This window comes from Frankia sp. Mgl5, assembly GCF_023242985.1.
Taxonomy (GTDB): Bacteria; Actinomycetota; Actinomycetes; order Frankiales; family Frankiaceae; genus Parafrankia; species Parafrankia soli.
The window spans coordinates 1-113233 of sequence record NZ_JALKFY010000618.1; the positions used below are offsets into that span (position 1 = coordinate 1).

Consider the following 113233-nt stretch of genomic DNA (forward strand, 5'->3'; position numbering starts at 1 on the left):
TAATCCGCCCGGCTCCCGCTCCCCCCCCTCACCCGGGGGCCCCTGAGTCGTTTTCGGGCGGGGTGGGACAGCCCTGACGGGGCCCCGCTCAGACAGGGCCGCTCAAGCCCCGGGCCGTCGCCGCGAGCTGGCTGGCCTCGGCCCAGCGGCTCAGCGCAGCCGCGGCGGCACCGGAGTCGACGGCCTCGGTGGCGCGCCCGAGCTGGGCCGCGATCTGCTCGGCCACCGGGGCATCGGTGGGGCCGTCCACCGCGACCAGGGTCGCGGCCGCGGCGAGCAGCACCGCGTCGCGGACTGGCCCGGTCTCCCCGCGCAGCACGGCCCGGGCCACGGAAGCGTTGTAGGCGGCGTCCGCGCCCCGCAGCGCGGTCGTGTCCGGCCGGGCGAGGCCGAGGTCGCGGGGGTCGAAGCGCTCCGAACGAACCCGGGAGCGGCGCACCGCCGCGGCCTCCGACGCGCTCCCGGCCACGGAGCCGGCCGTGGAACCCGGCGCGCGGCTGGACGCGGGGTCGGGCGCCGGGACGACCCACACGGTCGACGTGGTGGCCGTGGTGAGTTCGTCCAGTCCGTCGTCGCCGCGGAAGACGAGGCCCCGGGTTCCCCGCTCGGCGAGCACGTCGGCGACGACCGGGGCCAGCCGCGCGTCGGCCACGCCGATCGTCTGGGCGCCCGGCCGCGCCGGGTTCGCCAGCGGGCCGAGGATGTTGAACGCGGTCTGCACCCCCAGCTCCTTGCGGGTGGCGCCGACGTGCCGCATCGCCGGGTGGAAGACCGGGGCGAAGCAGAAGGCGATCCCCGCGGCGGCCAGGCACGCCTCCACCCCGGCCGGCGGCAGGTCGATGACAATGCCGAGCTCGGCCAGCACGTCGGCCGACCCGCTCGCCGACGACGCCGCGCGGTTACCGTGCTTGACCACGGTGACCCCGGCGCCGGCCGCCACGATCGCGGCCATGGTCGACAGGTTCACGGTGTTCGAGCGGTCGCCGCCGGTTCCGCAGGTGTCGACCGCGGCGGCGCGCAGCTCCTCGCCGAGGGTGAGCGGCTCGGCGAAGCCGAGCATCGTGCGGACCAGCCCGCCGATCTCCTGGGCGGTCTCACCCTTGGCCCGCAGCGCCACCACGAAGCCGGCGATCTGGGACGGTGTCGCCAGCCCGCCCATGATCTGCTCCATGGCCCACGCCGTCCGGCCGGCGGTCAGCGCCTGCCCGGCGATCAGGTCGGTGATCAGATCCGGCCAGCTCTCGGCGGTGGCCCGGCCCCCCCCGGCAACGGCGGCGGCCGGGGAGGGGGACTCGGCCGGGGAAGAGGCGGCCGTCGGGAGGGGGGAGGCCGCGGCCGTCGTCGCCCGCGGCTCCGAGGCGGTGCTCGTCATGTCGTGTCCGTCTGCAGTCGTTGTTCGCGTGGGTCCGGTGGCCGGGCACGACCGCGTCGTCGCGCCGGCCGGGTGGTTCTGTGTGGCCGGGTGGTTCTGTGTGGCCGGGCGTCAGTGCGGGCGGGCGTTGACCACCGGGCGCCGGACGGCGACCCCGCCGGCCCGCGCGCGCAGCAGCCCGACGACCGCGTCGGTGAGCTCGCCCGGGTCGATCGGGTGGCCGACCACCGCGTCCGCCTGCGACCAGGTGGCCAGCCAGCGGTCGTCGCGCCGGGCGACGAGCAGCAGCATGGGCGGGCAGTCGGCGACCTCGTTCTTGAGCTGCCGGGCCAGCCCCATCCCGCCGGAGGGGGTGGCCTCGGCGTCGAGGATGCAGAGGTCCGCCTCGCTGTGGTCGATGGCGTCGATCAGCGTCTCCGCGTCGGAGACCTCGACGAGCTCGAGCTCGTCGAGGTCGGGTGCGGGACGGCGCCCGAGCGCGGCCAGGACGCGCTCTCGGACGTCGGCCTTGCTCGCGTACACGAGGACGGTGCTCATGGCGTCCACGGGCCTCTCGATGGGCGACCGCCGTGGTCGGCGATCGGGAACGACTGCCGGTACCGGCACTGCGCGGGCACCGGTCCCCGCCGGGCGGCCCCGGGCGTCGCCGCGGAGGCCCGGCGCGTGGCGGCGGGTGTCGCACCGTCCCGGTATCCGTCCCGAAGGCTATCTGCTCGCCGCCCGCCAGGCGCGACGCCATCCGGCTTCACGGGACGCGACGGGCGGTGGATACGGTCATGCCGTTCGGGGGCGGACGCCCGTGGGGTTTGCCATCGGGTGGTGATGCACGCGATACTGAGACTCGTTCTCAATGTTTGTCCGAGCGCCAGTCCCGACGTTCGCCCGTTGCCACGGACACCCCGACACACGGCACCGGGACGCGGGACGAACGCCCTGGGCGGCGCCGACCGATGACGGACGTGATCGATGCCGGAGCGGACCGAACTACGTCTCACCCCCCAGCGCACCCGTGTGCTGGAGGTGCTGAAGGCCGCCGAGGACCATCCGACGGCGGCCGAGGTCTACGAGCGTGTGCGGCTCGCGGCCCCCGGGATCGGCAGCGCGACCGTCTACCGTGCCCTCGCGTTGCTCGTCGAGACCGGGCACGCCCTCGAGCTCAACCTCGGGGACGGCGCGGCCGCCAGGTACGACGCCAACACCAGCCGGCACGACCACGCCGTGTGCGAGCGGTGCGGCCGGGCCGCGGACATCGACCACCCCGTCCCGGACGGCATGGTGGCCGAGATCGCGCGCCGGTCCGGTTTCACGATCACCGGGTACGACCTGCAGTTCAGGGGCCTGTGCCCGGAGTGTCAGACCGCCGGCGAGGGCGATCGCCCGGGCCGACGGTAGGACCCGACACCCATCACGTAGGAGGAGTACCGCATGCCGAAGCTTGACGGCACCAAGACCCACGAGAACCTCAAGGAGGCGTTCGCCGGCGAGAGCCAGGCCAACCGTCGTTACCTGTACTTCGCCCGCCGTGCGGACATCGAGGGCCTGACCGACGCGGCCTCCCTGTTCCGCGACACCGCCGAGGGCGAGACCGGCCACGCGTTCGGGCACATGGACTTCCTCGCCGAGGTCGGCGACCCGGCGACGGGCGAGCCGGTCGGCAACACGTCGAAGAACCTCGCCAGCGCCGTGGCCGGCGAGACCTACGAGTTCACCGCGATGTACCCGGGCTTCGCGAAGACCGCCCGCGAGGAGGGCTTCGAGGAGATCGCCGACTGGTTCTCGACGCTGGCCCGCGCCGAGAAGACCCATGCCGGTCGCTTCAAGAAGGCCCTCGACGCGGTGATCGCCGAGGAGACCGCCGACGCCTGAGCGGCGCGCGGAGCGGGCCCGGGGGCACTCCGGGCCCGCCACCCGGGGCTCCCGGGCATCCGGCACCTCGGCAACACCCGAGAGACCGTCACACCCAGTACATCCGGTACTCCGGGGATACACCCAGTACGTTCGGACGGCCGTCGAGGTCGATGCGTCCTCGCGACGGGGAGGGAGCCAGCACGATGGCGTCCAGCACGACGGCGTTCACCGCCGCCGACATCACCACCGACCACACGGCCTACTCCGCCCAGCGGGTCCAGGCCCGCTCGAGGATGCTCCCGATCCGCGCCGAGCGGCGCGTCCGGGTCGGCGACATCCTGCTCTTCGAGTTCGAGAACGCCGAGACGCTGCGCTACCAGGTGCAGGAGATGGTCTACACCGAACGGCTCACCGCCCCCGGGGAGGTCGCCCACGAGGTCGAGGCCTACTCGCGGCTGCTGCCGTCCAGCCACGCCCTGACCGCCACGATGTTCATCGAGCTCAACCAGGTCGAGGCCGTGCGCGACGAGCTGGCCCGTCTCTCCGGCGTCCAGCGCCGGGTGGCGCTGGAGATCGGCGGGGTCACCGTGCCCGCCGTCGAGATCCCGGGCGTGGACGAGGACCCCGACCAGCCCAGCGAGACGGTGTCGGTCCACATGCTCCGGTTCCCGCTCACCGACGGCACCAGGGACGCGTTCCGCGACCCGGAGGTCACCGTGGAGCTGGTGGTCGATCATCCCGCCTACAGCGACGCCACCCCCATCGTGGGCGCCGTCCGCCGGAGCCTGATCGCGGATCTCGCGCTGCCGAGCTGACGGCCGCGGCCGCCCATCTCGGGCCGGAGCCGGGTACACGCGGGCGGAGCCGGGTATGCGAGGCCACAGAAGGCACGACTCCCGGATCGACAGGAGCCCGCTGTGACCGACGACGCCAACGACGGGACGACCCGGGCGGGCAACGCCCTGCACCGGCTCGCGCTTGACCACGACGACTCGGCCGCCCTGGGTGCCCTGGCCACCTCCGACGTCCTCGTTCCGGACGTCAGCGACCCGGCCAGGGACAACGGCGATGCCCGCGTGGTGCGGCTGCCCGTCGCCGAGCAGCCCGACGGCCAGCAGTTCGTCCCCACCTTCACCTCGGAGCGGCGCCTCGTCGACGCGCTGCCGAGCGTCGGGCGCTACCGCCGGGTGCCACTGGCCGCGCTGCTGCGGACGTGGCCCGCCGGTGATCTCATGCTTGCCGTCGACCCCGGAACGGAGGAGGGGATCACCCTCCCCGCGGAGGGTGTCCGGGCGCTCGCCGCCCTCGCGGACTGAGCCGTCCGGGCCACCCTCGGCGCGCCGCCCCGCCCTGGGTGAGGGACACAACAACGGGCGGGTTCCCGGGTTACCACCGGACGTGGCCGGCGTCTCGTCAGGTACCAGAACCTGCGTATTAGCAGGAGCTTCGACGCTGAGGAGCAAAATTTCCGGCCGCGCCGGGCCGCGATCCGGGCGTCGTCGACGCCTTGTAGTCCTACCGATTGTCGAACCTACGGTGGCGCGTGCGGCGTCACATGCCAGAATGACCGTCGTGGCCTCAGCCCCTGTCCTCGAGAAGGCTCCTCCAGCGCACCCGGCGGCCAACCGTCCCTCGATGGTCTCGGTCGGCACAGTGGTGTGGCTGTCGTCGGAGCTGATGTTCTTCGCGGCCCTGTTCGCGATGTACTACACGATCCGCTCGGTCAACAGCGGCAACTGGCCGCCGGTCACCGGCGACCCGGCCGGGTCCGAGATCGGGCCCGTGCACCTGCACGTCGCCTATGCGCTGTTCTTCACGGTGATCCTGGTCCTATCCAGTGTGACCTGCCAGCTCGGGGTCTTCGCCGCCGAGCGCGGCGACGTCATCGGCCTGCGCCGCTGGTACCTGATCTCGCTGCTGATGGGGATCGTCTTCGTCGGCGGCCAGGCCTGGGAGTACTTCAAGGAGAACGAGTTCACCCTGGCGTCGCACGGCTACGGGTCGGTGTACTACCTGACCACCGGCTTCCACGGGTTGCATGTGATCGGTGGGCTGGTCGCCTTCGTTCTGGTGCTGGCCAGGTCGACCTACGGGCGGTTCACGCCTGAGAAGGCGACGTCAGCGATCGTCGTGTCGTACTACTGGCACTTCGTCGACGTCGTCTGGATCGCCCTGTTCGCCACCATCTACCTCCTCCAGTGAGCGACATGACCACATCCAAGGCATCCGGAGCCGCGGCGTCCCCGACCTCGTCCGCGGGCGAGGCCGGCAGACCCCGGCTCATCTCGGTGAGGAACGCCGGGCGATCCCGGTCGACCTCCGCGCGCCGCCGACGGCGGTCGTCGTCCATCGTTCTTCTCCTCGGCCTGCTGGCGACGGGGGTGATGTGGACGGTGCTCGCTCCAGGCGGCAACGCGACGGAGACGCCGGACGCCAACGAGGCCGTGCGCCAGGGCCGCGCCCTGTTCCTGCAGGGTTGCGCGACCTGCCACGGGCTGAACGCCCAGGGCTCGACCGAGGGCCCGAGCCTGATCGGCGTCGGCGCGGCCGCGGTGGACTTCCAGATGTCCACCGGCCGCATGCCGCTCGCCGCGCCGGCGGCCCAGGCCGACCGCAAGCCCCCGTCGTACTCGGAGACCCAGATCGACCAGATCGCGTCCTACGTCCAGACCCTGGGCGGCGGTACGCAGGTGCCCGAGCTGACGGACGCGGATCTCAACGACGCCGACCTCGCCGAGGGCGGTGAGCTCTTCCTCGCGAACTGCGCCCAGTGCCACCAGGCCGCCGGCGCCGGCGCCCCGCTCACCTACGGCAAGTTCGCGCCGTCGCTGAGCCAGGCCACGCCCGAACAGGTCGTCGAGGCGATGCGGACCGGCCCGGAGTCGATGCCGGTGTTCGGTCCCGGTCAGATCAACGATGACGAGGCCGTCGCGGTCGCCGCGTACGTCCGTCACCTCCAGGACACCCCGTCACCCGGCGGTTCCTCGATCGGTAAGTACGGGCCGGTCCCGGAGGGCCTGGTCGCGTGGGTGATAGGCATCGGCGCGCTGCTCGGCGTCTGCCTCTGGATCGGAGCGAGGCAGAAGCTGTGAGCGCCAACCAGGGCCCGACCGGGCCGGAGTCCGCAGACGGCGGCGAGCTGCCGCCGGACTCGCCGGAGCGGCGCATGCACTACGCCGGCTATCAGGGAGAGCCGGCCGACAAATCAGACCAGGACTCGATGAGCAGCATTTTCAAGAGGACCAAGCACCCGGTCGACACGTCCGGGCGCCCCAAGGACGCCGCCGACCCCCGGGCCGGCGGCCCCGACGTCCCCGACGCGGGGCACGACGGGCCCGAGGTGCTCGGCACCCCCCCGCACCAGACCGACTCCTCCCGTATCCCGGAGACGACGGTCATGCGCTCGGGCGGGACGTCGACCCTGACCGCACAGGGCGCGGGCGGCGGCGCCGGTGGGGGAGTCACCCCCCGGGCCCCGCACTCCGCGGAGTACGACCGGCGGGCCTCCCGGCGCGCCGAGCGGCTCATCGCCTTCTGGTTCACCATCTCGGTCGTCGGCACGGTGGGCTTCATCGTCACCAACTTCGTCGGCGACAAGCACAAGCAGTACTACACCCCGGCGATGGGCAGCGCCCTCGGCCTGGCCGTCGGCGGCCTCGGCATCGGCATGATCCTCTGGGCCAAGCGCCTGATGCCGCACGAGCAGGCGGTGCAGGAGCGTCACGAGTTCACCTCCTCGCCGGAGGAGATCGCCGTCACCGAGGAGGAGGTCGCCCTCGGCTTCGCCGACACCGGCCTGGCCAAGTACCCGCTGCTGCGGCGCAGCCTCCTCGGCGCCGGAACGGTCCTCGGTGGCCTGCTCGTGGTCCCGCTGCTCAACCTGACCAACAGCAAGCCCGGCAAGAAGCTCGACCACACCCACTGGGTCAAGGGTGCTCGGCTGGTCAACCTGCAGGGCCGGTACGTCAAGCTCGGTGACGTCGCGATCGGCGGCATCGAGACGGTGCTGCCGGCGGTGCCGGTGAAGGAGTCGGACGGCAGCATCTCGTACGAGCCCAAGCTGGACGTCCACAGCAAGGCCGACAGCACCACGATCCTCATCCGGCTCGAGCCCGGCATCAACAAGCCGCGCGAGGGCCGCGAGAACTGGGCCGTGGACGGCCACGTCGCCTACTCGAAGATCTGCACGCACGCCGGCTGCCCGGTCAGCCTGTACGAGCAGCAGACGCACCACCTGCTTTGCCCCTGCCACCAGTCGGTGTTCGACGTTCCTGACGGGTGCCGGGCGATCTTCGGGCCGGCCAGCCGCTCGCTGCCGCAGCTCGCCATCGCGGTGGATGACGAGGGCTACTTCATCGCCCGTGACGGGGACTACACCGAGCCCGTCGGCGCCGCGTTCTGGGAGCGCTCATGACCGCCGAACCCGCCTCCGTGACCACTCCGAAGTTCCAGAAGCGGCCGACGCCGGCGCGCAAGGCCAACCGGGCCATCGACGAACGGTTCGGGACGCAGGCGGCCATCCGCCGCAACCTGAACAAGGTCTTCCCGGACCACTGGTCGTTCATGATCGGTGAGATCGCGCTCTACAGCTTCGTCATCCTGCTGCTGACCGGGATCTACCTGACCCTGTTCTTCGACCCGTCGAACGTCGAGGTCATCTACAACGGCTCGTACGTGCCGCTCAAGGGCGTCGAGATGAGCCGGGCCTACGCGTCGACGCTGGACATCAGCTTCGACACGCGGGCCGGCCTGGTGTTCCGCCAGATCCACCACTGGGCGGCGCTGATCTTCGTCGCGTCGATCGTGGTGCACCTGCTGCGGGTGTTCTTCACCGGTGCCTACCGCAAGCCCCGCGAGGTCAACTGGCTGATCGGCATCGGCCTGCTGATGCTGGGCCTGGTCGAGGGCTTCGCCGGCTACTCGCTGCCGGACGACCTGCTCTCCGGCACCGGTCTGCGGATCGCGGCGTCGATCGCCCAGTCCATCCCGATCATCGGGACGTGGGCGTCGTTCCTGGTGTTCAACGGCGAGTTCCCAGGTGAGAACTTCATCCCGCGGCTCTACGTCGTGCACATCCTGCTCGTGCCGGGCGTGCTGCTCGCGCTGATCGGCGCCCACCTGGGCATCCTGTGGCACCAGAAGCACACCGACTTCCCCGGCCCGGGCAAGACCGAGCACAACGTGGTCGGCCACCGGGTGTTCCCGGTGTTCGCGGTGAAGTCCGGCGGCTTCTTCATGCTGACCTTCGCGGTGCTCGCGCTGCTGGGCGGCCTCGCCCAGATCAACCCGATCTGGACGTTCGGCCCCTACGACCCGGCCAAGGTCAGCTCGGCGTCCCAGCCCGACTGGTACATCGGCTTCCTGGACGGCTCCACCCGGCTCATGCCGCCGTGGGAGTTCCGCGGGTGGGGTCACACGATCCCGCCGCTGCTGTGGCCGACGGCGGTCCTGCCGGGCGTCCTGTTCACGCTGCTGGCGGTCTACCCGTTCCTGGAGGCGAAGTTCACCGGGGACAAGGCGTCGCACAACCTGCTGCAGCGCCCGCGGGAGGCACCGACCCGCACGGCGCTCGGCGCGATGAGCATCAGCTTCTACCTGGTGCTGTGGATCTCCGGTGGCAACGACATCATCGCCCACACGTTCAGCATCTCGCTGAACGCGATGACCTGGGCGGGCCGGATCGGGCTGATCGTCGTGCCGCCGATCGCCTACGTGGTCACCAAGAAGCTCTGCATCCACCTCAACGAGCGGGACGCGGAGATCGCCGCGCACGGCATCGAGACGGGCATCATCCGCCAGCTGCCCAACGGCGAGTTCGTCGAGGACCACCGGCCCAAGCCGCCGGCGGTGCCCGACTACCCGGTCGTGCCGAACGACCGGTTCGCGCTCACGGCCGGTGACGGCCACGGCAACGGGCAGCACGGCACGGGCCTCGCGCGTCGGGCCGGCAAGGCCGTCGGCGGGTTCTTCACCGAGGAGTCGGAGAAGCCGGCGGACGGCGAGGGCGCAGGCTCGGCGGTGGGCGGCGGTCAGACCAAGCACTGAGGTAAGCCACCGGGCTCAACCCGAAGGCACACTCGAGAACAGGCACGCTGAAGCACCGAGGGGCCGTTCCCGTCATCGACGGGGGCGGCCCCTAGCGCTGCGACCCTAGCGTTTCCGCGGCTCGCGGCCGCTCCGGGGGTTGCCGGGCGCGCGCCCGCGTCGGGTGTCGGTGGGGGAGTCGAACCCGCGGTCGAACCCGCCGTCCAAACCGCCGTCGAAGCGGACGTCGAACCGCCGCGCCGCGCGGATCGCGCCGTGCGCCGGCCAGCTCCACTCGCCGTCCAGCCGGACCAGGCGCACGCCGGGCCCGGCCAGCCACCGCCCGATCCGCTCCGTCTCCTCGACCGAGGCGCACGGGGTGGGGCCGGGCAGCGGTCGGACGGTCTCCGCGCTGGCGACCACGGCGTCGACCCAGGGCCTCGGGTCGATGCCGCGCGGCACCGACGCCGCGGACACCAGCCGGCCACGGCGGACGACGGCGAGATCCCACCCGGCGTCGGCGGTCGGCGCGGCGGCGACCAACTCGTCGATGCAGGTCAGCGCCGTCAGCCGCTGCATGCGCGCGACGGCCCGCACGTAGGCCGCGAGCCGGTCGCGGACCCCGGCGGCCTCCTCATAGCGCTGGTCGGCGGACAGTCGCGCGATGCGCCGCTCCAGCACGTCCACGACGGGCCGCGGATCGGCGGTCATCGCGCCGCGCGCCGTGGCGACGTGTCGGCCGTACTCGGCGACCCCCTCCCGGCCGTCGCACGGCGCGCCGCAGCGCCCCAGCTCGGCCAGCGCGCACGCGGCCGTCGGACGGCGTGGCGAGAGCCGGGTCGAGCACTGGCGCAGCGGGATCGCCTCCAGCAGCGCCGTGGCCGCCGACTCGGCCGCCGCCGCGCTGCCGAACGGCCCCAGCGACGTCACACCGTCGCCGACAGAGCGGACCCGGGAGAGCCGGGGGAACGGCTCGTCGGTGAGCCGCAGGTAGACGGCCCGCTCGGGGAACCGGGAGCGGCGGTTGTACGGCGGTTTGTACTCGGCGATCAGCCGCAGCTCACGCACCTCCGCCTCGAGCGCGTGCGCGCACTCGATCGCGTCGACCCGCTCGGCGATCGCGACCATCTCCGCCATCCGGGTGCGGGGCTCGCTGGCCGTGAAGTAGGTACGCACCCGGGAGCGGACCGACCGGGACGTGCCGACGTACAGCGGGCGCCCCGTGCCGTCGCGGAACACGTAGACCCCCGGGCCGGTGGGCAGGTCGTCGGCGAGGTGCCGCTTGCGCCGCTGGGCGGGGGAGACCCGCGCGCTGTACTCGTGCAGATCCTCGATCGTGGTGACACCCAGGTTGCCCAGCCGCTCGAACAGCCCGTGCAGGACGTCGACCGTCGCGCGGGCGTCGGCCAGCGCCCGGTGGTTCGGCTGGGTCGCGCTACCGAAGAGGGCCGCCAGGGAGGACAGACGGCAGTCGCGGGTCTCGTCGCGGCTGATGACGCGGCGCGCGATCCGCACCGTGTCGAGATGCTCCCAGGCCGGGGCCGGGTAGCCGCACGTCGTGGCGGCGGCGCGCAGGAAGCCGAGGTCGAACGGGGCGTTGTGAGCCACGAGCACCGCGCCCCGGGCGAACTCCAGGAACGTCGGCACGACCTCGCCGATGCCCGGGGCGGTGGCGACCATGGCATCGGTGATGCCGGTGAGCACGGAGATGAAAGCCGGGATGGGGGCCGACGGCCGGACCAGGCTCGACATCTCACCGAGGATCTGGCCGCCCCGAACCCGCACGGCGCCGATCTCGGTGATCTCGCTCGTCGCCGGCGAACCGCCGGTGGTCTCCAGGTCGACGACGACGAACGTCAGGTCCGACAGTGGCCGGCCGAGCTCTGCCAGGCTGGCCTGGCGCGGCACGCCGCCGGTCGGCGCAGGGACTGGGCACACGGCGACACCCTAGGCCGCGGGTACGACAGGACTCGTCCCCGGCCGGCCCGGCGCGGCTCAGGAGAACGGCCGGGCGAAGGCGGTCGGCCCGGCGTTCATCACGCGGAACTCGTTGCCCTCGGGGTCGCGCAGCACGAAACCGGTCTCCCCGTCGGCCTCGTACCGGGCGAGCTGGCGCGCGCCCAGCGACGACAGCCAGCCGATCACCCGCTCCGCGTCGACGGCGTACAGCTCCAGGTGCAGGCGGTTGTCGGCCTTGTCCGCGGTGTCCTGCTCCGGTTCCGGGCGGCGGCCGGCCCGGCGCGCCGCCCATCGTGGTGGTCGTTGCTCGCCTCGGGCGGCCCGCGGCTCGGGCCGCCGCCGGAGCAGGAGCTTGGGCCCGGCACCGGCGGGATGACGCAGGACGGCCGAGTCGCCGCCCTGCTCGGAGACCTCGTAACCGAGGGCGTTGGACCAGAAGCGGACCATCGTGTCCACATCGGTGCAGTCGACGCTGATACGGGCGACCCTGATGCCGTTCGTCTCAAACCACGCCACCCGGAGCATCATTCCGTATGGCCGGGTTTGTTGGCGCACCAGAGTGCTCCCGGCGTGTCCTCCTGGACCTCTTTGCGGGCTACGTTTCCCGTTAGTCGCTATTGCCCGCTATCATATGGTTTCAAGTGTGATAGTGGACGGTGTGGTCCGTCTGGCCGGCCGCGCTCACCAGAGGCTTCCCGGACCGACCGTGACCCCGGCGTCCGCGGGCGGGTGCCGCGCGGTCGATCTCGGTAGGGTCCGGCCATGGCCAGTGTCTTCACCCGGATCATCAACGGCGAGCTCCCGGGCCGCATCGTCTACTCGGACGAGTCGGCGGTCGCGTTCCTCTCCATCGCGCCCGTCCGCCCCGGGCACACGCTCATCGTGCCCCGCCTGGAGATCGATCACTGGATCGATCTGCCGGACGAGACGGTGCGCGCGGTGTGGAGTGCCGCGGCTGTCGTCGGGCGGGCCATCGACACGGTGTTCAAGCCACGGCGGGTCGCGGCGATGCTCGCCGGGATGGAGGTGCCGCACGCCCACATCCACCTGTTCCCGATCGACACGGAGTCGCAGATGAGCTTCGCGCTCGCCGACCACAACCCCGATCCGGCGATGATGGACGACGTCGCCGAGCGCCTGCGGGCGGCCCTGGCGGAGCCGCGCCGGGTCTAGATCCGGCCACGCCGGGTCCGGAGCGAGCCGTGCCGGTTGTGGCGGAGCCGAGTCGGGCTCTGCCACGGGTGCCGCCGAGGCCCCGTCCGTGCCCGTTCCACCGGTGAACGGGCACGGACGGGGCCCCTGTCGTCAGAACTGGAACTTCGCCGGCTGCGTCGCGAACAGCGGCTCCCAGGACAGGATGTGGTGACCCGCCGGGGCGTCGATGACCACGTTGCCGCGCACCTTCTGACCGGCCTTCAGGTCGAGGGTGAACAGCTTCGGCTCGACCGTGGTGAAGGAGCCGTCGTACCGGCTGCCGTCCGAGGTCTGGATGTAGAAGTCGTCCGGTGACGCGGTCGTCTCGCCGCGGACGGTCTCGACGGTCACGTTCAGGATGTAGTTGGCGCCCTGCACCGGCGGATCGGAGTAGTCGGCGGCCGGGCCGGTGGTGCTGCAGATGCTGTTCAGCGTCACCTTGGCCTCGAAGTCGCTGACCGACGAGCTCGCGGTGCCGACCACCGTGCCCGTCCCGCCCAGGGTCAGGGTGCCCGCGGGCGGCGCGCCCTGCGGCACGACCGGCGTGCATCCGGCGGGGCCGGACGGCTGCTGCGGGGCCGTCGTGCCACCCGGGATGGTGGGTGCCGTCAGGGTGGGCACGGTGCCCGGGCCCAGGTTCGTGACCGCCGGCGGCGTGGCCGTCGGCTTCGAGTCGTCGCCGCCGGCCGCGAGGGCGATCACCACCCCGAGGACGATGACCGCGACGACGGCCACCGGAATAATGATCATTGCCGGGTTCCGGCGGGGCCGGGCCGGTGGCGGGCCGCCGGGCTGCTGCCAGTTGCCCTGCTGCTGGGGGAAGCCCTGCTGGTAGCCAGGCTGCTGATAGCCCTGCTGCGGGTACCCCTGCTGCTGGTAGTCGTTTGGCTGTGGCTGGTAGCCGGGCTGCTGGTAGCCCTGCTGCTGGTAGTCGGCGGGCTGCTGATACCCGGGCTGGTAGCCCTGCTGCTGGTAGTCAGCCGGCTGCTGGTAGCCCTGCTGGTACTGACCCGGGGTGCCACCCTGCTGGTAGCCGGCGGGCTGCTGCCATCCGGTGCCGGGCTGGCCCGGCTGCCCCCAGGGCGTGTCGGTGCCCTGCTGGGGCCACTGCTGCTGTCCCGCCCCGGGCCACGAACCGTCCGGGTTGGGCCCGCCGGCCGGTGGCGTGCCCCATCCGCCGCCTGCCCCGCCGCCCCCGGGCGTGGTGGACGGCCATCCGCCGCCTTCCTGGCCCGGCGCGCCGGTGCCCCACTGCGGCACGGGCGCCGGCGGCGGGGTGGTGGACGGCAGGCCGCCCTGGCCCGCGCCGGGAGCGCCGGCCGCCGCGGGCGCTCCGCCCGCCTGGCCGCCGGCATCCGGTGGCTGTTGCCACGAGTTGTTGGGGGCCCTCCAGGTCTCCTGGTTCTCCGGACCGGGGGAGGGCTGGCCAGGAGGGGTCTGGTCGGTCAACGGGTGTCCTCTCGACGGCCATTGCCGTGTTTCTCTCGAAGCGGGGTATGTGGGGACGGACAGGGCGAGGCTACATAAGCCGGATATCACATGAGACAATGGCCGGCTGGCTCGCGAAATGCGGTAGATGCGGCGGTGCCGTGATGCCACGGGCCCGCGCCGCCGTGTCCTGTGGCCTGCGGCAGCCCCTCGGCCCCGGCCCGCCGGGGGCGAAACACCGCTTCCCGTTGGGATTCGCGGCCGCCGATGCGGATCCCACGGCGGTACGTGCCCGTTCGCGGTGGGCTGGGCACGGATTCACCGATGGTGTCCGAAGAGGTCGTGCTGGCCGACCGATACCCTGGACCGTCGCTGTCGTCGTTCGCTCCGGAGTCCCCCGTGCCAGTGGTAATGCCCCGACCACTCGGCCGGCCACGGGGAGTCAGCGTCCGCACCCCCGCCGGCCAGGCCGGGCCCGTCGCATGAACGAGACGCTGCCCGCGGACGTGCGGGCCCAGGTCGTGGCCTACGCCGCCGAGACCCTGGCCGACATCGCCGAAGCGGTCGTCCCCCCGAGCCTGGTCGCCGTGCGCCGGTTCAAGCCGTCGCGCCGGGCCCGGCTGGGCGCCGTCCCGCTGGCGGCCGCGATCGAGCACGACGCGCAGTTCCGCGGCCGGGTGGCCGAATGGGTACGCCGCACCCACCCCGATCTGGTCGCCGCGATCACCGGGGAGGGCGGCCCACCACCCGCCGCCCCACCCGCCCAGGTCGCGGCGGTCGCCTACATCCTCCGGCTCCCCGACTGGGAGCAGTTCGTCGAGGAGGCGGCCCGATCGTCCGAGCAGGCGGTCTCCACCGCGCGGCTCGTCGACGCCGAGCGCGAGATCGACCGCCTGCACCAGCAGATCGAAGCCGTCCGCCGGCTCGCCCGCACCGAGCAGGACCAGCTGCGCGGCCAGCTCGACCAGGCACGGGCCGAGGCGGAGGAGGCCCGCCGCCGGCTACGGTCCTCCGCGGACCGCGTCCGCCGCGCCGAGCTCGCCGCCCGGGAGGTGAGCCTCGCCGCCGAGGCCGCCCGGGACGCCGCGCTGGCCTCGGCCCGGGAGAGCGAGGCCGAGGTACGGCGGCTGCGCGCGCGGGTCGGTGACCTCGAGGCCGCCGCCTCGCTGACCCGCCGCGACACCCGCGAGTCCCGCGGCCTGGACGAGGCGCGGCTTCGGGTGCTGCTCGACACGCTGATGGCTGCGGCGAACGGGGTCCGGCGGGAGCTGGCGCTGCCGACCACCGTCGCGCGGCCGGCCGACCTGGTCGACCGCTCCGACAACGGAGCTGCCTTCGACCCGTTCTCCGCGGTCGGTGGCCGCGGGCGCTCCGCCGACGACCCGGCCATCATCGACGACGTCCTCGCCATCCCCGGCCTGCATCTGATCATCGACGGTTACAACGTCACCAAACGCGGCTACGGCACCCTGACCCTCCAGGCCCAGCGGGCACGCCTGCTGGCCGGTCTGGGAGCCCTGGCCGGCCGCTCCCTCGACACCGAGGTCACCGTCGTCTTCGACGCGACGGCGGTGGTGGCCCGGCCGGTCGGGGTCGCGATGCCCCGCGGCGTGCGGGTCGTCTTCAGCCAGCCCGGCGAGCTGGCCGACGACGAAATCGGACGTCTCGTGCGCGCGGAACCCGTCGGCCGACCGGTGGCCGTCGTGACCTCCGACCGCGAGGTGGCGGAGAACTGCGCCTCACAGGGCGCCCGCACCGTCCCCTCGGACGCCCTCCTGGCCCGCCTCGACCGCTAACCCCGCAAGCCGGTCGTCCCGCGGGGTTCGGGTGTCCGGAACTGTCGGACCCCTCACCTAGCGTGGTTCGCGTCGAACTGGTGTCCGGTTCCGCGATGGTCGACAGGGCTCGGTGATCTACCGGGTGCGGGGAAGGCCAGGCGGATCCGGGCGGCGAACCGAGAGGTGAGCACGATGCTGATCGACTGTGATGCGTGCGCCGTGCGAGACGTCGCGTGCGCGGACTGCGTGGTGACCGTCCTGCTGGCCCCGCCGTCCACCGGCATGGAGTGGGACGAGGACGAGCGCCGCGCCCTCGCCGTGCTCGCCGATGCCGGGCTCATCCCGAGGTTGCGGCTTGCCCCCGGCGGGTCGCCGACCGGCCCGGAAACGCCCCTGCCCCTGCCGCGCCGCCGCGCCGGTTGACGCCTGGCTGATGCGCTGCCCGGGGGCGTGCCCGGGGAGCGGGCGGTGCGGCCGCGTCCGGGAGAGGGAGAGCGCTCTGTGTGCGGGCGGGGCGCTGCGGTGGTGTCCGCGTGGTTGGAGGCGTCCCACCTACGTCTTGATGGAGGCGATGCGGGAGCATGGCGGCGTGCGGGTGCTCGCTGTGACCAATGACTTCCCTCCGCGGCCCGGTGGCATCCAGGCGTATGTGCACAATTTCGCCTCGCGGTTGCCCGACGACGAGATCGTGGTGTATGCCCCTGCCTGGCGGGGGGCCGCCGAGTTCGACGCGGCGCAGCGGTTCCCGGTGGTGCGGCACCCGACGTCGCTGATGCTGCCCACGCCGGATGTCCTCCGTCGCGCGCGGGAGATCGCGCGGTCGGAGAAGTGCGACACGCTGTGGTTCGGTGCGGCGGCGCCGTTGGGCCTGCTCGGGGCGCGGCTGCGCCGGGATCTCGACGCCCGCCGGGTGCTGGCCAGCACACACGGGCACGAGGTGGGCTGGGCCGCGTTGCCCGGCGCGCGGCAACTGCTGCGGCGCATCGGGGCGACCACCGACGTGATCACCTACCTCACGGACTACACCAGGGGTCGCCTCGGTCCGGCCTTCGGTCCGCATCCGGACCTGGCCCGGCTGCCCAGCGGTGTCGACCCGTCCCTGTTCCGGCCGGGGGAGGGGCGGGACGAGACCCGTCGTCGCTACGGGCTGGGTAGCCGTCCGGTGGTCGTCTGCGTGAGCCGTCTGGTTCCGCGTAAGGGGCAGGACATGCTGATCCGGGCGCTGCCGGCGTTGCGCCGGCGGATCCCGGGCACCGCGCTGCTGCTCGTCGGCGGCGGGCCGTACCGGCAGGAGCTCACCCGGCTGGCCAGGGAGAACGACGTCGCCGAGCACGTGGTGTTCACCGGGTCGGTGCCGTGGGCGGAACTGCCGGCCCACTACGCGGCGGGGGACGTCTTCGCCATGCCGTGCCGCAACCGGCGCGCGGGGCTCGAGGTCGAGGGCCTGGGCATCGTCTTCCTCGAGGCCTCGGCGACCGGGCTGCCGGTGGTCGCCGGCCGCAGCGGGGGAGCCCCCGACGCGGTCCTCGACCAGCGGACGGGGGTGGTCGTGGACGGCCGCGATCCGCGCCCGCTGATCCGGGCCGTCGGCGACCTGCTGGCCGATCCGAACCGCGCCCGCTCGATGGGGACCGCCGGGCGGGCGTGGGTCGAGCTCCGCTGGCGCTGGGACGTCCTGGCCTCGGACCTGCGCGACCTGCTGCTCGCCTGAGCCGCCCGCGGCCGCCCGGCCCGGCCCGCGCCCGGCCCGGCCCGCGCCCGGCCCGGCCCGGCCATGCTCGGCTGGGGCGTGCGCGGGGGATCAGGAGGCGGTCCGGGCCCCCGCGTAGATGGACTCCACGGCTGCCGCGTGGCGTTCCATGATGAGGTTGCGCTTCACCTTGAGACTCGGGGTGAGCTCGCCGCCGGCGACGGTGAAGTCGTTCGGCAGGATCACGAACTTCTTGATCGACTCGGCGTGGGAGACGGTGGCGTTCGCCGCGTCCACGGCCTTCTGGACCTCGGCCAGCAGTTCCGGGTCGGTGGCGAGGTCGGCGGGGGTCACCGTCGACGGGTGGCCGTGGGTGTCGCGCCAGGAGGCGAAGGCGTCCGGGTCGAGGGTGATCAGGGCGGCGATGAACGGCCGCTGGTCGCCGATCAGCATCGCCTGGCTGATCAGCGGGTTCTCCTGGATGCGGTGTTCGAGGGGCGCCGGGGCGATGTTCTTGCCGCCCGCGGTGACGAGCAGCTCCTTCTTCCGCCCGGTGATGCGCAGATGTCCGGTCTCGTCGAGGGAGCCCAGGTCACCGGACCGCAGGAAGCCGTCGGCGTCGAGCGCCTCCTTGGCCGCCGTCTCGTCGTTGCGGTAGCCGCTCAGGACCAGGTCGCCGCGGATGAGGATCTCCCCGTCGTCGGCGATGCGGATCGTCACGCCGGGCAGCGGCAGGCCGACGGTGCCGATCTTCAGCGAATCGGGCCGGTTCACGGTCGCGGCCGCGGTGGACTCGGTGAGCCCGTACCCCTCGAAGATCGGAACGCCGATGCCCCGGTAGAAGTGGCAGAGGCGTGGGCCCAGCGGCGCGCCGCCGCTGATGGCGTGGTCGATCCGGCCGCCCATCGCGGCACGCAGCTTGCTGTAGACGAGGCGGTCGAACAAGGCGTGCCGGGCGCGCAGCAGGAAGCCGGGCCCGCCGTGGTCGAGGGCCTCGCTGTAGGCGATCGCGGTGGCCTCGGCGGCGTCGAAGATCCGGCCTTTCCCGTCGGCGTGGGCCTTGGCACGGGCGCCGGCGTGCACCTTCTCGTAGACCCTCGGCACCGCGAGCAGAAAGCTCGGGCGGACCTGGGCCAGGTCGGCCAGCAGTGTGGACGTGTCCGGCGCGTAGGCGATGCACCGCGCGCTGTTGATGATGGTGCACTGCATCGTCCGCGCCAGCACATGGGCCAGCGGCAGGATCATCAGCGTGGACGCGTCCTCGGTGAACAGGTCCGGCATGGTCGCCGCGGAGCTCATCGCGTTGAACAGCAGCGAGCGGTGGGCGAGCTCGCAGCCCTTCGGCCTGCCGGTGGTGCCGGAGGTGTAGATGATCGTGGCGATGCTGGCCGCGGTCACCCCGGCCCGCGCGGCGGCGAGCTCCTCCTCGCCGGTCCCCGCGGCGGCCCCGGCCTCGGCCAGGGTGTCGAGCGCGCCGTCGTCCAGGACGAGCACCTCGCGCAGGGCGGGAACCCGGTCGCGCACCGTGGCGACGAGTGCGGCGTTGGCCTCGGACTCGACGACGGTGAGAACGGCCTCCGAGTCCGACAGGATCCACTCGATCTGGCTGGCGCTGGACGTCTCGTAGATCGGCACGGTGACCGCGCCGGCGACCCAGACCGCGTAGTCGACGACCGTCCACTCGTACCGAGTGCGGCTCATGATCGCGACGCGGTCGCCGGGGTGCACCCCGCGGGCGGCGAGGCCGGCGGCCGTGCGGACCACCAGATCGCGGAACTCCCGCGCGGTCACGTCGGTGAACTGGCCACCCGACTTGTGGCGGACGATGACCTTCTCGGGTGTCCGTGACGCGTTGGCGAACACGGCATCGCTGAGAGTCATGTCATTCGCCACGGTGACTCGGGCGGGAGAGGTGTACTCGCGCACGGGAACTCCTTGGCTGGCGGCGGGCCGTTCGGGGTGACGTGCCGGTGCGGCGCTGATCTGCGGCGCTGCCTTCTGGTGCGGCGTGGCACTGAGGCGTGGCACTGATGGGAGGGCGGTCGGTGATCGAGAGGAGTTGGTCAAGTGACGTTAGCCTGTGAGCGCGGCCACGGCGAGCCGTCCGCGCCCGCTTATTTTCGCCCCCCGCCGCGCCGACCCGCCTGTGCGCTTTCGGGTACGGGTGCTGTGGAAGGCACGCGACTCGCCCTAAGCTCTCTCACGTGCGCGTGCATGTGGTGAGCGACGTTCACGGACGGTCGGACGCGCTCCCGGGCGCCGCCGCCGGTGCCGACGCCTTCGTCTGCCTCGGTGACCTGATTCTCTTCATCGACTACTTCGATCACGGCCGCGGGATCATGGGTGAGCTGTTCGGCGCCGAGGCGGTGGGCCGCATGATCGAACTGCGTACCGAGCAGCGGTTCGACGAGGCGCGGGAGTGGTCCAGGAAGCTCTGGGCGGGGGTCGACGGCGACCGGGCCGACGTCGTCGAGGCGGCCATCCGGCGGCAGTACGCGGCCATGTTCTCCGCGTTCCCGACGCCGACCTACCTCACCTACGGCAACGTGGACCTCCCACATCTCTACCCCGACTTCCTGCGCGACGGGATCACCCTCCTCGACGGCCAGACCACCGAGATCGGCGGGCTGACGTTCGGGTTCGTCGGCGGTGGGCTGCGCACGCCGATGAACACCCCGTACGAGATCGACGACGAGATCTACGCGGCGAAGGTGGCCGCGGTCGGCACGGTCGACGTCCTGTGCTGCCACATCCCGCCGCACGTCCCGGAGCTGGTCTACGACACGGAGGCCCGCCGGTTCGAGCGCGGCAGTGTCGCGGTGCTGGAGGCCATCCACGCGACACAGCCGCGGTACGTGCTGTTCGGCCATGTGCACCAGCCCCTGGTCGCCGAGCTCGAGATCGGCGCGACCCGATGTGTCAACGTCGGTCACTTCAACGCGCGGGGCGCGCCGTACGTCCTCGAGTGGTAGGACACCCGGCCCCGCGCCCGGGTTCCGGTAGCCTCAACGATCGATCGGGCAATCGTCCGGCGGCCCGTGACACGGGTCGCCGAACGGGTGCCGAACGGCCCGCGGAGACGGGCCGGCGGCACGGCCCGGACAGGACCGGCGGGTCCGACCAGGCCCCGCCGGGGCGATGAGATGTGGAGGTGCTGGCGGCTATGGCGGACCACGCGCAGTCGTCGATCGTCATCGATGCCAGGCCGGCCGTCATCATGGGGGCCATCGCGGACATCGCCGCCTACCCGACCTGGGTCGGCCAGATCGAACAGGCCGAGATCCTCGAGGTCGGCCCGGACGGCCGCCCGCGGCAGGCCCGGTTCCGGATCAACGCCGTCGTCGTGAAGGACGAGTTCGTCAACGAGTACACCTGGAAGGGCGACGAGCACGTCAGCTGGAGCCTCGTCTCCGGCGAGGCGATGTCGACCCAGGACGGTTCGTACACGCTGCGTGATCTCGGCGACGGCAGCACCGAGGTGACCTACGACCTCACCGTCGAGCTCAAGATCAAGATTCCCGGCCTGCTCCGTCGGAAGGTGCAGGGCGGCATCGTCGACGCGGCGCTCAAGGACCTCAAGAAGCACGTCGAGAAGCTCACCGAGAGCTGACCATCCGGTGCGGTGTGTGCTCCTGACGGGCAAGGGTGGTGGTGGGACCACGACGGTGGCGGCGGCGACGGCCACGCTCGCGGCCCAGCGCGGCCACCGGACGCTCCTGGTCTGCGCCGACCCGGCCGCCGGCCTGGCCGGCATCCTCGACCACCCGCTCGGCCCCGGTGAGGTCGAGCTCGAACCCGGGCTGTTCGGCCTCCAACTGGACCTGCGCCACGCGTTCGCCGAGCGCTGGCCGCAACTACGCGCGCTGATCTCGGCCGCGGCCCCCGCCGCCGGTGTCGACCTCCTGGAGGTCGAGGAGCTCGCCGGCCTGCCCGGCGCCCTCGAGGCGCTCACCCTGCTGGAGCTGCGCGACCGGCTCGAGTCGGACCGCTACGACGTCGTGGTCGTCGACGCAGGGCCGGCCAGCGCCGCGCTGCGGCTGCTGGCGAGCCCGGAGACGCTCGCGTGGGGCTGCCGCCGGCTCGGCTCCCCGGACGGCGTGCTCGCCCGCTGGATGCGCCCGTCGCTGGCGCTGCCGGGCCGTCTCACCGGGCGGGTGGCCGCGATCGCCGGGCCCGCCTACGAGGCGGTGTCGTGGCTGGCACGCCTGGCGCGTGACATGCGCGCCCTGCTCGCCGATCCCGTCGTGACCAGCGTGCGCCTGGTGCTGACCCCGGAGACGGCCGCGCTCGCCCAGGCCCGGCGGACCCTGAGCGCCCTGGCGCTGCACGGCATCGGCGTGGACGCGGTGGTCGCGAACCGGGTGATCGCTTCGGCCGGGGGCGACGCCTGGCGGGCCGGCTGGGCGGCGGCGCACCGTCAGCAGCTCATCGAGATCGGCGCGTTCGTCGCGCCGCTGCCCGTCCTCACCGCCGCCTACCGGGCCGGTGAGCCGCTCGGGCTGGAGGAGCTCGCCGCCTTCGGCGCCGCGGCCTACGGAGACCTCGACCCGGCCGCGGTTCTCAGCGTTCACCGGTCCGGCGAGGGGGCGGGCCCGCGGGTCGAGCGCACCGAGGGCGGCTACGCCATGTCGTTCGGCCTGCCCTTCGTCGACCGGTCGGAGGTCGACCTCGCCCGGGTCGGTGACGACCTCATCGTCAGCGTCGGCCCGCACCGGCGGCTCGTCCCGCTGCCCGCCGCGCTACGCCGGTGTGATGTGTCAGGCGCCCGGCTGGCCGAGGAGCGCCTCGTCGTGTCGTTCGTGCCGGACCCGGCCCAGTGGGTGCGCGCGTGAGCACGTCGGACGGGGTGCCCCGGGAGGTCGTCGGCTCGCTCGCCCAGGAGGCGGCGCTGCTGGCGGCGGCCGTCCGGGACTGGGCGGCGGCCAACGGCGGCCCGGACGCCGCGGACGGTCATTTCGACACCGCTGACGGGCAACCCGCCGCCACGGCACCCACCGGCACGGCACCCACCGGCGCAGCCGCCAACGCCACAGCACCCGGTGCCGCGGGACCGGACGCGCACGGCGGCCAGGACGGCTCCTGGCCATGCTGCGTCTGCCCGGTCTGCCGGGTTCTCGCCAGTGTCCGGGAGGAGCACGCGGAGGTCGCGGGCCACCTGGTCGACGCGGCAGTGTCACTGGGCGCGGCGGCGCGTGCCGCCTGGACGGTCTGGGTCGCCAGCGGGCACCGCGGCCAGGCCGCGGGTGAACCTGCCGACCCGGCCGGACCGCGACACGGTGCAACCGGCTGGGAGCGTAGCGAAGCGGCCGCCGGGGATCGGGTTCGTCCGGCCGAGGCGGGGCACGGTGGCGGCGCCGACCGCCTTCCCGGGCAGGCGGCGGCGCCGCACGACAGCGGCGGCCCGGCCGCCCGGGAACGGGGAGCCGGGACCGACCGCGATCCGTTCCCCGCGCCGGGCTTCCCACCGCCGGGCTTCCCACCACCAGGCCGGGGCCGCGAGACGGGCGCCGGCCTTACAACGTCCGAGGGGTCGCCCCGACCCCGCGTCCAGAAGATCGATGTGAGGTGAGCGCACAGTGACCACCGGGTCAGCGGCCGCCCCCGAGGGGGACGGCGACCTGGCGATCGGAGTCGACGTCGGCGGGACGAAAGTCGCCGCCGGTGTCGTCGACGCCCAGGGCAGGATGCTGGCCTCCGCCCGACGGCCCACCCCGAGCCATGCCCCGGCCGAGGTCGCCGACGCCATCGCCGAGCTCGTCGCCGGGCTCCGCCAGGAGTACGACGTCCGCGCCGTGGGCATCGGCGCGGCGGGATGGATCGACCGCGACCGGTCGACCGTCCTCTTCGCCCCGAACCTGGCCTGGCGCGACGAGCCGCTGCGCGACGTCGTGGCGGAGCGGGTCGGCCTGCCCGTGGTCGTCGAGAACGACGCCAACGCGATGGCCTGGGCCGAGTACCGCTTCGGCGCCGGGCGCGGCCAGGCCGACCTCGTCTGCGTCACCGTCGGCACCGGTATCGGCGGCGGCATCGTCCTGGACGGCCGGCTGCACCGCGGCGCGTTCGGCATCGGCGCCGAGATGGGCCACATGCAGGTGGTCCCGGGCGGCCATCTGTGCGGGTGTGGGAACCATGGCTGCTGGGAGCAGTACGCCAGCGGACGGGCCCTCGTCCGGGTGGCCCAGGAGATGGCCACAGCGTCCCCGGAGGCTGCCCGCCGGATGCTGGCCGGGCGCGCCGTCGAGGAGCTGAGCGGGCCGGACGTCACCGCCGCCGCCCAGGACGGCGACCCGGCCGCGGTGAAGTGCTTCGAGGAGATCGGCCACTGGCTCGGCCAGGGCCTGGCGAGCCTGACGGCGATCCTCGACCCCGGCCGGTTCGTCATCGGTGGCGGAGTGTCGGACGCGGGGGACCTGCTGGTCGGCCCCGCCCGTGCCCAGTACCGGGCGGGGCTGTCGGGCCGCGGGCACCGGCCGGAAGCCGACGTGGTGGTGGCCACCCTCGGCTCCTCCGCCGGCATCGTCGGCGCCGCCGACCTCGCCCGCCGGTAGCCGCCGGCCGGCCGGGCACCGCGGGGGCATCGGGGCTCGGTTGGGCCCCGGTCCGGGCTGAAAGCGATAAACATTCGTACCGCCCCGGCCGCTATGCACGGCAGCCGAGGAACCGTGGCCGTTGAGTGACAGCCACGACTCACTCAACGGCCACACTTCGCCCGGCGGCGGAGCCGGCCGTGCATAACAGCTGGTGGTGCGGTTCGGGGGGAGGGAGGGGGAGAGGGAGGGAGGGGGGATCCGGGTATTTCGGGGCGCTGTGAGGGCGGTGCTGAGTGGGGACGGGGGCGCAGGAGCGGGTAGGTAGGGGTGCTTCGTGGTATATGTCGCCGAGCAGCGGCCGTTTCATGTTCGCTTTGGCTGGGGTGGTGCGGATCTGGCCGTTCTGGCGCCGGCGAGCGACACCGTCGTGATCGTTGATGTCCTGCGGTTCACGACGGCGGTGAGCGTCGCCGTGACCCGGGGCGCGCAGGTGCTGCCCTTCCGCTGGCGCGACGCCACCGCCAGGCGGTTCGCCGCGGAGCGCGGGGCGGTGCTCGCCGGCCTGCGTGAGGATCCGGCAACGCCGTGGTCCCTGTCGCCCACCGACCTCGCCCACATTCCAGCCGGCACCCGTCTGGTCCTGCCCTCGCCGAACGGCGCCGCTCTGTCAGCCGCAGCAGCCGACATCGGGGCGACCCTGATCGCTGGATGCCTGCGCAACGCGGCGGCGGTGGGCAACCTGCTCGCGGACGAAGTCGCCGCAGGCCGGTACATCGCGGTGATCGCCGCGGGCGAACGGTGGCCCGACCCGTCAGGGCGCGAGCATGCCGGTCCGCTGCGTCCCGCTGTCGACGACCTGCTCGGCGCCGGCGCGGTCATCGCCAGTGCCGTCGACGCGGGTGCGCTGCCCCGATCACGGGTCTCCCCGGAGGCCCGAGCTGCCATGGCCGCCTTCCGTTCGGCCGAGCCCGACCTTCACGACGAGCTACGTGGGTCCGTCTCCGGGCGGGAGCTGTTGAATCTGGGCTGGGACGACGACGTCGCATCCGCCGCGCAGCTCAACGCCGACCCGATCGTGCCCGTTCTGCACAGCGGCGCGTTCTCGTCCTCCGCGGATCAGGTCTGGTAGTCGGGGACGAGCTCGGTCGCGAGCTGCTCCAGGAAGAGGCCGGCGTCGGCGACCACTCCGAGGGCCTGGGCCGAGGTGCGGTCGGTGAGGCCGGAGACGATCGACGGGTTCGTGTCGACGCAGGCCACCGGGACCGACGCCGGCAGGATGTTCCCGGTGGCGACCGAGTGCAGGGTGGTCGCGACCATCACCGTGAAGCCGACGCCGCGCAGCGCGGCCCGCATCGCGCGCTGCCCGGCGACGACGTCGGTGTACACGTCGGGCAGCGGGCCGTCGTCGCGGACCGAGCCGACGAGGACGAACGACTTGCCGGCCTTCACCATCGCGTGCATGACACCCTTGGTGACCAGGCCGGACTCGACCGCGGCCCGGATCGACCCGGCCCGGCGGATCGTGTTGACGGTGCGGATGTGCTGCTCGTTGCCGCGCTGCACCCGCCGGCTGTGCGGCGAGCCCAGACCCAGCGCGCTGCCGAACAGGGCGCGCTCGAGGTCGAGGGTGGCCAGCGCGTTCCCGCCGAACAGCACGTCGACGTAACCCGCCTCGACCAGGGCGGTCAGCGCGCGGGAGGCGCCGGTGCTGACCACCGCGCGCCCGGCCACCCACAGCACCTGGTAGCCCTCGGCCTTGACCTCGCGGATCTGGCGGGCGATCGCCTTGACCAGGACGGCCTGCGGCTGGGCCGCGGTGGAGCTGAATGTCGACATCGACGCGAACTCGCCGTGCAGCCGGGTCGAGTGGTCCGAGACGGGCAGGACGACCTTGACCCCGTCGATGCCACAGACGATCACGTCGCCGGCGCGGACGTCGGCCACCGGGACGGTGCGCACCCGGCCGCCGGAGACGATCAGCCCACAGTCCATCTCCGGGTGCTCGACAGGCACCCACTGCCCGTCGAGGTGCACGACGGTCTCCAGGTTCGTCGTCGAGTAGAAGTCCTCCGGGAAGACGCCGTCCGCGTCGGCCACGCACATCCGCGCCTCGCCGGGGACGAGCTTGTTCACCCCGTGCACCTGCACCCGCATCAGGATCCGGGCCAGCCTGGACGCCGACTCCGCCCCGACCGTGACCACGGCGTGCGACTCGTCGTCGTGGGTCCGGCCGAGGTCGATCTTGTCGACCCGGTAGTCACCGCCGTAGGCCAGGACGTCGTCCAGCACCCGCGCCAGCACACCGGTGTCCATCAGGTGCCCGTGCACCTCGACCTGCTCGTGGAAACGCACGCCGCCGTCCTTCCGCCGTCATCTGTCGGTCGCCGTACCCGACACCGCGCCGGCAGGTCGGGCTGGTTGGAGCAACGCCGACCGCCCCGGCCCGCCCCCCGCGCGGCCGGTGCCGGGGCGGGGGCCGGCCCCCCCGCCCCCCGCCCCGCCCCCCCGGGGCCCGCGCCCGGGCGGCCGCGATCAGACGACCGCGCCGTCGTCCGGTCCGTCGAAGTCCGTCGGCGGCCGGTCGCCCATGCGGGCCACGAGCGTCCCGACGCCTCCGAGAATGAGCAGGACGCCCGCGACGTCCTGGGAACGTGACTGGTTGAGCCCGATCAGGGTCGGGACCACCAGGATCGCGACGCCGAGCGCGATGGAGCCCAGCGCCCAGCGGGTGACCGGCCGCAGCTTCGGGACCGGCGGTGGCGGTGGCGGCACGTAGTGATCGCCGTCGTCCGCGCCCGGATACTCGGGAGCGTCGCGACCCGCGGTGCCGAAGGCGGCCCGCACGGCGGCGTCGAGCCCCGCGATGCCGTCGAGCGGGGAGCGGTTGTCCCGCCCGCGGCTGTTTCCCGCGCGGTCCGCTTCGTCGTCGGCCCCGGCCTCGCCCTGGCGGCCCGTGCCTGCGTTGGGGCGGTCCTCGCTCGATCCGTCGAGATCCACCGGGGCGGCACCGTCCGTGCCGCGGCCGAGCGGGGACGCCGGCTCGGTGCGCTCGGTGCCCGGGTCGGTGTCGTCGCCAGCGAGGTGGCGCCCGTCCGGCGGCATGCCGTCGGGCTGCCGACCCGCGGGCCTGATGATGATGACGGACGGCCGTCGGGGCTCGTCGATGTCCTCGGCGGCCGGCCACAGCCGCTCGCCTGGCGGCGGCTCCTGGTCGAACCGGGCGATCAGCTCGAGGAAGGCCGCCTCGTCGGCGGCCGGTGAGCGGCGCTCCCGGGGGGTCCGCCGGCCCGCCGCGTCCGCCCCGCTGTCGGTCAGGCTCGGTGAGGCGGTGTCGGCGCGCGTGGCCCCCCGGTCCGGGGAACCAGCTGCGTCCGGACCAGTCGCCTCCGGGGAACCAGCCGTATCGGGGGAACCAGCCGCCTGCGGCGAACCGGCATCCGGTGCCGTGCCGTCCTCTCGTCCCTCGCCAGAGCCGGCAGCTCCCGCTTCCGCGTTCGGCGACTCCACCGGACGGCCTGAGCCGGGGGCTCCCGCGGAGCCTGAACCACCGGCAGCCGCCTGATCCGCCGCCGCTGCCGCGCCCGTCGCGGGGGGTGACGTCGGCTCGGTGGGGATCTCGTCGGGGTCAGCGTCCGGCTGCCCGAAACCCGCCGGGTTCTCAGGCATGACGGCCCGGCCTCGGCTCGGGCTGGCCGGAGCCGGCCGGCCCCGGCGTCGCGGCGACGAAGTCGATGCTCCCCTTGAAGATCGTTTCCTTGTCGTGGTCGAGGGTGGCCACGTGGTAGCTGTAGTGCAGCAGCCGTTCCTCGGCGGGCGCGGACGTGAGACCCGCGAGCAGCAGGCGCCCGGACGTCGGCTCGACCACATGATCGGTCACGCTCCGGTAGGCCAGCACCGGGCACACCACCCGGCCGAGGTCCGCCAGGGTCACCGCCCACAGCTCGCGCAGCGAGGCGAACGCCCTGGTCGGAACACGCGAGTAGCCGACCTCCGTCGCGGCGGGATCACGGATGTCGTTCGCGACCCCGGGCACCGTCGGCAGGATCCGCCACAGCAGCGGCGCCAGCGCGGCCGTCCGCCGGTCCGTGCCGAGGCTGGCGTTGACGGTGACCGCTCCCGCGACCTTGTCGCCGTGCTCCTCGGCGAGGCGCAGCGTGAGCGTCGCGCCCATCGACAGGCCCATGACGAAGACCCGGTCGCAGGAGGCGCTCAGCCGGCCGAAGGCCGCGTCCGCGGCGCCGTACCAGTCCTGCCAGGTCGTGGTGGTCATGTCCTGCCACCGGGTGCCGTGGCCGGGTAGCCGCGGGCAGCTCACGCGCAGGCCGGCCGCGGCGAGATGATCACCCCACGGTCGCATGCTCTGCGGCGAGCCGGTGAAGCCGTGCACGAGCAGCACACCCGCGCCGTCGCCACCACCGCCGTCGAGATCGAAGGGCTCGGCGCCGGGCAGGATCGCCGGCTCCGGGACTCCCGCCATGGTGATCCGCTCCCTCCGCGTCGAGCGCCCGCGACGCGCCCGCCGCGGTTCATGACGTGGGCGCCTCCGTGACCGTGCGTGCGCCGGCTGGCGTCGACCGCCGGCCCGCATCGCCTGTCGGCCGGCAGCGACCGCCAGTCACCCGACTGTCACCTGCCGTCCGTCGCCGTGCTGGGAAACGACGCCGACCTTCGCATGCTCGCACGCCCCGGGCCGACTGGCCATGGCCGTGCGCCTTTCCATCATCCCGGACGAACCGGTCGTCGCCGGAGTGTGTTCCCTCCGGTGCGCTCCGCGTGCTCCCGGCGCGTTCCCACCGGCACCGGCCGGCAGGATGTCGGCGGGACGTCTCCGTGACGTCTCCGTGATGTCTCCGTGATGTCGGCGGGACGTCGGGGTACGGGATGTCGGGTGAGGTCGGTGGGATCGATGGAGATCCGCCCGCCCGGCGTGGGCCGGGCCGGCTCTCGCCGTGGCCCGCGGCGGGCCCGCTCCCGGCTCGCCGGGCCCGCGCCGGACAATGACACACCGACGTCTGTGCCGCGTGGGTGGACGACGTCGTGAGGGGTCCATATGGTCACCCCGGGCAACCCGTTCATGTCCGATCCTCGTCCCGAGGTCGTGGCGCTCGCCCTGACTCACCGTGTCGGGCACGCGTCCGGCCGTCGGGTGGGTTCGGGCGCGGACGTCCGGGAATGCCGCCAGAGGGCGGTGGTGCGACGAAGCGGGGAGCTTGCGTGTTGTACTGGGTCGTCAAGGCCATCCTGACGCCGATCCTGCGGGTGTTCTGGCGTCCGTGGGTCGAGGGTCTCGAACACGTGCCCGCGCGTGGGCCGGTGATCCTGGCGAGCAACCACCTGAGCTTCCTCGACTCCTTCTTCCTGCCGCTGGTCGTGCCGCGGCGGATCACCTTCCTCGCGAAGAGTGACTACTTCACCGGTGTCGGGCTGAAGGGCTGGAGCAAGCGGAAGTTCTTCTCCGGCGTCGGCCAGGTCCCGATCGACCGCAGCGGCGGGAAGGCGAGCGAGGGCGCGCTGCGCACGGGCGTGCGGGTACTCGGCAACGGCGAGCTGCTCGGCATCTACCCGGAGGGGACCCGCTCGCCCGACGGCCGGCTCTACCGCGGCAAGATCGGCGTGGCCCGGATGGCGCTGGAGGCCGGGGTGCCCGTGATCCCGGTCGCGATGATCGGCACGTTCGAGGTCCAGCCGCTGGGCCGGCTCGTCCCGCGGATCCGCCGGGTCGGCATCCGGATCGGCCGTCCGCTCGACTTCAGCCGGTACGCCGGGATGGCCGACGACCGTTTCGTGCTGCGCTCCATGACCGACGAGATCATGTACGAGCTGATGTCGCTGTCGGGCCAGGAGTACGTCGACATGTACGCGCAGCGGCGGAAGGAGGAGCTCGCCGCGGCCCGCGAGGCGCAGGCAGCCTCCGCCGCGCCGGCCGACCCGCGCCCCGAGGCCGGCACCCGATCCGAGCCGGACCCGCGGCCCGACACCGGCTCGCGCTCCGAGACCACCGCACGCTCCGAGGCCGGCTCGCGGTCCGAGACCGGCCCGCGGTCCGAGAACGGTCCGCGTCCGCTGCAGGACCGGCGCGCAGGGGACTCTTCTCCCGGCGCCTCTCCCGGCGCCGTACCCCCTGCCGGTGAGCCGCCGGTTCGTAGGGCGGTCTGAGCGGTTCCGCGCCGGCACGGCAAGATTGCACGGTGCGCGGCTTTGCGGGTGGTTCGCGAAAGGGAGACGGCCGCCGGGGCGGCCGCCCGGCCAGGTGGGCGACGGTGGTGCTCGCGGCCGCCCTCGTCGCCGCCCCCCTCCCGTCCTACGTCGGGATAGGCCTGTCCGGCCGGGCCGCCGCCACGACCGCGCGGGTCTCGACGTCCACCCCGGCCCAGCCGCCGGCGTCCGTGCCCGGCGGTGCCGGTGCCGGCACGCCGACCGCCGTGGCCACCCAGGTCCCGCCGGGCACCGTGACGCGCACCGGCACCCACCTCACCGACAGCGCCGGACGGGTCGTCCTGCCCCGCGGTGTCACCGTCCCGGCCGGGCGGGTCCCCACCGCCGGCGAGATCGCGCAGTGGCTCGACTTCGGCTTCACCGGCCTGCGCCTGGAGATCCCGATGACCCGTGGCGGACTGTTCCCGCCGTCGGGCGAGGCCCCGCCACCGGGCGACCGGGAGCTGGGCGGCCTCGACCAGGCGGGCGCGGTCGTCCGGGAGCTGGCCGGCCGCGGGTTCACCGTGGTGCTGCGGATCGTCCCGGGCGCCGCCGGCTACACCCCCTCGGCCGCGGATCTGACGTCCGGTCTGACCCGCCTGGCCGGCCGTTTCGGCGGGGTGGCCGGGTTGATCGGCTACGAGGTGCCGGCCGGGGTCGGCTCGGCCGATCTCGCCGGCGCCGTGCGGGCCGTCGACACGAACCACACGCTCTGGGTCGAGCAGCCGGCGCCGTTCGACCCCGCGGCGCGGGTCGCGGCCGCCGAGGGGGCCGGGTACGTCACCGGCTGGGTGGACGGCTCCGCGCGCCGGGCCGCCGCGCTGGCCGATGCCGGGGACGCGTTCGGGCTTGGCTGGTTCTTCGACGGCCCGGCCGCCGAGTCCTCCGCGACCGGCATCGGACCAGGTGAGGTGCGGGCGCTCACCGCGCCCCCGGCGGAGATCGTGCGGCCCTACCCGGCCGCTGTGGCGGGCACGCCGGAGTCGTTCAAGCGCGACGGCGCGGGCGTCTTCCGTCTCGTCTACCAGCCGTCCCGGGCCGGCGGCGGGACGTTCGCCCCGGGCACGGCGACGGCGGTCGTCCTGCCCGCGTGGGCCTATCCGTCGGGCTACCAGGCGCGGGTCACCGGTGGCCAGGTCACCTCCTCGCCCGGAGCCGGGGTGCTGTGCGTGGTCGCGGGGGCGGGCGCGACCCGGGTCAGCGTGGAGGTGACGCCTGCCGCCGGCGCGCCGGCGCCGGTCGCGCCCACCCGTGCGGGTGGCGCCACCTGCGCCGCCGCCCCGGGAGCGGGGCCGGGGAGCGCCGGCGCGGCGGCGGGGCAGCCGCCGTCCGGGGCACCCGCGGCGACCTCCGCGGCCGACGACTCCGACCCCGTCCTGCTCCTGCTGGTCCTTCCGCTGCTGGGCGCCGCCATGGCGGCCGCCGTGCTCGGCCCCGTCTTCCTCCGGCTACGCCGCCGCTGACCAGCGCCGCCCCGGCCCCTGGCCGGCACCCCGGCTGGGGGCGGGCGGTCTCCGGCGGGTCGGCGGGGCGGAGCACACTGGGGGTGTGGGCGGCCGTTTCTTCTACGACACCGAGTTCATCGAGCGCGACGACGGCGGCCATCACTGGCTCGACCTGGTCAGCATCGGGATCGTCAGCGAGGACGGGACGAGGGAGCTCTACGCCGTCTCGACGGAGTTCGACCCCTCGCACGCCGTCCCCTGGGTGCGCCGCAACGTCCTGGACCGCCTGCCATCGCCGTCCAGCCCGGCCTGGATGTCGCGGGAGCGGATCCGGGACGAGGTGGCGCAGTTCCTCACGGCGAACGGCTCGCCGGAGCTGTGGGCCTGGTACGCCGCCTACGACCATGTCGTGCTCTGCCAGCTCTTCGGGAAGATGCCCGCGCTGCCGCGCCGGTTGCCGCGGTTCACCCGGGACCTGCGCCAGCTCTGGGAGGACGTCGGCAGCCCCAGCCTGCCGCCGCCGCCGCCCGACGCGCACGACGCGCTGGCCGACGCGCGGCACAACCTGGCCCGCTGGGCCGTCCTCGCGCCGCTGCGCGCCGAGCTCGCCCCGAGGGCGCCCGGGCACTCCGCCAACTGACGGAACGATCAGCCGGCGGAACGTGGTTGAGTGGCCACGCCGTGTTTACGGTGAGGGGCTGGTCGGGGTCTCCGGGGAGCTAGGCTGCCGCCGGCAGATGTGCCGCAGATCGGGGGCGACTCGAACAGAGAGGGCCCTGGGGCGTGAAGATCGGTGTGCTGACCGGCGGTGGCGACTGTCCTGGTCTGAACGCGGTGATCCGTGCCGTCGTACGCAAGGGCGTCGGCGTCTACGGGCACAGCTTCGTCGGGTTCCGGGACGGCTGGCGCGGACCACTGGAGAACGACACCGTCCCGTTGGACGTGACGGCCGTGCGCGGCATCCTGCCCCGCGGCGGGACCATCCTCGGTTCCAGCCGGACGAATCCGTTCGCCTCGGCGGACGGTCCGTCCCGCATCCGGGAGACCCTTGACCGCACGGGCGTGGACGCCATCGTCGCCGTCGGCGGCGAGGACACCCTCGGCGCCGCCGCGCGCCTGCACGCCGAGGGCATCCCGGTCGTCGGGGTGCCGAAGACGATCGACAACGATCTCTCCGCGACCGACTACACGTTCGGCTTCGACACCGCGGTGAACATCGCGATGGAGGCCATCGACCGCCTGCACACGACGGCGGAGAGCCACCACCGCGTCCTCGTCGTCGAGGTGATGGGCCGCCACGCCGGGTGGATCGCCCTGCACAGCGGGATGGCGGCCGGCGCGAACGTCATCCTCATCCCCGAGCGGCCCTTCGACATCGACAAGGTCTGCGCCTTCGTCGAGCAGCGCTTCGCCACCCGCTACGCGCCGATCATCGTGGTGGCCGAGGGCGCCCGGCCGATCGCCGGCACCGCCATGGCCAGAGAGGGCGAGCTGGACGCCTTCGGTCACGTGCGCCTGCAGGGCATCTCCGGCCTGCTCGAGACCGAGATCCGCGGCCGGACGGGCCGGGAGACCCGGGCGACGGTGCTCGGCCACGTCCAGCGCGGCGGGACGCCGACCGCCTTCGACCGCTGGCTGGCCACCCGGTTCGGGCTGCACGCCGTCGACGCCGTGCACGAGGGCGACTTCGGGACGATGGTCGCCCTGCACGGCACGCGGATCGACCGGGTTCCGCTCAGCGAGGCGACCGGCGAGCTCAAGACCGTCCCCGAGCACCTCTACGGCGAGGCGGAGGTCTTCTTCGGCTGACGTGCCGGTGGATGAGGGGAGCTCGACCGGCCGGCACAAACCGCGGGAGATGTCGGCGCCGTAGCCGTACCCTGGTGACTCGTGAGCAACGACCTGGACATCTGGCGGAGCCTCCCAGCCAGGCAGCAGCCCTCCTGGCCCGACCAGGAGGAGCTGGCGGCAGCGTTCGCCGAGCTCTCGGCCCTGCCGCCGCTGGTGACCGCGCCGGAGGTGCGCTCGCTGACCGACCGTCTCGCGATGGTGGCCCGCGGCGAGGCGTTTCTGCTCCAGGGCGGTGACTGCGCGGAGACCTTCGCGGCCAACACCGCGGACAAGATCCGCGACAAGGTCAAGACCCTGCTGCAGATGGCGGTCGCCCTGACCTACGGCGCCAGCACGCCGGTGGTCAAGGTGGCCCGCATCGCCGGCCAGTACGCCAAGCCGCGCTCGGCCGACATCGAGGCCTCGACCGGGCTGCCCTCCTACCGGGGCGACGCGGTGAACGACATCACGCCGAACGCGCAGGCCCGCCGTCCGAACCCGAAGCGGATGGTCGACGCCTACCACCAGAGCGCCGTCGCGCTGAACCTGGTGCGGGCGTTCGCGACCGGCGGCTTCGCGGACCTGCACAAGGTTCACGAGTGGAACAAGGCGTTCGTGCGCGACTCGGCCGCCGGCCGCCGCTATGAGCTGATGGCCGTCGACATCGAGCGGGCGCTGGCGTTCATGGCCGCCTGCGGCATCGACCCGGACCGCACGGCGGCCCTGACCGGTGTCGAGATGTTCACCAGCCACGAGGGCCTGCTGATGGAGTACGAGCGGGCGCTCACCCGCACCGAGGAGTCGACCGGCGAGGTCTACGACCTGTCGGCGCACATGATCTGGATCGGTGAGCGCACCCGTGACCTCGACGGCGCCCACGTCGACTTCCTCTCCCGGGTCGGCAACCCGATCGGCTGCAAGATCGGCCCGAAGGCGACGCCGGACGAGGTCGTGGCGCTCACCGAGCGACTCAACCCCGACCACGTCCCCGGCCGGCTGACGCTGATCGCGCGGATGGGCGCCAAGCGGGTGCGCGACGCCCTCCCGCCGATCATCGACAAGGTGAACTCGGCCGGGCACCCCGTGGTGTGGTCGTGCGACCCGATGCACGGCAACACCCGCGACGTCGGCGGCGTGAAGACCCGGCACTTCGACGACGTCCTCGACGAGGTCTTCGGGTTCTTCGAGGTGCACAAGGGGCTCGGGACGCACCCCGGTGGCCTGCACATCGAGCTGACCGGCGAGAACGTCACCGAGTGCCTCGGCGGCGCGGAGATGATCGGCGAGGCCGACCTCGGTGGCCGCTACGAGACGGCCTGCGATCCGCGGCTGAACACCGGCCAGGCGCTCGAGCTGGCCTTCCTGGTGGCCGAGTCGCTGCAGCAGGCCCGCGCGGAGCGCGACACACACACCCGCTGACCGGTGTCCCGCCCGCCCCTGGCACAGGCCCGGGGCGGGCGGTCACGGCTGCCCGGCCGGCGCGTTCCCTCCGGTGACGTCCTCGGTGGCCTCGGTCGTCGGGGTGGCTGCCGCGCTCGCTGTGGTCTTCGAAGTGACCGTGCTTTTCGGGGTGACCGTGGTCTTCGGGGTGACCGCGGTTCCGCCGGTCGGCTCCGCCTCGCCGGTCGGTGTCGTCGAGCTGGTCGGCGTCGTCCCGGCGGTCGGGGCTGTCTCGGGGCTGGGCGGTTCCGTGCTGTCCGGGGCGGCCTCGGCCGCCCACTCCCCGAAGACGGCCTTCTCCGCCAGCGGGTCGTCCGACGCCGCCGGTGACGGCTGAGCGACGGGGGACACCTCGGGCCGCGGACCGTCCGACCACGAACCGTCCGCCGGAGTCTGCTCGGCCCCGCCACCGGCGTGATCGTCGACCGCGGGATCACCGGCGGGATCACCGGCGGGGTCGTCGCCGGGGCCGACCGCCTTCGCGGGCGCGTCGAACGTCTCGAGGACGTCCGGCGGCGTCGTGGGGGAGGGCTGTGTCGACGTGCCGCCGCCGGGATGCCCGCCCGTCGGCGGCGGTGCCGACGGCTCTGGTTCCAGAACAAGCGGGAGGTCGGATGCCGACCGGTCCGCCGGCGGGGCGCCCGGATCTCCGGGAACCGTGCCGGGTGGCGGCGATGCGGGCGTGGGCGTCGACGCCTGCCCGGATGCCGCTGGCTGGTCGGGCGCTGACGGCTTGTCGGACGCCGATGGCTGGTCAGGTGTCAGTGACTGTGCCGGTGTGAGGAAGGGCAGGCCGGGGAGGAACCCGCCGGCCATGCCGCCGATCGCCGCGGGGACGGTCGGCACGGGCGCCGTAGCCCGCGGCCCGGTGGACTGTCGCTGGAAGTCGCCGCGCTCAGTGACCGTCGGGCTGGTCATCCCGTCGGCCGAACGTGCCCGGCCGGTCGGGTCAGGTGAGGTGCCGCCGCTCGCCGTCCCGGCCGTCATGCCGCCGTGCCTCGCCGCGGTGCCGGCCCCGGACGGCCCGTCGGCCTCCGGGGCGGTGACGGCCAGCGCCGAGTCGACGTCGTGGATGATCTGCCGAGCCTTGTCCGCGCCGGGTACCGAGCCGGTCGGCAGCGCGTCGAACAGCGCCTCGAGGCGCGTCGACTGGTCCGCGGCGAACTCGTTCAGGGTCGCCCGGGCGTCGCGGCTGCCCGCGAGCGCCTCCTCGATCAGGACCGTGCTCCCCGCCCCGGCCTCGTCGCACCAGTCGCGCAGCAGCCTGGTCACCGTGCCGATGTCCCCGTCCGTGGCCGGACGTCCCTCGGGCGCCGCGTGGCTCGGGGAGGAAGCGGCCGGATCGGGGGTCGCGGCGCCCGCCGGCACCGATTCGCCCGTTCGCACCAGGCCGCCCGCGACCGGCTCGCCTGTCTGCTCTGGCGCCGCCTCTGTCGGCGGCACCCCGGCAGATCCGGGGCCCGGGGTCGTTGCTGAAAGTGGCTGGCCCGAGGGCGATCCGGCGGCACCGCCGCCGGCCAGGTCGCCGCCAGCTGGGTCGCCGTCAGCTGGGGCGCCGTCAGTTGGGCCGAGGCCAGCCGTGGTTCCGCCGGTGGCGGGGGAGCCGGTGCGCGTGCCGGCGGGTGGCCGGGCTGCCGGATGGACGACCGCGGCGAGCTCGTCCATCCGGTTCCGGGCGACGGAGAGATGGATCTTGGCGCGATCGACGCGGTTGCCGGCCAGGCTGACCTGAATCTGCTCGACCTGCCGCTTCACTCCGTAGAGCAGCTCACCGGGCAGGGCCTGCTCGGCGCTCACGGCGACGCCCACCGTCGCGACCGAGGCGGCCAGTGCCCCGATCAGGGCCGGCCGGGCGGCGCGCAACGCCTGCCGGACGCCCATCCCGCCTGGCCGGGTGACGAGCGCGGCGGGCCGGGCCGGACGAGCCGGTCTAGCCGGCCGGGCCGGTCGGGTCGGCCGGGCCGGTCGGGTCGGCTGTGCCCGCCGGGTGCTCTCAGTCGCGCCGACGGTTTCCCTGCCGTTGCCCGCACCAACCTCGTGGGTGCCGCGGGCGCCGATCGGCTCGGCGAGGAGCATCGCCCGGATCTCGGCGCGGACCCGGGGGGACATCGCCGGCGCGGGCAGCGCACCGGGCAGCGCCCGCAGGGTCGCGACCGCGCGCGCCAGCTGCAGCTCGGTCTCGTCGAGGGGCTCACGCCGGCCGTCGAGCACCTCGGCGGCGCGGCCGGCCCGCCCGCCGCGCCAGCGCGGTCCGCGCCCTGCCGCCACGTCGCCCCCCGCGCTCCTCGTTCCCCTGCCCCGGCCCGCGGTCCCGGTGAAGATCGACCGTACCCGATCGGGGGTGCCGGTAACCGCGATCCCGGGCGTGTCTCGTCACGGGGACGAGTGGCCTCCTCGCAGCGTGCCGCAATCGGTGTCAGGTGGAACTCACGCTCCGGCCCGCACCCGGCCCAGGGATCAGTTGCCTACGCGGAACTCCGTCTTGAGATGGACGGTGCTGCCCTTCTCGATCTTGCGGCCGGCCTTGGGGCTCTGCCCCGTGACCCGCTCCGCGAACCAGTTCGACCGGTCGGCGTTGAGCCCGAGGCGGTTGAGGATGCGCTCGGCGTCCGACCAGGACTTGCCCACCACGTTCGGGACCGTGACCATGACGCCGCTGCCGTCGCCGTCCCCGGAGTCGGCCTCCTGGGCGACGAAGAGCGTCACCGCCCCGCCGGCGTTCACCCGCTGGCCGGGGTCGGGCGACGAGCGGACCACATGACCGGGATCCACGCTGTCGCTGGCGACATTGCTCTGCTGGACCGTGAGGTTGAGGTTCAGCGAGTCGAGGCGCGCCTTGGCCTCGTCGAAGGTCATCCCGATGATGTCGCTGGGGACGGCGACCGAGGACGGCCCGCTGCTGAGCACGAGCTTCACCGACGTGCTCGGGTCGACGACCGCCCCGGCCGCGGGCTCGGTACGGATGACCTGGCCCTGCGGCACCGTGTCGCTCGCCTCGCTGCTGCGCCCGCCGTCCGCCAGCTTCGCCTCGGTCAGCTTCGGCAGTGCCTGGTCGACGGTCAGGCCGGCGAGGTCCGGCACGGTGGCCTTGGGGACGCCGGAGCTCAGCCGCAGCGTCACGACGGCGCCGTCGCTGACCGCGGCGCCATCCTTCGGGTCCTGCTCGACGACGTGCCCCTGCGGGATCTGGGCGCTGGCGATCTCCGCGCCGTAGGTGAAAGCCAGGCCGGCGTCGCGCAGGTCCTGCTCGGCGTCCGCCTTGGCCAGGCCGATCAGCTTTGGTACCTCGGGCTTCCCGCCGCCGACGAGCGACCGCAGCATGAGCACCCCGAGCACGAGGCACACGACGACCACCGCGGCGATGACGGCGGGGCCGACCGGCAGCCGCGAGCCGGGCCCCGACCGCTGGGCCCGCCGCCGCCCGCCCGAGGACGAGCCGGAGCCCGTGCCCAGCATGCTGGTCGGGGCGACCTGCGGCCCGGCGGGCGGCCGGGGCGGTGCCGGACGCGGCGGCGCCGCCAGCGGGCCGGTGAAGCCGGAGTGGTACTCCTCCCCGGCGTCCGGCGCCGGAAGGTAGGGCAGGATCGCGCGCAACTCGGCCAGCAGCGCGGCGCCGTCGGCCGGCCGGTGGTTCGGGTCGCGGGCGGTGGCCCGCAGCGTCAGCGCGTCCAGCTCGGCGGGGACGTCCGGCACGACCGTGGACGGCGCCGGCACGTCACCGTGCACCGACTGGTAGGCGACCGACATCGGCGTCTCACCGGTGTGCGGCAGGTTGCCGGTGATCATCTCGAACAGCATCACGCCGGCCGCGTAGACGTCGCTGCGCATGCCCGCGGTGCCGTGCGTGACCTGCTCGGGGGCCAGGTAGCCGACCGTCCCCATCACCACTCCGCCGGTGAGGGCCGCCGTGGGATTGGTGACCGGCCGGGCCAGGCCGAAGTCGGCGACCTTCACCCGGCCGTCGTCACCGAGCAGGATGTTCTCCGGCTTGATGTCGCGGTGGATGATGCCGGCCGCGTGCGCCGCGGCGAGCGCCTCGGCCACCGGCTCGAAGATCTCGACGACCTCGGCGACGGTGAGCCGCCCGCGCATCCCCAGGTGCTGGCGCAGCGAGCGCCCGCGGACCAGCTCCATCACCAGGTAGTGCAGGACACCGGCCGGGCTGGTGTCGGACCCCTGGTCGAGAATCGAGACGGCGCACGGCGTGTTCAGCCGCGCGACCGCGTTCGCCTCCCGGTGGAACCTGGCCACGAACTCCGGGTCGTGGCTGAGGTTCGGATGCATGATCTTGAGGGCGACGAACCGGTCGAGCCGGTTGTCATGGGCGACGTACACCGTCGCCATCCCGCCGACGGCGAGCCGCTCCTGGGCGGTGTACCGCCCGTCCAGGAGACGACCTATGACGGGGTCGGCCACGGTGGAATCCACATGCACAGTTTACGATCGGCCGCCCGATCGGCCAGACAGTGGTCTTACTGCGCAATTGGCTATGAGATGTACCCGAACGGGCGGGATGTTCGTCACAAAATCTGGAATTCCAGCCGTGCGTTCGATCCCCGGCCGCTCGGTCGGGGCCGGTCGATCTCGCGTGGGCGCGCCCTGTGACGCCGCGACGGGAGGCCGCTACGGGACGCGTTGTCTGTCCGGGTTCGCCGGAGCCGCTGGTCCGCCGCGCGCGGCGGCTTAGACTGTGGCGTGACCGGGGAGCCCGCGGACGCGGGCTGAGAGGCCGGCCAGCATGCCGCCGGCGACCCGCATAACCCGATCGCGGTCATGCGCGCGTGGGGAGGAACCATCTGATGACACAGCGGGTCACCGAGGTCCGACGCGAGCCGGACAAGTCCGACCATCCGGAGTCCGACCATTCGGAGCGCGGTCATCCCGACCCGTTCCGGATCGCCGGCACCGTCTACGCCAGCCGGCTCCTCGTCGGCACCGGCAAGTTCGCGAGCCATCCGGTCATGCGCGACAGCCTGGTCGCCTCGGGCGCGGACATCGTCACCGTCGCCCTGCGCCGGGTCGACCTGAGCCGCGCGGGGGAGGGCGACGTGCTCGACTTCGTCCCGGCCGGCATGACGCTGCTGCCGAACACCTCCGGCGCGCAGGACGCGGCCGAGGCGCTGCGGCTGGCCCGGCTCGGCCGCGCGGCGACCGGGACGTCCCTGGTGAAGCTGGAGGTCACGCCGGATCCGCGCACCCTCGCGCCGGACCCGATCGAGACGCTGCGCGCCGCCGAGCTGATGGTCGCCGACGGGTTCACCGTGCTTCCGTACTGCTCGGCCGACCCGGTGCTGGCACGCCGGCTCGAGGAGGCCGGCTGCGCCACGGTGATGCCGCTGGGCAGCTGGATCGGTTCCAACCGCGGCCTGCGCACCCGCGACGCGATCGAGGCGATCGTGGAGACCGCCGGGGTCCCGGTGGTGGTGGACGCCGGCATCGGCGCGCCCTCCGACGCCGCCGAGGCGATGGAGATCGGGGCGGACGCGGTGCTCGTCAACACGGCGATCGCGATCGCCGCCGACCCGGTCGCGATGGCCCGGGCCTTCGCGCTCGCGACCACCGCCGGGCGGATGGCCCACCTCGCCGGCAGACCGCGGGCGGGCAGCGCCACCGTGGCCGAGGCGTCCTCTCCGCTCACCGGTTTCCTGGGCGCGGTGCCCGGCGGCCTGCCCGGTCTGCCCGGCGGGGCCGGCTGATGGCCAGCCCGGCAGGGCTGTTCGCCCGCGAGCTCGCCGCGCTCGACATCCCGGCGCTCGCCCGTGTCTCGGTCGAGGCCGACGAGGCGCGGGTCGACGCCGTCCTGCGCCGGGCCGTCGCCGCCGGGCGGCCCGACGCCGGCGGCCGGCTGGACATCGCCGACCTCGCCGTCCTGCTGTCGCCGGCCGCGACCGGGCGGCTGGAGGAGCTGGCGCAGGCGGCACGGGAGACGACGCTGCGCCGGTTCGGCCGGGCGGTGCGGCTGTTCGCCCCGCTGTACGTGTCGAACGCCTGCCTGTCGTCCTGCACCTACTGCGGGTTCGCCAAGGGGCTGGAGGTGGCCCGGCGCACCCTGACGGTCGACGAGGCCGAGGCCGAGGCGCGCCTGCTGGCCGACCGCGGCTTCCGGCACATCCTGCTGGTCTCCGGGGAGCACCGCGTCGAGGTCTCCGCCGGGTACCTGGTGGACGTCGTCGAGCGGCTGCGGCCGTTCGTCCCCTCGATCTCGGTGGAGACCCAGACCTGGTCGGACGACACCTACAGCCGGCTGGTCGCGGCCGGGCTCGACGGCGTCGTCCACTACCAGGAGACCTACGACCGGGAGCGCTACGCGCAGGTGCACGTGGCCGGGTGGAAGCGCGACTACGACCGCCGGCTGTCCTCCTTCGAGCGGGCGGCCCGCGCCGGCGCCCGCCGCCTGGGCCTCGGCGTCCTGCTCGGCCTGGCGCCGGACTGGCGGGCCGACGTCCTCGCGCTCGCCGCGCACGCATCCTTCCTCGCCCGCCGCTTCTGGCGGACGGAGGTCTCGGTGGCGCTGCCGAGGATCAAGCCGAGTGCCAGTGGCTTCCCACCGACCGTCGTCGTCGGTGACGCCGAGTTCGTCCAGGCGCACGCGGCGCTGCGGCTGTTCGAGCCGGACGCGGCGATCTCGCTGTCGACCCGCGAGCCGGCGGCCCTGCGCGACGGCCTGGTCCGCATCGCGGTGACCACGATGAGCGCGGGCTCGTCCACCGAGCCCGGCGGGTACGGCCGGCCCGGGACGGCGCAGGAGCAGTTCTCCATCTCCGACGAGCGCTCCCCGGCGGACGTCGCCGCGATGCTGGTCGGCGCCGGCTACGAGCCCGTGTGGAAGGACGCCTTCCCGCTGGTCGACGCCACCGGCTGACCGACCGGCGATCCTCCGTCGCGGCGAGCCCGCGCCGCCCGCCGTTGTGGGCAGCGCGACTAGCGGGCGACACGGGACAGACCTGCCCAGTAGCCTCTCGGCCCATGGAGCGGGTGGGCTGATGGACCGTGTCGTCGTCGTCGGTGGCGGGCTGGCCGGAGGGCGAGCGGTCGTCGAGCTCCGCGCCCAGGGCTTCGCGGGCACGATCGCGTTGGTGGGCGCGGAGGAGCATCGGCCGTACGACCGGCCGCCGCTGTCGAAGGCGGTGCTGTCGGGGCGGACGGACGACACCACGCTGCCCTTCGACCTCGACGGCGTGGAGCTCCTGCTCGGCCGGCACGCGACCGGGCTGCGCCCGGGTGTGCTGGAGACCGACGGCGGCGCCGTCGAGTTCGACGGGCTGGTGCTCGCGACCGGCGCCGCCCCGGTGCGGCTGCCCGGCCCCGGCGAGCAGCGGGTGCTGCGCACCATCGACGACGCCCTCGCGCTGCGCGAGGCGCTGACCCCGGGTACCCGGCTGGCCATCGTCGGCGCGGGCTGGATCGGCGCCGAGGTCGCCACGCACGCGGCGTCCGCCGGCGCGGCCGTGACCGTCGTCGAGGCCGGCTCCGCGCCGCTGCTCGCGCTGGGCGCCGAGATCGGCGGGTACACGGTCCCCTGGTACGCCAAGGTAGGGATCGACCTGCGGCTCGGTGTCGCGGTCGACGAGATCCGGGCGGACGGGCTCGCGCTGGCCGGGGGCGAGTTCGTGCCCGCCGACGTGGTGGTCGTGGGAGTCGGCGTCCGCCCGGACGTCGCCTGGCTGGAGTCGTCGGCTCTGCCGCTGGACCGCGGCGTCGTCGTCGACGAATGGCTGTCGGCGGTGCCCGGCGCCAGGGCGGCCGACGCCGGCGGGCCGGGCGCGGCCGGCGGGGCCGGCGGCTACCGGCCGGATTCGGTCGTCGCGGTGGGGGACTGCGCCGCGTGGTGGTCCCGGCGTTACGACCGCCGGTTGCGCGTCGAGCACTGGGAATGCGCCCAGGAGTCGCCGCGGGTCGCTGTCGCGACCCTGCTGCGTTCGCTGGCCGGCGGTGACGGGCCGGCGCAGGCCGGCGACCAGGCCGAGATCTACGATCCCGTCCCGTACTTCTGGTCGCAGCAGTTCGGGCGCATGATCCAGTTCGCCGGGATGCCCGGCGCGGACAGCACGCTGGTGCTGCGGGGGGATCCGACCGCCGTCGCGCCGGAGGGCGCGAAGCGGGCGCCGGGCTGGTCGGCGGGCTGGTTCGCCCCGGACGGCGAGCTGGTCGCTCTGGTGACCGTCGCCCGACCACTGGACATGGTCGCCGGCCGGCGGATGCTGCTCGCTGGCGTGGCGCCGGACGTCGAGCGGTTCGCGGACCCCGCGGTCGCGCTGAAGGAGCTCCAGCCCGCGCAGCCGGTGTGAGACGGGCGGCCGCCGGCCGCTCCGGCGGCCGGCGGTCTTTGTCGTGCCCGTAGTTGCCTACTTTCCGTAACGATACTGTTTACTTTTTGTCGTGGAGTGCGTGGCGTGCTCGCGTGTCGTGAACCCACTGTTCCCGTCCGGGTGGGTTCTGACTAAAGTGCCCCCCGTGCCACGCATTCACCTGGTGTCGAACCTTCCCGGCGTGAATGCGCTCGGTGATCATCTACGGGCCGCCGGGCTCGGGCCGACGTCGGCCCGCTCGGCCGACGCGCTGCTCGTCCTCATCGACCGCCCGCTCGACCACGTCGAGCAGGAGCTGCTCGACCGGGCCCGGCAGTCCGTGCCCGTCCTGCTGGCCGGGCCGACCGTCCGGTCGCTGTCGCCGGACAGCCCGCTCATCGACGCCTCCGGGCTCACCCCCGGCCGGGTGACGCCCCCCTACGACCTGCCGCTGATCCCCGGGCCGGACGGCGCCGCCGTGGCCGCCCGCCTCGGGGACTTCCGGCCCCGGGAGTCCTGGGTCGTCCCGGAGAAGGTGGCCGAGGACGTCGAACGGCTGCTCATGGTGCGCCACGAGATGGGGGAGCACCCGATCTGCACCTGGCGGCCGTCCACCGGCCTGGGCATCTTCACCCTCGGGGCCGGCGAGGAACTGCTCGCCGATCCCCGCTACCAGCGGCTCGTCGGCCGCTGGCTGCGCCACGCGCTCGGCGTGACCGACGCCGGGCCGGTCAAGGTCGGGCTCATCGGCGCCCCGGACGTCTTCGGTGTGCACATCGACGCCGTCGACGCCGTCGAGGGCCTGGAGCTGGCCGCCCTCTGCGACGGCGGGATGGCCCGCCCGCCCGGCCAGGACACCGACCGGCCGGGCCGCCGGGTCGACGACCCCGACGACCTGGTCAACGACCCCGAGCTCAACCTGGTGATCGTCGCGACCCCCACCCACACCCATGTCGAGTGGGCCCGCCGCGCGCTCGAGGCCGGCAAGCAGGTGGTCGTGCACGCCCCGATGTGCCTGTCGACCCACGAGGTGGACGAGCTGACCGAGCTCGCCCAGAGCCGCTCGCTGCTGCTCGCCGTCTACCCCGACGGCCGGGACGACCCAGGTCACCGGGCGATGCGCACGGCCGTGCACCGCGGGGACGTCGGCGAGGTGATGTGGATCGACGTCTTCTCCGGTGGCCTGCGGCGGCCCGCCGGCACCTGGCACGACGACGAGCGGATCAGCGGCGGGCTGATCTTCGACCGGGGCGCCGTGCAGCTCGGCCGCGTCCTCGATCTCGTCGACGACCAGGTCGAGTGGGTCAGCGCCTTCGGGCACAAGCGGGTGTGGCACCACGTCACGAACGCCGACCACGCCCGGGTGCTCCTCCACTTCGCCGGCGGCTGCGAGGCCCAGGTGACGATCTCGGACGTGTCCGCCGCCGCGCGGCCCGGCACCCAGGTGCTCGGCAGCAACGGCTCGTTGCTCGCCCGCGACGCCCGCGACGCCCGCGACGCCCGCGACGCCCGCGACGGCCACGGCGGGGCGCCGCGGTCACCGCGGCTGCTCGCCCACGACGGGACGCGCACCGCGCTGCCGACCGGGCCGCACGACGCCACGAGGTTCCATCGCGAGCTCGCGGACTGCCTGGTCGCCGGCTGGCCACTGGCCGAGCACCAGCCGGAGGACGCCCGCCGGCTGGTCGCGGTGCTCGAGGCGGCCCGCAGGTCGGCGGCGGCCGGCGGCGCGCAGATGGCGCCCGGCTGACCAACCCGGCACAAGGTGTTTACTCTTGACCATGGATTGGCTGAACGTGCCCGACGTGGCCGAGGGTCTGGGAGTGCCCGTCACCCGGGTGCGCCAGATGGTGCGCGACCGTACTCTCCTGGCGAGGCGGGTGGACGGCGTGCTCAAGGTGCCCGCGGCGTTCATCCAGGACGGCGCGGTGGTCAAGGGCCTGCCCGGGTTGCTCACGCTGCTCTTCGACGCCGGCTACAACGACGACGAGGCCCTCGACTGGCTGTTCCGGGAGGATCCGAGCCTGCCGGGCACCCCGGTCCAGGCGCTGGCCGAGAACCGCGGCAAAGAGGTCAGGCGGCGCGCGCAGGCGCTGGGGTTCTGAACCGGGCCGGCCCGCCGAACCCGCCCGGCCAGGGGCGCCCGCTCCCGTAGGGTCGGGTGCATGGCCGATCGTCCGAACCGGGCGGAGCTCGATCCGTCCCCGGGACCAGCAGCCGTCAGCACCGCCCCGGCCGATGGCCCGGGCGGCGCGCGGATCGTCGTCAACGGGCAGCCGCGGGAGGTGCCCGCCGGGCTCGCCCTGCCGGACCTGCTCGTCCAACTCGGGCTGCGGCCCGGCTCGGTGGTCGTGGAACTGCGCGGCACCGCGCTCACCCCGTCGGAGATGCCTTCGGTCCACCTGGCCGACGGCGACACCCTGGAGATCGTCCGTGCCGTCGCCGGGGGCTGAGTCGCTGCGCGCGCGTCGGATGGCCCGCCTCCTCGACGCCCGCCTGTACCTGTGCACCGCGCGTCGCGGCGACGAGGGAAGCTTCCTCGAGGACGTGCTCGGCCTGCCGGGCGCGCCCGCCGTCGACCTCGTCCAGCTCCGGGAGAAGGGGCTGGAGTGGCGCGAGGAGCTCGCCGGGCTGGCCCGGATGCGGGAGGCCGCGGACCGGGTCGGTGCCCTGGTCAGCGCCAACGACCGGGCCGACGTCGCCGCCTTCGCGGGCGTCGACATCCTGCATGTGGGGCAGGACGACATCCCGCCTCGGCTGGCGCGGACCATCGTCGGGGCGGACGCGCTCATCGGGCTGTCCACGCACGATCCCGAGCAGTTCCTGGCCGCGCTCGCGGACCCGGACGTCGACTACGTGTGCGTCGGCCCGGTGCACGCCACGCCGACCAAGGAGGGCCGTCCACCGGTCGGGATGGGCCTGCCGCGGCTCGCCGCGCGGCACGCCCCGCCGTTCGAGCCGGGGGCCAAACCCTGGTTCGTCACCGGCGGTGTGGACGCGCGGACCCTGGACGCCATCCTCGAGACCGGCGCGCGCCGGGTCGTGGTGGTGCGGGGCATCACCGAGGCCGCGGATCCGGGAGCCGCCGCCACCGCGCTCGCCGAACGCCTGCGCTCGGCCTGACCGGGGGAGGGCGTCCGCGGTGAGCCGCCTCGGTCACTTCGGCGGTCTGGGCCACTTCAGCTACCTCGCGGTGCTGCTGGGGTGCCTGGTGGCGACGGCGCCGCTGGAGATCCTGCTGCGGACGAGGGTGTATGCGCGCCCCCGCCGCCTCCTGCTGTCGGTGGCGCCGGTGCTGGTCGTCTTCGTCGGGTGGGATCTGTACGCGATCGCGCGCGGCCACTGGGCGTTCGACCCGCGGCGCACCACCGGGGTGCTGCTGCCCGGCGGCCTCCCGCTCGACGAGGTCCTCTTCTTCGTCGTGGTCCCCGTGTGTGCCGTGCTCGCGCTGGAGGCCGTGCGCGCCGTCACCGGCTGGCAGGCGGGCGACGAGCGGGCCGGCGACAGGCCGGTGGACGGGGCCCGCGGGCCGGGATGAGCTACACCGCGCTGGCCGTCGTGGGCGTCGCCGTGAGCGTGCTGCTGGACCTGCGGATCCTGCGTACCCGGCTGCTCACCCGCCGGCTGTTCTGGACGGCCTACGCGATCATCGTCTTCTTCCAGCTCGTCACGAACGGCATCCTGACCGGCTTCGACATCGTCGTGTACGACCCGGACGCGATCGCCGGGCCCCGCCTCGTGTTCGCGCCGGTCGAGGACCTGCTGTTCGGGTTCGCGTTGGTAACCCAGACGCTGGTGTGGTGGGTTTGGTGGGGACTTCGTCACGGAAACGAGTGAATCGGGGTCCTGTATCCACTTTTGGGCCTACGCTCGGACCCAATGGAACAACGGATGGCGGACGAGATCAGTCCCGCTGGCCGGCACCGTTCTCCCTGGGGTCGCTCCAAACGGATCCTCCCCATCCGGTGGGGGCGGGTCGCGGCCGCGGTGGGAGCCGCGGCGGCCCTGGCCACGACCCTGTTCCTGATCCACAACAGCGGGTCGGGGCCGGCGTCCGCGGTGCGGAACCCGGCCGGTGCGCGGACCAGCATCGTCGTGTCGACCTCCGTCGCGTCCCCGCCGATTCCCTCGCCGACGGCGAACGGCCCCGTCCCCGTCGGGGCGTTCGGGGCATCCGGGCCGCCCGAGCCCGTGGAGAGCTCCGGGGTCTCGGCGTCTCCCGAACCGTCCCAGGCGGGCGGCACGTCCGCGCCGGCTCGCCCGGGAGCGGGCACGGGCGTCCCGCGCGGGACCCCGCCGGCCGGGCCGGCGATCGGGCTGAGCCGCACCGACGTCGACTTCGGCGAGGTGGAGTCGACGATCAGGCTCGACGTGCTCGGCGTCGGGACGTCACCGGCGCGCGTGCGCGTTGGCGACACGCCCGGGTGGGTCAGCGTCGTCCCGGGGCGGGACGTCGTCGATCCGGGCGCGCAGGTGCCGCTCGTGGTCACCCTCGACCGGGCGGTGGCTCCGCCGGGCTCAATCGACCTGGACGTCCCGGTCTCGGCCGTCGACGGCTCCGGCGGCGGGAACCTGCGGATCACCGCGCGGGTCTCCGGGGCGCCGGGGCTCAGCGGCGTCTCGGCCGCGCCGACCACGATCCTCCCCAGCGGCTGCGCCGGTGATCAGGGCACCACGCAGGCGACAGTGACCGCCACGGTCGTCGACCCGACGGGCGTCCTAGGCGTCGAGGTGCGCACCCGGGTGCCGGACGGACAGGCCACCACCACCCCGCTCCAACTGGGCACGGCGGTGAACGACCGGTCGACCTGGTCCGGGCCGATCGGGCCGGTGCCGGCGGCGGGGACGATCACCTACACCGTGGTGGCGACCGACCTCGACGGCCGGAGCTCGACGACCGACGGGTCCGTCGAGGTGCGCCCCTGCCCGGCCGGCTGACCGCCGGAGGCCTGCGGCTGACCGCTGGAACGGCGCCGCCCGGCTCGGGGGGTGCCGGGCGGCGCGGGCTCATGGTCTCATCCGCCGTGCGCGGGACCAAGGCTCCGTGCGGACTCGATGCTCACGGTCCCGTATGCGCGTTCGCGGCGGCGGGACCGGACCGGTCCCCGTTCGTGGCGGCGATGGCCTCCCGGCCGGTCCCGGCCGGCGCTGATCTCGTGGCTGGCACTGATGCCGTGGCCGGCGGGCCGGGTGCTGTCCGCCGGAACAGGCGGCTGGCGGTGATCACTCCGGCCGCGCCGCCCGCGGCGACGTCCGGCGGGGTCAGTCCCGGGCGCAGTCGTTCCTGTACCCGCAGGTACTTCATCCCGGCCCGCAGGTCGGCGTCGTTGCGGAGCCGGATGACGAGGGTGAAGGCGCTCAGCGCGGTGGTGTCGAACAGGCCGGTGGTGTAGATCAGCTGCACTCCGAGCCGGTCGGCCACCGCGAGCTGCAGGTCCAGCAGGTAGGCGGCGCTGGCCCGTCCGATCGGGTTGTCGAGGAAGAGCACGCCGGCGTGCCGGGCGCGCAGCCGTCCACGGTCGTTGGCCCGCAGCGCGGCCATGGTGCAGTACAGGATGATCGCCGCGGTGAGCTGCTGGCCGCCGGAGAACACGTCGCCGAGCTGGGAGACCCGCACCCGTTCGGTGCGCAGCACCGCGTCCGGCTTGAGGATCTCGACCCGCACCCCGCCCGGGAGCGCGGCGCGGACGCCGCGCAGCAGCAGCGTCATGCCGTCCCGGCGGGCACCGGCCGTACCGGGCCCGCCGGGGGAGCCCGCGACGGTACCTGTGGACGCCGGCCCTGAGGTGGCCGAACCGCGCGCGGCGGCGTCCACCACCTCGCCGAGCGCGTCGGTGAGCGCCACCGGGTCCGGCTCGGCGAAGGTGATGCGCAGGAACTCCTGGCCCGACCAGTCGCCGAGCCGGTCGGGTAGCCGGGACAGCCGCTGCGCCGAGCGCAGCGTGCCCAGCGAGGCCCGCACCATGCCCTCGAGCCGGGCCACGATCGCGGCCCGGTTGCGGCCGATGTGCGCCAGGTCGTCGTCGAGGCTGCGCAGGCGCGGCGCGAGAGCCGCGGCCCAGTCGGCGGCGTTCGCGGCCACGGCGTCCCGGCCGGCCCGCACCATCTGCCGGCGGGCCGGCGAACGGACGGACTCGAACCGGTCGGTGGCTGCCCAGGCCGCCACGGCGTCGGCGGCGGCCCGCACCCGTCCCGCCGCCTCGCCGTGCGCCGCCACCGCCTGCCGCCAGGACGACCGCAGCTCGCGGGCCATCGCCGTGGCCGCGGCCGTGTCCCCGTCGAACGCCTCCACGCCGCCCGGCCATCCGGCGGAGCCAGCCGGCGCGGCAACGGCGCCGTCGCCGCGTCCGACGCTGGTGCTCGTGGCGTCTCCGGCATCGATGCCCGCGCGGCCTCCGGCGTCGGCGTCCGCACGCTCGCCGACGCCGGTGTCGGAACGCTCGCCGGCACCCGCCCGCTCGCTCGTGCCGGCTACGGCCGACTCGGCGTCCGCGCGCAGCTCGGACAGCGTCTCGGTGACGAGACCGAAGGCGTCCACCTCACGTTCGTGCGCCGCGGCGTGGCGCTCCAGCTCGTCCAGCGCGGCCCGGGCCGCCCGGACGGCGGCCTCCGACTCGTGCAGCGCCTCGACGGCGGCCCGGTGCGCGTCCCGCGACTGCTCCATCGTGGTGGGGCCCTCGTCCCGCGCGAGTGGCCGCGCTCCGGCGTCGGCCACCTCGGCGGCGGTGTGGCGCAGCTCCTGCCGCAGTCCACCGAGCCGCTCCCGCGCCGCGTCGAGCTCGCGGCCGAGGTCGGCCGCGACGCGCCGGGACGCGGCCTGGGCGGTCGCCCGCGCTGCCGCGTCGCCGCCGTTCGGACCGGCCAGCAGCGCCGCCGAGCGGGTGCGGACGGCGGCGGGCAGCCCCTCCACGGCACCGCGTGCCGCCGCCTGCGCCCGCCGCGCGCGATCCAGCTCGCCGCGGAGGTCCGCACCCACCTCGACCTGTGCGTACGCCCGCTCGGCCGACTCGTAGACAGCGCGCAGCAGCGGAACCTGCGGCGGCCCGCCCGCTCCGGGCCCGGCTCCGTGGCCGTCCCCGGCGCCGTCCGCGCCGTGGACGTCGGTGTTGATGTCGCCGCTGTCGACGTCGGCGCTGTCGATGTCTCCGCCGCCGACCACCTCGGCCGACTCCGCCCGCGCCACCCGGGCGTTGCGCGCGGCGTCGTCGGCCCGCCGCAGCGCGTCCTGCGCCGCCGCCCGCGCTGCCGCGGCCCGGGCGCGGTGCTCCTCGGCCTCGGTGGACCGCTCGGCCGCGGTCGCCTCCAGCCGCGTGATCTCGCTGTCGGCTCCCACCGACTCCCCGACGGCGCGGACGAGCAGGTCGAGCGCGGCGGCGCGGGCCGTGCGCTCCTCCTCCACCGCACGCAGGCGTTCGACCTCGGCGACCGCCCGCTCGGCGGCGCGGACGGCCTCCCCGACCAGCTCGCGGGCGGCCGCCAGCGCGTTCTCGGCGACGTCGACCGCGTCCTGGCCGGCGCGGGCGGCGGCACGCAGCCCCGCGACCCGTCCCGGCGGGTTGGACCGGCGCCAGCCGGCGACCGCCGCGGCGAGCTCGCGGTCAGCCCGCGCCCGCGCGCTCAGCTCGGCCGCCTGCGCGCTGCGCTCCTCGTGTCGACGCCGGACGGACTCCCGCTCGGCCGCGGCGGCGGCCCGGTCGTACAGCGCCGGGTTCGGTGGGACGAGGAACGCCCGCCCGCGAAGAGGGCCCGCGAGGTCGGCGTTGTCAGGGCGGTCGATGTGGTGAGCGTGGTCGGTGTGGCTGGGCGACGCCGCGTCCGACAGCAGCTCGGCGGCACCGACGACGATCGCGCAGTCGGGGAGCAGCCGAGCCGCGGCCAGCGCGGCGTGCGCCGCGCCGACGTCCCAGCCGGCCGGCACGACGACGCCGTCCACCAGATCGGGGCGGGCCGCGAGCACGCGCTCACGTTCGGTCGCGGCGACCGCCCGGGAGAGGTGCTGCCATCCGGAGACCGCGGGGATGCCGGCCCGGGTCAGCACCGCGAGGACGTCACCGACCGCCGGTCGCGCCGGCCGCAGGTCCCCGTCGCCGAGCGCGTTGAGCACCCGCAGGTCCGCCTCCGCGTCGACGGACAGCGCCAGCTGGCGTTCCTCGGCGGCCAGGACCGCCGCCGCGAGTGCGTCCAGCGCGGCGGGCGCGTCGGTGTCCAGGTTCACCGCGTCGAGGTGGTGCGCGGCATCGAGCTGGTCCGGCTTGTCCGGTCCGGTGCCGAGGCCCAGCAGGGCGGCGATCCGGCCGTCGGCGGTCAGCGCGCGTGCCCCGGCCAGTGCCTGCTCGAGCTCGCTCGTGAGCCGGGTGAGCTCGGCGCGCGCGGTGTCCAGCTCGCGTTCGGCGGCGCGGGCGCCGTCCTGGGCCCGTTCCCGGTCCGTGGAGCGGGTCGCGGCCGCGAGCGCGTCCTGGACGGCGGCGCGCGCCTCCTCCGCCGCACGCGCGGCCTCGGCGGCCGCCGACCGGGGATCGATGTCAGCGGAGGGGAGCAGGCCGTCCCGGACCGCCTCGGCCAGCACCCGCGCGGACCGGGCGCGTCGCTCGCGCAGCGCCGCCGCGCCCGCGCGTGCCGTGGCCGCGCCGTCGGCGGCGGCACGGTCCGCCGCCGCGGCCGCCGCGGCGGCCAGCTCGTGGGCCGCGGCGGCCGCGCGCGCGCGGCGCTCCTCCGCGACGGCGGCCGCCGCGCGGCGGGGCCACCCCCCGCCCAGGGCCCGGGCGGCGGCGGCCCGGTCGGCCAGGGCCGGCGCCGAGCGGGACTCGGCCTCCTCGACGAGCCGGGTCAGCCGCTCGGCCTCGCTCGAGGCGGCCGCGTGCCGGAGGACGTCCTCGGCGGCGCGCCACGCGTCCAGCTCCTCGTTGGCCTCCGCGAAACGCTCGACGAGCTCGTCGCGGGTCGCCTCGGCCTCGGCCAGCCGCAGCTCGGCGACTCGCAGCCGCGCCGCGAGCTCGATGTCGACCGCGCGCCGCCGGGCCCGCTCGGCCTCCTCGACGGCGTCCCGGCCGGACTGGCCGCGGGCACCCAGCTCGACCGCCCCCACACGGTCGAGCGCGATCCGCGCCTCGACGGCCCCGGCCGCGCCGCGCACCGTCGTCAGCAGCGCCCGCAGCCCCGCCGCGGACTCCACGCGCGCCCCGACCGCCTCGACCAGCGGGTTGAGCCGTTCGAGCGCGCCGGCGACGAACTCCCGCTCGGCGTCGAGTGCCGCCCGCTCGGCGAGCTTCGCCGCGTAGCCGTCGACGACCTCGGCGACGCCGGCGGGATCCTCCGGCGGGGTGACGGCGCGTAGCAGGAAGTCGACGAACTGCTCGTCACTGTTGAACGCGAAGGCCTCCGCGGCCTCTCCCTCGCCCGCGTTCATCGCCCGCTGGTAGCGGAACAGCTCCGGGTCCAGGCCGATGGCGTCGAGGTTCTCGCTCCAGGCGCCCTGGTTCGTCTCCCAGGTCATCGCCAGTTTCGGGTCCGCCGCGCCGGCCTCGGCCAGCCGGGTGCGGAAGCCGGCGAGCGTGATCAGCCGTCCGTCGCGGACGAGGGGGAGGCTGGCGATGTCCAGCTCCGCGCTCGGCCGGAAGGAGTACCAGGCCTCGGCGAGGCGGGACGCGTCCCCCGTCGCCCGCCCGCGCCACTCGCTGACCTTGCCGGTGACGACCCGCTCCCCGGTGACGGCGTGCTGCCACTCGCAGACGACATGCCCGCAGTCCCGGGCGAGGACGAAGTTGTCCAGCACACGGCCGTTCGAGGTGCCCACGACCTGCCGCCGGCCGGGGAGCACCACCGAGAAGATCAACTTCATCAGGACGCTCTTGCCGCCGCCGTTCTCCAGGAACAGCACAGACGCGGGCGACGGCCGGACCGGCCGGCTCGACTGGCCAGCCTGACCAGGCTGAACGGCCGGTACGGCGGTGTCGGTCACCCCGCCGGCAGCGACAGCGCCGGGAGTCCTCGGGCTGGGTGTGCTCCCGTCGGACGGGGGCGCGCCGCCGGCCCGTTGTGCCGTGTCCTCACTGTTACCGTCCGTCTCCGGGACGGCCACGCCGGCGCTGAAGAGCGCATCCTGGCGGTGTCCGGTGACCGGCGCTCCCACCCCGGAGAAGTCGAGAAGAACATCGCCGAACCGCGCCCCGGGCGGCCCGATCGAATGGAGTCGCACCTTGGAGAGCTCAAACATCGTCCGCCTCCGGTGCCACGCGCTGTGGCCCGCTCGTTCTGCCTGCCTCGGTTCCGGGCAGGACGGGCTCGGCCGCGAGCACCCGGACACCCCCCGAGCCGTCGGCCACCGTCACGACGCCGAGGTCGAGCAGTTCCTCGAGCGCCGCGTCGGCCGCCAGCTCGCGCACCTGTATCTGGTAGCGCGCCGTGGTGCGAAACGTGCCGCCGGCCTGCTCACTCACCGGCACCAGGCAGCCGGAGTCGGCGAGGAAGCCCATCGCCCGGGCGATGATCCCGGTGGTCGACCCGGCGAGCCGGCGGGCGTCGCGGGTCGTCCCCGCCGCCGGGCGGCGCGAGTACAGGCGCCAGGCGGCCTCGAGTGTCCGTCGGCCGTCCCCCGGGTCGGTCTCGGTGTCCGGGTCGGCGGCGACCCGCTCCTCGAGCAGCCGGCAGGCCTCGCGGACGAACGCGTCCACGCCCTCGACACTGACCCGGCCCACATAGGAGTCGTCGAGCAGATCAGCCGGGCGGGGGAACGCGAGCGCGGCGACGGCGAGCTGCGCGACCGCGTGCAGGAGGCGCTCGGCCGACCGGTGCTCACCGCCAGCCCGCCGCGCGTAGTCCGTCATCCGGACGGTGAAGGCGGAGTCCTCAGCTCCCGCGACCACCAGGCCCGCCCGCTCGGCCACGTCCAGGACGACCAGCCCGAGACCACCGGCGACAGCCTGGGTCAGCGCCGCGAACTCCTGGTCCCGCAGATGCCGGCGCACGAGCTCGGCGTACGTCCCGTCCCGTGCCGGCACCAGCTTCGGCCGCAGGCCATAGGCGATCAGGCGGGCCGCGTCGAACGCGTCGCCGTGCTCGCGCCGGGCATCCCGCTCGGGGGTAGTGGGGGCCTCGAGACGAGGGCTGGCCGCGCCCGGGGTGTGCTCCAGCGTGGCGATGGGCTCATGGGTGGCTGTCACGACTATTTCCGGATCATGGTGGGTGGGGGAACGGGGCCGCCGGCATCGGTGCCCTCGGCGCCGATGCGCACCCGGCCGACGAGGAGGTCGGAGCCACCGAACCAGGGGTCATCCAGTTCGACGCCGTCGTCGACGGCGACCGACACGACGTCGTCACCCTGGCGCGCGGCGGCGGAGACCTGCGGGCTCAGCGCGTGCGCGGCGAGCAGCACCACCAGCTCGGCCACGTCCGCGCCACCCGCCCGCCTGGCCTGTGCGAGGAGCTCCGACAGTCGCCGCGGCGCCTCCGGCGCGATCTCCAGGATGGCCGTCGCGGTCGACCAGGTCTCGTCGTCGAACCGCGCCGGCTCGCGCAGCGAGACCAGGTCCGCCTCGACCACCGGAGGTCCCAGCACCTCCTGCTCGGCGGGTGGTGCCAGGAGTCCGTCGACCAGGTCGACGAGGCGCACGGCCCGAGGTGTGCGCACTCCCACGGCTGCCGGGAAGAAGGCAGTGGCCGGAGCCGACGCCGTCGTCACCGGCAGGGCCAGGACGGGCATCAGGATCTGTGTGTAGAGGTCGATCCCGTCGCGTGCGGGAACATCCGCGAACTGCTGGCGGTCCTGCTCGGCGCGGAAGACCGCGCCCGCCTCGAGTAGCCGCGCCTGGAGCTGGGTGTGGCGGCGGACGCAGTCCGCCACGATCGCGACCAGCTCGGCGGCCTGCCGCTTGTGATCGGCGTCGTCGGCCGCGTCGCGGTAGCGCCGGATGTGGGTCAGGATCGCGTTCTCGTGCCGGTACCGCTGCTCGACGTGGCTGAGTGCCTCATCCAGCAGCGCCGGTACCGCGCGCAGCCAGTCGACCGCCAGCACGTTGCGCCGCGTCGCGTCGAGCTGTCGGCGCAGCTGCTCGGCGTACTGGACGGTCCGGTACCGCGCCGATTCCGCCGCCGTCCTGGCGTCGGCCAGCCGGCCGCGGCGGATCAGGTTGTCCAGCGTCACCTCGGCCGCGATCTGCGCGGAGGTCACGTCCGTGTCCAGCGCGCCGACGAGGACGGTCACCGCCTCGTCCGTGGCGCGCAGATACAGCTCGCCGCCGCTGCCCGTCAGTTCGACGAGCAGCTTGAAGTCGAACCGCCGGCGCACATAGCGGCCGTCGGCCCGGTAGGTGCCGTAGATGACGTCGAACCCGCGGTCGACGCTGCCGACGTTGATCAGGTTGCTCAGCACCCACAGGGCGACCCGCTCGTGTTCGGCCCGCGGCCGGTCGGGGGCCTGGTCGGCGGCCAGTGGGACGAGCTTGCGCAGCACCTGCTCGTGGTCCGCACCCCGGTCGAAATCCATGGCCACGGTGACCAGGTCGATGGCGTGCAGCGCGAGCTCGGCCATCGCGTAGACGTCGAAGTCGGCGCCCTCCAGGTACGACTTCCTGGCGTCCAGGTCGTGCAGCGGCTGGGTGAGCGCGAGCGCCTTGCGGCGTCGGGTCATCCCGGTGTCGGCGACCGCCGCGGGTGCGACGGTCGCCGTGGTTGCGGGGGTCATCGGCCGGCCCGGCCCCGGCCGACCGCGCGGCACGACACAGCCCAGGCCGGCACGGCACGGGCCGGCTCGGCCGGGTCCGGCGGTGCCTGGCGGATCTGCATCTTTGGCACCCTAACCGGGCGCCGATCCTGCCCCGCGGGGGCAGGTGTGGTCCTGGCCAGGGCATGCGCGGACCAACCCGCCGGTGCGTGCGCCGGCCTGAATCCGTGGCGGCACAACGAAGTGAGGCCGGAACGAGGCAAGTGCGGGGGAGGGGATGCCGCGGGCCCGAGCTCGGTACTACGCTCACGACATGTCATCGGTGTCGCTGTCCAAAGGCGGCAATGTCTCGCTCAGCAAGGTCGCGCCCAACCTGACGGCGGTGACCGTCGGCCTCGGCTGGCAGGTCCGTCAGACCACCGGCGCGCCGTACGACCTCGATGCCTCGGCGATCGTCGTGGGTGATTCGGGCCGTGTGCTGTCGGACAGCCACTTCGTGTTCTTCAACAACCTGGTCAGCCCGGACGGCGCCGTGACCCACCTGGGGGACAACCTCGTGGGCGGCGGCGGGGGCGACGACGAGCAGATCAACGTCGATCTCCGGATCCTCTCCCAGCAGGCCAGCAAGGTGGTCTTCGCGGTGTCGATCTACGACGCGGACGCCCGGCGGCAGACCTTCGGTCAGGTCCGCGACGCCTTCATCCGGGTGGCGGACGCGACGACCGGCGCCGAGGTCGCCCGGTACGACCTCACCGAGGACGCCTCGACCGAGACCGCGATGATCTTCGGTGAGCTCTACCGCTACGGCGTTGAGTGGAAGTTCCGGGCCGTCGGGCAGGGCTACGCGTCCGGCCTGCGCGGAATCGCGCTCGACTTCGGCGTCAACGTCTCCTAGCAGGCTGTCCCGGCGTCTGCCGGCGGGCCGCTCCCCGGGCTGTGGGAAGCCGGGAGCGGCCCGGTGGTGGCGCCCGGTGGCTCGCCCTTGGGCGTCTGCGCCGCGGGCGGGTCGTTTGTCGAAAAGCAGTCTGCCGTGTTGCGGTCTCTGGCACGATGGCCGCATGGTGTCTGGAGGGACTCCGAGGCGGCCTGCCGCCGTGCAACTCGGCCCGCGCGGGCTTGCTCGAGGCTTGCCGCCACTGCTGGCCCGGCTGATCGTGTGCGGCCCGGATCTCCGCTCCCGGCCCCGCCACCACCCCCTATTCACGAGTGGCCCGTAACCGTCACGTCGCGGGTCGGCCGTCACTTCTCTCGAGCGACTGTCGCGGTGCGTCCAGTGGGCGTTGTCGCGTGTTTGTTTCTTTGTGTCCGGCCGTCTCGAATGCGGCGCGGGGCGAGCATTTCGGAGGTAGTCTGCGGGTGAATGTAATTCTGCGGTAATTCCCGGATTTTCCCTCGGGATCCGGGTAATTGGCCGAGAGCAAAGTGCCATCAAAACTCCGGGCTACCGGTTGCGGCAATCAGTGTTGGACCAATGCTGGAATAGTCGCTATTCTTGCCTCCGGATCTTCTGAGGAGGAACATTGGTCGAAGTCATCGGCGTGGGTTTCGGGCGTACCGGAACGCTCTCGCTCAAGGCGGCTCTCGAACAGCTCGGCCACGGCCCCTGCCATCACATGGACGAGGTCCTCTCCCGCCGGGAGACGGTTGCCGACTGGATAGCGGCGGCAGAGGACGGCGCCGCGGACTGGGATGCCCTGTACCGCGACTACCGGTCGACGGTCGACTGGCCGGGAGCCTTCTTCTGGCGCGAGCTCGTCGCGCACTACCCGTCGGCCCGGGTCATCCTGACGGTCCGGGATCCCGAGAAGTGGTACCAGAGCGTCTCGAGCACGCTGTTCCGGGCCGGCTCGGCGCGGCCGACGGTCGCGAACCCCGAGGCGACGCGGGTCATGAAGATGATGGACCTGATCGTGTGGGACGGCGTCTTCAAGGGCCGCTTCCAGGACAGGGAACACGCGCTGCAGGCGTTCGAGGAGCACAGCGAGGCGGTACGCCGTGAGATTCCGGCCGACCGCCTGCTGGTTTTCGACATCGCCCAGGGCTGGGGTCCGCTGTGTGAATTCCTCGATGTGCCGGTGCCCGCCGGTGAGTTCCCGCGGCTGAACGACCAGAAAACCTATGCGGCGAAGCACCGCGCACGGCTCGCCGCGGCGATGAACCGGGGCGCCCCGCCCGCGTGAAAATACCCAGCTAGGCCGGTCGATCCGGTGGCGGAGCGCTCAGGGGTGACAGATCCCCGCGCGCGGCCACGGGCGGGAATGGCGGCGTCGGCGGGCAGCGTCCCGTGGGCGAGCGAGAAACAACGAAGCCGCCCGGTCGGCGTGTCGCCGATTCGGGGGGCCGCCGTTCTCAGAATGGCAGCCGGGACGGGGTGTGTCGGCGTCCGACAATCATCACGCGTACCGTCCGTGTGTTCGCGTCCACCCGGTACAGCACCCGCCAACCGCGCCCCGTCGCCTCGAACATGCCCACCTGGCTCTCGCCGGCGAGCGGCGTCCCAGCCTTGCGGGGATCGTTGCGCAGCGGCCCGTCCAGGAACCGGCGTACCTCGGCGCTGAGCAGCTCGGGCAGCTTCGCCAGGTCCCGCTCCGCCGAGGGAGAGAGCGTCACCTCGTGCTTGTCGCTCATCCGCGGACGTCGGCCGGGGCAGGGCGGCGCGATGCGGCCTGGGCGTAGGTGACCTGGCCGTGGGCGGCGTGGGCGAACGCGGCCTGGGCGGATGGCGAGGGGATCGACGCCTCCGGGTCGGTCCGCCGGCGCCCGGCAGGCGCTGGAACGCTGTGCGCGTTGTGCATTTCCTGACCTTAACGTTTCGGGCTCGCCGATCGCCGGGTCATGTCACACCGGCAGGCACGGCCCCGCCAGGGGGAGCGGCCCGGCAGGATGGGCGGGTGGCTCTCCCTCCCGCGCCGGTCACCGTCCAGGCCGTCATCTTCGATCTCGACGGTGTGCTGATCGATTCTGAGCAGGTGTGGGACGAGGTCCGGCGGGCCTTCGTGGCCGAGCGCGGGGGCCGCTGGATGGCCGACAGCACCGCCCTGATGATGGGGATGTCCACCGCGGAGTGGTCCGGGTACCTGTTCGAGCTGGGTGCCGGTGGCAGCGCGGAGGAGATCGCGGCCGAGGTACGCAGCCGGGTCGCGGCACGCTACGGCGACGCGCCGCCGCTGCTCCCGGGCGCCGTGGCGACGGTGCGGGCGCTTGCGGAGCGCTGGCCACTCGGCGTGGCGAGCTCGTCCCCGCGGACGCTCATCGAGCTGGTGCTGGACCGCGCCGGCCTGGCGGGGGAGTTCCGCCAGGTCGTCTCCTCCGAGGAGGTCGCCCGGGGCAAGCCCGCGCCCGACGTGTACCTGGAAGCCGTCCGCCGGATGCGGATGCGGATGCGGGTGCCGGACGGCACGGCGGCCGGTGTGGTGGTCGCCGTCGAGGACTCGGCGAACGGCCTGCGGGCGGCCTCGGCCGCGGGCCTCGCCGTCGTGGCCGTCCCGAACGAGCACTTCCCGCCCGACGCGGACGCTCTGGCGCTGGCGTCGGCCCGCGTCGACGGAGTCGCGGGGCTCACCGCCCAGGTCGTCCTCGCCGCCGCGGAGCACCACACGACCCGCACCTGACCGACCTGTACGACGGCCGACCTGTACGACGACTTTCCTGACCGGCCCGGACGGCGGCTGATCTGACCGGCCTTGCCGGCGCGTCGGCGAGGCCGCGGGATTGTCCGTGCTGGCCCAGGGGTTGGAACGTCCATGACGGAGAACACGGATGCGGTCAAGCGCAGGGTGCTCGCCGACACCGAGGTCTGGGCGGTTGTCGGGCTGTCCGAGAACACCTCGCGCGCGGCCTATGGCGTTGCCGAGTACCTGCGCAGGCACGGGAAGCGGACGATCCCGGTGCACCCGTCGGCGCCGGTGGTCGCCGGCGAGCAGGGGTACGCGACGCTCAGCGAGATCCCGTTCCCGGTGGACGTGGTGGATCTCTTCGTCCGTTCCGACCTGGTCGGCGAGGTCATCGACGAGGCGGTGAAGATCGGCGCCGGTGCCGTCTGGACGCAGCTGGACGTCCGGGACGAGGCCGCGCAGGCACGCGCCCGTGACGCCGGGCTCGACGTGGTCGTGGACGCCTGCCCCCGCATCGACGGGCCCCGCCTGCTGGGCTGGCGCTAGCCAACACCGGCACCCGGCCCACAGCGGCACCAGGCCTGGCCGGGAACCCGGCCTGATCCGGCTGGATGATCAGCCGGGGAACGTCGGATCGTCCCCGGCGTCGGGCTCGACCTTCGTGGGCGGCGCCGTCGGGTCGTCCCCGGCGTTCGCCGCGGCCGGGCCGCGCGCCGCGGGTCGGCTGCCCGGGGTGGGCATCCGGGCGTCCGGGCCGAGGCTCACGGGCCGGCGTTGCGGTGTGCTTCGTCCGGACGGCGTCTCAGGGGCGGCCCCGCCGGCCGCGGCGGGACGCGATCGGCGGTTCCTCGCCTCGAGCGTGACCCCGGGCGCACGTTTCGGTAGCGGCGGTGTGCCGGACGGGTTCTGCCGCCGCGCCGCCGCCGCGCCCGGGTTCGGTCCGCTCCGGAGAGGGGCCGGCCTGGCCGACGCCGCCGGCGGAATCGGATCCGTCGGCGGAATCGGTGCCGTCGGCGGAATCGGTGCCGGTGGGTTCGGCGCCGGTGGGTTCGGTGTCGTCGGCGGGATGGGTCTGGCCGGCGTGGCCGGCCTCGTGGGCCCGCCCTCGCGATGATCGCCGTGGCCAGCCGGGGCCACGCGGCCCGGCGGCGCGCCGAGACCGCCGAGGCTGAACGGGGCGTCCGGATCGGCGCGGTCGCCTGGCGCGCCGAAACCGGTCGCGCCGCCGCCGTCAGGGCCGGTCTCGATGGCGCTGAGCGTGTCAGCACCGGTCGGGTCACCGTCGGTGTCAGGGTCGGCCGCGCCGAGGCCGGTCGGGCCGGGAGGCGTACGCCAGGGGGTCTCGGTGGCCTCGCGCCGCTCATGCCACGCGACGACCAGCAGATGGCCCTGGTGGACGGCGAGCGCGGCTGCCGGCGGCAGCAGGAACAGCGCCGGCAGCAGATACCGGTAGTCGAAGCAGACGGTGGCCGCCGGCACGATGATCATCGTTGCCCCGGCGGCGACCAGGAACAGGCAGTCGGCGCCGGTGCGCCGGCGTTCCGCGGTCAGGTCGTGCCAGCGGGCACGCCCGTCACCCCCGCGCAGGCCCGCCGGGACGACCCGCGGCAGCGCGGCCAGGCAGGAGAGCAGTCCGAGGACACCGGCCACGGCGAGCGCCGGGCCGGGGGTGAAGCCCCGGCTCTGGTAGGCCCGCAGATAGCCGGCCCACGGCTCGACCACGGTCCGATCCGGCCGGTCGGCCTCCCCGTGCAGGCCCAGCAGCGGCTCGTCGTTGTGCAGGTAGCGGGGCTCGTCCGCGGTCGGGAAGCGCCAGGTGGCGTCCGGCCAGTCCCGGGGCCCGACGCGGCGTCCCGGCTCGAAGTAGTGCGCGATGTCGGAGCCGACCATGCGCAGGTAGTCAACGGGCTGCCGGGTGATGACCTGCCGCGAGAAGTCGTTCAGCAGCCGGTCGCGTTCGTCGGCGGGGACGTCGAGCTGATTGCTCGGGCTGTTGCGGTCCCACACGTAGTAGCTCGGGTCGGGCCGCTCGCCGACCGGGTGCGGGGAGCACAGCGAGAGCTGGCTGGGCTCGAGGTCGAGCTGGCCGCAGTCGGCGATCGGGGCGACCCGGCCGTACAGCCAGGCGGCGTCGCCCCCGGTGAGCCCGATCTTCCCGTGCGCGGACTGGAACCAGGACGCGTACGCGATCAGCGGCGCGGCCAGGAAGACGGCGAAGACCCCGACCCGCAGCCAGCCGACCCGGCGCAGCACCACGTAGCCGAAGGCCAGCAGGCCGATGGCCACGCCGATCGTGCGCACCAGGCCCGACGCGCCGAGGAGCAGGCCGGCCAGGGCGAACGCCCATACCGACGGCCGGCGCGACCACATCAGGGCGACGACCGCGGCGACGAGGAGGACGGCGAAGAGCGTCTCGGCCATCACGAAGTGCTCGATCACGATCTGGTAGGCGTCGAGCAGGATCGGTGCGGTGGCGAGCGCGGCGATCGGCGGGGCCACCCTGCGGTGGACGAGCAGCACGTAGAGGGCCGTCGCGAGCAGGATCCCGAGCACGTGCTGTACCAGGGGAACGACCCACAGGTCGGCCCCGGTCTCGGCCAGTACGCGCAGGAACGCCGGGTAGCCGGCCGGGCGCATCGGGTCCGGTTCTGACAGCCGGGTAAGTCGGATGTACGCGTACGAGTCGCCGTTGAACTCGAAGACGGGCCGGTAGGCGTAGGTGGTGACGAGCCGCAGCACGACGCCGGCGAGCAGGAGAACTCCGAACACGGAGTGCCGGGCGAGCGGGGAGCGCCGTCCGGTAGCTGACCGCCGGCGGAAGCGCCCGCGGCGGTTCAGCCCGGAGCGGGGCTCGGCCTCGAAGCCGGGCTCGAGCTCGGACGGGCCCGCGGCCGGCCCCAGGGCGGCGCGGCGGCCGGAGCCGCCCTCGTCGTCGCCGATGGCCGGGCTCACGGCGGGCGTGGTCCAGGCGTCGCCGTCGCCGGGTCGGGATCGGCCAGGGGCCTCCAGCGCGCCGCGGGGTCCGGAGGCGTGGAGCTGTCCAGGTGCCGTCACGGCACCCATGGTCCACGATCGTTCCGCGGAATTGTCCAAATGGTCCCCTTTGGGCCCCCGATTGTGTATGTGGATCACGGTAAGACCCGATCGGAGTGGTCAGTGCTGGTGGGCGGGAATTCCACCGAGGACAGGTGCGGGCGCGGCGAGGAACGCCGCATCCTCGTCGTTCTCATGACTTTCCGGGCCCGTGCGGGTAGCCGGACCGGCTCCGCCGTCTGGCGTCGGCGTCCCGACCGGGCCCGGCGCCCCGACCGGCCCGGGGGCGCGGTCACCGGCCGCCGCGTCGTCGTCCGGCTCGGCCGCCACCGGCCTCGCGGCCGGCGGGGCCGCGGCCGGCGGGGGATCGGCCGGCGACGCTGAGGACGACGAATCCGGCGACGCTGAGGATGGCGACGCTGAGGACGGCGAGACCGCGGATGGCGACGCGCCGGTGGCCGCGGCTGAGACGGCGGGTTCGGTCGCGGGTGCCCAGCCGGCCCGGCGGTGGCCGCCGCTCGGCCCGGCCGTCACCAGCCGCAGGAAGAACGACCCGAAGGCGGTCTGCGCGCCGAGCACCATCAGCGACATGGCGAGCAGGGCGGGGCGCAGCTCGTTGAGAGGCCCCATCGAGTTCGCCAGCCATCGGGCGAGTATGACGCAGTCGATCGCGAAGCCGACGGTGAACAGGATCCCGCCGGCCGCCAGGCCCCGCTCGAGCGTGAAACGCCGGTGGATCGACGTCAGCGGCCAGCGGCGGCGCTCCTGCCACCCCGCGGCATGGTTGTGGACGTCGGCGAAGACACCGAGAAGCACCAACTGCCAACCGAGGATCGCGATCAGCGCGAACAGCACGGAGAAGTGCAGGTCGAGTCGGTGGAACCCGACATCGAGCGAACCGGGCAGGAGCGCCAGCTGGCCGGCTGTGCCCAGCCCGAACAGGACCAGACCCGGCAGGACGAACAGGTGCCTGGGCGCCAGCAGCAGCATGAACCGCAGGTGGCGCCAGCCGTCCCGCAGTGAGTGGAGCTTCGACGCCCCGACCCGCGGGTGGTAGGTGATCGGCACCTCCTCGATCCGCAGCTCGGCTCGACGGGCGGCGATGACGAGCTCGGAGGCGAGCTCCATGCCCTCGCAGCGCAGCCGCATCCGCCGGTAGGCGTCCCTGGTGAAGGCCCGCATCCCGGAGTGGGCGTCGGACGAGCGGACGTCGAACAGGCGGTTGAGGATGCCGGTGAGGAGCGGGTTGCCGACGTATCGGTGCAGCCAGGGCATGGCGCCGGGCAGGATCTCACCGGCGAACCGGGAACCCAGCACGTAGTCGGCGCGCCCGGCGCGCAGCGGGGCGAGCAGCGCGCCGAGGTCGGCGAAGTCGTAGGTGTCGTCGGAGTCGCCCATGACCAGGAACCGGCCGTGCGCGGCGGCGAAGCCGGCGAGATAGGCGTTGCCGTAGCCACGCCGTGACTCGGCGACGACGCGCGCGCCGGCCGCGGTCGCCACCGCCGCGGAGCCGTCGGTCGAACCGTTGTCGACGACGACGACCTCGCCGGCGACTCCGGCGGCGGCCAGCCCGGCCAGCGCCTTGCGGACGCAGACGCCGACCGACTCGGCCTCGTTCAGGCACGGCATGACGACGGAGACGTCGAGGCGGTCGGCGGGATCACCGTCATCGGCGGAGTCGGCGACGGCGGTGCCGGTGACAGTGGTGCCGGTGACAGCGATGCCGGCGACGGCTACATCGGCGCGGGCGCCGTGGAGGCCGCCGGCGGCGAGCGGGCCGGCGGTCTCCGGCAGCGGACCGCCGGTGGTGCGCGAGTCGTTCACCATGCGTGACCCCCCACAGGCCAGGAGCAGACGTGCGCCGGGCCGAACTTGATGGTCCGCATCCCGGACCGGCCCGGCCGCGACGATCGATCGACGAAGCGGGCCCCGCCTGTCGGCTCGGACCAATCCTCCGGTCCGAGCAGGTCGAACGCTCGGCGTCGGGCTGCAATCTACCCATATGCGTGAGCGCCGGGCAGCGGCCCTGGCCTACGGCCACGGGGAGATACACCCCGGCCTACCGGACGCCCACACCCGCCCCCGGCTGGCCGCGTACGGCGTGACACGCCGGTGGGCGCACGGGCGCCCCCGTGTGACGTGCCTAACGGAGAGGCGTAGCCTCTGGTGCTCGTGCACCAAGGAAGTGTTTTCAACCTGGCCCCGGCCCTGCCGGCGCCCACCACAGAGGCGGAGCCGTCCGGCGACCCCGCCTCCGCCTCCCCCGTCGCGCGGCGGAGGTGTCCGCACAGTCCGCCCTGCCCGACGGCCGACAGCGCCGACCACGACGCGGCGAGAGTCACCAGCAGACACTGCGACCAGGGCTGGAGTCTGCTCTGCAACGGGGTGATCCTCTTCGAGGACACGGGGGAGATCCTGCCCACCGGCCGCACCGTGGAGCCGCGGCGACCGTTGCCGAGGCCCGGGTGCGTACCCCGGCCGCCCGCGCCGCGTCGAGGGGCGGTCGCCGCGCCGACACCGGTCTGACCCGCCACGTCCCGCCGCCCGGCTGGGCGGTGCGGCGTGCCCCGGCACCGTCCGGCCCGGGCCGGGGTTTTGCCCTGGTCCGGGGGCCGGTACCGGGGGGGCACGACCGGCACCTGTGAGCGGTGCCGTGTGCGCCGCGGATGCGCCGCGGGCGCCGCTGGGACGGCGGCGCGGGGGGTCACCGGGCCGCTCCGCGCGCCGGCACGGCGGACCAGGCTGACGACGTACTGATGCCGGTCCGGCCTGTGCGAATCACCTGAACGTGGTCCTCCCGGCCGTGGGAGGACCACGTCGCGGGCCACCATGCGCCAACCCGGAACCTCGCCCCGACCCGGTGTCCCGACCCGGTGTCCCGACCCGCCCGGACCCGACCCGCTGCCCTGACCCGGCGTTCCGCCTTCCCCGGCGGATCGCCGCGCGCGCCCGCCCGCGTACGGGACGAACGGGTACGGTTCCGGCGTGACGTCCATGCGGCGGATTCCGCGGCCCGTTCACCGTTCCCGCACCCGTGACCGTTCCCGCGACCTGGTCGGCGTGAGCGATCTGCCCCGCGTCGGCGACCTGGCCCGCCTGCTCGTCCGGCACGACGTCGCGATCGGCCGGCGTTTCGTGCACACCTTCATCACGGTCGACCGCGCGATGTTCTCCGCCATCGCCGGCGCCCGGCCGCTGGTGGACCCGCTGCTGCCCCGGCTCTCCCACGCGGCCGACCACGGCATGCTCTGGTGGGGGGTGGCGGGCGCGCTGGGCGCGACGAAGGGCCGCCGCCGCCCGGCGGCGATGCGCGGCCTGCTCGCCCTGGGCGTCGCCAGCGCCGTCGCCAACGGCCCGGCCAAGCTCCTGTTCCGCCGGGGCCGGCCGCCGACACACGGCATCCCGCCGTTGCGCCGGCTGCGCCGTGACCTGACGACCTTCTCGTTCCCGTCGGGGCACTCGGCCTCGGCGGCCGCCTTCGCCACCGGTGTCGCGCTCGACGCGCCCGCGGCGGCCGTCCCTGTGGTCGCTCTGGCGTCCGCGGTCGCCTTCTCCCGGGTCTACGTCGGTGCCCACTACCCGGGCGATGTGGTGGCCGGCGCCGCGCTCGGCATCGGCGCCGGGCTGCTGACGACGAAGGTGATGCCGCGGCGCCCCTGGTCGCCGGCGCGGGCCCGGCCGGCGTCCGCCTGGGCCCCGGCCCTGCCGGACGGGACGGGCCTGGGCGTGGTCGTCAACGCCCGGTCCGGCGCCGGTCACCACGCCGAGCTCGTCGCCGTCCTGCGTGCCGACCTGCCCGGTGCGCAGGTCGTCGAGGTCGACCCCGACCAGGACGTCGCCGAGGCCCTGGACCGCGTCGCCGCGCACAGCCGGGTCCTCGGCGTCGCCGGCGGCGACGGGACGGTCAACGCCGCGGCCGCGGCCGCGCTCGCCCGGGGCCTTCCGCTCGCGGTGTTCCCGGCCGGCACCCTCAACCACTTCGCCGCCGACGTCGGCCTGAACAGCGCCGGCGACACGATCAAGGCGGTCCGCGAGGGCACGGCCGTCGCGGTGGACGTCGGCAGGGTCGACGGCATCGGCGCGGCCGACTCCCGGTTCAGCCGGATCTTCGTGAACACCGCCAGCCTCGGCGGCTACCCGGACATGGTCGGCATCCGGGAGCGTTTCGAGCGCCGGATCGGCAAGTGGCCGGCGATGATCATCGCGCTGAGCTGGGTGCTGTGGAGCGACCCGCCGTTCGACGTCGAGATAGACGGCGTCACCCGCCGGGTCTGGCTCGTCTTCGTCGGCAACGGCCGCTACCTGCCCGACGGGTTCGCCCCGACATACCGGACCCGCCTCGACGAGAGCCTGCTCGACCTGCGGGTCGTCGACGCGACCGCGCCGCTGGCCCGGCTCCGCCTCGTCGGCGCGGTGCTGACCGGACGTCTCGGCCGGTCACGGGTCTACGAGCAGCGGACGGTGGAACGGGTGCGGATCTCCTCCAACCAGCCGTCCCCGCTGCCGTTCGCCAGCGACGGCGAGGTGACCGAGGGGATCCGCCGGATCGCGGTCACGACGAGCGGCGCCCGTCTCATCGTCTACCGGCCCGAGTAGACCCGGACGACGGCGGCGGTGCCCCGGGGCGGAACCGGGTGCCCGGTCAGTCCCCGGGAGGGCTCTGGAGCGGCACCAGCGCGCGTAGTGGGGTGGTGAGCCGGGCGAAGACCTCGGGGTCGAGCAGGTCCTCGACGAGCAGCGCGCAGGCCAGGTCGGCGCACAGCTCCATGACCCGCTCGTCCGAGGACGAGTCCGGCGCCGTGGCGAGCCGGCGGCAGGCCGGGCACAGCCGCCAGAACCCCTCGGCGGCGCTGCGGCGGACCAGCGTCCACACCCGCCGTCGCCCGGTCAGGACGGCGCTGTCGAAGGCCCGCTCCATCGCGATCTGGTGGGCGTCGTCGTCGCGGGTGAGCACGGTCGTGAGCAGGCCGTCGAAGACCTCGAGGCTGGCCTGGTCGTGGCAGCGGCGGGCCAGCCGCGGCAGTGTGGCCAGCACCCGTTTCACGTCGGCGGCGGCCGGGCCCAGATCCGGCTCGTGCGAGCGGACCCGCGGGTACACGGTGCGCCACGGCCGCAGCAGCGCCGTGTACTCGGAGCGGTTCAGGATCGGCTTCGCGTAGGCGCCGGCGAGCGCGTCGCGCATCGCGCGCAGCGCGGTCGCGGTGATCGTGGGGTCGAGCGTGACGTACTCCGCCCCGGCCAGATCATCCGCGTAGATGGCGGAGAGGGCGTCGAAGGCCGCCAGGACCTCGACGATCAGCGGGGAGTCGGGGGCGAGCGCCTTGTCCCGGGCCGAGGCGAGCTGACCGGAGTTGCGCCACAGCGAGGCCAGTGCCACCAGCTCGCTGTCGGAGGTGTGTACGAGTTGCGCCAGGATGCCGAGGATCCCGCGGAGGTTCGGATGCTCCTCCAGCCGCTCGATGCGGCGGGCCCGGAGGATCATGCCTGCCGGCCCGGCTGGCGGGTGGCCGCCATGGTGGCGGCCGGACCGGTGGTCCTCGGGACACGCGTCACGTGCTCCTCCTCGATCTCGTGGCGACCAGGTCGCGACGGGGCCCACCGAGCGCCGTCCGGATCACCGGACGGCCGCGGGCTCCGCGAACCGGATGCTCCGCGTTCCGGCCACGCGACGCCGGCCACGCTCCTGCCCTCGACGGGCCGGTGCCGCGGCACGGTGCCGTGCGCCGTGGGGGACGTCCCGCAGCGGTTGGCCGACCCTTGGCCGACGCGCGACAGCGTCGCCTGGCCGTCGGCCGTGGATGTCACTCCCGAGACAATAGTGTCGCCGGTGACGATCCGGAACCGATTGCCGGTGACAGCTTGTCACACGGAGTGCTGTGCTGGTGGCACCGTTGGAGTACAGATGGTAGCCGGTGCGCGGCCGGAGCTCCGTGAACACGAAGAGTTAGCGCCACATTCGGTTACGCACAGTGGTGTCGAGTGTGGCGAACGTCGTCACGCCGTGTCGCGGGCGGCACGTCCGCCACCGGTGCCCGCGGGGCCCCGAGTGTCTCGGAAGCCCCGCGGGCCAGGTCCGGCGGCCGCCACAGGCCGCTCCCAGCCGCTGCCACGGGCCTGTCCAGCCGCGGTGGACCGGGCGCCGCGGTGGACCGGGCAGGCCGCTGAGGCCGCGGCCGGCTGACCGGCCGCGCCCGGTCAGCCGGAGACCGGCTGGTCGTCCTCCTCCACGGCGCCGCTGCCGAGAGCGGCCTCGCCGGCGCCGTCCTTGCGCAGCCCGTACCGGCGGATGGCGTCGTCCACCGTGGCCTGCTCGACATCACCCGTTCGTGCCAGCGCCTCCAGGGTCGCCACGACCACGGACTCGGCGTCGACGTTGAAGTGGCGCCGCAGGGCCGCCCGGGTGTCGGAGCGGCCGAAACCGTCGGTGCCCAGCGAGGTGTACTGCTGCGGCACCCACCGCGAGATCTGGTCGGGGACGGCGCGCATCCAGTCCGAGACCGCGACGACCGGGCCCGGCGCGCCGTCCAGGATCTGGCTGACGTAGGGCACGGCCGGCGGCTGCTCGGGGTTGAGCAGGTTGCGCCGCTCGCACACCAGCGCCTCCCGGCGCAGCTCGTTCCACGAGGTCACCGACCACACGTCGGCGGCGATGCCGTAGTCGGCCGCCAGCATCTCCTGGGCGGCCAGCGCCCAGCGCATGCCGGTACCGCTGGCCAGGAGCTGCGCCTGCGCCGTGGTGGAGCTCTCGGCGGCCCCACCCTCGACCGGCCTGGCGGGCGTTCCCTCGCCGCCGGTGAGCGCGTCGGCGGTACGGAACCGGTACATGCCGGCGATGATCTGGGCCGGGTCGACCCCGGCCGGCTCGGCCGGCTGCGGGACCGGCTCGTTGTAGACGGTCAGGTAGTAGAAGACGTTCTCGTTCCGCTCGCCGTACATCCGGTCGAGCGCGTCGCGGACGATGTGGGAGATCTCGAACGCGAACGCCGGGTCGTACGACACGCACGCCGGGTTCGTGGACGCCAGCAGCAGCGAGTGGCCGTCCTGGTGCTGCAGGCCCTCGCCGTTCAGGGTCGTGCGCCCCGCGGTGGCGCCGAGCAGGAAGGCCCGGCCGAGCTGGTCGCCGAGCGCCCACATCTGGTCGCCGGTCCGCTGGAAGCCGAACATCGAGTAGAAGACGTACACCGGGATCATGTGCTGGCCGTGGGTGGAGTACGCCGTCGCGGCGGCGATCACCGAGCCCATCGAACCGGCCTCGCTGATGCCCTCGTGCAGCATCTGGCCGGACTCGGACTCCCGGTAGGAGAGCAGCAGCTCCCGGTCGACGGCCTCGTAGCGCTGCCCGTGCGGCGAGTAGATCTTCGCCGTGGGGAACATCGCGTCCATGCCGAACGTGCGCGCCTCGTCCGGGATGACGGGCACGAACCGGGCGCCCATCTCCTTGGTCTTCATCAGGTCCTTGAGTAGCCGGACGATGGCCATCGTCGTGGCCACCGGCTGCTTGCCCGAGCCCCGCCGCAGCTCGTCGAAGATCGACTTCGGCGGCTGGGGGAGGGTGCGGGCCCGCACCACGCGGCGCGGGATCGACCCGCCGAGCCCCGCCCGGCGTTCCCGCATGTACTGGATCTCCTCGGAGTCCGGCCCCGGGCGGTAGTACGGCGGGAGGTTGCCGTCCAGCGCCGAGTCGGGGATCTCCAGGTAGAGCCGGTCGCGCAGCTCCTTGAGCTCGGTCTTGGTGAGCTTCTTCATCTGGTGCGTGGCGTTGCGGCCCTCGAAGTCCTTGCCCAGCGTCCAGCCCTTGATCGTGTGGGCGAGGATCACGGTGGGCTGACCGGCATGCTCCGTGGCCGCCTTGTAGGCCGCGTACAGCTTGCGGTAGTCGTGCCCGCCGCGGGAGAGCTTGCTGAGATCCTCGTCGGCCAGGTTGGCGACCATCCGGCGCAGCCGGGCGTCGGCACCGAAGAAGTGCTCCCGGATGTAGTCGCCCGACGAGGTCGAGTAGGTCTGGAACTGGCCGTCGGGTGTGGTGTTCATCCGGTGGACGAGGACGCCGTCGGTGTCCTTGGCGAGCAGCGGGTCCCAGTCGCGGCCCCAGACGACCTTGATGACGTTCCAGCCGGCGCCGCGGAACAGCGACTCCAGCTCCTGCATGATCTTGCCGTTGCCGCGGACCGGCCCGTCGAGGCGCTGCAGGTTGCAGTTCACCACGAAGATGAGGTTGTCGAGCTCCTCGCGGGCGGCGACCCCGAGGGCGCCGATCGACTCCGGCTCGTCCATCTCGCCGTCGCCGAGGAACGCCCACACCTTGCTGCGGGAGGTGTCCTTGATCTGGCGGTTGAGCAGGTAGCGGTTGAACCGCGCCTGGTAGATGGCGTCGATCGGGCCGAGGCCCATCGACACCGTCGGGAACTCCCAGAAGTCCGGCATCAGCCGCGGGTGCGGGTAGGACGACAGGCCGCCCGGCTCACCCTCGCGGCGGAACGCGTCCAGCTGCGCCTCGGTGAGACGGCCCTCGAGGAACGCGCGGGCGTAGATGCCGGGGGAGGCGTGCCCCTGGATGAAGATCTGGTCCCCGGAATCGCTGCCGGGGGAGGAGGTCAGGTGGTCCTTGCCCCGGAAGAAATGATTGAAGCCGACCTCGTACAGGCTCGCACTTGAGGCATATGTGGCGATATGGCCGCCGACATTATATTCCGGACGGTTCGCGCGGCTGACCATGATGGCGGCGTTCCACCGGATGTACGCCCGGATCCGCCGTTCGACGTGCTCGTCCCCCGGGAACCAGGGTTCCTGCTCGGGGGGGATCGTGTTGATGAAGTCGGTGCTGGTCAGGCCCGGTACCCCGACCGCCTTCTCGCGTGCCCGTTCGAGGAGTTTGAGCATGAGGAACCGTGCCCGGCCTCGCCCGGACTCCTCGATCACCGCGTCGAGCGACTCGAGCCATTCGCTGGTTTCGGACGGATCGATGTCCGGCAACTGGCTCGGGAGCCCGTCGGTGATGACCGAGAACTTCCGCGTTGTGTCCTGCGCCACGCCTACTCCTGCTCTTCGTTAGCTCCTGTGCCGATGCCCTCTCACTATCGTGCTCCGTCTCGACACGGCCGTCACGTACGCCCTGCCTACTGTGCGGTAGGGAAACTGGATCGGCACACGCGGTTGTTCGCGGTCTGTCCCCGAGGTGGTGGCGCGCCGGTGAACACGCCGCGACGGCCGTCTGACCAGCACCTGGACGCAGCCCTCGGACCCGGGCGGCCACCCAGGCGTCGGGGTGGCGTGCGGGCGGTCGCACCGGCAGGTGCGGGATGGTTGGGGATACGTGCGCCCGAGTTGTGGACGCCCGCCGAGGGAGGGACGCCACCGTGGAGACGAAGACGATGACGGTGCGGACGGGGCGCGACGAACGGGTCGTCGACCTCACCGAGCCGGCGGCCGAGTTCGTCGCCGGCCGGGGCGACGGGCTGCTGTCCGTCTTCATCCCGCACGCGACGGCGGGCGTGGCCATCCTCGAGCTGGGCGCCGGCAGCGACGACGACCTCCTCGCCGCCCTGGCCGCCCTGCTGCCCGCCGACGACCGCTGGCGGCACGCCCACGGCTCGCCCGGGCATGGCCGCTCACACGTGATGCCAGCCATCATCCCGCCGTCCCTGACCGTTCCCGTCCTGGACGGGCGGCTCGCGCTCGGTACCTGGCAGTCGGTGGCGCTTGTCGACCTCAATGTGGACAACCCCGAGCGGACCGTCCGGTTCTCCTTCCTGCCGGGCTGACCGGGCCGGTCGGCTCCGTCGACCGGCCCGGTCAGCCCGGCCTGGCGGGCAAAGTCCGGCCAGTGCGCCCACCCCGGCGCCGGACCTGGGATCATCGGAACGGCCAGGAGACGTCCGACATCACATACCCGCAGGTTGGACTGATGGTGGGATCATGTCGGCGGGTTTCGTACGACGGGTTGACGAGGCGGCCCCAGGGTAGCGAGATTGTGTCAGCGGAGATCGTTGTGGAACGGCCGGCATCCCCCTGCTTGTCCACAACCCCCGGCGTGGCACTTGCGCACCCACCGCATGGTCCGGTGGACTAGGCCCACGGCGGGTCGCGCGAGCGGATCGTCGCCGAACCGGTCCGCCCACGACCGGGGCGCCTCGCGACCGCGGAGCGTCGTGTAGACGAGCAGGAGGTAGCGGAGGGTGAGTCCGACCGCGGCGAACGCCGAGGGTCAGCGCCGTGCGGAACGTCTGGGAGTCATGGCCGGCACCTTGGTCCAGTCGCTCAACGAGGACGACGACATCGCCCAGGATCTCCTGGACGCGGTCACGACCTCGAGTGGCACCGACCTCGTCCCGGAGGACTCCGACGACGTGGTAGACGTCGTGCTCCTCTGGTGGCGCGAGGATGACGGTGATCTTGCCAACGCCCTCATCGACGCGCGTAGGCAGTTGTCCGAGGACGGCGTGATCTGGCTGCTTACCCCGAAGGCTGGCCGTGACGGCCACGTCGAGCCCAGCGACGTCCTGGACGCCGTGCCGACCGCCGGCCTCGTCCAGACCAGCACCGTCAGCGTCGCGGCCGAATGGGCCGGAATGCGGCTGGCCGCCCCGAAGTCCCAGCGGGTCCGTCACCGCTGAGGCCCCGGGCGCCCGCGCGCGTCCGAGGCCTCAGCGGCGGCGATCTCCCCAGTCGGGGTCGCAACCGATCGGCGTGACGTGCTTGCCGACGGTTCTTCCACCATGCCCAGGGCCAGGTCCGTGTGCCGCCCGGCCGGCCGGCATCCGCGCTTGAATGATCAGCGGTACGGCACCGCGGGCCGTCACAGCCCGCGGTGCCCCGTTTCTCGTCCGCTGCGCCGTGCGGCTCAGCGGCTCAGCGGCACCTGCTGGCCTTCGACCGCGCCGGGGTAGCGGTTCCAGATCTTGTTGATCTCGAACTGGAGATAGAGCGGCCCACCGCCGATCAGCCACAACAGGAACGCGATCCCCGGGCTGATCTCCGGCAGGCCCGCGGCGCGCTGCGCCTCCGCTGTCCGCGTCCCCAGCCGCCACGCCGCCACGAACGGCGGGACGATCAGCACCCAGCCGATCAGGAAGGCCAGCAGCGACAGCGTAGGGTTGACCTTGATCCGCGAGTTGTAGGCGGCAAGCTCTTTGTTGGTCTTGTACACCCAGACGAACCCGTAGATCCCGAGAGTGATCAGCGGAAGGCCGAGCCACACCCCGAACGGATTGCGCCGTTTCCCGAGGACGCCGGCTCCGACCGGCGGCACACCGGCCGGCGGCGGCCCGTACCCGGGCGGCACGGGATAGGTCTGCCCGGCCCCGGGATGGGGCGGGTAGGGATTCGCACCCTCCCGGGGGAACGGCGGGTAGCCGCCCGGACCACCCGGGGTCGGACCGGGCGCACCCGCCGGCCCGGCCGCGCCGGCGAACCCGCGCGGGCCTCCGGGCGGTGCTCCAGGAGGGCCGTCCGGGAACGATCCGAAGGCACCGCCGGGCCCGGGCGGCTGTCCGCCGGGGCTTCCGTGGCCGCCCGGTCCCCAGCCAGGTGGGCCGGACGGCGGCATGTGATCGGTCAAGGTGGTCACGACCTCCCTGCTGTCGGCATCCGCGGGACGCCCGACGCGCCACTGTGCGGCCCCGTCCGCGGCGTGGCCGCGAGCCGGGGCAACGGCCGGAAAAAGCACACTCCGCCCGGTCACCTCTGTCGTTGTCCGGCACGACTAGCTCGCCGCGGTCGTTGACCGGTCAGACTAGGGCACCGGAGTCCCGGAAACCGGCTCCCGCGCCTTCCTGTGGCTTCGCTGACCGGAAAAGTGCCATCCGCGGCCGGCCGGGCACGTCTTGGAGTCGTTTCGGGTCCCTACATCTTCGAGTGCCGTCGCCGAGTACGCGCCCCGATGTGTTCCCCCTGTGTGCTCATCCTGTTCACCATCGCATCCGCGTCGTAGCGCCGCCGCTGCCCACCGCCCCGGCCTGCCCGCGGGATCCGGCACACCGGCCGCAGCCGGAGCGCAAGGCCGCGGCCGACGGTGGCATGCTGGCGGAGAGGACCGACAGGTCGCGAAGACCGAGAGGTCGAACAGCACCGCAGGACGCGAAAACCAACCGCAATCGAGAGGAAGAGCTCGTGACCGTCGACGTCGGAGCCGTCGCCCCCGACTTCTCGTTGAAGGACCAGAACAACGAGGTCGTCACCCTGTCCGACTTCCGGGGCCGCCGCAACGTGGTGCTCCTGTTCTACCCGCTGACCTTCACCGGCGTCTGCCAGGGCGAGCTGTGCTCCGTCCGGGACGACCTGGCCTCCTTCCAGAACGACGACGTGCAGGTGCTGGCCATCTCCGTCGACTCCTCCTTCGCGCACAAGGTCTGGGCCGACCAGCAGGGCTACGAGTTCCCGCTGCTGGCCGACTTCTGGCCGCACGGCGAGGTGGCGAAGGCCTACGGGGTCTTCAACGAGGAGAAGGGCATCTCCCTCCGCGGAACCTTCATCATCGACAAGGAGGGCAAGGTGCGCTGGAAGGTCGTCAACAACATTCCGGACGCACGCGACCAGGCCGAGTACCTCAAGGCCCTCGCCTCGCTGTAGTCCCGGCGAGCGGCGGGCCGGGTCGCCTCGCCCGTCGGACCCCCGCGAGGTGTTCCCGAGTCAGGGAACACCTCGCGGGGGTCCCGGCGTGGCATGGCACGGGCGACGTGCGCCGCCGGTCTTCGAAGACGGGGAACCTCATGCCGTGTTTCCGCTGCAGTGCGCGACAGACCGACCCAGTCCGGGGCGCGAGCCCCTGGCAACGCGCGGTCGTCGGCGGCGAACAGGTCCTGGTCTGCCCGACCTGCAGCCCCTCCCCGGAGTGGGAGAAGATCCTTGACCGCTGCGACCGCTGCGCCTCGACCCACCTGGCGAAGGCCCTCGGCACGGTGTTCTGCCGGGCCTGCGGCGCGCGGAAATCCTCCGAACAGCAGCCCGACGGGCGCTCGCCAGCCCCTGAACCGCCCTCATCGGCTCGCGAACCGTTCTCAGCCACGCCCGGACTGTCCTCACTCATCCCCGAACCGTCGCGGACCGCCTCCGACGTGCCAGAGACCACAACCGGTGCTCTGCGCCCGCCGGCCGCAGGCTCCGCCAGGGGCGCGCCGGCCGCCACGGACACTCCCAACGCCTCCGCGGGACGTCATGGCGGGGAACCAGCCGCGGAGGGGCCTGAGCGTGCCCTCAGCGGCGACCTCGCCGCCGATGTGGACGCAGCCCTCGCCCGCATGTTCGGGCGACCGCGCCCGGTTTCCTGACCCACGATCCGGGATCATCCGCTAACGTTGCGACCGGGCACGGTCACCTCGCCGATCCGGCGATCGGCCGTGCCACCGGACGGACGATGCCTGCGTAGGCTGGGCATCCACCCCGGGCGCGTAGCTCAGCGGGAGAGCGCTCGCCTTACAAGCGAGTGGTCGCAGGTTCGATCCCTGCCGCGCCCACCCACCCCTCTCCACACAGCGGCTGAACAGCCACGGACCCTATTAATCCCGATCATGTCCCGTCAAGGGGCTCCGGGCTCTGCGCTCCCACAGCGATTAATTCAGCAAGATCACGAGGTTGCCACGGTGCCGGGCTCTTCCTATGCTCCCGCCCCGTGTCCTCGACGATCACCACCACGCCCCGCCCGCCGGGCGGACCCCTGTCCCACGGCCCGACCGTCGCAGATCCGATGTGGAACCTGCTCCTGATCAACTGGGACCTGTCCCTCGAGTCCGCCGACCGGAAACCGAACACGCGCCGGATCTACCTCCATGCCGGCCGGCTGTTCGTCGCCTGGCTCCTGGCCCTCGAGGAGACCCCGGCCGAGGGCGCCGTCGACAGCGCCGGCCGGCCCGCGCTGCGCCGCCCGGCCGGGCCCGAGGAGATCACCCGTCAGCACGTCGAGGCCTTCCTCGTCGCGTTCCGGACCACCCCGACCCCACGCTGCCCGACCGGCCCCGGCCAGGCCTACGCCAACCAGGTCTTCCGCGCGCTGCAACAGTGGATGGCCTACCTCCTCGACGAGGAGGACATCGACCGCAGCCCGATGGAACGCATCAAGGCACCGAAGGTCGACCAGCGGATCCCGGCCGAGCTCACCGACGACCACGTCCACGCGCTGCTCGCCTCGTGCACGGCGGTGAAGACCGGCAATCCCAAGTTCGACGAGCGCGCCCGGTTCGTCGCCGTCCGAGACCAGGCCATGATCAGAACGTTCCTCGACCTCGGCGCACGCCGTGCGGAGGTCGCCGGCATGACGGTTGCCGACGTCGATCTCCACCTGCGCACGATCAAGGTCACCGGCAAGGGCGGCAAACAGCGGATCCCCGGCATCGGGCGCACCACCGCCCTGAGCCTGGGCCGGTACCAGCGCCTACGCGCCGGAAAGCCCTACGCGGACCAGACCGGCGCGTTCTGGCTTAACGAGACCGGCACGGCCCCCCTCACCCACTCGGGCCTCGGGCAGCTCATCGAACGCCGCGGCCTGCTCATCGGCCGGCCCGGCACCCACTGGCACGAGTTCCGCCGCAAGCTCGCCGACGACTGGCTCGACAACGGCGGCGACCGCGGCGCCCTCATGATCCATGCCGGATGGACCAGTCACGAGATGGTTGAGCGCTACGGCGCGGCCGGCCAGCGTCGCCGCGCCCGCAACGCCCACGCCCGACTCGGCCTCGCTGACCGCTTCTGAGTCACGAGGCCCGGCGGCCCGGACGCGTCCGGCGGGTGACGATGCGTCCGACGACAGGCGCCAGGACCGCCCGCAGGGCACGGAGATCGGCCTCGGCGAGGGCCGCCCGCCGGACGAGCAGGACTAGGTCCCCCTCGCGTTCCTCGACGCCCCAGACGTCCTCTGTCTCGACCAGCACTCGTGGTACCCCCCGGATCGCAATTGATCATCTTGTCAACACGAAAACTAACTCTCCGAGCAGGCCAGACAGACGCACAGTGGTGGGTTCTGGGTGGTTGTTGTGTGAAGCATGACTATGCGTATTCAAATGAGTTGCCCTGTTCGTTCTCTGTGCGTGCTGGCCGTCACATGTGACGGCGTGAGCGCACATGTAGGTGACCAGCTCTCACGTACTAGGCACCGGCGCCCGAACGCGGTGAGCTGATCTCGCCGGACGGAACGACGACACGGGGGTGTGACCGGTGGACAGCAACCGACCACGACGACGCCGCGCACGGCGGCGGGTTCGGGTGGGCACCTGTGACGGGGGAGCCCACCGCCCGCCCACACCAGCGCTGTTCACCGTGGTTCGGATGGCCAACGGCGCACCCGCCTCGGCGAACCACTGGTTCAGCACCCGGCGAGCCGCGCAGGCCTGGACCGAGCGCCAGGGCGAGCCCGGCACCTGGTTCGTCGTTCCGTTCCTGGCCGCATGACGCGCGCCGGGCCCGCGGCGCCACCACACGCTTCGGGTTCGGCGCGGACCACTCCACCAACGAGGGAGACAGACCGTGGACGGTCACAGCCCGCCGACGCAGGAAACCGCGACACCTGACCCGCCGAGTGACCTGAAGGGCTGGAGTGACCCCGGCGCCGGGCCCGGGTCGCCGGGTCCGGTCGAGTGGCTGCAGGCCACGACGCCGGACGCCGACGTCCTCGCTGTCGGCGCGGTCCGCCAGGCCGTGATCCTGCGCTGCGGCCGCGGGCCCGACCTCATCGTGCCCGCGCAGGCCTGGGAGCGGTTCCTCGCCGAGATCCGCCAGGGGCTGTACGACAACCTCTTCGACCACTAGCCGAGATCGCCAGGAGGCGCCGATATCCTGACGACATCGACGACCGTCCGCAATGCAAGGAGAGCCCATGCGTGTCCAGCGATTCGAACCCTTCCTCGAAGCGCTCATTCCGGTCAGCGGGGGCGGAGTGATTCGCGAGGTCAAAACCTTCGCGGAGGCGGGATTTAAAGGCGCTGGTCCGTACGGTCTGATCCTCACGTTCGCGTCCGGCGGCTCCCTTTACGCCAACATTGTTTCCTCGGCGCCGCCCGGCGGCGACAACCACACGCAGCCCGAGACGATTGTCGAGGGCGAGCCGCCGACCCCGGTCCCACTGCCCGCCCTCGAGCTGTCCGGTGGCAAGGTTCGCACCCGCGACGTTGAACAGTACCTACGGGCGCTGATCCTCAACAGCGGAAACCCTGAGGTCGCTGCCGTGCGAGCGCTGTCCGCTGAAAACAGCTTCCACAAGTACGGAATGAACATCGAGTTCCACCGCAGGAATGCCTGTCACCTGTACTTCCTGCAGACACTCCCGGCCGGCCGCACCCCGCGACCGGAACAGGATTATCAATGGCTGGAGGCAATGTGAAAGACTCCATCATCCCGTTATCGGCCGATGCCGCCACCTGTCCTACCTGCGGTCAGCGTGCCGGTGTCAGGGACGGCAAATTCAACAAGCACCAGAAGCAGGGTGGCGGCCTCTGCCCCGGTAGCGACACGGACGCCTGACCCTTCCCCACTGGCGTGAGGCCTCCACTGGCCCGCCCACACCCCGAGGCCCTGCCGCAGCGTCGCGGCGGGGCCTCGGCCGTCAGTGGCCCGGCACGCTACCCGAGGGCGGCGCTGCGGTGTAGGGCGAGCTGGTGGCCCAATTCGGCGACAGCGGGAAGGGTGCCCCAGCCTGCGTTCATCCGTTGCCACAGATCATCCACCGGTCGAATCACCCACCGCACGGGCCGATGCTCGATAGCGCCGAGGGCTCTTCCTGCCGCGTCGGCGGCCTGCTCAGGGTCAGGATTCTTCCGGCGCAGGAATGAGCGGGCCAGCGCGTTATACGTACCTCCCATCTCTCCAAACTGGCCGGTTCCTGCGAGTAGCCGAAGCGAGTTGCGTGCGTGCGATTCGGCCGCCACCCCATCGCCGAGTGCTGCATACACAGAAGCACTGGCAGCGTGGGCGTTCTGCTCGTCGAGGGTGAGTGGACCTGGAACGGCTACATCCACCAGGATGTGATCCCACATGTCCTCGAGCGCAGAGCGAGCCTGGGTCGGTCGGCGCGCCTTCGCGGCGGACTGCGCTTCGTTCGCTGCGAGCGTGGGGAAGATGTAGGGATCGGCATTGGCCCGGGCCGATGCCGCGATGTTCATCGCTCCGATGTAATCGCCGCCAAAGTGAGCCAAGGCCCACTCCATGGAAGCGACCGATCCGGCTAGTAGCCGGTCTCCCGCCTCCTCGGCGTGATGCGCGGCGATGGGGAGATGGGCATGGGCGACCGAGTCCTGGCCCAAGTCGAAGGCAAGCGTGGCGATGTAGTACGAATACCAGCCGGCCTGTCCGGTGAGCTGCCGACGCACCTGCGGGGAGACTCGAGTGTCGAGCAGCTTCTGTACGCGGATCCACCCGGCCTCGAGATGCGGGACCAGCGCTAGCCTGGGTGTCGTGTTGTAGGTCTCGGCGATTCGGCGCAGGTCGACGCCGATCTCTCGGAGCGTCTTAGGGATGGGATCGGCTCGGGCGAGTCGCTCGGAGAGTGCAGACGCTGAGGCGCCCGTAGCGAAAATGAATCCGGTTGCGAGGCCGCCGGTTTGAAGGAGCTGTCTCCGGTCCGTGGTGTCCTCCTCGGCCGCAGGGGAGCGCTCCTCTGAGAGTGCCTGGAACCCTGGGCTTTGGTCTAGTCGATCAAGCGTGGCGATTGCCGATGTTGGCTGGCGCTCGGAGAGGGTAGGAGGGCTCGCCGCAGGGGACAGCTTGTCGGCGGCCTGGCGCAGCTTTTCGGCTTCGACTACGCGGCAAAGTCTGACGATCTCTCCGCCGGCGCCGAGCGCCTCGTCGACCAACTGGGCGAACCTGTCGGACAGTGGCTCCTTCTCGCGTTCGCATCTGCTGATGGCCGAACGCGCCTTCGGGAAGCCGGCGGCGGTGGCAAGCGCGTCCTGGGTGAGCCCCGCGTCAGTACGGCGGCGGCATAACTCCGCGCCGAGCTGGGCGAGGGGTGAGGGGGCGGCGTCCATCCCGGTGGTCCTCCGGGCGTGATGTCGAGGGCGTGTGGCGTGCGTACTCGGATGCGTTGTGTGAGCGCATCAGACCATAGCCGGAGCGTGACCGCGAGTCACGAGCTTCCCGACATCTGGCCCCGCCGCGAGGGGATGCCTCGCCAGGGCAGGGCTCAGACGCTGTCTACAAGATCGAGAATGCGATCGAGGATCGCAATCACATACGCGCGCCGCGGTGCCTCGATGCTGAGTAGGCGCGTCAGTACCCGTATCTCCTCGGCGCCTGACGCGGCGATCTGCCCGGCCAGCGCCTCGACTGGCAGGGTCTCGCCGGTCTCGTGATCCACGCTGACCCTGTGTCGGATCGTTCCGGTCGAGTCTCGGAACTCTTGGACCACCGCTCGCGGATGATCTTTCGGGATCGGGTCACCGCCGAGTGCGACGAGCTCGGCGGAGCCTTCCTGCCAGTCCAACGCCTCCTCTACGCCTGCGATCGTGTCGTCGGTGACGGACTGGCTCTCGCCTCGTTCAATCCGGCCGATGGTGGCGATGCTGAGCTGCGCACGCTTCGCAGCCTCGAGTTGGCTGATACGCAGCGTCTTCGTTCGGTAGGCACGGATGGCCCGTCCAAGGTGTGCTGCCTGCTCATCGGTGAGATCCATCGTGCCCATTCACTCATGAGAACTCATATCGAGTGGAGCCCATGGTGGCCCATTGGCGTGGTGTCGCGCAGGCGGTCCCTCGTCGTGTGATCTTTGGCATCGCTTGAGTTGACATGAGACTTCATGAGTCGACATCATGTCGCTCATGTCGCGAACGATGACCATCGAGGTGAGCGGCGACGAGATCCGGTCCAAGCGGGTCTCCTGCCGCTTGACCCAAACCGAGCTGGCGACGCGTGCCGGTGTCGACCAGGGTTGGCTCTCCAAGATCGAACGTGGACGAGTACGCACGATCTCGCCGCGATTCCTCCGCGCGATCGAAGAGCACATCGGTCCGGTGACTGCCACTCCCACGGGCACCACCAGCTCGGACACGCCGTGACATCGGGTCGAGTGCCTCCGCAGATGGCCGAGACGCCGGCCGAGCGCCACCTCCGGGCGGTGCGTGCCGGTCACATGCGTGCGGCGACGGCGCCGTCGGCTGCGTCGATCTCCGCGCCAGCGCGGTCCGCGTTCCTGAGCAGCTTCACCCGCAAGGCGATGGAGCTGCACCCGGATGCGTCGGCTGAGGAGATCGCGCGGATCGCCGCGCACCTGCGCAAGGCGCACTTCGCAGCGCTCGGGAAGGCCTCGGCCGCGGCGCGCGTGTCGCGGCGCAGGTCCACGGCGCCGTGATCACCCGTCCGGCCTGCACACGGGGGGCCAGACCGGACGGGATCACCGGAGTTGGCCCCTCACAAACGCCCTCGACGACCTCCGAGAGGAACCGTTCATGAAGGTACAGGACACCCGAAGGCGGCACCTGCTGTTGCTGGCGACGCAGGCGAGCCGGTTGCCGGTGGCGGTGGTGACGGCCGAAGTGCGCCGTCTCGCCCCGGACACGGCGGGTCGCCTCACGCTGTGGGCCCAGCTCACGCAGGCGCTGCGCGCCGCCGACGTCGACGAGCTCGCGGCCCTGGCCGCGGTGGTCGACCCGCTGCTCGTCCAGCTCGTGCCCGACGCTCCCGCCGGCCTGGCCGTGCTGGCCCGCGACGCGGTGCCGGTGGTGGCCCGATGACCCCCGAGCTTCGGCGACGTGATCACGCCCGGCTCGTGGGCGAACGGATCCGCATGGTCCGCACGCAGCAGGGTCTGAGCCTGGCTGATGTCGAGAAGAAGTCCGCCGGCAAGATCAAAACTGTAGTGATCGGCTCGTACGAGCGCGGCGACCGCATGGTCACCGTCGAGCGTTTGGCGGAGATCGCCGAGTTCTTCGGCGTCCCGGTCAGCGTGTTCCTCGCGGGCGCCGAGACGCTGACAACGCCCCGGCCGCGGATCGTCCTCAATCTCGTGGCGTTGCACTCCGCCCCGCCCGAGGCGGACGCGCTCCGCCGGTGGGCGACGCTCATCTGCCGGATCCGGGGGGACTGGAACGGGCTCGTCCTCTCCGTCCGCATCTCCGACATGGTCCACATCGCCGCGGTTCTCAGCACCACGCCCGGCGGCGCGCTGGACCTGATGAACGAGTGGGGTGTCCTGCACGACATCCCCAAGCTCGCCGACCTCGAGATCGAGCTCGGTAACGCGATCGGCTGGAAGCGATGAGCACGTCAAAGCGGCCGATGGCCGCCGTGCCCGAGGCCGAGCTCTGGGACGCGATCACGAACGCCACCTCGGCCGCGATCGCGTACCGGGGGCAGGGCCCGACGGTGCACGGCATCGCCCGCCGCCTCTCCGCCCCCGGCTACGCCGTCGCGACCGCCGAACTGGAGGCCCGACTCGGCACCCTGTACGCGGACGGTCTCCTGGCCCACCGCTCCACCGGGGGGACCGTTCACTGGCGGATCACCTCCGCCGGCCAGGCGCACGCCCAGGCGCTGCGCGACCGTGACCTCACCGACGCCGAGGCCTGGCCGGCGATCGCCGCGCACCTTTCCGAGCGGGCGACGAGCGGCAGGCACGCGGACGTCATCTCGCCGGCCGCGATCGCCCGGTCGCTGGCCATCCAGACCCGGCAGGTCCTGGCCTGGCTGACCTGCCAGGCCACGGCCGGCCTGGTCGTGCAGAGCACCCTCCACGACCGCCCCGTCTGGGCGATCACCCCCGCCGGACGCGACCGCACCATCCAGACCGTCCACGCGGTGAGCGCATGACGCCCGCCAGCTGGATGACGCCGGCCGCGGGCTCCGAGCGGCCCGCCGGCACCTCGACGCACGACACACCCTCCGGGCAGATGCCGATGGTCGTCCCCGCCGAGGCGGACCGAGATGGCCGGCGTCGGGCACTGCTCGCCTTGGCCCTGAGCCCGATCCAGGACCCGGACCAGCTCGCCGCCCACGTCGCCGCGCTCACGCCCGACTCCCCGGACCGGATGGACCACTGGTCCCGCCTGGTCCTGGCCGCCGGCGCGGCCGGCGCCGAGCCGAGGCGGATCGTCGCCATGGCGATGACCGTCGGCCCGGTGCTGCTGGCCCTGGTCCCGGAGCCGCCGCCGTTCGAGATCGACATCGATCACGACACGGTCGCACTCAAGATCAGGGGTGCCCGGTGACCGGCCTCGGATCGCACTGGACGGACGGCCCGGCCATCGCGCAGAGCGTCCGCAGCCTGGCGATCCAGGCCGAGGCGCTGCGGATGGCCGCGGACTGGTGCGAGCTCGGGCACATCCTCGGCGTGGGCACGATCGCGGTCGGTCCGACCGGCGCGATCAGCGTGCACGTCGAGCCTGCGGGCAAGCTCCCGCCCGCCGCGGTCCGGCTCCGGTCGCTGTGGTCGGTGTGGGACGCGGCCGAGCTCGAGATCGGCACGCCCGTCCGGCTCGCCGCCGGCCAGTGGGGGCAGCTCGTCAGTCTCCGCGTGCCTGTCCCCGGGCTCGACCTGACGTTGTGGTGCTACGAGCGGATCACCAACCCGCACCTGGCCGCAGCGTGACAGCCCCCGGGCCCGTCGCGGACGGGCGGCTGGCCGCCGGGCGCGGCCGTGGCGGGCCCGGGATCCCCGCGGGAGCGTCCGCAGATGGATGACGTGCTGCCGCTGCGTGAGCTGCTGCTGATGGATGAGGACGTCCGCCGGCGGCTGCGCGACCTGCGCGCGTACCGCTGGCGGACCGGGATCGCCAGCCATCCCACGACCTGCGACGCCGACGGCGTCGAGCTGCTGTGGGCGCTGACCGAGGACCCGAAGGACCCGAAGTGGATCCCGCTGGTCGCCACGCCCCGCCCAGATGGCGCGGTCGGGATCTACCGCGACGGGGGCGCGCGGATCGCGCGGGTCAACCCGCCGCCCGGCTTCCCGTGCGGCCGCTGGGACACCCACTTCGCCACCTGCCACGACCCCGACCGATATCGGCGGCCGCGGACCTAAGACCCGCCGGCCCACCGCGGCCGGCCCACCACCCGAGAGGACGCATGTGATCGCAGTGGAGGGGGCCGGCCCGCCCGGCCGGACGGTGCTCGTCGACCACGTGACCGCGGGGCGGCTGCGATGAGCGTGCCTCTGCGCGTCTCATCGAAGCTGCCGCCGACGCACGAAACCAACGGCCTCCTGGAGATGATCAGAAGGTTCGCGCGTGCGAACGAGCCGGTCCTGGCAATCGTGCGCCTGGAGACCGTGCGGCTAACGACCCACACCGCCGAGGGCTTGATCGTGCCGACGATCGAGATCCGTGAGGCGGAGCCGGAAGGCCGCGCGCTGCCCGCCGCGACGTTGCGGGACCTGCTCGACCGGGCTCGCCACGACCGGAACCGGATCACCACACTGCCGTTCGTCGACGTCGAGGCGGCACGGCGATGACCCCGTCGGAGTCATGGTCGGTCGCGGCCGCGACCGTCGGCGCGTTCGCGGCCGCGTACGCCGTGGCGCACGCCCTGGTGCTCGCCGGCGGTACAGCGATCCGTCGTGTTCGCGCGCCGCGGCCGGTCCCGACCGTGGCGCCGGCCCAGGCCGCCAGCCCATCGGATCCGCCGCCGGCTCCGCTGCGTCCGCCCGCGGCTGGCGCCTGATGGCCGGCCGTCGTACCCGGGCACCGTGGCTTCCCGTCACGGACACGGCGCCCACATCGACGACCGACGACCCGCCCCCGGCGATCCGTGTCCTCGTCCTCGAGCGCGCCGGCGGGCAGTGTGAGTCCTGCGGCGACGAGCTGATCATCTCCCGTCGTTCGCTGCACCACCGCCGCCCGAAGGGCATGGGCGGATCCCGTGAGGTCACCCGGCACAGCCCGGTGAACCTGCTCGTGCTGTGCGGCCGGGACAACACCGACGGATGCCATGGCGACGTGCACGGCTACCCGACCGCGGCCCGCGACGCCGGCCTGCTGGTGCGCCGTGCCGCTGATCCCGCCCGGGTTCCGGTCCTGATCCACGGCAAGCGCCTGGTCCTGCTCACCGCCGAGGGCACCTACGCCGAGGAGGCGCGATGAAGCTGCTGCTCGTCCCCGTCCGCTCGGACGCGCTGCGCGCGCACCGGGTGACCGCGGATGTCCTCGGCCGGCACGTACTCGGGTTCGCCTCGGCCGTCGCCCGACTCGCCTATGACCACCCGGCGCCCCACGGCTTTGTCCTGGCCGGCGCCCTCAGCACGCCCGAGGAGGTCGCCGCCGAGGCGACCCTCGTCCGTGCTGGCCTGTGGCGGCCGGACCGCGTCGAGGGGCTCGGAACCGGCTACTACCTCGACGGCTGGGACACGGCGATCTCGGCGATGCGGCAGGTCGGCCGTGGTTGACGCCCGCCTGCCCGGCCCGTGGTTGCACCGGCCGGAGTACTGGGAGCTCTCCGACCACGCGTGGCGGGTCTTCACCCACGGGCTGATGTGGAGCGCCGACAACGGCACCGACGGGCGGATCCCGCCCGCCTTCCTGACCATGCTGCACCGGGCCGGTGTGCCCGAGGAGGTCGCCGACGAGCTCGTCGGCCGTGGCCACTGGGAACGCACCGCCGACGGCGGGTTCCAGGTCATCGACTGGTCGGGCCGTAAGGGCCAGTCGACCGACGCCGAGGTTCAGGGCTACCTGGCCCGCAAGCGTGCGAACCAGGCCGCCTACCGCGCCCGGCTCGCCGCGAAGGCTGCGGCCGCGGCCCCGCCCGTGCCCGGTCGCGTGACCGGTCACAGCGCCCGTCGGGTGACCGGTCAGGTAGGCGCGGCTCGGCCCGGGGGTCTTTCTTCCGTGTCGTCACCACCACCCGATCAGGGGGGTGGTGGTGACGAGACCAGACATTCCCCGCGCGTGCGTGCGGGTGCGCGCGAGACCCCGCCGGGCCCGAAGCTGAAGCCCGCAACCTGCGACCAGCCCCAGCACACCCGCGTCGAGCTGTCCGCGGCCGGCGTCTGCTGGGCATGCCGGGCCGAGCAGGTCGGAGACGACACCCGGTGGGACCGAGAGGACCAGGCCCGCAGAGCCAGCGCGCCGTCCCGCGCCGCGGCTCCTGTCCCGGCTCGTACCCCCGCGGCCGCGCCGGCCGCCGTCGCACCCGCGCCCGTTCCCCCCGCCACGCCCGTGACGGCGCCCGCCCCGGTTCCGGCACCCGTTCCGACCGCCCCGCCGGGCCTGCACCTGGTGACCGCCAGCCGTCGCGGCCGCCCACGACCGCAGACCAACCCGCCCTGGCGCCAGCTCGCCCTACGGCTGTTCGTCCAGCCCGCGGCGCTCGCTCCATCCGGGCAGATCCAGCCCGGCCAGCAACCAGTCATCACCGCCGCCTGACCCGCACGAAAGGCAAAAGCTATGGATCATGTCGGATCGATAGATCACACTCCCTGGTGGGAGGTGATCAGCCGTGTACTCAGCCCCGTACGTCGCGTCCGAGGACCGCGAGGACCTGCCCGCCACGCCCCCGGCGCGGCCGCACCCCCCGACCTGCCGGGGCTGGGCGGGCCAGGACGAGGAGGGCCGGCCCCGTCCGTGCCTGACCTGCCGGCCGTGGCTGCGCCGGCGGATCCGGTGGGGACAGCGGACCCCGGTGAGGACCACGAGCTCCAGCTGACCCGAGGCAGGTACCGCTGGTCCTGGGCCTGCAGCACCTGTCGTTGGGCCGGCCTGGACCTCCCGACGGCCGCGGCCGCCGAGGCCGACCACGACGCGGCCGCCGCGCTCGCCGCGACGCTCGCCACCACCGGGCCGATCCCCGTCCCGATGCCACCCCTGCCATCCGTCCCGCCGCCGGCCGAGGGCCCGGTGAGGGCAGGGCAGCCGCTCCCGCACGAGTGGACGGTCTGCGTCCAACGCGCCGGGTTGATCTGGTCCGCATGGATCGTCGGCGCCAAGCCCGGCGTCACCGCCGAGGGCTCCACGCCCGCGCAGGCCCTCATCGGGATCGGCGGCGCGCTCATGGTCTGGCTCGACAACGGCGGGCCGGAGAAGGATCCGCCCACCCATGCCGTGCTCCTGGGCGCCCAGATCGCCGGCGCAGTGCTCCCTGACGCCGTCCCGATCCTGTGACCCCACGCCGGGGCCCCGCGCATCGCCACCCGGGACCCCGGCCAGGTCGGCCACCCGGCCGCCCAGAGCGTCCGACCCGGCAGCCAATACACCACAGCCGTAGATCACATCCGCGGATAACAACCGCGCGCCGCCACCACAACCACACGCCGGCCCCAGGGTGCGCCCACACCCCAGGGCCGGCCGAGCCACCACCCGCCCCTTCGGAAGGCGCTGACCCGTTGCCCCATCCTGCCCCCACCCGATACAGCTGGCTGGCCGAGGACTACCTACGCCACTGGGCGACGATGCTGACCTCCCCACGACTGTGGGACGCCCTCCTCGCCGTGGTCCTGGCCCTCGTCAGCGGCGCACTGCCCACCGTCGAGATCGGCAGGGCCGCCCTGCACGCCGGCCAGACACCCCCGCACGCCGCGGGCACCGCCGCGGCCGGCATCCTGCTCGCCGCCGCGGCGGCCCGCGAGGTCCACGTCCGCCGGGTCGCCGGCGCGCGCTGGACCCGGCCCGCCGTCCTGCTCGCCGTTCCGCTCGCACTCGGCGCGGCCTGCGCGCTGGCCACCACCGGCCCGGCCGGCCCGCCGTCGTGGTGGGTGTCCGTCCTCGCTCTCTGGCCGGCCCTGGCCGTCGCCGGCGCGCTGGCCTGCCGGCTCACCCGCCCGAGCTCCCCGTCCGCGGCCGCTGAGCCGACCCTGAGCCGCGATGAGTCGAACCTTGAGCCGCCGGCGCAGACCGACGAGCCGCAGGGCGCAGGCACCAAGACGGCCCGGCTCCTCGCCCTCGCGGCCAAGCTCCCGGACGACGACCCACGCGGACCCACCGAACGCGCGGCCGCTCTGGCCGCCCAGGTCGGCATGCACGCGGCCACCGCGCGCCGCATCCTCGCCGGCACCCAGCGCCGGCCCGAGCCGACCCACGCCGCAGGCTCACCCCCGGCTCAGACAGGCACCACATCATGATCCGTATCCGCCTGCTCGTCCGCGCCCTCGGCCGCCGACCCTGCCACCGCGCCACCTGCGGCCACCCCGTGGCCGACCACCGCCACGACCACGACCGGACCTACTGCGCCCGGTGCGACTGCCTCGCCTACCACCGGCGCATCGGCGGCCGGCGCCGATGAAGATCCGCCCGAACGACCCGAAACCGCCTACTCCACCGCGAACCACCGACAGAACGGACCAGCGATGACCGACCAGACCTCCCACACCGAACATCGGGTCAGCCTCGAGTTCTGCGCCCGTGACCGCGAGCTGGCCCTCGGCCTGCTCGACTTCGCGAACACCACCGCGCGGGACATCGCCACCGCCTACCCCGGGGTCGAAACCGCCGTCTCGCTCAACGAGTACCAGGTCACCGACGTCCAGCCCCTCGTGCACGCCGCCGTCGTCGACGACGTCACCAACCGCGTCCTCGCCGCCCTCCACCAGGACCAGCAGACCCGACAGGCAGGCACCCTGTGACCCCCGACGGCACCACCGACCAGCTCGACGAGTGGATGATCGTCGAACTGATGGGCCGTGTCCGCCGCGCCGGCCGGGTGCGCGAGGTCGAGATCGCAGGGAAGGGTTTCTTCCGTCTGGACGTCCCGAACGGGGACTCGTGGGCCACCCAGCTCATCGCCCCGGACGCCGTCTACGCCCTCACCCCCACCACCGAGGACATCGCCCGCGCTGTCGCCGTCCACGAACAGCCGCAGCCGGTCTACCGCTGGGAACTCCCCGCCGCACCCGCGCCCCGCACCGTCGAAGTCGATGATCAGGACGACACCGACGACGAGTCGGCGCTCTGATGGGCGGCGAAGGAGGTACCGGCGGCCCCGTGCGGCCCGCCCTCACCCGGCCGGCGTGGGTTCGGCCCCCGGCTGTCAGCACAGATCACCCACTCGACGGCATCGGCGACGTCGCCCTGGCGCTCGGCGGGTCGCTCACGAGCTGGACCGCGGACCTGTTGCGGCTCCTCGCGAAGTCCGACATGGAGCGCCTGGCCGTCCTCGCGGCCGCCGTCCCCTGGCATGCCCACGCCTACCTGTGGTGGCGCCGGCCGCGGCCCACCACCCCGACCGCCGGCGAGCTGCTCGCCGAACTCGCCCGCGCCGAGGCGGACGTCCGCAGGTGCAACATCCACCCGGAGGCGCCGGCGACGCACACCGCCACCATGCCGAGCGGCCACAAGCAGCCCGACGGCACCTACACCGAGCGGGTGCCACTCTGCGGGCCCTGCGCGGACCGCATCGCCGCAATCGGCTTCTCCGTGGTACAGCACGCTGCGACCCTGCCGCCGGCCCTGAGCTTCGCCCCGATCGCAGCATTCTCCGACGCCGGCCCGATCACCCTCAACGCTCCTGACGGCGGCCGGCTCTGCGAGCTCCGGCCCGGCCCGGACGGGCGGTGGACCGCCGTGTACGACCCGGCCGACCTCGACGCCGCGGCCCGCACGTTCCTGGACGCGGTCGCCGAGATCGCCCGCAGCAGAGCACCGAAGGGAGGCGCCGATGTTCCCCAGTCGTGAGGAGCTGAAGTATGCCGGCTTCGAACTGCGCATCCGCCGTCTCGCGGCTGAACTTGATCAGATGATGCGTCCTGTCCTGCTGGCACGCCTGGCCGGTGACATCCGCATCGTCGTCGGCGCAGGTCGGGACACACCAGCCCGTAACGAGTCGGAGTGACCTTTACCGCGTCATGATGGGCGCGTGCGACCCGACAGCGCGGACTACGTCTACAGCCTGACCAGGGAGCTATCGGACTGGTGGGGTCGGCTCGTCGAGATGATCGACGCACGCACCCCGCCGCCGGCCGCGGTGCGGACACGTGGCGCGCTGGCCATGTCGGCGGCGCACGACTGCGGCACCCCCTGGGCGCACGCGGCCGATTCCACGCCGGCGGCGCCCAGGGTGTACTGCCCGGCCTGCTCGGCCGGCGGCACTCTGGGCGCCCGTGCCGCGTACCTGCGCGCACCAGCTGTCGCTGTCGGCTCGGGTGGCTCGCCGGCCCCGCTGCGCGTCGGCGCGCTCGACGCCACGTTCGCGATCCGGACCGGGCTGATCACTCTCGAGGTCGCGGTCCGCCAGGCCCTCGGCGACGCCACCCGCCCGGCCCCCAAGCCCGCCGACGGTGTCGATCTGGACACGGCCACCGTGCAGCAGGCGAGCAGCTACCTCGGCCGCCAGGCCGCCCGGGTCGTCGCCCTGGACACGCTCGCCTGGGCGGTCGATGAGCTCCGGATCCTGGTCGGTCTCCTGCGCGCCCAGGTCGGTACGGCACGCCAGGTCCGGGCCATCGCCGGCCCCTGCCCGATCTGTTCGACGTGGTCGCTGCGTGCGTTCCTCGGCCGCGAGCAGATCGCCTGCAGCAACGCCGAGTGCCGTTGCGAGCAGGACGACTGCGCCTGCCAGGCCGGCCGGCCCCACCTGTGGAAGTTCTCGCCCGACCCGCGCCGCGACGAGTGGGCCCGGCTGTCCCTCGTCCTCGACGTCGAGCTGTACGGGCTGCTGATGCCCACGGAGGACTGATGGCTGATGCCGAGGTCACCACGTCCGAGGCGATCGTGTTGTTCGGTGCGTCCGGGGTGCGGATCACTCGTCAGCACGTGTGGGACTGGTCGCGTCGAACCCGCATCGACGGGCCTCTGATCACCCCTGCGGGACGGCGAGGCAGGGAGGCAGTGTGGTCCTGGTCTGCCCTGCTGCGTGCTGAGCGGACGACACGTGCCCGTCGTGCCGCGTTTGCTACAGAGCGGGATGTACAGTCCAAACGCGGGCGGTAGCTATGCCCCCCCTGTGAGACCCCCGGGGGGAGGTGACCCCCACCCCCATGCCCTCCCGCCCCCTCGGCTACTGCACCACGCCAGGCTGCTCGGCCCGCGCGAACGGCAAGTGCGCGGCCTGCCTGGCTCGGGTGCGTGCGGCCAGCGATCAGGTACGAGGGTCAGCCGCGCAGCGTGGCTACGGCTCGGCCCACCGGGCGCGCTTCCGTCCCGCTGTGCTGGCCCGTGACCCGGTGTGTGTGCTCTGCCGGGTGGCGCCGTCGACGGTGGCGGACCACTGGCCGCGGAGCCGCCGTGAGCTGGTCGCGGCCGGTGACGACCCCAACGACCCGGTCTATGGCCGAGGCCTGTGTGACCCCTGCCATCGGTCACACACCGCGACCGCTCAGCCTGGCGGCTGGGCCGCGGCCCGGGGTAGGGGCGTCGGCATCGCTGGCGCCCAGGGGGCGGAGACCGACCGGGGGGTTTTCCGTGTGCGTGCTCAGATCGGTGACCCCCCCTCGCCGGCGGGCGGCCGTGACAGCAAGTGACGATCGCGGGGGGTGAGGATGGCTGCCAACGCGGGCCGCAAGCCCAGGCCGCGGGCCCTCAAGCTCGTCGAGGGGCGCGCGCCGGGCAGGGACTCCGGTGGCCGGCCGGTGCCGGCGGGCCCGGGGTTCGTGCGGCTGCCGCCGGTCCCGCCGGTGTGGTTGGAGGGTGAGGCCTTCGCCGAGTGGCAGAGGGTCGCCCCGGAGCTGCAGCGCCTGGCGCTGACCAAGCCGATCGACGCCGGCGCGCTGACCGCCTACTGCCTGGCGTGGGCGCGGATGGTGGACGCGCAGGCGATCGTGGCCCGGGACGGGCTGCTGCTGGATGGCAAGCAGGGGCTGGTCACCCATCCGGCGGTGCGGCTGGTGGAGGCCGCGTCGAAGGAGCTGCGCGCCTGGGCGTCGGAGTTCGGGTTGACGCCGGCGGCCGAGACGAAGGTCGGGGCGAAGGCGGATGACCACCAGGAGGACGACGACCCGTTCTCGTAGCGGGAGCCCCGCGGAGCCGACCGCGGCCGAGCTACGCCGACTCAAGATCAGTCCCGAGGTTGCCTGGTACATGACCGAGCGCGGGATCCCGCTGCCGGAGCCGTGGCAGGCACCGCGGTACAAGACCCCGGAACCGCGGCGGCTGCGCGGCGCCCGGTTCGACCCCGACCGCGTCGATCGGGTGCTGGCCGCGTTCGGCCGGCTCAAGCACACCCAGGGCGAGTGGGCCGGCCGGGCGCTGCGGCCGGACCCGTGGCAGGTCGCCTACGTCCTGGCCCCGGTGTACGGCTGGGTGCGGAAGAACTCCCGCGGCGTCTGGGTGCGGGTCGCGCGCACCTGCTACGTGGACATCCCGCGGAAGAACGGGAAAACCACGTTGGCCGGCGGGCAGGCGTTGTATCTGACCGGCGGGGACGGGGAGGCCGGCGCGCAGGTCTACGCGGCCGCCGCCTCGAGGGACCAGGCCGGCTACTGCTTCGCGCCGGTCAAGGCCCTCACGGAGGGCTCGCCCGGGCTGCGCCGCCACTTCCGGCCGCTGGCGGCGCGGATCACCCACCCGCGCTCCGGCAGCTACTTCGCCGTCGTCAGCAGCATGGCCGACCTGCTGCACGGCGCGAACGTGCACGCCGCGGTGATCGACGAGCTGCACATCCACAAGACCAGGGACTTGGTCGACGCGCTCGAGACCGGCACCGGTGCGCGGGCACAGCCGCTGATCGTCATCATCACGACCGCGGACGACTCCCGCCGGGACACGATCTACGCGGAGAAGCGGGACTACGCCGAGCAGCTCGCCCGCGGCGGGCTCGAGGATCCGTCGTTCTACGCCGTGGTCTGGGCGGCCGACCGGAAGGCGGATCCGTTCGCGGAGGAGACCTGGCGCTCGGCGAACCCGGGCTACGGGATCAGCCCCACGAAAGAGTTCCTCGAGGCCGAGTCGACCAAGGCGCGTCAGTCGCCGGCGAATCTGTCTCGGTTCCTGCGGCTGCACCTGGGCGTGCGGACGAAGCAAGAGGTCAAGTACCTCGAGCTCGAGGTGTGGGACGCCAACGCCGGCATGGTCGACGCGGCCGCGCTCGCCGGCGCGCCGGCGTACGGCGGGCTCGACCTGGCCGCCACCAGCGACCTGTGTTCGCTGTGCTGGCTGTTCCCGTGCGAGGACGGCACGTACGACGCGCTGTGGCGGCACTGGCTGCCGGAGGAACGGCTCCCGGTGCTCGACAAGCGGACGGCCGGGCAGGCGAGCACCTGGGTGCGGGAGGGCTGGCTGACGCTGACCCCGGGCTCCGTCGTCGACTACGCCTACATCCGCCAGGCGATCGTCGCCGACGCCGAGACGTACGACGCCGTCCAGATCGGCTACGACCCGTGGAACGCCACCAGCCTGGTCACCGACCTCGTCGAAGACGACGGCATCGACATGGTTCCGGTGCGCCAGGGGTTCGCGTCCATGAGCGCGCCCACGAAGGAACTGGCGCGGCTCCTCGGCCGCGGCACAGCGGAGACGCCGGTGGTGCGGCACGGCGGGAACCCGCTGATGCGCTGGCAGATCGACTGCTTCGCGGTCGAGCTCGACCCGGCCGAGAACGTCAAGCCGTCGAAGAAGAAGGCCAGCGACAAGATCGACGGCGTGGTGGCTCTTGTCGACGCGCTGGCCGTCGAGATGGTCCACCGCGACGACCGCAGCGTGTACGAGTCCGGAGAACTGGAGGTCGGCTGACGTGGTGGACGTGCTCACGGCCGCGGCCGCCGCGGTGTTCCTCGCCGTGGTCGTCGCCGGCGCGGTCGCGGCCGCCCGGTGGGCGCTGCGGCCGGTCCCGATGCTGCGGCAACGGGTGCTGGTGCAGCTCGCCAGCGGCCAGGCCCTCGCCGGCGTGCTGCTGACCCGCCGGCGCGGCCTGCTCGAGCTCGCCGACGTCGTCGTGCACGACGAGGGCACCCAAGCCCCGGCCGACGGGCGGATCGTCGTCGAGGCCGCGCGGGTGGCCTGGGTCCAGGTGCTCGCGGCGCGGGAGGGCTGAGCAGGTGGCCTCCGTCGTGGTCTCCGCGGGATCGGTCGCCCGGCTCGACGCCGGGTGGGCGCCGTACCCGTCGCCGGCCGCCACCGGGCTGCGACTGTTCGGCGACCACTTCGAGGACTACGGGGCGATCTACCGGACGCAGCCATCCATCCGCAAATGCGTCAGCTTCCTTGGGCGGAACCTGGCGCATCTGGGCATCCACGTGTTCCGCCGGCTGTCCGACATCGACCGGCGTCGGCTCACCGATCACCCGCTTGCCGCCACCCTGGCCAGTCCGAACCCCGCGGCGAAGGTGACTCGGTATCGGCTGATCGACAGCCTGATCAACGACCTGGGGATCTACGACAACGGGTTCTGGATCATCGTCCCGACGGGAGACGACGCGGGCCAGGTCGTCCTGCTACGCCGGCACCCCGAGCGGATCGCCCCGCTGGGCGACCCCGCCGCACCCGAGCAGTACCGGCTGTTCGGCTCCCGCGGCCATCTCGACGTCCCCGCTGGCCAGGTCGTGCACTTCCGCGGCTACAACCCCGACCCGGGGCCGGCCGGCGCGCTGGGCCTGTCCCCGCTGGAGACGCTGCGCCGGTCGATCGCCGAGGACGAGGCGATGGGCGAGTACCGCGAGCACCTGTGGCGCAACGGTGCCCGCATGGAGCACGTGATCACTCGGCCGAAGGACGCCCCCCGCTGGCAGGGCGACGCCAAAGATCGGTTCTGGGCGCGGTGGAACGCGCAGTTCACCGGCGGATCCGGATCCGGGAAGACGGCGCTGCTCGAGGAGGGCATGGACATCAAGCCCATGTCGTTCTCGGCGAAGGACGCGCAGTACGCCGAGGCCCGTGTCGTCAACGACGAAGAGGCCGCCGCGCTGTACCACATCCCGCTTCCGATGATCGGCCGGCTTGAGCACGCGACGTTCAGCAACATCAAAGAGCAGCACGCGCAGCTGTACCAGGACACCCTCGGCCCGTGGATGGAACAGCTCGCCCAGGACATCGAGCTGCAGCTGTTGCCGGCGTTCGCCGACGTCGACCGTGTCTACGTCGAGTTCAACATCGCCGAGAAGATGCGCGGGTCCTTCGAGGAACAGGCCGCCGCGGCGAGCACCGCGACGGGCGGGCCATGGATGACCGTGAACGAGCAGCGGGCCCGGTTCAACCTGCCGCAGATCGACGGCGGAGACGGGCTCATCACCCCGATGAACGTCACGGTCGGCGGGCAGGCCTCGCCGCGTGACTCCGCGCCGGGCAGCGCGTCGCGCCGGCGCCGCCGGGTCCTGCGCGGTCGCCGCAAGTCGATCGAGGGGCCGCTCGCCGAGCTGCTGCCCTGGGTCGACCAGCACGTCGTCCTGCTCGCCGACTACTTCGCCGACCAGCAGGCCGCGGCCGCGGCCGGGGACCTGCTCGACCCGACCGACTGGGACGAGACGCTCGTCGACCTGCTGCTGCCGGTACAGCAGGAGCTCGTGACCGAGGTCGGTACCGCGGCCGCCGCGGACCTGGGTGGCGAGTTCGACCTGGCCGACGTCGAGGAGCTCGTCGACGCGCACACGGCCGCGCTGGCGACCAACGTCAACACGACGACCTCGGACGCGCTCGCGGTCGTCCGGGGCCTGGCGGCCGAGGAGATCGAGGACGCGATCGGCCGGCTGTGGGAGGTCCGGACCACGTCCGGTGCCCAGGGTGCGGCCGAGGGCGCGACGTTCTCGTCGGCGGCGATGGCCGACCACGAGGGCGCCCGGCTGGGTGGCGCCCGGTCGAAGACCTGGCACTCGCACGGCAGCAACCAGCGGGCCCGTCACCGCGGCATGTCGGGCACCACGATCGCGATCGGCGGCGAGTTCCCGATCGGCCGGGGCGCCCGCTGGCCGCGCGATCACAAGATCGGCGACGTCGGCCAGATCGCCGGCTGCACCTGCACCCTGACCTACAGCACAGAGGAGCCGTGACCGTGAGGACGAAGGCGTTCCGGATCTCCCGTTTCAAGGCCGCCGGCGACGGCGAACCCGAAGGCACCTTCGACGCGCTCGTGTCGGTCTTCGGCAACGTCGACCTGGGCGGGGACCGGATCGTGAAGGGGGCGTTCGCCCGCACCCTCGGCGACTGGTCGACGGCCGGCGACCCGATCCCGGTGATCTGGTCGCACCAGTGGGACAACCCTGACGCGCACATCGGCTACGTCGACCCGGCCGAGGCCGTCGAGACCGACGAGGGCCTGGCCGTGAAAGGGCGTCTCGACGTCGGCGAGCCGTTCGCCGGCAAGGTGTACGACCTGCTCAAGACGCGCCGGGTGCGGGAGTTCTCGTTCGCTTACGACATCCCCGCCGGCGGGGACCGTAAGGCGGCGGACGGCGCTCACGAGATCGTCGACATCGACCTGCTCGAGGTCGGGCCCACCCTCAAGGGCATGAACCCGGACACCGTCCTGGGGGACGTGAAGTCCTTCCGCAGCCGTGGCGGCCGCGGGGCGAAGGCCACGGTGCGGATCGAGGGCAGCGCCGAGCAGCATCTCGAGGCGATCGGCGGCGCGGTCCGCGCGTGGGCGGCGGAGTACCGCGTCGACGACGTCTACGCGGCGTACGTCGAGGCCACGTTCGACGATCATGTGATCGCCTACGTCGAGTCGTGGGACGAGCCCTACGGCGGCGGCACCTACTACGACATCCCCTACACCGCCGGCGCGAACGGGGTCGAGCTCGGCGAGCCGACCGCGGTCGCCATCGTCGGCGCGGTCCAGCCCAAGGCCCACCGCCGCGCCGCCAAGCTCCGCCAGGTCGGCACCAAGGCCGGCGCCCGCAACAGCGTGGCGGACCTGGCCAACCTGCAGACGATCCACGACCTGTCGTCCGGGCTGGGGGCGGCCTGCGCCGAGCCGGACGGCACCGCCGCCGCCGAGCCGGACGCACCGGCCGAGGACGGCAAGCGGCGGCGGTTGTCCGCCGGTGACCAGGCGGCGCTGCTCGGCCTCGAGCTCGCCGCGCTCTGACCTACCCGCACCCCCGTACCCGACCGCCCACCCGGACGGCCGGGCGGTCCGCATGCCCACAGGAGGGCCCCACATGTCCAAGACCCCCGACGAGCTGCGGGCGGGTATCCGCAAAGAGCTCGAGGCCGCCCGGGCGATCGCCGCCAAGGCCGAGACCGAAGGCCGCGAGTTCACCGCGGACGAGATGGCCACGGTGAAGACGCACATCGACGAGGGCCAGCGACTCAAGGGCCTGTTGGAGAAGGCCGGGCAGGGCGCGTCGCTGCTCGCCGCGCTCAAGGGCCTCGAGGGTGCCGGCCTGGTCGACCAGCGGCCGACGCCGTCCGCCGTCGCCGGGGGCACCAAGGGCAGCATGGGGCAGCGGGTCGTCGCCGGCCTCGACCCGTGGCTCAAGAGCGCGTTCCCGGGCGGGCGGATCCCGGACTCGGCGCGGGGCGTGCAGTCGCCGCCGGTCATCCTCGGCAAGACCCTGGGCCGTAAGGCGCTGATCACCGGCGAGTCCGACACGTCCGCCGGCGCGCTCGTCCGGCCCGACTATGACGGTGTCGTCGACACCTACGTCGGCCCGCCGCTGATCGCCCGCGGCCTGCTCACGATCGGCAGCACGGCGACCGACACCGTCGAGTACGTGCGCGAAGGCGCGCGGACGAACAACGCCGCGCCGGTCGCCGAGGCGACGACCGCCGCCCCGGTCGGCTCCGGCTCCCCGGAAGTCACCCCCGAGCAGGCCGGCGTCAAGCCGGAGTCAGGGTTCGTGCTGGAGAAGGACTCGACGACGGTCAAGACGATCGCGCACTGGATCCCCGCGACCAAGCGGGCGCTGGCCGACCCGGGCCAGATCCGGACGCTGATCGATTCGTTCCTGCTCGACGGGCTCGCCGAGCAGCTCGAGTACCAGATCTTCAACGGGTCCGGCACCGGCGAGGACCTGCTCGGCGTGCTGAACACCCCGGGCACGCAGGCCCAGGCGTGGGACACCGACCTGCTCACCACCGCCCGCAAGGCGAAGACGAAGATCCGCCGGATCGGCCGGCGCGTCCCGAACGCCTACGTCCTGAACCCCGAGGACGCCGAGCGGTTCGACCTGCTCAAGGACGGCGAGAACCGCTACTACTTCGGCGGGCCGGTTGCGGCCGGGGAGGGGCCGACCCTGTGGGGTCTGCCGCGGCTGGAGTCCGAGGAGGTCCCCGCCGGCACGGGCCTGCTGGCCGACTGGCGGATGGCGGTCCTCATCGACCGCGAGCAGGCGTCGGTCCAGGTCTCCGACTCGCACGCGGATTTCTTCACTCGCAACCTGGTGGCGTTCCTGGCCGAGCTGCGGGCGGCGTTCTACATCCGCCGGCCGTCGGCGTTCATCGAGATCGACCTGACCGCCTGATGCTGCTGACGTCCGCCCGCGGCCGCGGAGTCTGCCCGGTCTGCGGGACGCCCGGCCGGGCGTGCGTCGGTCACTCCACGACCAGCGGCCGGCCCGGGGTGGCCGTGGCCGCCCCGCCCCCCCGGGGGGGGGGCCTTCCGCGCCTGCGGGGGGCCCCCCCCCCCCCCCCGGGGGGGGCCGGGCGGGCGCGGGGCCCCCCACGACCCCCGGAGGTGGCGGCATGCCGCTCGTCCGTGAGACCCGCACCACCCGATCCGGCATGAGCTACATCGTGAAGGTCCCCGCCCCGCCCGAGCCGGCCACGCCAGCGCCCGCGCCGGCGGCCGCGCCGGCTCCGACCGACGGCGGCCAGGGCGAGGCCGGGCACAAGAAGCGGCCGGCGCCGGCCGCCCGCCGCCGCGCCCGCCCGGCCGGCGCGGCGCAGGCCTCGGCCGAAGCACAGACCCCACCCGCCGGCACCGACGCGCCGGACAGCGAGCAGACCCCGCCCGCCGGCGACGGCGCGTCGGACGGCGAGCAGGTCCCGCCCGCCGGCGACGGCGACGATCCGAACGAGGAGAACTGACGTGGTCGCGTCCCCGTACCCCTACCCGTCCGGCGCCACCGAGGCCAACGGCCTGCGTGCCAGTGCCGCGAGCGGCTTCTACCGGGCGTCCATGCCGCGGCTGTTCGCCTCGGCGAACCTCACCGCCGCCACGTCGGGCGTCGCGGTCGCTACCCCGCTGTTCCTGCGCCGCGGCGAGCGGGTCACCTCCCTGACCTGGGTGTCCGGCGCCACCGCGCTGGCCACCGGGACGACGCAGCTCGCCGCGCTGTACTCGGCGGCCGCGACGCCGGCGCTGCTACGCAAGAGCGCGGACGCCACCTCGGCCGCGTGGGCCGCGAACGCCCTCAAGACGTTCGACCTCGCGAGCCCGGTCGACATCAGCGCGGACGGCTACTACTGGGCGAGCCTGATCGTCGCCGCGGCGACGGTGCAGACGCTGGCCGGCCACCTGGCCCAGACCGGTGTCGCCGGCCCGGTCGTCACCGGGGACCTGAACCTGGCCGTCACCCACGGCTCGGCCCTCACCGACGCGCCGGCGACGATCGCCACCCCGACGGTGCGCGCCGGCGTCCCGTTCGTGGTCGCCCGGTAGACGGGCCTGGGCGTGGACCTGTTCGAGTTGGTGGACCTCTCGACGCTCGCCCAGGCCGACATCCCGCCAGCGGCCGCGACGCTCGCCCGGTCGCTGGCCGAGGCCGCGGTGCGCGCCGAGGTCGAGCAGCTGCTCGACTACGTCGAGAACGACGTGATCACCCTCGACGGGTCCGGGCATGGGGTGCTGCTGCTACCCGAGCTGCCCGTGCACACGGTCAGCGCCGTCGAGGTCGACGGCACCGCCCTCGAGGAGACCGGCTGGCAGCTGCGGCGCGCCGGCGTGCTCGTCCGGCCCGGCGGGTGGATCTGGCCGTACGGGGTGCCGGTCACCGTGACCTACACCCACGGCTACCAGGTGCCCCCGCCGGCGGCCCGCGCGGTTGCCCTGGCCGTCGCGCTGCGCCTGGTGCAGAACCCGGGCCGGCTGTCCGCGGCGACGATCGGCGCGGTCAACCTGTCCTACGGCGCGGCCGCGGCCGCCGGTGCGGAGCTGCTCGAGGCCGAACGCCGCCAGCTCGACGGCCTGCGGGCGGGCGAACGATGACCCTCCCTGGCTGGCTGCTACCGCACACGGTCCTGATCGAGCCGCTGGCCGGCTCCACCGGGACCGGGGCCGCGTTCGGTCCGGGGTTCACCGCGCCGGCGATGGTCCAGGACAAGCGGCGCACCGTCACCTCCGCCACCGGCGAGGAGGTCGTCTCCGACACCGCGGTGTTCCTGCCTGCGGGCACGGACTGCCCGTCCGGCTCGAGGGTGACCGCCGGCGGGCGGGTGGCCATCGCGGTCGTGGTCACGACCGCCGACGGGGGCGGGTTGCCGACCCCGGATCACATCGAGATCGCTCTCACCTGACCGGAGGTCCCCCACCATGGCGCGCGTCCCGATCACTGTCGTCACCGCGCAGAACAGCAACCTGCACCCGACCACCGGCGACGACGTCAACGACCATTCGTTCGCCTGGTCACCACACCGCCAGTTGATCGTTCGCAACGCCGACGCTTCCGCGCACCCGGTCACGGTCATCACCCCGGGCGCGCTGGGGAAGGCCGGGCTGGCGATCGCGGACGACACCCGCACCGTGGCGGCCGGGGCGACCGTGCGGATCGACACCCGGGAGACGATCTACCGGCAGGCCACCGGCCTGGTGCACGTCGACCTCACCGACGACACCGGTATCACCCTCGGCGTGCTGGACCTGGCCTGATGGCCGGCACCCGCCGCGGCGCGGAGTTCGTGTGGCGTGGGGGTGAGCTGACCGCCGCGGTGCGCGCGGCCGCCCTCGAGGGACTGCGCGCGGCCGCGGAGCTGATCGGGGACGCCTCCGACCGGCGCATCCCGGTGGAGTCCGGGGACCTGCGGGAGTCCCGCGAGGACGACGTCGACGAGGGCAGTCTCACCGTCGACATCACCTACGGCGGCCGCGGCGGACTGCCGCAGGCCTACGCGATCCGCCAACACGAGGACCTCGAGCTGCAACACCCGAGCGGCGGGCAGGCGAAGTTCCTCGAGCAGGCACTCGAGACCAACAAGAACGACGTGTTCGAGATGATCGCCGACGACATCCGCCAGGCGATCGACGCCGGCGGAGACCTCTGACCGTGCTGCTCGACGAGCTCGCCGAATGGCTCGCCGCCCGCCGCCCGGACCTGCTCGCCTGGTCACCCGCCGAGCCGTACGACCCGGCCGACGTGCGGGCGGCGCTCATCGTCGGGCCGATCCCCCCGACGCTGGACCGCGCGGTGGGCCTGGCCGTCGCCCCGATGGAACTCGGGCAGATCCGCGGCGCGCTCGAGGTCCCGCTACAGGTCCGCTCCCGCGGCCGCCCCGACGACCTGGCCGACTCCGACCAGCTGTGCGACGCGGTCGCCGGCGAGCTCCGCGACGCCCACAACACCACCCTGCCCGGGGGGACCTGGCTGGCGGTGGTCCGCCTCAACGCGGGCCGGCCCGGCTGGCTCGGCCGGGACGCCACCCGCCGCCACCAGCACGTCATCAACGCCCGGCTGTTCATCGGCCGGCCGACCTGAGAGGAGACCGGCCATGGCCGAGGATGTCACCGCCACGCGGGGCGCAGTCCTGGAGATCGAGTCCGCCGTCACCGACACCTGGCTCGACCTCACCCCACTGATCGAGAGCCTGGACCTGGACCGCGGCGCCGGCACCCAGCGCCAGGCCGTCGACGCCTGGGGCGACGAGGGATGGCAGAACGACCGGGTGACCGGCCGCGGCTGGAAGTTCTCCGTGACCATGAAGACCCGCCGGGACCTCGACACCGGGGCCATGAACGCCGCCCAGGCCCGGATCAGCGAGCTCGGCGACGCCCAGCTCGCCGAGGCCCAGACCCGGGTCCGCTACCGCGAGTCGGCGGACCTGGCCACCTGGCTGGTCTGGGGCTGCAACGTCGACGTGAAGAAGTCGAGCGGCGGCGGCGCCTACGACCTCGCCCCCCTCGAGTTCGACATCATGACGTGCGGGGCGCCGGACACGGACGCCGTCGTCTGATGGTCCGTGTCGCCCTCGACGGCCAGGACCCGGGCGAGGCCGATCGTCACGTCACGATCGACTTCGACGCCTACCTCGCCGAACACGACACCGCTACGCCCGTCACGATCCGGGTGGGCGGCCGGCTGTGGGACCTGCCCGCATCGCTGCCGTCCGGGTTCATGCTGCGTGCCAGCGCGCTGGAGGCACGCGGCCAGAACAGTCGGGTCACCGACACCGAGGCGGAGAGCATGCTGCGCGGCCTGTTCGGCCGGCAGGCCACCGAGCTGCTCGACGGCGTCCCCGAACACACGTTCCCTGACCTGCTACGGCTGGTGCTCGACGCCTACCGGCAGCGGATGGCGGAACGCCGGGGAAACGCCCCGGCCCCGACGACGGGCCCGAACCGGCCGGCACGTCGGGGCAATCAGCGGCCGCGGCGTCGCAGGCCGCCGAGGCCCGCCTCCGGCGGCTGATCGTTCAGCACTGGGTGCTGCTGTGCGCGGACTTCCACCGCGAGTACGGCCTCGACCTCGACGGCCCACCCGGCACCGCGGACATCCTCACCGCCCGCTCCTGGCGGTGGTTCCTCGGCCGGGTCCTCGGCCTGTCTGACCAGTCCCGGTGGCGGCACGCGGTCGCCGGCGAACCGGAACGGTCCACCCCCGAGCAGCAGCTCGCCGAAGCACGCGCCCGCGGACGGAGGTGAGCCGTGTTCACCGTCGGGGAGCTCCTCGCCCGTCTGCGGTTCGACGACTCGGAGATGGAGGAGGGCGAGGAGCGTGCCCGTGGCCGGTTCGCCGGCCTCGGCGACCACCTGAAAACCGCTGGCCTGGCGGCCGGGGCGATCGGCGGGGCGATGCTCGCCAAGGGCCTGTCCGACGCCATGGACATGGAGACGGCCACCGCCAAACTGACCGCCTCACTCGGCGCGACCGGGGAGGAGGCCGCCGCCATCGGCCGGGCCAGCGGCGCGGTGTACGCCTCCGGCTGGGGCGAGAGCCTCGACGACGTCAACGAGGCGCTCGGCTCCGTCGTGTCCTCGTTCTCCGGCGTCGAGGAAATGTCCGAAGCTGGGATGCAGCAGGCCACCAAAAGCGCAATGGCACTCGCACGGACCTTCGACATCGACGTGTCAGAGGCCGCGACCGCCGCCGGCGCGATGGTCAAACAGGGCCTGGTCGACGACAGCGTCGAGGCATTCAACACGCTCACCGCGGCCGCGCAGACCCTCCCGAAGTCCATGGTTGGTGATCTTCCGGCGATCGTCACCGAGTACGGCGTCCATTTGAAGCGCATCGGCCTCGACGCCCAGACCTCGTTCGGCTTGATGAGCCAGTACGTGAACGCGGGCGGTAAGGACATCGACCAGGCCGCCGACGTGCTGCACGAGTTCGGCCGGATCACCTCCGAGGAGACCGACCGCGCCGCCGCCGGGTTCAAAGGCCTCGGCCTGGACTCGAAGCAAATGCTGACCGACCTCGGGAAGGGCGGCCCCGAGGCCAAGGCGGCACTGCAGGCCACCCTCGACGCGCTGCGCGGCGTCGAGGACCCAGCCAAGCGGGCTCAGCTGCAGGTGGCCTTGTTCGGTGACATGGCCGGCGAGTCCGTCGACGCGCTGCTCGCGATGGACCCGGCGTCCGCGACAGCGGGTACGGCGCTCGACAACACCTCCGGCGCGGCGCAGCGGCTCGCCGACCAGGTCGGTGGCACCACCGCCCAGTCCCTGGAGTCCCTCAAGCGCCAGTTCTCCCAGGGCCTGGCCACGGCCGTATCGCAGGCCCTGCCGTACCTGCAGAAGGCGACCGACTGGATCACCGAGCACTCGGACCTGGTCAAACAGGTCGCGATCCCGGTGCTGATCGCCCTCGGCCTGGGCGCCCTGGTGATGGGTGCGCAGGTGGCCGCCGGATGGATCATGGCCATGGGGCCGGTCGGCTGGGCGGCGATGGCGATCGGCGCCGCCGTCGCGCTGATCATCATGTACTGGGATGAGATCAAGGGCGCGGCCGCGGCCGTGTGGAACGCGATCTCCTCGGCGTGGGGTGCCGTGGCGGGCTGGTTCTCCGGCCTGCCGGGCATGTTCGCGGGCTGGTTCTCCTCGGCCGGCTCGTGGCTCCTCGACGCCGGAAGCAAGATCGTTAGCGGGCTGCTGGGCGGGATCGCCGGGGCCTGGTCGGCCGTGATCGGCTTCTTCGGGGGGATCTTCGGCGCGGTGCTGGGGTTCTTCGTCTCCGCCGGACAGTGGCTCCTCGACGCCGGAAGCAAGATCATTGGCGGGCTGCTCGGCGGGATCAAGACCGCGTTCCTACTCGTCGTCGGCTTCTACGCCACCGTCTACGGGACGATCCTGGGCTACTTCCTCAACGCGGCCCAGTGGCTCCTCGACGCCGGAAGCAAGATCATTGGCGGGCTGCTCTCCGGGATCAAGACCGCGTTCCTACTGGTCCTGAACTTCTACGGCGCGATCTACGGGACCATCCTCGGCTACTTCCTGAGCGCAGCCAGCTGGCTCCTGAACGCTGGCCGGAACATCATCTCCGGCCTACTCGGCGGCATCCAAGGCGCCTGGGGAACCGCCAACGGCTGGCTGTCGCAGATCGGCAGCTTCATCGGCGGGCACTTCGCGAACGCGGCCTCGTGGCTGTTCAGCGCCGGCAAGAAGGTCGTGCAGGGGTTGATCGACGGGCTCGAGAGCATGATCGGCGCCGTCGGTCGGACCATGGGAAAGATCACGAGCAAGATCGGTGGGTTCCTGCCCGGCTCGCCGGTGAAGTGGGGCCCGCTCTACGGCGACGGCGAACCGTGGCGCCGCGGTGCGCGGATCGCCGCAGGCATCGCGGCCGGCATCGACCGCGAGGCAGGGGCCATCGACGCCGCCATGACGTCGGCCGTGACCAGCGGACTCCAGGTCCCGACGCTCGGCGCATCTCTCGCCGGCGCACCCGTGCGCGGCAGCGACGGCGGTGCCATGCCGGTCTTCGCCCCGCAGATCACCTTCGCTGGGCCGGTGTACTCCGACCGGTCCGGGATGGAGCGGCTCACCACCGAGATGTTGCCGCTGCTGCAGGAGAAGTGGCGCAGCTACGACCGGTCGAACATCTGAGCGAGGAGGTAGGTATGCCCACCCCGATGGACCTGGACAAGCTGCGATCGATCGGTTTCGTGCGCGCCGGGCAGATCGGTCCGCAGGTGCGGGAGGGCCGCGACGAGGCCGGCCGCCGGTTCAAGGAGGTGACCGACGAGCAGGGGCACACGACGACGCAGCGCGGTGACGGCGGGACCGACCTGACGTTGCGGCCGGCCACGATCCGCGCCGGCACCGTCGTCCACGCCGGCCAGGCCCCGCAGCGGCCACGCGTCGACCCGGCCGCCGGCGGGTACGCCCCGTGCCGCTGCGGCGACCACTCCCGCGGCGACCACCCAGCTCGGGATCACCTCTGATGCCCTCGGGTCTGTACGTCCCGACCATGGTCGGGGTGCTCCGCCAGGACATCGCCCTCGACCTGGACTCGACCGCGCACAAGATCGCCCTGTTCAACGGCAGCATCGCGCCGAACCTCAACACCGACACCGCCTACGGGGTCGGCGCGTACGCCTCCAACGAGGTGACCGGCACAGGCTGGCCGGCGGGCGGGGTCGCCCTGTCCGCGGCCGCCGCCGGGGGGACCTCGACGGCGCCCACCTTCGGCCCGGCCGGGTCCGGGGTCGCCGTGTACGACATGGGCAACGTGGCCGTGTCCGGGGTGACCGCGACCGGGATCCACTACCTGCAGCTCTACGCCGACGCCCTCGCCGGGAACAACGCGATCCTGCTGATCGACCTGGGCGGCGACTACCCCGTCGACGGCGTGCTGCGGGTCCTGTGGCGGGAGACCGGCGTGTTCACCTGGACGATGGGAGGGGGTAGCTGATGTCCGACAGCAGCATCACCGCGAAGGACGCCGGCGGCGCCACGATCACGATCGACACGCAGAACGTCGGCGGGTCCGGTCAGCACCAGCAGGCCGTCGTCATCGGTGACGGGGTGAACGTCGGGCGGGTCGTGGGGATCGATTCCGCCGGCGCGGCGAGCGTCCGGCCGCGGGCGGCGAGCACGGCCACGCTGGTGAACGTGTCCGCGTCGCTCAGCTCGGTGACGATCCGCGCGGCGAACAGCGCCCGGCTCGGCCTGATCGTGGTCAACGACAGCACCGCGGACCTGTACCTGACCTTCGACGGGACGACCGCGTCGACGTCGAACTACTCGATCAAGCTGCCGCCGGGTGCTACCTACGAGATGACCATCGTCGTCACGACCCTGATCACGGGTGTGTGGTCGGCTGCGTCCGGTACGGCCCGGGTCACGGAGCTGACCTGACATGCCGATCATCCTGGGCAACCCGCCGCCGGCGACCTGGGTCCCCACCCTCACCAACATCACCCTCGGCGACGGGTCCATGGGTGCCCGATATCTGTTCCTCGCCCCGGGGGCCGTCTACTACCGGATCTTCATTCAGTTCGGCTCGACCACGACCGTCGGCGGCACCGTCCAGGTATCGATCCCGTTCACCCCCAACACGACGCTGGCGCAGACCGGCCACGCGCGCACGTTCCACCCGAGCCTGGGGATCTACTCCGGCGTCCACGGCTTCACCTCGACGACGATCAACTCGATCATCGTGCGGGAGGGGATGACCGACCTCGCCACCGCCGTCCCGTACACCTCGTGGACGTCGGGTTGCACGATCCGCCTCTGGGGCGTCGCCGAACTCGCCTGACAGCACCACCCCCCGCCCGGCCCGCAGTCACCGCTGACGTTCTGCCCCGGGGGGTGACCTGTGCCGTATCCCGTCATGCCGCCCGGCGAATGGGTCCCCGAGCAGATCCCCGGGCAGCTGCGCGAGGAGTTCACCGGCGCCGACGGTGACATCGAGACCCCCGCGCGCACCTGGCTGGACTGGGAGGCACTTGCCGGCGCCGGGCAGATCGTCGGCAACCAGGCCACCGGAACCACGGCGTCCGGGGCGGATGTGTTCCGCTGCACGTCCGCCCTCTCCCACCCTGACCATTCCGTCGAGATCGAGATCACCGCGCTCGACGCCGCGGTCGACCGGGCCGCCGGAGTGTGGCTGCGGATGGGCGCGGGCGCGGGCCTCGCCGGCTATCAGGTCCAGGTCTCCGAGCAGGCCGACGAGGTCCGGATCGTCCGCTGGGAAGCGGGCGTGGGCACCGACATCAGCGGCCCCGATGGCGCCCTGGCCGTGCCGCTGGTCGTGCCCTGCGTGCTCCGCGCCGCGATCGACGACACCGCGCTGACCGTCTACGTCGACAACGCGCTGGTCTGGCAGGGCACCGACAGCACGGCCAGCCTCGCCACCAACACCGCGGTGGGGCTGGACTTCACCAACGCGAACAGCACCGCGAAGATCACCACCTGGCAGGCCGTCGAGCTCGGCAGTCTCCTGCTGGAACCGGACACCATCGTCACGACCTCGACGGTCGGCGCGCCCGCGTTCCTCTCCGAGGCCGAGCAGATCGCCGGCCTGATCGCCTCCTGGGACGCCGCCGACCTGGCCGGCCTGGCCGACGGGGCGCCGGTGTCGTCGTGGCCGGTGCACGCCGGCGTGGAAACCGCCCCGCTGGCCGCAGTCGGCGCGGCCCGGCCGGTGTACCGGACGAACCGGGTCAACGGCCAGGGCGCGGTCACGTTCACCGCGGCGTTGCAGCAAAGCCTGGACACTGGCGGCTGGAGCCGTACCTACCCGGTTCCCCTGACGGTGATCGTCGTCCACAGGTGGACGACGTTGTCCGCGTGGATGGACCTGTGGTCCGGCCGGAACCTGGTCTACACCCACGCGTCCGCGCGCCCGGCCCGGCTCACCGTGGGCGCGGGCACGGCCGGCCAGGTCGACGACCCGACGTCGCTGTCTGTCCAGGGCTGGCACATCGCCGGCGTCGTGTTCAACGGCAGCGGCACCCGGACGTTCTACGACTCCATGACCTCGACCGGGAGCGGTACGACCGGCACCGGCCCGGCCGCGGGGCTCCCCGGGCTCATCCTCGGCGCGTCGTCGACCCGCAACGGCGCGTGGCTCAACGGGGAGATCACGGAGATCCTCGTCATCGGCCGGGCAGTAGCTGATGCCGAGATGGCCGGCCTGCTCGGCGACCGGGCGCAGAAGTACGGCCTGCCGTGGGCGCCGCCGCCCGGCGAGGAGGGACCGCCGGATCCTCCGCTGCCCGGCGCCGAGGGGGCACCGGACGCGCTACCCGAGCCGGTCGTGGAGCCCGGCGTGCCCACACCGCACCTGGGCATGGTGTTCGACTCCGGCCCGATGGAGCTCCTGACCCTGCCCAGTACCGCTCTCGGCTCCTACAGCACGTTCGATGTTGCGGCGATCAGCAGCCTGCCGGCGATCATCTGGGGGGCTGGTACCAGCCCGTCGATCTCGACCGTCGCGCCGCAGGCCGGCGCCACCCACCTGGCCATCACCCGCACCGGGTCGGCCGGCGACATCAGTTTCATCCTCGGTGTCGACTTCGGGGACGTCGCCGCCTCCGGTCGCAACTACCTGATCTGGCTGCCGATCCGCCCCGCCCCCGGCGACCCGAACCGCACCGTCCGCGTCTCCGCAACCTGGCTCGACGACGACGAAGAGGTCCTGAGCTCCGACCTGATCGAGCAGGACGAGGGCACCGGCTACGTCACCCGGGAGGGCTACACCTGGCCCGGCCTGCGGACCACCGCCCCCGACGGCGGCCGCCACCTGGTCATCGGGGTACTCGTCGAGGGCTGCGACCTCGGCGAAACCCACTTCGTCGACGCCTGGCCGATCCGCCAGTTCGGCGTCAACGTCGGCTCCCGGCTACGCCGCCGGCCCGGGGAGACCCGCGGCCGGTCCACGGACCTGGTCGACTTCGAGGCCGGCACGGCGAAATTCGTCCTCAACAACTTCGACGGCCTGTTCACCCCGGGCGGCGACGGCTATCCCGTCGACCTGCGCCAGCAGGTCACCCTGGTCTGGGAGCTCGACGGCGCGCTCTACCCAGGCGGGGTGTTCTACACCGACGAGTGGAACAACATGCCGGCCGCCGACGGTGTCGGCGATGTGCAGGTGAACTGCGTCGACGGGTTCGAGCTGCTCGCGTCCATCAAGCTGATGCCCCCCCACCAGTCGGAGATCATCTACCGGGCGGTCGGCGATTCCTACCTGCCGTTGACGGAGGAGTCCGGGAGCCGTACCGCGGGGGACATCGCCGGCGACGGCGGCACTGCGATCCTGCGCGCCGCCACCGCGGGCAGCGGCGGGTCCGACTTCGGCGGGCAGTCGTTCAACCCGAAGCTCAGTTCCGGGCACACCGGCGACGGCGACGCCACCGTGCTCCAGTTCAACGACGGCGACATCACCGGCGGGAAGGGCGACGTCCTCGAGGTCACCGGCCTCACCAGCGCCATCCCCAAGCGCGGGCAGGGGTGGACATTCCTCGTCCGGCTCGCAATCCCCGCCTCCACCGGCCAGTACCAGATCATCTACCGCAACGCGCTGGAATCGAACCTCCCGTATTTGCCCGGGTTCCAGATCTCCGTCACCCCGACCGGGAGCATCGAGGTCTCGTCCTACTCCGCGGTGGTGATCGAGACCCCGTTCCGGTACGACGCGGACAGCCCGTACTCGCTGGCCGTCACCTACGACCCGACGGTTGGCCGGTACGGCCGGATCCGGATCCGGATCTACGGGTCCGACATCTCCGCCACCCTGACCAACGACCCGTTCTCCGTGGTCGGTACCCCCACCCGCGCCTACCTGGGGGGCACCTACACCCCCATCGGCGGGAACCTGACCTTCCCGTTCCGCGGCCGCATACAGCACGTCCTGTTCGCCAACAGGGTGCTCCCCGACGCGATCATCACCTACCTCGAGCAGCACATCTCCCAAGGCGTCCCCGAATCCGAATCGGTGCGCGCGGCGACGATCTGCGAGTACGCCGGTTTCGCCCTGCCCTACACCCGCTTCGACCGGGGTCAAAGCGTGCTGCTGGCCGCCCACTGGGCGGACCGCACCAGCCTGCTCCAAGCCCTACGGACCACACTCGGCCACGCCGCCGGCCAGCTGATGATGTCCGCGGACGGGCGAGTCATGGCCCACAACCGGCTCCACCGCGCCACCCCGACGCCCCGGTTCGTCTTCGCCGGCGGACAGATGAGCCCCGCCCGCGCCGGCCTGTCGCCCCGCCTCGACCGGTCCCGGCTCGCGAACACCATCGTCGTCTCCCGCCCGCGCGGCGCCCGCTACCGGCTCATCGACCGGGCCAGCCGCACGAAGTACGGCGAAGTTGAGGCTCCCGCGCGGGAGCTACACGTCCAGAGCGACCAGGAGGTCTACGACCACGGCCGGGCGGTGCTGCGCGCCCGCGCCACCCCCCGCAGCGAGATCAAAACCGTCGAGTTCGACCTGGCCGGCCGCCCGCAGCTCGCCCGCGCGCTGCTGTGCCTCGAGCTCGGCGATTTCATCTCCGCCGGCGACCTGCCCGACACCGCCGGCGCCGACGAGATCTCCGGCTTCGTCGACAAGATCGAGAGCTGGTCGGATGGGCCGCTGCGCGCGATGCGGATGCGCCTGTCGCTCTCGCCCGTCACCTCGGCACTGACCTACGGGGACGTGCCCGGCCAGGACCCGACCACCCCGACCCCCGAAGTCCCCGAAGACCCGCCGCCCACCACCCCCGACCCTGAACCACCAGCACCGACCGGCTTCTGGACCTCCGGCGGCGACCGCAACAGCAGCTCGGCGAGCCAGGCCGGCGCCGAGGCGTGGGGGGCATGGCGCGGGCGGCCCTCGACCACCGCCCACCTGTACAACACGAGGACGAACGGCTGGTCGTCGTTCATGCCGAACACCGGCCAGCCCGCCGCGTTCACCAGCCCGAACATTCGCATGATCCTGCTGGTCTCCCCGTTCCCGCTGAATATCGGCTGCACTTACAGTGCACTGGCTTCCGGCGCCTACGATACCCAGTGGACCCAGTTCGCCACCATCCTCAAACAGCGCGACGAGGCCGCCGGCAGGCCGCCCACGATCCTGGCCGTGGCATGGGAAGCCAACGGCTCTTACTTCTCCTGGGGCTATGGCAACGGGGCCCAGCAGTACTCGACCGATACCGAGTACAAGAACGGTTTCCGGCGGATCTCGCAGGTCGTGAAGGCCGCATATCCGGGCGTGAAAATCGCCTGGATCATGAACGGGCACACGAACCCGATGGCCGCCAGCCGGATCTACCCCGGCGACGACCGGGTCGACGTCATCGGCGTCAACTATTACGACCACTACCCGGCATCCCTCACCGCCGCCGCGTTCGACGCTGAAAGTAACAAGGCCGACGCGGGCGTCGGCTGGTACCTGAAGATGGCCCGCGACCACGGGAAAGAGTTCGCGGTGCCCGAGTGGGGCCTGTCCTGGCAAAACAAGTCCTCGGGCGGGACACTCTACGGCGGCGGCGATAACCCCGTCTACGTCGAAAAGATGTACCGCTTGTTCGAGGGCGCCCGGCAGACCGGCCACATCATCGCCGAATGCTATTTCGATGACCCGATGGGCGGCGGGAACGTCGACAGCGACCTGTACAACAACGGCAACCCGAACTCGGCGGCGAAATACAAGCAGCTCTACCGGCCCGGCGCGACCACGACGCCGACCACCCCGACGAGCGTCGCACCGACCGCGAACATCACCTCGACCACCTCGACGCTACGCATGGGCAGCACCACAGGTCCTCGGATGTACCTCGCCGGCGGCAACGTGTGGGGCATCGAAGACAACGTCAATAACGGCGGGTTCGGCAACGGCCAGTACGCGAACCGCGCGAACGTCGCAGCCACCCTCAAGAGCTGGGGTGCGAACTACGTCCGGTTCCGCCTGTACGCGAACTACTACAACGGCCTGACCGCCGCCAACAAAACCGCGATGATTCAACGGGTCGTCGACTGGCGGAACACCCTGCGCGCAGCCGGCCTACTGACCTGCTTCTGCTGGTGGGACTCGTTGGACGGGCCGTATTCGGGTGCGCAGTGGGCGACCGCGAACAACTGGCAAAGATCGTTCGCCATGCAGAACGCGGTCATCTCCGCTATCGGTAGCGACCCGTACGTTTTCTACGAACCCTTTAACGAGCCCAACAACGTGTCCTCGGCGGACTGGGACACCGCCATGCGGAGCACCATCGCGAACTTCCGCGGGCAGGGATACCGGGGCCTGCTCGTCATCGACACGCCCAACTGGAGCCACCTGTACGACGACACCCGGATGACGGGAATCGAGGCGTACGACGCCAGTCTCACCGGCCGGCCGGCGAACATTGTCTATGCCCGGCACGATTACGCCAGCGAATACCCGGGGAACGCCTGGGATCAGTCCCGGTGGGCCAGCGAAAACGGCGGGACGGCACGCCGGCACATCCTGCTCGAAACCGAGTTCGGGAACTTCAACGGCGGCGTCACCAACACCGGATGGGCCGACGGTGCAACCTCGTTCTTCGCCAGCCAACCCCGCGTCCAGGACAACCTTGCCGGCGGCTGCGCCTTCCTATTCGGGAACTGGTTCGACGCGAACGCGATGACCAGCACCCCATACCAGACGCCAACAACGTGGGGAAACCAGGTGCGGACTCGCTTCCTGGGGGCCGCTGGCGCCACGGCCATCCCGAACGGCTGACCCCCACACCAAACCGTCCGCACGACCAGATGAGGGGACATGCGCCGATGGTCGACCATAGCCACGGGGACATTCGAGGCGATCTCACGCGTCGTGGGACTCCTCGGAGTCATCCACGAACTCGCGAGCGGCCTCGAGCGGCCGATCATCGTCGGCGTCTGCGCTCTCATGATGGGACTGCCCGACGCCTGGGAGATCGACCGGGCCCGGCGCGGGCAGCCCGACGACCCGCCGCCGCGGCGGTCACCGTCTGGCGAGGATGGACCTGGACCCTCCTCTTCACCGCCGGCTGCATCGGGCTGACCGTCATCCTGGTGGTGGCCCGGTGATCCGCTCGGTCCGGGGTCGGATCGGCGCCGTCCTGCTCGCGGCCCTCATCGCGGTGCTCGCCGCCTGGTACGTGCGGGACACCCAGCGGGCCCTCGACG

The 113233-nt window shown here is 73.1% G+C and carries 114 protein-coding genes, 1 tRNA gene and 1 riboswitch (1 of these 116 cut by a window edge); of the genes, 91 read left to right on the top strand and 24 right to left on the bottom strand.

Features of this window, described 5'->3' with window-relative positions; genetic code table 11:
* Positions 1–88 precede the first annotated feature (88 nt).
* Positions 89–1372 (bottom strand): anthranilate phosphoribosyltransferase, encoded by a 1284-nt coding sequence (trpD, locus tag MXD62_RS16185; RefSeq protein WP_248830087.1) that lies wholly within the window; start codon positions 1370–1372, stop codon positions 89–91.
* 111 nt (positions 1373–1483) lie between these two features.
* Entirely contained in the window at positions 1484–1909 is a 426-nt protein-coding gene (locus MXD62_RS16190; protein ID WP_248830088.1) for a hypothetical protein, read from the bottom strand.
* 429 nt (positions 1910–2338) lie between these two features.
* Between MXD62_RS16190 and MXD62_RS16195 the strand changes: the two genes are divergently transcribed.
* From MXD62_RS16195 to MXD62_RS16230, 8 genes are all read left to right on the top strand, one after another.
* Positions 2339–2764: a transcriptional repressor gene (locus MXD62_RS16195; protein ID WP_248830089.1), complete on the top strand. Its 426-nt coding sequence runs from the start codon at positions 2339–2341 to the stop codon at positions 2762–2764.
* A 33-nt stretch (positions 2765–2797) separates the two neighbouring features.
* Complete coding sequence (locus tag MXD62_RS16200) at positions 2798–3238, top strand: rubrerythrin family protein (protein ID WP_248830090.1); 441 nt, start codon at positions 2798–2800, stop codon at positions 3236–3238.
* Between the two features lie 185 nt (positions 3239–3423).
* Positions 3424–4035, top strand: a complete 612-nt coding sequence (locus tag MXD62_RS16205; RefSeq protein ID WP_248830091.1) for a DUF3501 family protein — start codon at positions 3424–3426, stop codon at positions 4033–4035.
* 102 nt (positions 4036–4137) lie between these two features.
* Positions 4138–4536 (top strand): SseB family protein, encoded by a 399-nt coding sequence (locus tag MXD62_RS16210; RefSeq protein WP_041253891.1) that lies wholly within the window; start codon positions 4138–4140, stop codon positions 4534–4536.
* Positions 4537–4783: 247 nt separating this feature from the next.
* Positions 4784–5422 carry a heme-copper oxidase subunit III gene (locus MXD62_RS16215; RefSeq protein WP_020459416.1) on the top strand — a complete coding sequence of 213 codons (639 nt, stop codon included), beginning with the start codon at positions 4784–4786 and terminating at the stop codon, positions 5420–5422.
* 5 nt (positions 5423–5427) lie between these two features.
* Positions 5428–6312: a c-type cytochrome gene (locus tag MXD62_RS16220; RefSeq protein ID WP_248830092.1), complete on the top strand. Its 885-nt coding sequence runs from the start codon at positions 5428–5430 to the stop codon at positions 6310–6312.
* Positions 6309–7634 carry a ubiquinol-cytochrome c reductase iron-sulfur subunit gene (locus tag MXD62_RS16225; RefSeq protein ID WP_248830093.1) on the top strand — a complete coding sequence of 442 codons (1326 nt, stop codon included), beginning with the start codon at positions 6309–6311 and terminating at the stop codon, positions 7632–7634. Before MXD62_RS16220 ends, MXD62_RS16225 begins: the two co-directional genes overlap by 4 nt.
* A complete protein-coding gene (locus MXD62_RS16230) occupies positions 7631–9265 on the top strand; it encodes a ubiquinol-cytochrome c reductase cytochrome b subunit (protein WP_248830094.1) in 1635 nt (544 codons plus the stop codon). Before MXD62_RS16225 ends, MXD62_RS16230 begins: the two co-directional genes overlap by 4 nt.
* Positions 9266–9370: 105 nt before the next feature.
* Here the strand turns inward: MXD62_RS16230 and MXD62_RS16235 are convergent, their stop codons facing one another.
* On the bottom strand, positions 9371–11182 hold the full coding sequence (locus MXD62_RS16235) for a DEDD exonuclease domain-containing protein (RefSeq protein ID WP_248830095.1): 1812 nt from the start codon (positions 11180–11182) through the stop codon (positions 9371–9373).
* 57 nt (positions 11183–11239) lie between these two features.
* Positions 11240–11731 carry a VOC family protein gene (locus tag MXD62_RS16240; RefSeq protein WP_248830191.1) on the bottom strand — a complete coding sequence of 164 codons (492 nt, stop codon included), beginning with the start codon at positions 11729–11731 and terminating at the stop codon, positions 11240–11242.
* Positions 11732–11965: 234 nt separating this feature from the next.
* Here MXD62_RS16240 and MXD62_RS16245 point away from each other — a divergent pair, with 234 nt between their 5' ends.
* Positions 11966–12376 carry an HIT family protein gene (locus MXD62_RS16245; protein WP_020459422.1) on the top strand — a complete coding sequence of 137 codons (411 nt, stop codon included), beginning with the start codon at positions 11966–11968 and terminating at the stop codon, positions 12374–12376.
* Between the two features lie 132 nt (positions 12377–12508).
* Here MXD62_RS16245 and MXD62_RS16250 read toward each other — a convergent pair whose 3' ends face one another.
* A complete protein-coding gene (locus tag MXD62_RS16250) occupies positions 12509–13846 on the bottom strand; it encodes a DUF4352 domain-containing protein (protein ID WP_248830096.1) in 1338 nt (445 codons plus the stop codon).
* 461 nt (positions 13847–14307) lie between these two features.
* On the opposite strand from MXD62_RS16250, the gene MXD62_RS16255 reads away from it, so the two are divergent.
* From MXD62_RS16255 to MXD62_RS16265, 3 genes are all read left to right on the top strand, one after another.
* Positions 14308–15621 carry an NYN domain-containing protein gene (locus MXD62_RS16255; protein WP_248830097.1) on the top strand — a complete coding sequence of 438 codons (1314 nt, stop codon included), beginning with the start codon at positions 14308–14310 and terminating at the stop codon, positions 15619–15621.
* A 174-nt stretch (positions 15622–15795) separates the two neighbouring features.
* A complete protein-coding gene (locus tag MXD62_RS16260) occupies positions 15796–16026 on the top strand; it encodes a hypothetical protein (RefSeq protein ID WP_248830192.1) in 231 nt (76 codons plus the stop codon).
* Positions 16027–16192: 166 nt separating this feature from the next.
* Entirely contained in the window at positions 16193–17314 is a 1122-nt protein-coding gene (locus tag MXD62_RS16265; protein WP_368862411.1) for a glycosyltransferase family 4 protein, read from the top strand.
* 90 nt (positions 17315–17404) lie between these two features.
* On the opposite strand, the gene MXD62_RS16270 is transcribed toward MXD62_RS16265, so the two are convergent.
* Entirely contained in the window at positions 17405–19219 is a 1815-nt protein-coding gene (locus tag MXD62_RS16270) for a long-chain fatty acid--CoA ligase (RefSeq protein ID WP_248830099.1), read from the bottom strand.
* A 278-nt stretch (positions 19220–19497) separates the two neighbouring features.
* Here MXD62_RS16270 and MXD62_RS16275 point away from each other — a divergent pair, with 278 nt between their 5' ends.
* From MXD62_RS16275 to MXD62_RS16300, 6 genes are all read left to right on the top strand, one after another.
* A complete protein-coding gene (locus MXD62_RS16275; protein WP_248830100.1) occupies positions 19498–20265 on the top strand; it encodes a metallophosphoesterase in 768 nt (255 codons plus the stop codon).
* A 191-nt stretch (positions 20266–20456) separates the two neighbouring features.
* Entirely contained in the window at positions 20457–20903 is a 447-nt protein-coding gene (locus tag MXD62_RS16280; protein WP_020459429.1) for an SRPBCC family protein, read from the top strand.
* A gap of 7 nt (positions 20904–20910) precedes the next feature.
* Positions 20911–22125, top strand: a complete 1215-nt coding sequence (locus tag MXD62_RS16285) for an ArsA family ATPase (protein ID WP_308301267.1) — start codon at positions 20911–20913, stop codon at positions 22123–22125.
* Positions 22122–22862: a hypothetical protein gene (locus MXD62_RS16290; RefSeq protein ID WP_248830101.1), complete on the top strand. Its 741-nt coding sequence runs from the start codon at positions 22122–22124 to the stop codon at positions 22860–22862. Before MXD62_RS16285 ends, MXD62_RS16290 begins: the two co-directional genes overlap by 4 nt.
* Positions 22863–22869: 7 nt before the next feature.
* Positions 22870–23841, top strand: a complete 972-nt coding sequence (locus MXD62_RS16295; RefSeq protein WP_248830102.1) for an ROK family glucokinase — start codon at positions 22870–22872, stop codon at positions 23839–23841.
* Positions 23842–24157: 316 nt separating this feature from the next.
* A complete protein-coding gene (locus tag MXD62_RS16300; RefSeq protein WP_248830103.1) occupies positions 24158–24952 on the top strand; it encodes a 2-phosphosulfolactate phosphatase in 795 nt (264 codons plus the stop codon).
* Here MXD62_RS16300 and MXD62_RS16305 read toward each other — a convergent pair.
* The 3 genes from MXD62_RS16305 to MXD62_RS16315 all read right to left on the bottom strand — a co-directional run bounded on the left by MXD62_RS16305 (position 24940) and on the right by MXD62_RS16315 (position 28300).
* Positions 24940–26175, bottom strand: a complete 1236-nt coding sequence (locus MXD62_RS16305; protein ID WP_248830104.1) for a TIGR00300 family protein — start codon at positions 26173–26175, stop codon at positions 24940–24942. The two genes, MXD62_RS16300 and MXD62_RS16305, sit on opposite strands and share 13 nt — an antisense overlap.
* A 180-nt stretch (positions 26176–26355) precedes the next feature.
* Entirely contained in the window at positions 26356–27489 is a 1134-nt protein-coding gene (locus MXD62_RS16310; RefSeq protein ID WP_248830105.1) for a hypothetical protein, read from the bottom strand.
* Complete coding sequence (locus tag MXD62_RS16315; RefSeq protein ID WP_248830106.1) at positions 27482–28300, bottom strand: alpha/beta fold hydrolase; 819 nt, start codon at positions 28298–28300, stop codon at positions 27482–27484. The genes MXD62_RS16310 and MXD62_RS16315 overlap by 8 nt, the downstream gene beginning before the upstream one ends.
* Positions 28301–29037: 737 nt before the next feature.
* Here MXD62_RS16315 and MXD62_RS16320 point away from each other — a divergent pair.
* The 5 genes from MXD62_RS16320 (at position 29038) to MXD62_RS16340 (ending at position 34712) form a co-directional block, all read left to right on the top strand.
* A complete protein-coding gene (locus tag MXD62_RS16320) occupies positions 29038–29979 on the top strand; it encodes a 1-acyl-sn-glycerol-3-phosphate acyltransferase (RefSeq protein WP_248830107.1) in 942 nt (313 codons plus the stop codon).
* 104 nt (positions 29980–30083) lie between these two features.
* On the top strand, positions 30084–31481 hold the full coding sequence (locus MXD62_RS16325) for a hypothetical protein (protein WP_248830108.1): 1398 nt from the start codon (positions 30084–30086) through the stop codon (positions 31479–31481).
* An 85-nt stretch (positions 31482–31566) separates the two neighbouring features.
* On the top strand, positions 31567–32103 hold the full coding sequence (locus MXD62_RS16330; RefSeq protein ID WP_248830109.1) for a polyadenylate-specific 3'-exoribonuclease AS: 537 nt from the start codon (positions 31567–31569) through the stop codon (positions 32101–32103).
* 143 nt (positions 32104–32246) lie between these two features.
* Positions 32247–33272 (top strand): 6-phosphofructokinase, encoded by a 1026-nt coding sequence (locus MXD62_RS16335; protein ID WP_020459439.1) that lies wholly within the window; start codon positions 32247–32249, stop codon positions 33270–33272.
* An 81-nt stretch (positions 33273–33353) separates the two neighbouring features.
* A complete protein-coding gene (locus tag MXD62_RS16340; RefSeq protein ID WP_248830110.1) occupies positions 33354–34712 on the top strand; it encodes a class II 3-deoxy-7-phosphoheptulonate synthase in 1359 nt (452 codons plus the stop codon).
* A 42-nt stretch (positions 34713–34754) separates the two neighbouring features.
* Here the strand turns inward: MXD62_RS16340 and MXD62_RS16345 are convergent, their stop codons facing one another.
* Together MXD62_RS16345 and pknB are read right to left on the bottom strand one after the other, a co-directional pair.
* Positions 34755–37001, bottom strand: a complete 2247-nt coding sequence (locus MXD62_RS16345) for a DUF5667 domain-containing protein (RefSeq protein ID WP_248830111.1) — start codon at positions 36999–37001, stop codon at positions 34755–34757.
* Between the two features lie 189 nt (positions 37002–37190).
* A complete protein-coding gene (gene pknB / locus MXD62_RS16350) occupies positions 37191–39149 on the bottom strand; it encodes a Stk1 family PASTA domain-containing Ser/Thr kinase (protein WP_248830112.1) in 1959 nt (652 codons plus the stop codon).
* Positions 39150–39423: 274 nt separating this feature from the next.
* A riboswitch (TPP riboswitch) is annotated at positions 39424–39538 on the top strand.
* Here pknB and MXD62_RS16355 point away from each other — a divergent pair.
* The 10 genes from MXD62_RS16355 (at position 39533) to MXD62_RS16400 (ending at position 47959) form a co-directional block, all read left to right on the top strand.
* A complete protein-coding gene (locus MXD62_RS16355) occupies positions 39533–40429 on the top strand; it encodes a thiazole synthase (RefSeq protein ID WP_248830113.1) in 897 nt (298 codons plus the stop codon). It overlaps the preceding riboswitch by 6 nt.
* The gene (gene thiH, locus MXD62_RS16360) at positions 40429–41595 is read left to right on the top strand and encodes a 2-iminoacetate synthase ThiH (protein WP_112105915.1); all 1167 of its coding nucleotides are present in this window, start codon (positions 40429–40431) and stop codon (positions 41593–41595) included. The genes MXD62_RS16355 and thiH overlap by 1 nt, the downstream gene beginning before the upstream one ends.
* Positions 41596–41716: 121 nt before the next feature.
* Entirely contained in the window at positions 41717–43021 is a 1305-nt protein-coding gene (locus MXD62_RS16365) for an FAD-dependent oxidoreductase (RefSeq protein WP_248830114.1), read from the top strand.
* A gap of 166 nt (positions 43022–43187) precedes the next feature.
* Positions 43188–44771: a Gfo/Idh/MocA family protein gene (locus MXD62_RS16370; RefSeq protein ID WP_248830115.1), complete on the top strand. Its 1584-nt coding sequence runs from the start codon at positions 43188–43190 to the stop codon at positions 44769–44771.
* A 31-nt stretch (positions 44772–44802) separates the two neighbouring features.
* Entirely contained in the window at positions 44803–45126 is a 324-nt protein-coding gene (locus tag MXD62_RS16375) for an Rv2175c family DNA-binding protein (protein WP_248830193.1), read from the top strand.
* Between the two features lie 60 nt (positions 45127–45186).
* Positions 45187–45474 carry a sulfur carrier protein ThiS gene (gene thiS, locus MXD62_RS16380; protein ID WP_248830116.1) on the top strand — a complete coding sequence of 96 codons (288 nt, stop codon included), beginning with the start codon at positions 45187–45189 and terminating at the stop codon, positions 45472–45474.
* Positions 45455–46144, top strand: a complete 690-nt coding sequence (locus MXD62_RS16385; protein ID WP_248830117.1) for a thiamine phosphate synthase — start codon at positions 45455–45457, stop codon at positions 46142–46144. Before thiS ends, MXD62_RS16385 begins: the two co-directional genes overlap by 20 nt.
* Before the next feature lie 46 nt (positions 46145–46190).
* The gene (locus MXD62_RS16390) at positions 46191–46559 is read left to right on the top strand and encodes a lycopene cyclase domain-containing protein (RefSeq protein ID WP_248830194.1); all 369 of its coding nucleotides are present in this window, start codon (positions 46191–46193) and stop codon (positions 46557–46559) included.
* Positions 46556–46858, top strand: a complete 303-nt coding sequence (locus MXD62_RS16395) for a lycopene cyclase domain-containing protein (RefSeq protein ID WP_020459451.1) — start codon at positions 46556–46558, stop codon at positions 46856–46858. Before MXD62_RS16390 ends, MXD62_RS16395 begins: the two co-directional genes overlap by 4 nt.
* A gap of 54 nt (positions 46859–46912) precedes the next feature.
* The gene (locus MXD62_RS16400; protein ID WP_248830118.1) at positions 46913–47959 is read left to right on the top strand and encodes a hypothetical protein; all 1047 of its coding nucleotides are present in this window, start codon (positions 46913–46915) and stop codon (positions 47957–47959) included.
* A 121-nt stretch (positions 47960–48080) separates the two neighbouring features.
* Here MXD62_RS16400 and MXD62_RS16405 read toward each other — a convergent pair whose 3' ends face one another.
* The 3 genes from MXD62_RS16405 to MXD62_RS16415 are packed head-to-tail and all read right to left on the bottom strand — an operon-like array spanning position 48081 to position 55700.
* On the bottom strand, positions 48081–53234 hold the full coding sequence (locus MXD62_RS16405) for a hypothetical protein (RefSeq protein ID WP_248830119.1): 5154 nt from the start codon (positions 53232–53234) through the stop codon (positions 48081–48083).
* Positions 53227–54180, bottom strand: a complete 954-nt coding sequence (locus tag MXD62_RS16410) for a hypothetical protein (protein WP_248830120.1) — start codon at positions 54178–54180, stop codon at positions 53227–53229. The genes MXD62_RS16405 and MXD62_RS16410 overlap by 8 nt, the downstream gene beginning before the upstream one ends.
* 2 nt (positions 54181–54182) lie before the next feature.
* Positions 54183–55700: a hypothetical protein gene (locus tag MXD62_RS16415; RefSeq protein ID WP_248830121.1), complete on the bottom strand. Its 1518-nt coding sequence runs from the start codon at positions 55698–55700 to the stop codon at positions 54183–54185.
* Between the two features lie 292 nt (positions 55701–55992).
* On the opposite strand from MXD62_RS16415, the gene MXD62_RS16420 reads away from it, so the two are divergent.
* Both MXD62_RS16420 and MXD62_RS16425 read left to right on the top strand, forming a co-directional pair.
* Positions 55993–56574: a TerD family protein gene (locus MXD62_RS16420; RefSeq protein ID WP_248830122.1), complete on the top strand. Its 582-nt coding sequence runs from the start codon at positions 55993–55995 to the stop codon at positions 56572–56574.
* A 625-nt stretch (positions 56575–57199) separates the two neighbouring features.
* Entirely contained in the window at positions 57200–57859 is a 660-nt protein-coding gene (locus tag MXD62_RS16425; protein ID WP_248830123.1) for a sulfotransferase family protein, read from the top strand.
* 169 nt (positions 57860–58028) lie between these two features.
* On the opposite strand, the gene MXD62_RS16430 is transcribed toward MXD62_RS16425, so the two are convergent.
* Together MXD62_RS16430 and MXD62_RS16435 are read right to left on the bottom strand one after the other, a co-directional pair.
* Positions 58029–58307: a type II toxin-antitoxin system RelE/ParE family toxin gene (locus MXD62_RS16430; protein ID WP_071061863.1), complete on the bottom strand. Its 279-nt coding sequence runs from the start codon at positions 58305–58307 to the stop codon at positions 58029–58031.
* Positions 58304–58474 (bottom strand): hypothetical protein, encoded by a 171-nt coding sequence (locus MXD62_RS16435; RefSeq protein ID WP_248830124.1) that lies wholly within the window; start codon positions 58472–58474, stop codon positions 58304–58306. Before MXD62_RS16435 ends, MXD62_RS16430 begins: the two co-directional genes overlap by 4 nt.
* A gap of 96 nt (positions 58475–58570) precedes the next feature.
* On the opposite strand from MXD62_RS16435, the gene MXD62_RS16440 reads away from it, so the two are divergent.
* Entirely contained in the window at positions 58571–59290 is a 720-nt protein-coding gene (locus MXD62_RS16440; protein ID WP_248830125.1) for an HAD family phosphatase, read from the top strand.
* Between the two features lie 132 nt (positions 59291–59422).
* The gene (locus MXD62_RS16445) at positions 59423–59839 is read left to right on the top strand and encodes a CoA-binding protein (protein WP_248830126.1); all 417 of its coding nucleotides are present in this window, start codon (positions 59423–59425) and stop codon (positions 59837–59839) included.
* 69 nt (positions 59840–59908) lie between these two features.
* Here the strand turns inward: MXD62_RS16445 and MXD62_RS16450 are convergent, their stop codons facing one another.
* Both MXD62_RS16450 and MXD62_RS16455 read right to left on the bottom strand, forming a co-directional pair.
* Positions 59909–62356, bottom strand: coding sequence for a hypothetical protein (locus tag MXD62_RS16450; RefSeq protein WP_248830127.1), 2448 nt, complete (start codon positions 62354–62356; stop codon positions 59909–59911).
* 90 nt (positions 62357–62446) lie between these two features.
* Positions 62447–64153 carry a glycosyltransferase family 2 protein gene (locus tag MXD62_RS16455; protein WP_248830128.1) on the bottom strand — a complete coding sequence of 569 codons (1707 nt, stop codon included), beginning with the start codon at positions 64151–64153 and terminating at the stop codon, positions 62447–62449.
* A 345-nt stretch (positions 64154–64498) separates the two neighbouring features.
* Between MXD62_RS16455 and MXD62_RS16460 the strand changes: the two genes are divergently transcribed.
* A complete protein-coding gene (locus tag MXD62_RS16460) occupies positions 64499–64852 on the top strand; it encodes a DUF5999 family protein (protein WP_241831410.1) in 354 nt (117 codons plus the stop codon).
* 468 nt (positions 64853–65320) lie between these two features.
* Positions 65321–66922, top strand: a complete 1602-nt coding sequence (locus tag MXD62_RS16465; protein ID WP_248830195.1) for a phosphatase PAP2 family protein — start codon at positions 65321–65323, stop codon at positions 66920–66922.
* Between the two features lie 46 nt (positions 66923–66968).
* Here MXD62_RS16465 and MXD62_RS16470 read toward each other — a convergent pair whose 3' ends face one another.
* Entirely contained in the window at positions 66969–67808 is an 840-nt protein-coding gene (locus MXD62_RS16470) for a hypothetical protein (RefSeq protein ID WP_248830129.1), read from the bottom strand.
* 713 nt (positions 67809–68521) lie between these two features.
* Complete coding sequence (gene aceE, locus MXD62_RS16475; protein ID WP_308301269.1) at positions 68522–71356, bottom strand: pyruvate dehydrogenase (acetyl-transferring), homodimeric type; 2835 nt, start codon at positions 71354–71356, stop codon at positions 68522–68524.
* Between the two features lie 326 nt (positions 71357–71682).
* Between aceE and MXD62_RS16480 the strand changes: the two genes are divergently transcribed.
* Positions 71683–72087, top strand: a complete 405-nt coding sequence (locus MXD62_RS16480) for a YjbQ family protein (RefSeq protein WP_235013747.1) — start codon at positions 71683–71685, stop codon at positions 72085–72087.
* A gap of 414 nt (positions 72088–72501) precedes the next feature.
* Positions 72502–72939, top strand: a complete 438-nt coding sequence (locus tag MXD62_RS16485) for a DUF3052 domain-containing protein (protein ID WP_020459468.1) — start codon at positions 72502–72504, stop codon at positions 72937–72939.
* A gap of 227 nt (positions 72940–73166) precedes the next feature.
* Here MXD62_RS16485 and MXD62_RS16490 read toward each other — a convergent pair whose 3' ends face one another.
* Entirely contained in the window at positions 73167–73892 is a 726-nt protein-coding gene (locus MXD62_RS16490) for a DUF4234 domain-containing protein (protein ID WP_248830130.1), read from the bottom strand.
* Between the two features lie 542 nt (positions 73893–74434).
* Here MXD62_RS16490 and MXD62_RS16495 point away from each other — a divergent pair.
* The 3 genes from MXD62_RS16495 to MXD62_RS16505 all read left to right on the top strand — a co-directional run bounded on the left by MXD62_RS16495 (position 74435) and on the right by MXD62_RS16505 (position 77009).
* A complete protein-coding gene (locus tag MXD62_RS16495; RefSeq protein ID WP_020459470.1) occupies positions 74435–74893 on the top strand; it encodes a peroxiredoxin in 459 nt (152 codons plus the stop codon).
* Positions 74894–75705: 812 nt separating this feature from the next.
* Positions 75706–75777: transfer RNA gene (locus MXD62_RS16500), tRNA-Val, on the top strand.
* Between the two features lie 155 nt (positions 75778–75932).
* Positions 75933–77009 (top strand): tyrosine-type recombinase/integrase, encoded by a 1077-nt coding sequence (locus MXD62_RS16505; RefSeq protein WP_248830131.1) that lies wholly within the window; start codon positions 75933–75935, stop codon positions 77007–77009.
* 1 nt (position 77010) lies between these two features.
* Here MXD62_RS16505 and MXD62_RS16510 read toward each other — a convergent pair whose 3' ends face one another.
* Positions 77011–77187, bottom strand: coding sequence for a hypothetical protein (locus MXD62_RS16510; protein WP_248830132.1), 177 nt, complete (start codon positions 77185–77187; stop codon positions 77011–77013).
* Positions 77188–77518: 331 nt separating this feature from the next.
* On the opposite strand from MXD62_RS16510, the gene MXD62_RS16515 reads away from it, so the two are divergent.
* The 3 genes from MXD62_RS16515 (at position 77519) to MXD62_RS16525 (ending at position 78632) form a co-directional block, all read left to right on the top strand.
* The gene (locus tag MXD62_RS16515; RefSeq protein ID WP_248830133.1) at positions 77519–77704 is read left to right on the top strand and encodes a hypothetical protein; all 186 of its coding nucleotides are present in this window, start codon (positions 77519–77521) and stop codon (positions 77702–77704) included.
* Between the two features lie 75 nt (positions 77705–77779).
* On the top strand, positions 77780–78061 hold the full coding sequence (locus tag MXD62_RS16520; RefSeq protein ID WP_248830134.1) for a hypothetical protein: 282 nt from the start codon (positions 77780–77782) through the stop codon (positions 78059–78061).
* A gap of 67 nt (positions 78062–78128) precedes the next feature.
* Complete coding sequence (locus MXD62_RS16525; protein WP_248830135.1) at positions 78129–78632, top strand: hypothetical protein; 504 nt, start codon at positions 78129–78131, stop codon at positions 78630–78632.
* Between the two features lie 238 nt (positions 78633–78870).
* Here the strand turns inward: MXD62_RS16525 and MXD62_RS16530 are convergent, their stop codons facing one another.
* Positions 78871–80274: a helix-turn-helix transcriptional regulator gene (locus MXD62_RS16530; protein WP_248830136.1), complete on the bottom strand. Its 1404-nt coding sequence runs from the start codon at positions 80272–80274 to the stop codon at positions 78871–78873.
* Positions 80275–80429: 155 nt separating this feature from the next.
* Complete coding sequence (locus MXD62_RS16535) at positions 80430–80918, bottom strand: helix-turn-helix transcriptional regulator (protein ID WP_248830137.1); 489 nt, start codon at positions 80916–80918, stop codon at positions 80430–80432.
* Between the two features lie 157 nt (positions 80919–81075).
* On the opposite strand from MXD62_RS16535, the gene MXD62_RS16540 reads away from it, so the two are divergent.
* From MXD62_RS16540 to MXD62_RS16755, 44 genes are all read left to right on the top strand, one after another.
* The gene (locus MXD62_RS16540; protein WP_195905889.1) at positions 81076–81300 is read left to right on the top strand and encodes a helix-turn-helix domain-containing protein; all 225 of its coding nucleotides are present in this window, start codon (positions 81076–81078) and stop codon (positions 81298–81300) included.
* Between the two features lie 23 nt (positions 81301–81323).
* The gene (locus MXD62_RS16545; protein WP_248830138.1) at positions 81324–81593 is read left to right on the top strand and encodes a hypothetical protein; all 270 of its coding nucleotides are present in this window, start codon (positions 81324–81326) and stop codon (positions 81591–81593) included.
* Between the two features lie 97 nt (positions 81594–81690).
* A complete protein-coding gene (locus MXD62_RS16550; RefSeq protein WP_248830139.1) occupies positions 81691–81975 on the top strand; it encodes a hypothetical protein in 285 nt (94 codons plus the stop codon).
* Positions 81972–82502, top strand: a complete 531-nt coding sequence (locus MXD62_RS16555) for a transcriptional regulator (protein ID WP_248830140.1) — start codon at positions 81972–81974, stop codon at positions 82500–82502. The genes MXD62_RS16550 and MXD62_RS16555 overlap by 4 nt, the downstream gene beginning before the upstream one ends.
* A complete protein-coding gene (locus MXD62_RS16560) occupies positions 82499–83050 on the top strand; it encodes a hypothetical protein (protein WP_248830141.1) in 552 nt (183 codons plus the stop codon). Before MXD62_RS16555 ends, MXD62_RS16560 begins: the two co-directional genes overlap by 4 nt.
* Positions 83047–83448: a hypothetical protein gene (locus MXD62_RS16565; protein ID WP_248830142.1), complete on the top strand. Its 402-nt coding sequence runs from the start codon at positions 83047–83049 to the stop codon at positions 83446–83448. Before MXD62_RS16560 ends, MXD62_RS16565 begins: the two co-directional genes overlap by 4 nt.
* Entirely contained in the window at positions 83445–83828 is a 384-nt protein-coding gene (locus tag MXD62_RS16570; RefSeq protein WP_248830143.1) for a hypothetical protein, read from the top strand. The genes MXD62_RS16565 and MXD62_RS16570 overlap by 4 nt, the downstream gene beginning before the upstream one ends.
* Positions 83829–83912: 84 nt before the next feature.
* Complete coding sequence (locus MXD62_RS16575; protein ID WP_248830144.1) at positions 83913–84260, top strand: hypothetical protein; 348 nt, start codon at positions 83913–83915, stop codon at positions 84258–84260.
* A gap of 120 nt (positions 84261–84380) precedes the next feature.
* Complete coding sequence (locus MXD62_RS16580) at positions 84381–84689, top strand: hypothetical protein (RefSeq protein ID WP_248830145.1); 309 nt, start codon at positions 84381–84383, stop codon at positions 84687–84689.
* Positions 84686–84898: a hypothetical protein gene (locus tag MXD62_RS16585; RefSeq protein ID WP_248830146.1), complete on the top strand. Its 213-nt coding sequence runs from the start codon at positions 84686–84688 to the stop codon at positions 84896–84898. The genes MXD62_RS16580 and MXD62_RS16585 overlap by 4 nt, the downstream gene beginning before the upstream one ends.
* Entirely contained in the window at positions 84898–85317 is a 420-nt protein-coding gene (locus MXD62_RS16590; protein ID WP_248830147.1) for an HNH endonuclease signature motif containing protein, read from the top strand. The genes MXD62_RS16585 and MXD62_RS16590 overlap by 1 nt, the downstream gene beginning before the upstream one ends.
* Positions 85314–85619 (top strand): hypothetical protein, encoded by a 306-nt coding sequence (locus tag MXD62_RS16595; RefSeq protein WP_248830148.1) that lies wholly within the window; start codon positions 85314–85316, stop codon positions 85617–85619. The genes MXD62_RS16590 and MXD62_RS16595 overlap by 4 nt, the downstream gene beginning before the upstream one ends.
* A complete protein-coding gene (locus MXD62_RS16600; RefSeq protein ID WP_248830149.1) occupies positions 85612–86598 on the top strand; it encodes a hypothetical protein in 987 nt (328 codons plus the stop codon). Before MXD62_RS16595 ends, MXD62_RS16600 begins: the two co-directional genes overlap by 8 nt.
* 237 nt (positions 86599–86835) lie before the next feature.
* Entirely contained in the window at positions 86836–87333 is a 498-nt protein-coding gene (locus tag MXD62_RS16605) for a hypothetical protein (RefSeq protein ID WP_248830150.1), read from the top strand.
* A 221-nt stretch (positions 87334–87554) separates the two neighbouring features.
* The gene (locus MXD62_RS16610; protein ID WP_248830151.1) at positions 87555–88289 is read left to right on the top strand and encodes a hypothetical protein; all 735 of its coding nucleotides are present in this window, start codon (positions 87555–87557) and stop codon (positions 88287–88289) included.
* Complete coding sequence (locus tag MXD62_RS16615) at positions 88286–88450, top strand: hypothetical protein (protein WP_248830152.1); 165 nt, start codon at positions 88286–88288, stop codon at positions 88448–88450. The genes MXD62_RS16610 and MXD62_RS16615 overlap by 4 nt, the downstream gene beginning before the upstream one ends.
* A 64-nt stretch (positions 88451–88514) precedes the next feature.
* Positions 88515–88790 (top strand): hypothetical protein, encoded by a 276-nt coding sequence (locus MXD62_RS16620; RefSeq protein WP_248830153.1) that lies wholly within the window; start codon positions 88515–88517, stop codon positions 88788–88790.
* On the top strand, positions 88787–89119 hold the full coding sequence (locus MXD62_RS16625; RefSeq protein ID WP_248830154.1) for an acetyltransferase: 333 nt from the start codon (positions 88787–88789) through the stop codon (positions 89117–89119). Before MXD62_RS16620 ends, MXD62_RS16625 begins: the two co-directional genes overlap by 4 nt.
* A 29-nt stretch (positions 89120–89148) precedes the next feature.
* Positions 89149–89838 carry a hypothetical protein gene (locus MXD62_RS16630; protein WP_248830155.1) on the top strand — a complete coding sequence of 230 codons (690 nt, stop codon included), beginning with the start codon at positions 89149–89151 and terminating at the stop codon, positions 89836–89838.
* Positions 89822–89995, top strand: a complete 174-nt coding sequence (locus tag MXD62_RS16635) for a hypothetical protein (RefSeq protein ID WP_248830156.1) — start codon at positions 89822–89824, stop codon at positions 89993–89995. Before MXD62_RS16630 ends, MXD62_RS16635 begins: the two co-directional genes overlap by 17 nt.
* Positions 89996–90019: 24 nt before the next feature.
* The gene (locus MXD62_RS16640; RefSeq protein ID WP_248830157.1) at positions 90020–90838 is read left to right on the top strand and encodes a hypothetical protein; all 819 of its coding nucleotides are present in this window, start codon (positions 90020–90022) and stop codon (positions 90836–90838) included.
* Positions 90839–91640: 802 nt separating this feature from the next.
* A complete protein-coding gene (locus MXD62_RS16645; RefSeq protein WP_248830158.1) occupies positions 91641–92108 on the top strand; it encodes a phage terminase small subunit P27 family in 468 nt (155 codons plus the stop codon).
* Entirely contained in the window at positions 92074–93828 is a 1755-nt protein-coding gene (locus tag MXD62_RS16650; protein WP_248830159.1) for a terminase TerL endonuclease subunit, read from the top strand. The genes MXD62_RS16645 and MXD62_RS16650 overlap by 35 nt, the downstream gene beginning before the upstream one ends.
* A 1-nt stretch (position 93829) precedes the next feature.
* Positions 93830–94129 carry a hypothetical protein gene (locus tag MXD62_RS16655; protein ID WP_248830160.1) on the top strand — a complete coding sequence of 100 codons (300 nt, stop codon included), beginning with the start codon at positions 93830–93832 and terminating at the stop codon, positions 94127–94129.
* A gap of 4 nt (positions 94130–94133) precedes the next feature.
* Positions 94134–96077 (top strand): phage portal protein, encoded by a 1944-nt coding sequence (locus tag MXD62_RS16660; RefSeq protein WP_248830161.1) that lies wholly within the window; start codon positions 94134–94136, stop codon positions 96075–96077.
* Positions 96074–97114 (top strand): HK97 family phage prohead protease, encoded by a 1041-nt coding sequence (locus MXD62_RS16665; RefSeq protein ID WP_248830162.1) that lies wholly within the window; start codon positions 96074–96076, stop codon positions 97112–97114. The genes MXD62_RS16660 and MXD62_RS16665 overlap by 4 nt, the downstream gene beginning before the upstream one ends.
* Before the next feature lie 73 nt (positions 97115–97187).
* Positions 97188–98492 (top strand): phage major capsid protein, encoded by a 1305-nt coding sequence (locus MXD62_RS16670; protein ID WP_248830163.1) that lies wholly within the window; start codon positions 97188–97190, stop codon positions 98490–98492.
* A 220-nt stretch (positions 98493–98712) separates the two neighbouring features.
* Positions 98713–99057, top strand: a complete 345-nt coding sequence (locus tag MXD62_RS16675) for a hypothetical protein (protein WP_248830164.1) — start codon at positions 98713–98715, stop codon at positions 99055–99057.
* A gap of 1 nt (position 99058) precedes the next feature.
* Positions 99059–99631, top strand: coding sequence for a hypothetical protein (locus MXD62_RS16680; protein WP_248830165.1), 573 nt, complete (start codon positions 99059–99061; stop codon positions 99629–99631).
* 12 nt (positions 99632–99643) lie between these two features.
* Complete coding sequence (locus MXD62_RS16685; protein ID WP_248830166.1) at positions 99644–100177, top strand: hypothetical protein; 534 nt, start codon at positions 99644–99646, stop codon at positions 100175–100177.
* A complete protein-coding gene (locus MXD62_RS16690; protein ID WP_248830167.1) occupies positions 100174–100485 on the top strand; it encodes a hypothetical protein in 312 nt (103 codons plus the stop codon). The genes MXD62_RS16685 and MXD62_RS16690 overlap by 4 nt, the downstream gene beginning before the upstream one ends.
* Before the next feature lie 16 nt (positions 100486–100501).
* Complete coding sequence (locus MXD62_RS16695) at positions 100502–100837, top strand: hypothetical protein (RefSeq protein WP_248830168.1); 336 nt, start codon at positions 100502–100504, stop codon at positions 100835–100837.
* Positions 100837–101229 carry a hypothetical protein gene (locus tag MXD62_RS16700; RefSeq protein WP_248830169.1) on the top strand — a complete coding sequence of 131 codons (393 nt, stop codon included), beginning with the start codon at positions 100837–100839 and terminating at the stop codon, positions 101227–101229. Before MXD62_RS16695 ends, MXD62_RS16700 begins: the two co-directional genes overlap by 1 nt.
* Before the next feature lie 2 nt (positions 101230–101231).
* Positions 101232–101660, top strand: coding sequence for a minor capsid protein (locus tag MXD62_RS16705; RefSeq protein ID WP_248830170.1), 429 nt, complete (start codon positions 101232–101234; stop codon positions 101658–101660).
* Positions 101661–101673: 13 nt separating this feature from the next.
* Entirely contained in the window at positions 101674–102135 is a 462-nt protein-coding gene (locus MXD62_RS16710; RefSeq protein WP_248830171.1) for a phage tail tube protein, read from the top strand.
* The gene (locus MXD62_RS16715) at positions 102135–102590 is read left to right on the top strand and encodes a hypothetical protein (protein WP_248830172.1); all 456 of its coding nucleotides are present in this window, start codon (positions 102135–102137) and stop codon (positions 102588–102590) included. The genes MXD62_RS16710 and MXD62_RS16715 overlap by 1 nt, the downstream gene beginning before the upstream one ends.
* Before the next feature lie 14 nt (positions 102591–102604).
* Positions 102605–102823 carry a hypothetical protein gene (locus tag MXD62_RS16720; RefSeq protein WP_248830173.1) on the top strand — a complete coding sequence of 73 codons (219 nt, stop codon included), beginning with the start codon at positions 102605–102607 and terminating at the stop codon, positions 102821–102823.
* Between the two features lie 3 nt (positions 102824–102826).
* Complete coding sequence (locus tag MXD62_RS16725; RefSeq protein ID WP_248830174.1) at positions 102827–105220, top strand: phage tail tape measure protein; 2394 nt, start codon at positions 102827–102829, stop codon at positions 105218–105220.
* A gap of 14 nt (positions 105221–105234) precedes the next feature.
* Entirely contained in the window at positions 105235–105558 is a 324-nt protein-coding gene (locus MXD62_RS16730) for a hypothetical protein (RefSeq protein ID WP_248830175.1), read from the top strand.
* On the top strand, positions 105558–106028 hold the full coding sequence (locus MXD62_RS16735; protein ID WP_248830176.1) for a hypothetical protein: 471 nt from the start codon (positions 105558–105560) through the stop codon (positions 106026–106028). The genes MXD62_RS16730 and MXD62_RS16735 overlap by 1 nt, the downstream gene beginning before the upstream one ends.
* Positions 106028–106474, top strand: a complete 447-nt coding sequence (locus MXD62_RS16740; RefSeq protein WP_248830177.1) for a hypothetical protein — start codon at positions 106028–106030, stop codon at positions 106472–106474. The genes MXD62_RS16735 and MXD62_RS16740 overlap by 1 nt, the downstream gene beginning before the upstream one ends.
* A 1-nt stretch (position 106475) precedes the next feature.
* Positions 106476–106874 (top strand): hypothetical protein, encoded by a 399-nt coding sequence (locus MXD62_RS16745; RefSeq protein ID WP_248830178.1) that lies wholly within the window; start codon positions 106476–106478, stop codon positions 106872–106874.
* Between the two features lie 60 nt (positions 106875–106934).
* Entirely contained in the window at positions 106935–112805 is a 5871-nt protein-coding gene (locus MXD62_RS39770; RefSeq protein ID WP_248830179.1) for a cellulase family glycosylhydrolase, read from the top strand.
* 325 nt (positions 112806–113130) lie between these two features.
* On the top strand, positions 113131–113233 hold the 5' portion of the coding sequence (locus MXD62_RS16755) for a hypothetical protein (RefSeq protein ID WP_248830180.1). It continues 245 nt past the right edge of the window; only the first 103 of its 348 coding nucleotides appear in the window; the start codon lies at positions 113131–113133; its stop codon lies off the right edge, out of view.

Bases quoted from the DNA above. Each gene is read 5' to 3' on its own strand.
- trpD (WP_248830087.1), bottom strand. From the start codon at position 1,372: ATGACGAGCACCGCCTCGGAGCCGCGGGCGACGACGGCCGCGGCCTCC.
- MXD62_RS16190 (WP_248830088.1), bottom strand. From the start codon at position 1,909: ATGAGCACCGTCCTCGTGTACGCGAGCAAGGCCGACGTCCGAGAGCGC.
- MXD62_RS16195 (WP_248830089.1), top strand. From the start codon at position 2,339: ATGCCGGAGCGGACCGAACTACGTCTCACCCCCCAGCGCACCCGTGTG.
- MXD62_RS16200 (WP_248830090.1), top strand. From the start codon at position 2,798: ATGCCGAAGCTTGACGGCACCAAGACCCACGAGAACCTCAAGGAGGCG.
- MXD62_RS16205 (WP_248830091.1), top strand. From the start codon at position 3,424: ATGGCGTCCAGCACGACGGCGTTCACCGCCGCCGACATCACCACCGAC.
- MXD62_RS16215 (WP_020459416.1), top strand. From the start codon at position 4,784: ATGACCGTCGTGGCCTCAGCCCCTGTCCTCGAGAAGGCTCCTCCAGCG.
- MXD62_RS16220 (WP_248830092.1), top strand. From the start codon at position 5,428: ATGACCACATCCAAGGCATCCGGAGCCGCGGCGTCCCCGACCTCGTCC.
- MXD62_RS16230 (WP_248830094.1), top strand. From the start codon at position 7,631: ATGACCGCCGAACCCGCCTCCGTGACCACTCCGAAGTTCCAGAAGCGG.
- MXD62_RS16240 (WP_248830191.1), bottom strand. From the start codon at position 11,731: ATGATGCTCCGGGTGGCGTGGTTTGAGACGAACGGCATCAGGGTCGCC.
- MXD62_RS16245 (WP_020459422.1), top strand. From the start codon at position 11,966: ATGGCCAGTGTCTTCACCCGGATCATCAACGGCGAGCTCCCGGGCCGC.
- MXD62_RS16255 (WP_248830097.1), top strand. From the start codon at position 14,308: ATGAACGAGACGCTGCCCGCGGACGTGCGGGCCCAGGTCGTGGCCTAC.
- MXD62_RS16260 (WP_248830192.1), top strand. From the start codon at position 15,796: ATGCTGATCGACTGTGATGCGTGCGCCGTGCGAGACGTCGCGTGCGCG.
- MXD62_RS16280 (WP_020459429.1), top strand. From the start codon at position 20,457: ATGGCGGACCACGCGCAGTCGTCGATCGTCATCGATGCCAGGCCGGCC.
- MXD62_RS16310 (WP_248830105.1), bottom strand. From the start codon at position 27,489: ATGCCTGAGAACCCGGCGGGTTTCGGGCAGCCGGACGCTGACCCCGAC.
- MXD62_RS16315 (WP_248830106.1), bottom strand. From the start codon at position 28,300: ATGGCGGGAGTCCCGGAGCCGGCGATCCTGCCCGGCGCCGAGCCCTTC.
- MXD62_RS16355 (WP_248830113.1), top strand. From the start codon at position 39,533: ATGACACAGCGGGTCACCGAGGTCCGACGCGAGCCGGACAAGTCCGAC.
- thiH (WP_112105915.1), top strand. From the start codon at position 40,429: ATGGCCAGCCCGGCAGGGCTGTTCGCCCGCGAGCTCGCCGCGCTCGAC.
- MXD62_RS16365 (WP_248830114.1), top strand. From the start codon at position 41,717: ATGGACCGTGTCGTCGTCGTCGGTGGCGGGCTGGCCGGAGGGCGAGCG.
- MXD62_RS16375 (WP_248830193.1), top strand. From the start codon at position 44,803: ATGGATTGGCTGAACGTGCCCGACGTGGCCGAGGGTCTGGGAGTGCCC.
- thiS (WP_248830116.1), top strand. From the start codon at position 45,187: ATGGCCGATCGTCCGAACCGGGCGGAGCTCGATCCGTCCCCGGGACCA.
- MXD62_RS16395 (WP_020459451.1), top strand. From the start codon at position 46,556: ATGAGCTACACCGCGCTGGCCGTCGTGGGCGTCGCCGTGAGCGTGCTG.
- MXD62_RS16400 (WP_248830118.1), top strand. From the start codon at position 46,913: ATGGCGGACGAGATCAGTCCCGCTGGCCGGCACCGTTCTCCCTGGGGT.
- MXD62_RS16405 (WP_248830119.1), bottom strand. From the start codon at position 53,234: ATGTTTGAGCTCTCCAAGGTGCGACTCCATTCGATCGGGCCGCCCGGG.
- MXD62_RS16415 (WP_248830121.1), bottom strand. From the start codon at position 55,700: ATGACCCCCGCAACCACGGCGACCGTCGCACCCGCGGCGGTCGCCGAC.
- MXD62_RS16420 (WP_248830122.1), top strand. From the start codon at position 55,993: ATGTCATCGGTGTCGCTGTCCAAAGGCGGCAATGTCTCGCTCAGCAAG.
- MXD62_RS16430 (WP_071061863.1), bottom strand. From the start codon at position 58,307: ATGAGCGACAAGCACGAGGTGACGCTCTCTCCCTCGGCGGAGCGGGAC.
- MXD62_RS16435 (WP_248830124.1), bottom strand. From the start codon at position 58,474: ATGCACAACGCGCACAGCGTTCCAGCGCCTGCCGGGCGCCGGCGGACC.
- MXD62_RS16445 (WP_248830126.1), top strand. From the start codon at position 59,423: ATGACGGAGAACACGGATGCGGTCAAGCGCAGGGTGCTCGCCGACACC.
- MXD62_RS16450 (WP_248830127.1), bottom strand. From the start codon at position 62,356: ATGGGTGCCGTGACGGCACCTGGACAGCTCCACGCCTCCGGACCCCGC.
- MXD62_RS16455 (WP_248830128.1), bottom strand. From the start codon at position 64,153: ATGGTGAACGACTCGCGCACCACCGGCGGTCCGCTGCCGGAGACCGCC.
- MXD62_RS16465 (WP_248830195.1), top strand. From the start codon at position 65,321: ATGCGGCGGATTCCGCGGCCCGTTCACCGTTCCCGCACCCGTGACCGT.
- MXD62_RS16470 (WP_248830129.1), bottom strand. From the start codon at position 67,808: ATGATCCTCCGGGCCCGCCGCATCGAGCGGCTGGAGGAGCATCCGAAC.
- MXD62_RS16525 (WP_248830135.1), top strand. From the start codon at position 78,129: ATGCGTGTCCAGCGATTCGAACCCTTCCTCGAAGCGCTCATTCCGGTC.
- MXD62_RS16530 (WP_248830136.1), bottom strand. From the start codon at position 80,274: ATGGACGCCGCCCCCTCACCCCTCGCCCAGCTCGGCGCGGAGTTATGC.
- MXD62_RS16535 (WP_248830137.1), bottom strand. From the start codon at position 80,918: ATGGATCTCACCGATGAGCAGGCAGCACACCTTGGACGGGCCATCCGT.
- MXD62_RS16540 (WP_195905889.1), top strand. From the start codon at position 81,076: ATGACCATCGAGGTGAGCGGCGACGAGATCCGGTCCAAGCGGGTCTCC.
- MXD62_RS16545 (WP_248830138.1), top strand. From the start codon at position 81,324: ATGGCCGAGACGCCGGCCGAGCGCCACCTCCGGGCGGTGCGTGCCGGT.
- MXD62_RS16550 (WP_248830139.1), top strand. From the start codon at position 81,691: ATGAAGGTACAGGACACCCGAAGGCGGCACCTGCTGTTGCTGGCGACG.
- MXD62_RS16555 (WP_248830140.1), top strand. From the start codon at position 81,972: ATGACCCCCGAGCTTCGGCGACGTGATCACGCCCGGCTCGTGGGCGAA.
- MXD62_RS16560 (WP_248830141.1), top strand. From the start codon at position 82,499: ATGAGCACGTCAAAGCGGCCGATGGCCGCCGTGCCCGAGGCCGAGCTC.
- MXD62_RS16565 (WP_248830142.1), top strand. From the start codon at position 83,047: ATGACGCCCGCCAGCTGGATGACGCCGGCCGCGGGCTCCGAGCGGCCC.
- MXD62_RS16575 (WP_248830144.1), top strand. From the start codon at position 83,913: ATGGATGACGTGCTGCCGCTGCGTGAGCTGCTGCTGATGGATGAGGAC.
- MXD62_RS16580 (WP_248830145.1), top strand. From the start codon at position 84,381: ATGAGCGTGCCTCTGCGCGTCTCATCGAAGCTGCCGCCGACGCACGAA.
- MXD62_RS16585 (WP_248830146.1), top strand. From the start codon at position 84,686: ATGACCCCGTCGGAGTCATGGTCGGTCGCGGCCGCGACCGTCGGCGCG.
- MXD62_RS16590 (WP_248830147.1), top strand. From the start codon at position 84,898: ATGGCCGGCCGTCGTACCCGGGCACCGTGGCTTCCCGTCACGGACACG.
- MXD62_RS16595 (WP_248830148.1), top strand. From the start codon at position 85,314: ATGAAGCTGCTGCTCGTCCCCGTCCGCTCGGACGCGCTGCGCGCGCAC.
- MXD62_RS16615 (WP_248830152.1), top strand. From the start codon at position 88,286: ATGATCCGTATCCGCCTGCTCGTCCGCGCCCTCGGCCGCCGACCCTGC.
- MXD62_RS16620 (WP_248830153.1), top strand. From the start codon at position 88,515: ATGACCGACCAGACCTCCCACACCGAACATCGGGTCAGCCTCGAGTTC.
- MXD62_RS16635 (WP_248830156.1), top strand. From the start codon at position 89,822: ATGTTCCCCAGTCGTGAGGAGCTGAAGTATGCCGGCTTCGAACTGCGC.
- MXD62_RS16645 (WP_248830158.1), top strand. From the start codon at position 91,641: ATGGCTGCCAACGCGGGCCGCAAGCCCAGGCCGCGGGCCCTCAAGCTC.
- MXD62_RS16650 (WP_248830159.1), top strand. From the start codon at position 92,074: ATGACCACCAGGAGGACGACGACCCGTTCTCGTAGCGGGAGCCCCGCG.
- MXD62_RS16670 (WP_248830163.1), top strand. From the start codon at position 97,188: ATGTCCAAGACCCCCGACGAGCTGCGGGCGGGTATCCGCAAAGAGCTC.
- MXD62_RS16675 (WP_248830164.1), top strand. From the start codon at position 98,713: ATGCCGCTCGTCCGTGAGACCCGCACCACCCGATCCGGCATGAGCTAC.
- MXD62_RS16690 (WP_248830167.1), top strand. From the start codon at position 100,174: ATGACCCTCCCTGGCTGGCTGCTACCGCACACGGTCCTGATCGAGCCG.
- MXD62_RS16695 (WP_248830168.1), top strand. From the start codon at position 100,502: ATGGCGCGCGTCCCGATCACTGTCGTCACCGCGCAGAACAGCAACCTG.
- MXD62_RS16700 (WP_248830169.1), top strand. From the start codon at position 100,837: ATGGCCGGCACCCGCCGCGGCGCGGAGTTCGTGTGGCGTGGGGGTGAG.
- MXD62_RS16710 (WP_248830171.1), top strand. From the start codon at position 101,674: ATGGCCGAGGATGTCACCGCCACGCGGGGCGCAGTCCTGGAGATCGAG.
- MXD62_RS16715 (WP_248830172.1), top strand. From the start codon at position 102,135: ATGGTCCGTGTCGCCCTCGACGGCCAGGACCCGGGCGAGGCCGATCGT.
- MXD62_RS16730 (WP_248830175.1), top strand. From the start codon at position 105,235: ATGCCCACCCCGATGGACCTGGACAAGCTGCGATCGATCGGTTTCGTG.
- MXD62_RS16735 (WP_248830176.1), top strand. From the start codon at position 105,558: ATGCCCTCGGGTCTGTACGTCCCGACCATGGTCGGGGTGCTCCGCCAG.
- MXD62_RS16740 (WP_248830177.1), top strand. From the start codon at position 106,028: ATGTCCGACAGCAGCATCACCGCGAAGGACGCCGGCGGCGCCACGATC.
- MXD62_RS16745 (WP_248830178.1), top strand. From the start codon at position 106,476: ATGCCGATCATCCTGGGCAACCCGCCGCCGGCGACCTGGGTCCCCACC.